Source organism: Flavobacterium enshiense, from assembly GCF_040750275.1.
Classification (GTDB): Bacteria; Bacteroidota; Bacteroidia; order Flavobacteriales; family Flavobacteriaceae; genus Flavobacterium; species Flavobacterium enshiense_B.
This window is the reverse complement of record NZ_JBDOCV010000005.1, coordinates 172,535-278,710: the sequence shown is the minus strand read 5'-3', so window position 1 is coordinate 278,710 and position 106,176 is coordinate 172,535. Positions and strand designations below refer to the sequence as shown.

The following is a 106,176-nucleotide window of genomic DNA, read 5'->3' as shown; positions in this document are numbered from 1 at the left end:
CTAAAGATGCTGCCGGAAATGCATCAGCGTCAAGCAATACGGTGAATGTAACCACTTTAGCTGCTACTGCTGTGTATTGTACTTCACAAGGAAATAGTGTTGCGGATGAGTTAATCGGAAGAGTCCAAATCGGAACCATCAACAATGCTTCAACTGGAGGTACTGGATATACAGATTTCACTTCGATCTCCACCAACCTTACCAAAGGTGCTTCCACTACAATCACCATAACGCCAACTTGGACTTCTAGTACTTATTCGGAAGGTTATGCGGTGTGGATTGATTACAACAACGATAAAGATTTCGCAGACGCAGGGGAATTGGTATGGAGCAATGCTGCTTCCACTACTACTCCGGTTTCGGGAACTTTCACTGTACCAACAACAGCAACTACAGGTAGCACAAGAATGCGTGTTTCGATGAAATACAACGCTATTCCAACGTCTTGCGAAGCATTCGATTATGGTCAGGTAGAAGATTATACAGTTAATTTAGTAACCGGAACAGCCGATACCACTGCTCCGACAGCTCCGACAAGCTTAACTGCTTCGGGAACAACTCAAACTTCAACTAACTTATCATGGACTGCAGCAACAGACAATGTTGGTGTAACCGGATATGACGTGTACCGAGGAACTACCTTATTAGGAACTGTGACCTCTACAACGTATAATGTAACTGGTTTAACGGCTGCAACTGCTTACACCTTCTCAGTTAGAGCTAAAGACGCTGCCGGAAATGTATCTGCGTCAAGCAACACCGTGAATGTAACTACATTATCTTCAACGGTAACCTACTGTACTTCACAAGGAAACAGTACTGCAGACGAAAGAATCGGCAGAGTTCAAATAGGAACTATCAACAACGCATCCACAGGTACTGCAGGATATGAAAATTTCACTTCCTTATCTACTGCTGCTGCTCGTAGTGCATCACAAACCATTACGATCACTCCAACTTGGACTGGAAGTGTTTACCCTGAGGGTTACGCCGTTTGGATTGACTACAACAACAATGGTGTTTTCACAGACGCTGGAGAATTGGTATGGAGCAAAACGGCTTCTACAACAACTCCGGTTTCCGGAACATTCACCATCCCTGCAACGGCTACAATTGGCGCAGTAAGAATGCGTGTTTCCATGAAATACAACGGTGTACCAACTTCATGTGAAGCGTTCTCTTACGGTCAGGTGGAAGATTACACGGTTAACATTACGGCTACAGCAAAAGAAAGCATTGCAATCAACCCTCTTGCTGCCGTAAAATTATATCCAAACCCTGCAACAACCACAATGCATGTTACAGAGGTTACGGAGAATGCCACTTTCAGAGTATACAATTTAATAGGACAAACCATTATGAACGGAAAATTCAACAACGGAACTATGGATGTATCAAGCTTGGAAAGCGGAAATTACATTATGGAAATTTCAGACAATGACAACGTAATCACAAAACGTTTCATTAAAAAATAAATGAACATTCTTCAACTTAAAAGGTCTTCTCAACAGAAGGCCTTTTTTGTTAAAATAGCATTCCGAATCTTCATTAATGATAAAATCCTTATTTTAGCTGTTCTTTCAAAAACACAAAATTCAAAATGAAAAAGTTACTTATTTTAACTCTTGGAATAATGGGATTATCAGCTGCTGCCCAGGAGGTCATGACACCTGAACTTTTATGGAAATTAGGTCGTTTGACTCCAATTGGGATCTCTAAAGACGGAAAAAACATCGTTTATAAAGTTGCCACACCTTCCGTGGAGGAAAACAAATCGAATACAAAATTTTACACCATTCCTATTGGTGGCGGTACTGCAGTTGAAGTTGCCGATACTAAAGATCTGGTAAAAAACAAAAACGTATCTTCAGACGGTAAACACTTACTTTCCCACAAAGAAGTAAAAGTGGAAAAAATCTTAGGTAAAGATTTGTATCCGGAACTAAAAAAAGCGGATGCTCAAGTTTACAACGGATTGGATTACCGTCATTGGGACACTTGGCGCGACGGCACGTTTAATCACGTATTCTATGCTGATGCCAACGCAAACGACAAAACCACTCCTGTAGATATCATGAAAGGTGAAAGTTACGATGCTCCGCAAAAACCTTTTGGTGGCGACGAAGATTACATTTGGTCACCGGATGGAAAAAGCATCGTTTACGTGTGCAAAAAGAAAGCCGGAACGGAGTATGCCATCAGTACCAACACCGATTTATACGAATACAATATAGAATCCAAAACTACCAAAAACCTTACCGAAAGCAATTTAGGTTACGACACGCATCCTTTATATTCGCCAACCGGAAACCTGACTTGGCTGCAAATGAAACGTGATGGGTATGAAGCCGATAAAAACGACATCATCGTTCGCTTCAAAGGCATGGACATCAATTTAACGGGTGGTTGGGACGGAACCGTTGAAAGCTTTAAATGGAGTGATGACGGTAAAAAAGTCTATTTCATTGCTGCTACTGACGGAACCAAACAATTGTTTGAAGTAAATTTCCCTGGCCTTACTAAAATTGCAGTTACCGTAAGACAAATTACCAACGGCGATTTTGATGTAACGGAAATCATTGGATTTACAGAAGGAAAAGTAATTGTGGCACGAAACGACATGAACCACGCTTCCGAAATCTATTCGTATGACTTTAAGAAAAAAGACTGGAAACAAATTACCAATGTAAATACCGAAACGTACGGCAAATTAGCGCTAAGCAAAACTGAAAAACGCTACGTTACTACTACTGACGGTAAAAAAATGGTGGTTTGGGTAATCCTGCCTCCAAATTTCGACAAAACCAAAAAATACCCGGCTTTATTATACTGTCAAGGTGGTCCTCAAAGTGCCTTAACCCAATATTATTCCTACCGTTGGAATTTCCAAACAATGGCAGCACAAGGGTATATTGTGGTAGCACCAAACCGTCGCGGAATGCCGGGTCATGGCGTAAAATGGAATGAAGACATAAGTAAAGACTGGGGCGGACAGGTTATGGACGATTATTTGTCGGCGATTGACGATGTGGCCAAAGAATCCTACGTAGACAAAACCCGATTAGGAGCTGTAGGAGCAAGCTACGGTGGCTACTCGGTATTCTACTTGGCCGGAATCCACAAGAACCGCTTCAAAACGTTCATTTCACATTGTGGGGTTTTCAACTTACAAAGCATGTACGGAACTACCGAAGAAGTTTTCTTCAACAATTTCGATCATGGCGGGGCTTATTGGGAAAAAAACAATGCCGATGCACAGAAAGCGTATTCCCAATTTAACCCCATCAATATGGTGAACAACTGGAATACCCCTATTTTGATTATTCAGGGCGGAAAAGATTACCGCGTACCGATTGGACAAGGACAGGAAGCCTTCCAAGCCGCGCAGTTAAAAGGCATTAAAAGCCGCTTCGTATTGTTCCCGGAAGAAAATCACTGGGTTTTAAAACCACAAAATGCTTTGGTTTGGCAACGTGAATTCTTCAAATGGTTAAAAGAAACCTTATAATACTCTGAAATCCTGATGTTTACATCGGGATTTTTTTTACCGATTAAAACCTAAAATGTTGTTAAAATCATGATTGTGCTGTAACATTTTATACTTTTACCAAACATATTGAATAAACCAAAAAATAAATCTATGTTATCATTACCCATTAAACCTTTTCTTGTAGCCTCCTCGTTGATTGTGAGTGTGGCTTCCGGATTTGCGCAAGACAACTTAGTAAACTCGTTAAAAATTAATGCGAGTGAAAAGAGTAAAGAACTTTACAAATTCGCTGATGTTATCAACATTGAAAATACTTCCGTAAAAAACCAGGGTTCTTCCGGGACCTGTTGGAGTTATTCTGCGAATTCTTTCTTAGAGTCTGAAATGATCCGTATGGGGAAAAAACCGGTGGAATTGTCTCAGATTTTCTCAGCTCGTAACGCTTATATCGAAAAAGGAAGAAACTACGTAAAGATGCACGGTTCTGTTGCTTTAGGTGACGGTGGTGCTTTTCACGATGTCATCAACATGTACAAAAAATACGGTGCTGTTCCACAATCGGTTTACACAGGATTGAACTATGGTACAGATAAGAATAAATTCGCGGAAATGGCTGCTTTAACAGAAGGTGTTTTGAAAGCCGTAGTTAGCAATCCGAACGGGGAATTAACACCAAACTGGGAAAAAGCCTATACCGCTGTTATCGATTCGTATTTAGGACAAGCGCCAAAATCGTTCCAATACAACGGAAAAACCTATACCCCGGAAACTTTTGCTAAAGAAGTTGTGGGCATCAACGGCGATGATTATGTAGAAATTTCATCCTTACAGGAATACCCATATTATACCAAATTCACTTTGATGGTACCGGATAACTGGTCGTTCGATCAAGTGTACAACGTAAAAATGAACGAATTAACCGAAACCATCGACCATGCTTTGAAAAATGGTTATTCTGTAGCTTGGGCTGGTGACGTTAGCGAGAAAAGCTTCTCTTGGAAAAACGGTGTAGCTTTCGTTCCTGAGAAAAAATTCGAGGACATGACGGCTGAAGAAAAAGCCGATATGTTTAACGGACCGAAAAAAGAAATGACGGTAACCGAAGAAATGCGTCAGAAAGCATTCGACAACTATACTACTACAGACGATCATGGTATGCACATCGTAGGAATTTCAAAAGACCAAAACGGTAAAGAATACTACATCGTGAAAAACTCTTGGGGAACGACTAACGATTACAAAGGGTATTTATACATGAGCAAAGAGTTCGCTAAATACAAAGCAACAGCGATCATGTTACACAAAAAAGGAGTACCTGCTGTTATCGCAAAAAAGCTAAACATCTAATAACCCAATCATCACAAGAGCCAAATGGCACAAACTGATGACATAACCATATTAAGATCCCGGAGTTAATACTTCGGGATTTTTTTTACTTGTCATACAGATTTAAACGCTTAAGTTGTACTTTAGTATACGATAAAAAACAAACCGACTAAAACGTTGTGTTTGTAATTATTACCTGTCAACCAATCCTCAAGAAAATGAAAAGACTGATTCTCCTGTTGATGTGTTTTTTTTCCACTCTAGTTCATTCACAGGAAAAAAGCAAAAACCTTATTTCATTTGTAAAACCGATTATCGGCACACAGCGTATGGGACATGTTTATCCCGGCGCAACTGCTCCTTTCGGTATGGTGCAACTCAGTCCTGATACTGACACTATTCCTTATTCCTTCAACGGAAAATACAACCCGGAAGTCTACAAATATTGTGCGGGTTATCAATACGATGACAAAACCATTGTTGGTTTTAGCCATACTCATTTCAGTGGTACCGGACATTCCGATTTGGGCGATTTTTTAATCATGCCAACAACCGGAAAACTGCAATTAAATCCGGGCGTGGCCAAAAATACCGCCACTGGTTTCCGATCGGCTTTTTCCCATGAAAACGAAATTGCTCAGGCAGGATATTACAAAGTAAAATTAGACGATCATTCGATTGTAGCTGAACTGACCGCTTCCAACCGTGTCGGTTTTCATCAGTACACTTTCCCCAAGGCAGAAGAAGCGCACATTATTTTGGATTTGATGAGCGGCATTTACAATTACCCCGAAAAAAATGTATGGACTTATGTTCGAGTGGTAAATGACACGCTGATTACCGGATACCGTCAAACCAACGGATGGGCCAAAAACAGAGTACAGTATTTTGCGCTTTCGTTTTCAAAACCGTTTATCAGTTTCGGTAGCAAGAACTTTGAGGAAAAACAAGCATACAGGGGCTTTTGGGGCAAATTCAACCAAAACAAAAACTTTCCGGAAATTTCAGGGAAACAAATCCGTCTTCATTTCGATTTTAAAACCGAAGAACAGGAAAAAATCAAAATTAAAATGGCACTCTCCCCCGTAAGCATGAATGGAGCTTTGCAAAATCTTTCCAGCGAAATTCCGCATTGGAATTTTGAGGCCATAAAAAAACAAACTCAGGATTTGTGGGAAACCGAATTAAGCAAAGTAACCATTGAAGGTACTAAAGAATTAAAAGAAAATTTCTACACCGCGATGTACCATACATTTCTTGCTCCTACCACCTATATGGATGTGGACGGAAAATATAAAGGACTTGATCAGGAAGTTCATCAGGCAGACGGTTTTACCAATTATACCACATTTTCTCTTTGGGATACCTACCGGGCTTTACACCCTCTTTTTAACATCCTACAACCGAAAAGGAACAACGACATGGTACATTCCATGATCAAACATTACGAACAAAGCGCTCAAAAAATGCTTCCTATCTGGAGTCATTATGCCAATGACAACTGGTGTATGAGTGGTTATCACAGTGTTTCGGTCGTAGCCGATGCAATTCTTAAAAATGTGTATACTGGAGACCCTCTAAAAGCATTGGAAGCTTGTGTGGCAACCGCAAACAAAAGAGATTATGAAGGAATCGGAAACTACATTGACTACGGGTATATTCCAACCGAAAAAAGCAGTATTTCAGTTTCCAATACCCTCGAATACGCATATGATGATTGGGTTATTGCACAACTGGCTAAAAAATTAAACCAACAGGCTATCTATCAACAATTCATGAAGCGTTCCGAAAACTGGAAAAATAATTTTGACAAAAGCATCGGTTTTATGCGTCCTAAAGCAGCCGACGGAACTTTTAAAGAAGATTTTGATGCTTTAAAAACTCACGAACAAGGCTTTATAGAAGGAAACAGCTGGAATTACAGCTTTTTTGTTCCTCACAATCCTCCCGGTTTAATAACACTTATGAGAGGCCAGAAAAAATTCATCAAAAAACTGGACCAACTGTTTTCAATGGATTTACCAGACAGTTTTTTTGCAGAAACAGAAGACATCACACGAGACGGCATCATTGGCGGTTATGTACACGGAAACGAACCTGCCCATCATGTAGCTTATCTTTACAATTGGACCAATCAGCCCTGGAAAACTCAAGAAAAAATAAGACGTATTTTAAAAATGCAGTACAAACCCACACCAGATGGTCTTGGCGGAAATGACGATTGCGGTCAAATGAGTGCCTGGTTCATCTTTTCCTCCTTAGGTTTTTATCCGGTAGCCCCAGGGTCTAATGAATATGCTATAGGAAGTCCAAGTGTGCAGTATGCAAAATTGAATCTGGAAAACGGAAAAGTATTTGAAATAGAGGTACTCAATGCATCCGATGAAAACATTTATGTAAAAAGTATGAGTTTAAACGGCAAACCTTTACAACACTATTTCATTGATCATGACACCATTATGAAAGGTGGAAAGTTAAGCATCGTGATGAGCCACAAACATTAAACAGAAAAATCAATCATAAAAAAAAGCCCAATCGAAAGACTGGGCTTTTTTTATTACACTTCTTTCATTTTGAAAGTTTCCATAAACTTAGTCGTATAGTTTCCGGCAACATAATCCGGCTCATCCATTAACTGTCTGTGGAAAGGAATTGTTGTTTTGATACCTTCAATATAGAATTCATCCAAAGCACGCTTCATTTTATTGATAGCCTCTTCACGTGTTTGCGCCGTCGTAATCAACTTGGCAATCATCGAATCATAATTTGGCGGAATCGTGTATCCAGCGTATACGTGCGTATCCAAACGAACCCCATGTCCTCCCGGTGAATGCAAAACCGTAATTTTACCCGGTGACGGACGGAAATCGTTGTATGGATCTTCCGCATTGATACGACATTCGATCGAGTGCAATTGCGGCAAATAGTTTTTACCGGAAATCGGCACACCAGCTGCCACTAAAATCTGCTCACGAATTAAATCGTAATCGATAACCTGTTCTGTGATTGGGTGTTCCACCTGAATACGGGTGTTCATCTCCATGAAGTAGAAGTTACGGTGTTTGTCCACTAAGAACTCAACTGTTCCTGCTCCTTCGTATTTAATGAATTCGGCAGCTTTTACAGCGGCTTCCCCCATTTTCTCACGCAATTCATCCGTCATAAACGGCGATGGAGTTTCTTCTGTTAATTTCTGGTGACGACGTTGAACCGAACAATCTCTTTCTGAAAGGTGACACGCTTTTCCATAAGAATCCCCTACTACCTGAATCTCGATATGACGAGGTTCTTCGATAAGTTTTTCCATGTACATCCCATCATTACCAAAAGCTGCAGCTGCCTCTTGACGTGCACTTTCCCATGCTTTTAGCAATTCTTCTTCTTTCCAGATGGCACGCATCCCTTTACCACCACCACCGGCAGTAGCTTTCATCATTACCGGATAACCGATTTCTTTAGCGATTTTTTGCGCTTCTTCGAAAGACTCCAAAATACCTTCAGAACCTGGCACACATGGCACTCCAGCTTCTTTCATAGTAGCTTTTGCGGAAGCTTTGTCACCCATACGGTCAATCATCTCCGGAGACGCACCAATAAATTTAATGTTGTGTTCCTGGCAGATTTTTGAGAACTTGGCGTTCTCAGACAAAAATCCGTAACCTGGGTGAATGGCATCAGCGTTCGTGATTTCTGCTGCTGCAATAATATTGGACATCTTTAAATAGGAAAGATTACTCGGTGCCGGTCCGATACATACCGCTTCGTCGGCAAACTTTACGTGTAAACTTTCTGCATCCGCCGTTGAGTATACTGCAACGGTTTTGATTCCCATTTCTCTACAAGTTCTGATTACACGAAGTGCAATTTCTCCCCTGTTAGCGATTAATATTTTTTTAAACATAACTTTCAATTAGATAATTAGACAATGTGTCCATTAGACAATTAAGATGAAGCCTGAAAAATTTCCAACTTCTAACTTCTAACTTCTAACTTTTTATGATGGGTCTACTAAGAATAATGGTTGGTCAAATTCTACTGGAGACGCATCGTCCACTAAAATTTTAACGATTTTTCCGGAGATTTCCGATTCGATTTCATTGAATAATTTCATCGCCTCGATTACACACACCACATCACCTTTTCCAATGGAGCTTCCCACTTCGACAAACATTGGTTTATCCGGAGCCGGTTTTCTGTAAAAAGTACCGATCATTGGTGATTTGATGGTGATATATTTTGAATTGTCGTCTGCTGCTGGTACTGCCGGAGCCGCTGGAGCTGCTGCTGCCGGTGCTGGTGCTGCCGGTGCGGCCATCTGAGGCATCGCTTGCATCGGAACATGTTGTACATACGTAGTTTCAGCTGCGCCAGCTTCAGTGGTTTTGATGGTGATTTTAAAATCATCCATTTCTAATTTCACTTCTGTAGCACCCGATTTTGCTACAAATTTGATTAGGTTTTGAATTTCTCTGATATCCATACTATTCTAAATTTGGTTTTGGTTGTTTTATTGTTTGTTATAAGCCCATTTCAGATAAACAGCTCCCCATGTGAAGCCGCCTCCGAAAGCAGCAAAAATAATATTATCTCCTTTTTTCAGTTGCTTCTCGAAATCACTCAACAATAAAGGCAAGGTTGCTGAAGTAGTATTTCCGTAACGATGAATATTTACCAATACTTTTTCCTCATCAAGACCCATACGGTTTGCGGTCGCATCAATTATACGTTTGTTCGCCTGATGTGCTACCAGCCAATTTACATCGTCTTTTGATAAATTGTTGCGTTCCATGATTTTCTCACTCACATCGGCCATTCCGGAAACAGCATATTTAAATACGGTTTTCCCGTCCTGAAATACATAGTGCTGTTTGTTTTTCACGGTTTCTTCCGATGCCGGTAAAATGGAACCTCCTGCATCAATTTTCAAAAATTCTCTTCCGACACCGTCACTTCTTAAGAATTCGTCCTGAAACCCTAAACCTTCTTGGTTTGGTTCGAACAATACGGCTCCGGCACCATCTCCGAAGATAATGCAAGTGGCGCGGTCGGTATAATCAATAATGGAAGACATTTTATCAGACCCGATTAACAATACTTTTTTGTAACGTCCTGATTCGATATAAGCTGAAGCGGTAGAAATTCCGTAAAGGAAACTGGAACACGCTGCATGTAGATCGTAAGCAAAAGCATTTACTGCTCCGATTTGAGTGGCAACGTACACTCCTGTAGAGGCAACCGGCATATCCGGTGTTGCGGTGGCCATTAAAACCAAATCGATATCTTTTGGATCAATTCCTGATTTTTCGATTAGGTTTTGAGCGGCTCGTATCGCCATAAAAGAAGTTCCTTGCCCTTCTTCTTTCAGCATTCTTCTTTCCTTAATTCCAGTGCGTGAGGTGATCCATTCGTCATTGGTATCCACCATCGTTTCCAAAACTGCATTGGATAATACAAAGTCTGGAACATAGGCGCCCACGGCTGTAATAGCGGCTGTTATTTTATTCATAAAAGTTGTATTTTTCTTTCCGAAAAAAAGATTTCAAAAAGTGGTGGAAATTACAAAAAAATTCCCAAACCCATATTCTTTTATTCCTACTAATTTACTTCGACTGGGTTTTAACAAAAAAAACTCCCACACAGTGAGAGTTTTCTCTATTTTTTTCCGGATTATGCTTCCGCTACTTGTTTGTCAATAACAACTTGACCTCTGTAGTACATTTTCCCTTCGTGCCAGTAAGCTCTGTGGTATAAATGTGCCTCTCCAGTTACAGGACATGTTGCAATTTGAGGAGTTGTCGCTTTATAGTGCGTTCTTCTCTTATCTCTTCTTGTTTTCGAGGTTTTTCTCTTAGGATGTGCCATCTTACTATGTTATTTATCCGTTAATAGTTGTTTTAATTTATCCCATCGGGGATCTGTATTCTCTTCTTCTTTTTGTTCTACTTGTTCTTTAGGAGCCAATTCGTTCAGTTTATTGATAGCCTCAGACTGTAACGTTCCGTCTTTTACACCGGGGTGTACACGTTTGGACGGTACCGAAAGCACTATCATTTCATAGATATATTGCGCTACGTTTACCTGAAATTCACCATGAGGCAGTACCAGCCACTCGTCATTCTCATTGTTAAAAGCATCACCGAATTTTACAATTAAATTCAGTTTTCCTTTTATCAGTAAATCAAAATCTTCACCAGTTAAGTCACAAGGTACATTTATGGTCCCTTTGTGCTTGAAGGCAAGCTCAAGCATTGTGCTTTTTTTATCTAAAACCAAATCCACTTTGATGGCGACGTCATTATATTCATCGAAATCAAAGGCTTCAAAGAACTTTTTATCTATTTGATAATCAAACTGGTGTTTTCCCTGCTTTAACCCGACAAACGGAATTAAAAAATCTTTCTCAATATTCATAACAACAGTTTTGAGCGTGCAAAGATATAAAATTATTGTAAATTCAAACGAGTTGTAAACATTTTTTTGTTTATAACTGTTTTTGCTTTGTTTTTAAGGGATTTTTAATCAGTTCGTTATGCTCATTTCGGTTGTTGAACACATCGATGGCCAAATAAACCGCTTCTTTAAACGAATTGAAATCCGCTTGCCCTTTTCCTGCTATCTCATAGGCTGTTCCGTGATCCGGAGACGTTCGCACTTTAGCAAGACCAGCCGTATAATTCACGCCTTTTCCAAAAGACAAGGTCTTAAACGGAATAAGCCCTTGATCATGATAGGCCGCAATAACCGCATCGTACTTTTCATATTGACCGCTTCCAAAGAAACTATCTGCCGAGAACGGTCCGAAAACCATTATCCCTTCCTCAAAAAGTTTTTTCAGCGCTGGCTTAATAACCTCATCATCTTCTTTTCCAATTACCCCGTGATCGCCACAATGCGGATTTAAGCCCAACATTGCAATTTTCGGCTTGTTGATGGAAAAATCCTGAACCAAGCTTTTATTAATGGTTTGAATTTTAGTTCGGATTAAGGCTTCCGTCAAATGGTTCGACACTTCGTTCACCGGCACATGATCGGTTAAAAGTCCAACTCTCAGATTATCCTGAACCATTAACATTAACGCGTCGCCTTCCAATTCCTGATTTAAGTAATCGGTATGGCCCGGGAAATGAAATTCTTCAGACTGTATGTTATACTTATTAATAGGTGCTGTCACCAAAACATCAATCAACCCCTCTTTGAGTGCCTGTGTGGCCGCCACAAAAGATTTAATCGCATATTTCCCTACATTTTCATCGTTTACCCCAAACTCCAAATTCACGCCTTCACGCCAAACATTCAACACATTAATTTTTCCGTGAATTAACTGTTCCAGCTTGTCAATGCCCTGAACATTCGATTCAAGGTTCAGATTCTTCTTGATAAACGACAAAATTTTTACATTGGCAAAAATAACCGGTGTACACATTTCAAGCATACGGGTATCCTCGAAGGTTTTCAGAATCACTTCCGCTCCGATACCATTCAAATCTCCAACGGAAATTCCGACAATTATATTCTCTGCTCTTTTAACCATTCCGATTCGTTATTTATTGCTACTTTTGAAGTGCAAATTTAGCAAAATAAATCTAGTTATGTTTACAGGAATTATCGAAACACTCGGTACGATTCAAGAGATTCGAAAAGACAACGAAAACCTTCACGTGACACTTTCTTCATCCATTACAAAAGAACTGAAAATCGATCAGAGTGTTTCCCATAACGGAATCTGCCTAACGGTAGTAGCCATCAACGATGACAAATACACCGTAACCGCCATTAAAGAAACCATAGCAAAAACCAATTTAGGTGAATGGAAAGCCGGCGATGCGGTAAATTTAGAACGCGCCATGAAATTAGGGGACCGATTGGACGGCCATATCGTACAGGGGCACGTAGACCAAACCGGCATCTGCAAAAAAATTGAAGACGCGCAGGGAAGCATCTATTTCACTTTTGAATACGACAAAAACCAAAGTAACATTACCATTGAAAAGGGATCTATTACTGTAAACGGTGTAAGTTTAACAGTGGTGAATTCAAAAGAAAACGAATTCAGTGTCGCTATTATTCCGTATACTTTAGAACACACCAACTTTAAAAACTTCACTGTTGGCACAAAAATAAATCTGGAATTTGATGTAATTGGCAAATATGTTGCCCGATTGCAGGCATTACGAAACTAAATAAAAAAAAGCTTCAATTATTTTGAAGCTTTTTTTGTACTTATATTTTTATAATAATAAAATCCTAATCCTAAGGCCCCTGCCAACAACAACAGTACCCCTGCGTCAACTGGCAAACCCGGAGGCGGTGTTGGCGGTGGTGGCGTTGGAGGCTCACTTTGCGAAAACACAAGTGACGCATTTAATAATGCTCCAAAACTCAATACTATTTTATGTAGGTTATTTTTCATGGGCGTAAAAATATAAAAATTAATTACCTAACAAAAAAGAAAACCGTTTTTTCAAACAAATTTAATATTCCTTTAAACTTTTGCCAGTAATATTATATAAACTCTACTCAGATTTAACATCTGAACACCATTCACGAAAATAAAAAGATTTTTTTACAAAACAACTTTTTTGAAAAAAAATCTTAATTTTTTCTTAATTCATTATTTCAACCTTAATATTACACTTTGGCTCTTTTACAAGAGTTTCAGTTGTGGTCCCACCTGGGCTCGAACCAGGGACCACCTGATTATGAGTCAGGTGCTCTAACCAACTGAGCTATAGGACCGGTTATTGACAGCTTTTATTTGCCAATCTCAAATAAAGGCAGCGCTTTATTGAGGTGCAATATTAACACAATTTTTGGTTTACACAAAAATTAATTTGTGATTTCTTGACATAGTTCCACCAATACCCCGTTAGTGCCTTTCGGATGCAGAAAAGCAACTAATTTATTATCAGCACCTTTTTTAGGTGTTTCATTCAAAACGGTAAAGCCTTCTTTTTTTAAGCGTTCGATTTCCGAAACAATATCTTCCACATCGAATGCGATATGATGAATACCTTCACCCTTCTTTTCAATAAACTTAGCAATAGGACTTTCCGGGTTTGTGGCTTCCAACAATTCTATCTTATTTGGACCGTTCATAAAAAAAGAGGTTTTCACACCTTCGCTTGCTACTTCCTCTTCTTTGTAGGCCGGAGCGCCAAACAATTTTTCAAAAAGAAGATTAGAAGCCTCCAAATCTTTTACAGCAATACCAATATGTTCTATTTTTCTCATACTTATGAATTGAACCGCAAAGTTCGCAAAGTTTTCACAAAGTCTGCAAAATTAAAACGGATTTTCTCCTAGCCCTGATGGTAGCGGCATCCTCGCAGCGCAGCGGAGAGATATAGTGTACAGCAGGAAAATGGATTCCAAAGAAACCCCAACCTTTCGCTTCCGACAAATTACACAAAAACTTTGAAACTAAACCCCTTTAAAACGTTGCAACTTAAAAAAATCGTATTTTTGCAGCATGGAGACAAACAGACAGAAAAAAATCGGAACGGTTTTACAGAAAGACTTGGTGGATATTTTGCAGGGAGAAGTGCGTAAAAACGGCATCAGCAACCTGATTATTTCCGTATCAAAAGTGAATGTGACGACTGATTTATCAATCGCAAAAGTATATTTAAGCATTTTCCCGGTAGACAAAGGTCCGGAACTTTTAAATGCGATTCGCACCAACACCCCGCTTATCAAACATGATTTAGCACAACGCGTGAAACAACAATTACGCCGTGTACCGAACTTAATGTTCTTTATTGATGATTCGTTAGATTATATCGAACAAATTGACAACGCTTTAAAAGGGGAAGAAAATCCGATTGAAAACCGCGATTTACTAGCCAAAAGAAAGAAATCCTAATCCTTGAATTTTCCTTTCTACATAGCGCGACGCTACACCGTTAGTTTCAGTAAAAGTACTGCGATTAACATTATTACCGGCATTGCCGCTCTTGGCATTGTGGTAAGTGCGATGGCGCTTTTTGTGGTACTTTCCGTGTTTAGCGGCTTGCGAACCTTCAGCCTTTCGTTTGCCAACGATACCGATCCGGATTTGAAAGCTTTTCCGGTGGAGGGCAAATCGTTTTTCGTTTCTGAAACGCAGGAAAAACAACTTGCAACTTCCAAAACCATTGCACTTTACAGCAAAGTGATTGAAGAACGCGTACTTTTTTCCTTCAGTGAAAAACAGGAAGTGGCTTTTTTAAAAGGTGTGGATGTTAACTTCCAGAAGGTGAATCCTTTTGAAAAGAAAATTTATGCTGGCGAATGGCTGCAACCCGGAACCTCGCAAGTGGTGATAGGCTACGGTATTACCCATAAATTATCGATGGGGCTTTTCGATTTCAACAATGCCTTGGAAGTTTTTGTGCCGAAACCCGGAAAAGGCCCGATTGAAAATCCGGAAGAAGCCTTCAACGAATCGTATCTTACGCCAATTGGAATTTATGCCATCAACGATGATTTGGACAAAAAATATGTGTTTGCCGATTTGCCGTTAGCTCAGGAATTATTGCAATACCAACCCAATCAGGTTTCGGCGATGGAGTTCAAATTAAAGCCGAATGCATCAGAAAACGAGGCAGTAGCCGAGATTGAGAAAATTTTCAACAACAAAATAACGGTAAAAACCAGAACAGCACTGAATGACAGTCTGCACAAGATGCTCAATACCGAAAACATTGCCATTTACCTGATTTTCACTTTAGTTATCATCATTGCCTTATTTAATTTGGTGGGCGCTTTGATTATGATGATTTTAGACAAGAAAGGGAATTTGAAAACCCTTTTCAATTTGGGAGCTGAAATCCGCCATTTGCGCCGTATATTTTTACTGCAAGGCAGTTTGCTTACTTTTTTTGGAGGTTTTTTAGGGCTGATTTTAGGAATCCTGTTTGTGGTTTTACAGCAAAAATTTGCCTTAATCATGATTACGCCAAGTATGGCCTACCCGATTGAATTCGAAATCTTCAATGTCATTATAGTTATGGGAACCATCATCTTGCTTGGTTTTCTGGCTTCGTGGATTGCTTCCAGCCGGGTAAGTAAAAATTTATTGGACTAAACTTCCGTTTCCTATTTTTTATATATTTGTTTTCTAATAACAGAACGCCCATGATTGTTTTTGTCACGTCCTAAGATTATCGGGAAGATAATTAGGACATTTCACTTTCACTCGAACACCCTTTGTTCGACAGTATTAATTTTTATCCTAATTTATCATGACAGAAGCAACTTCTTCTAAATACAGCTTTTCACGAATTTTTTCGACTATCAAAACCGCCATTAAAGGTGACGAATCTTTCGATTACACAAAAGGAAGCATTAAAAAAGCCGTTATCCTCTTAGCCATACCTATGGTGTTGGAAATGATGATGGAATCAGTATTTGCCTTGGTGGATTTGTATTTCGTTGGTCATTTGGAACACAGCAGTTTTGCCATCCAAACCGTAGGCCTGACGGAATCGGTATTGACCATAATTTACTCGCTAGCCATCGGGATCAGTATGGCAGCCACTGCGGTCGTAGCACGCAGAATTGGAGAAAAAAATCCGGAAGCCGCCGCTAAAGCAGGGATGCAGGCAATTATTATTGCCTTTGTGATTAACACAATTATCAGCATTTTTGGTTTTATTTATGCGAAAGAAATTCTACTGCTGATGGGTGCTTCCCAAGAGGCTGCCGATTACGGTGTCAACTTTACTCGCATCATGATGGGTGGTAGTTTGTGCATTATGCTGTTATTCTTAATCAATGGAATTTTTCGTGGAGCCGGAAATGCGGCGATTGCCATGCGCAGCTTATGGTTGGCGAATATTTGCAATATCATTTTATGCCCGATATTCATTAACGGTTTAGGGCCAATTCCCGCCTTTGGGCTGATTGGTGCAGCAATTGCTACCACCACTGGACGAAGCATCGGAGTTTTATATCAACTGTATCATTTGTTCAACGGAAAAGGAATTTTGAAAATTGTCCTTTCGCATTTTGTACCGGATTGGGAACAAATCAAACACATCGTAAAAATTGCAGCACCAGGGGTTTTACAATTCGTAATTGCTTCCTGCAGTTGGATTTTCTTGGCGCAATTGGTAGCAACTACCGGAGGCGATCACGGCTCAGCAGGGTATCAGACGGCGTTGCGTATTATGATGTTTTTCATTCTTCCGGCATGGGGCTTGAGCAATGCCGCAGCCACTTTGGTTGGGCAGAATTTAGGAGCCAAACAGATTGAACGTGCCGAGAAATCCGTATTTACCACAGCAAAATACAATGTAATTTTCATGGCGTTTATCATGATTTTCTGTTTGTTGTTCGGCAACTTTGTGATTTCATTTTTCACGGAAGATGCTCTTATTCGTAATATTGCCGTGGAAGCGCTTCAGATTATGAGTCTTGGTTATATTTTTTACGGCATCGGTATGGTTTTAATCAATACGTTTAACGGTGCCGGTGATACCTGGACACCAACCAAAGTGAACTTTTTCGGGTTTTGGCTGTTTCAGATTCCGTTGGCGTATGTGTTGGCGAAGTATTTAAAAATGGGCCCAACCGGCGTTTTTATGGCTATCCCAATTGCGGAAACGGCGATTACCTTGGCGAGTATTGTTTTGTACCGAAGAGGAAAATGGAAGAAAGTACAAGTATAATAAAAAAGCGCTCTACAATTGAGCGCTTTTATTTTTTGATATAACTAATAAATATAGAATTATAAAAAACTGAAAAACTATAATTCCTGATAACGCATAAATATGATTATAAGACAATTCAACAACCTTATAGTCTACTTCCCTAATAGTTTCGAGAGTATACTTAACATCTAATAGCGCTCCAAGAAAAACAAATACAAAAGCAAGTAACAGAGCCACTGAGATTCCCAACAACAAATACCAAAGTTTGCTTATATTCATTTTTCTAAATCATCTGATAATCCGAATACACGTCTCGGATTTCCTCAAAAATCTTTGCTAAGTTTTCCGCTTCGTTGGTGGTGACCAACTTCTGTTTGTATTCTTTAAAACCGTGAATACCTTTGAAATAATTGGTATAATGACGGCGCATTTCCACGATACCTACATGTTCACCCTTCCACTCCATCGACCAGTTTAAATGATTTTGGGCGGCTTGAATTCTGTCCTCCATGTTTGGCGGCGGTAATAATTCTCCGGTTTTGAAATAATGTTTGATTTCGTCGAAAATCCATGGATAGCCAATAGCGGCACGACCGATCATCATCCCATCCAAACCGTATTTGTTTTTGTATTCGAATGCTTTTTCAGGAGAATCAATATCGCCGTTACCAAAAATAGGCATGGTAATTCTCGGGTTTTCTTTTACCCTCTGAATGTGCGACCAGTCGGAATGCCCTTTGTACATCTGGGCACGGGTACGCGCGTGAATCGTTAAAGCCCGTACCCCAACATCCTGCAAGCGTTCGGCGACCTCATCAATATTAATAGAACTTTCGTCCCAGCCCAAACGGGTTTTTACCGTTACCGGAAGATTGGTTCCTTTGATTACGGCTTTGGTCAAACGCACCATCAAATCGACATCTTTCAAAACACCGGCACCGGCTCCTTTACAGACTACTTTTTTTACCGGGCAACCAAAGTTGATGTCTACTAAATCCGGTTGTACGGTGTCAACAATTTTAGCCGACATTTCCATCGCTTCTTCATCTCCTCCGAAAATCTGTATACCTACCGGACGCTCGTAATCGAAAATGTCGAGTTTTTTTCGGCTTTTCATGGCATCACGAATCAGTCCTTCGGAAGAAATGAATTCCGAGTACATCAAATCGGCTCCATGTTGTTTGCACAAACGACGAAACGGCGGATCGCTCACGTCTTCCATAGGTGCTAATAATAAAGGAAAATCCGGTAATTCTATGTTGCCAATCTTAACCATCTGCTGCATTTTGCGGCAAAATTACAAATTTTTATGACTTTAGGTTTAAGCTTTAACGTTTCAGGTGATTAAAGTACGTTCTGCAATGAAAACTTTAACTATATTTGCCGATTAATTCACTACCTTTAAGAGGTGGTTTGCGTTAGGGGTTGCAGCGGCATCCTTTTGCAGAGCGCAAGCGGCGCAAAAGATACAGCGAAAAGCCCGACCCTTGTGGTAACGCCCAAAAAACAAGACACAGAATGACGATGAAGAAAATACGTAATTTTTGCATTATTGCACACATTGACCACGGGAAAAGCACACTAGCGGACCGTTTGTTGGGCGCTACCCAAACCGTAACCGCGCGTGAAGAAAAAGCCCAGTTATTGGACAACATGGATTTGGAGCGCGAGCGTGGGATTACCATTAAGAGTCACGCGATTCAGATGGAATACACCTACAAAGGCGAACAATACATCCTGAATTTAATTGACACTCCCGGACACGTGGATTTCTCCTATGAGGTTTCGCGTTCCATTGCGGCGTGTGAAGGGGCGCTTTTGATTGTAGATGCGGCGCAAAGTATTCAGGCACAAACGATTTCGAATTTATATTTGGCCTTGGAGAATGATTTGGAAATTATCCCGGTCTTGAATAAAGTGGATTTACCAAGTGCTAATCCTGAGGAAGTTAGCGACGATATTATCGATTTGTTAGGGTGTAAATTAGAAGACATTATCCACGCTTCGGGGAAAACCGGGTTTGGAGTGGAAAATATTTTAGCCGCGATTATCGAGCGTATTCCGGCACCGGAAGGCAATCCGGACGAACCGCTTCAGGCGTTGATTTTTGACTCGGTATACAATCCGTTCCGCGGAATTGAAGTTATTTTCCGTGTGAAAAACGGAGAAATTAAAAAAGGTCAGAAAATCAAGTTCATGGCAACGGGCAACGAATATTTTGCCGATGAGATTGGAACGTTAAAACTGAATCAGGTACCGAAAAACGTAATTTCTGCCGGTGACGTAGGCTACTTGATTTCGGGAATTAAAGAAGCTAAAGAAGTAAAAGTGGGGGATACCTTAACGGATGCTAAGACTCCTACCACCAATATGATTCACGGTTTTGAGGATGTAAAACCAATGGTATTCGCGGGAATTTACCCGGTTGATACGGAAGATTACGAAGATTTACGTGCTTCCATGGAAAAATTACAACTGAATGACGCTTCATTGGTTTTTGCAGCGGAAAGTTCAGCGGCGTTAGGGTTTGGTTTCCGATGTGGGTTCTTGGGAATGTTGCACATGGAAATCATCCAGGAACGTTTGGAGCGTGAATTCGACATGACGGTAATCACAACGGTTCCCAACGTTTCGTATTTGGCTTATTCCAAAAAAGAACCGGACACAGCGTTTGTGGTGAACAACCCTTCGGATTTACCAGAACCATCGAAATTGGACCGTGTAGAAGAGCCTTTCATTAAAGCGACCATCATTACCAAAGCAGATTTCGTAGGAAACGTAATGAGTTTGTGTATCGAAAAACGCGGACAGATTACCAACCAAACCTATTTAACAACCGAGCGTGTAGAATTGAATTTCGACATGCCGTTGGCGGAAATCGTATTTGATTTCTACGACAGATTGAAAACGGTTTCCAAAGGTTATGCGTCGTTTGACTACCATCCAATTGGAATGCGTACCTCGAAATTAGTACGTTTGGATGTCTTATTGAACGGACAAAACGTAGATGCTTTGTCGGCCTTAATTCACGAGGATAACGCTTATCATATCGGTAAAAAAATGTGTGAGAAATTGCGCGAACTGATCCCGAGACAGCAGTTTGACATTCCGATTCAGGCGGCCATCGGAGCAAAAGTCATCGCGCGTGAAACCATCAAAGCCTTGCGTAAAGACGTTACCGCAAAATGTTACGGTGGGGATATTTCCCGTAAACGTAAATTGTTGGAAAAACAAAAAGCCGGTAAAAAACGTATGCGTCAGGTAGGAAACGTAGAGATTCCACAATCGGCGTTTATGGCGGTTCTGAAATTAAATGATTAAACGATTTAAAAATTGAATACTTAAAAAACCTAATGACGAGAGTTGTTAGGTTTTTTGTTTGAAACATTACTTTGTACCTTTGCAAATTCAAACTTAGTAACTCTGAAACTTTGTCGCTTAGCAACTTAAAAATATGATTGAAGATAAAAACCAACAGCGAACCAGCATTGCCCAATTGGGAGAATTCGGTTTGATTGACCATTTAACGAAACAATTCGAAATCACACAAACTTCCACTTTAAAAGGGATTGGAGATGATGCTGCCGTTTTAGATTTTAAGAACAAGAAAATAGTAGTTTCTACTGATTTACTAATAGAAGGCGTTCATTTCGATTTGGCCTACATGCCACTCAAACACTTGGGATACAAAGCCGTTTCCGTAAATGTATCGGACATCTGCGCTATGAATGCGAAACCAACGCAAATCACAGTTTCTATTGCGGTTTCGAATCGTTTCCCATTAGAAGCTCTTGAAGAATTATATGCCGGAATCGCTTTGGCGGCAAAAGTTTACAACATTGATGTAATTGGAGGCGACACAACGTCGTCTCAAAAAGGATTATTACTTTCCATCACTGCTTTGGGAGAAGCAGATGAAAACGAAATCATCTACCGCAAAGGAGCGAATGCTACGGATTTGTTAGTAGTTTCCGGAGATATCGGCGCGGCTTACATGGGTTTACAGGTTTTGGAACGCGAAAAACAAGTTTTCTTGGTCAATCCGAACAACCAACCCGATTTGGACAATTATACGTATTTAATCGAAAGACAACTAAAACCAGAAGCACGAGTGGACGTTCGTGAGCTTCTGGAAAAACTCGAAATAAAACCAACTTCAATGATTGATATTTCAGATGGTCTGTCCTCGGAAATTATGCATTTGTGCAAACAATCAAATGTAGGTTGTAATGTCTATGAGGACAAATTACCCTTAGATCCGCAATTGATTAACGTGTGTGAAGAATTCAAGATTGACAGTACCACCGTAGCCATCAATGGCGGGGAAGATTACGAATTGTTATTTACCATCAAAATGGACGACTACGACAAAATTAAAGGAAATCCAAACTTTACGGTAATCGGTCATATGACTCAAGAAAGTGAAGGCATACATTTGGTAACACGCGCGAATACTAAAATTGAATTGAAAGCCAGAGGATGGAATGCCTTATCAGAATAAAGTCTGCTAAATAAGCGTGAAATCAAAAGCAATGCTTAATTCCGCATTGCAAAAAACAGTACTGAAACAAAGAAATATTCAGATAAATAAAAAGCGTTAGCATTTTAAAAATGCTAACGCTTTTATAAAAAAAATTAAGGCTAGGCATCAAGCAAGACTAACATGAGCTGGGCTTATAGCAATACCTTAATTAAATTTTAAGAACAAAAAAATGTGAATTTTAATACCCTTAAGTTCTTTGTACTATTGTTTGTTAAATCTACATTTCAAAGGTAATTTTTCCCATTACAAAATTTTACGGTTTTTTAATGAAAGTGTTACGGTTTTAAAATTTTAACTGTTTATCTCGCAATTTTAACAGATTCTTATTGCGATTATTGTCTAAAACACCAAAACTGTAGCTGATAACTATATTTTGTAACGAACCGAAAGCATTACAACTCTTGGTAAAACATAAGTAGTTTGCTCACTAATCATATAATCCGAAAAGCTATTGTTATTTTTCATCCCATTGTTCAGGAAATTCTGTGCCGAGAGTTCAAATCCCCAAGGGCTGTTTTTCTTTTGATAGTCCAATGACGCATTGGCAATTTCATAACGGCTGCGGTGTCCGAAACTGTTTTTGTTGCTGAAGTTTTCATAATTCCCTTTAAAAGTCCAGTTCGCGAAAAAACTGTATTCCAATTCCGTGGTAAAAGCATCGGTTTCAAAACGATTAACAGCTATTCCCTTGGTTTGGTTAAATCCTTTAGTATAGCCTAGAGACAATATCGGTAATTTCTTGAATGTGGTTCGCACGGAAATCCCTAAATTCTGATTGTTGCGTTCATTTGTTGTCGTAACGGCATTCAGATTCTGAACATAGGTAAACCAATTTAAAGCAGTATTGAATCGCACATTAAATTTATAAAGTTGTTTCGTGATGGCGCCATACATCCGCCAGTTGGTTTCCGGATTGTCGGTGAGTGTTGGCGTAGTATATTGGTTAATTCCGTCCAAAACAATCTGATTGCGCAAGGTTTTCGTTTTCTTGCTGAAACTCGTTGAAGCATTCAACATCAAACCTTTGTACATACTCATTTTGGAGTACAGCAAAGAAGCGGTGTGGTACAACTCATTTTCAAGCAACGTATTCCCCATGAAAACAGAATTGTAACTTTGTAGGGTGAAACGTCCGGCCATTTGTTCGGGTGTGGCAAACGCAGTGTTTAAACGGTATTTGAATTTTAAGGTTTCTGATTTGTTGAACTCGTATTCGCTGTCCCATTGCGGCAGTATTTTAGTTTTTATGGTCTTATTGCCAACCGTCTGATTGGTTTTTAAAAGATAGTGATGCCAATACACACCCGGTTTGTTAATCCAATTGCCGATTTTGAATTTGTATTCTAACCCCACATAAAAATCGTTCAGCTGATACTGCAAATCGTTTCCGAATCCGGCTGTTGCAAAATCATTTACCGAACCATTCGAGAGTAATTGTTGTTCCGAAGTTATAAAATGAGTCCGACCAAAATTATTACCGATATTGGTATACAGGTGGTTGTAATTATTCAGAATCCAATAATGCTTAAACAACGCATCAATACTGTTTCCTGAAATGTTTTTCACCTGACGAATTTTATACTGAACATCGGCTTCCAATGAAATATAACCCGCTAAAAAAGGCGTGTCGGTTAGCCAGTCGTTTTGTGGTTTTGCCTTTTCATAGGCGTGATTTACAACAAAGGTAGTCGTATGTTTCGAATTGATGGATTTGTGCCATTCCAGATATTGCTTCAACGAGGCATTGTCGGCCGCTTGCAACACTTCAAAAGTACTGGAACTCAGATTACTTACAGAGTTGATAGTGCGTTGATAATCGTTGGTCGACGCCTGATACTGCGCATTGTAATACAACTTCCCGGCATTGTTTGGGGAATAATCTAATTTCACATTTCCCAACGCCAATACTGACGCGTTGTTGTCCTGCTGTGTTTTGCTTTCAAAGGTTATGGCTGCATTTTGCAGGTATTGGTTTTCGGTTTCAGTTTTAGCCACGGTTACTACTTTTGAAAAAATACCGAAACCAGACAGTTCAATCTTTTTAGACAGTTCATGACTGAAATTCAGAGCGGTAAACTGGGATTTGTTTTCCGTTACATCGGTATTGTCTGCGGCAAAAGTATACAGATTGGTTAGTGATTTCCTTCCGGTTAAGAAGCTGCTAGCGCCACCCTGAAAGCGCATTAAATCCTGAAAAGTAAAAGCGCGTTTTCCAACCGTGTTCATATCGCCGATAAAACTAAGATTCGTTTTTGGGCTGTAATAAAATAATGCCGCGTGCAGCAGGTAAAATCCGTTGTCATTAGCCACTTCCCCACCGGCTTCCACATCGCCGAACACAAATTTCTTTTTGTCTTCCTTGAGTTTTACATTCATGGCAAGGTCTTCGCTGTCGGACACTTTTTTCAGGAATCCGACTTCGTTGAAATTGTCGATGACTTCAATTTTATCGAGCGCATCAGCCGGAATGTTTTCCACCGCCAGTTTGGAGCCGCCGCCAAAAAACGATTTCCCTTCCACCAGCATTTTGGTTACTTTTTTGCCCTGTACAGTAACCCCTCCGTTTTTATCGACTTCGACGCCGGGGAGTTTTTCGAGTACTTCCTTCATTTTTCGCTCGTTGCCCGAAGCGAACGCTTTTACGCTATAAGTAAGCGTGTCTTTTTTAATTTCAATAGGCTTGTACTCGTGCTTGATGACGATTTCCTTGAGTTGTTCACCTGTATTTTTGAGTTTAAAATGATGTTCTTTTACCTCGCTGTTGGCTGGTAACATGAAAACCGCATCGGAGTAACCAATATAGGATACCGTGATTTCATAGCCTACTGTTTTTTCCAACTCCAACTTATACCTTCCCTTGTTATCGGCTATGGCGAATTTGATGTTCGCTTTTTCCTGTAAGGGCTTGGCAATTACATTGGCATTTTCTAAAGGGGTGTTTAGGCTGTCTTGGACGGTGCCGGTGAGAACATGAGATTGTGAAAAAACAGCGAAAGGAAAAATTAAAGCGAAAATTAAAAAACGCATTACTATCGCATTAGTGATTTTCTGAACTCTTCCCTTTTACGAAATTGTTCATTGGAAATACTGTCGCATTTTTGTTTGGTTACATATTCACCTTTTAATGGCCTATCGAAATTGGCATCCTTTCTTTTTATATTAAAAGCAATATTAGTAGCATGAAAATAGAATGTCTTATTAGGTTGAACTTCTAAAACTAATCCAGGTAATCCATCAAAACCTCTAGGCCCATAGTTACAAGGAATCTCCGGGGAATACCATGCAATAACTTCGACTTTGGTGGTCGTATTTTTCGTTCTATTTACAACATCATAAGATGTTTTTGCTTTGTAGCATGTATATCCACTGATCTTTTTTGATTCATTAATCAACTCCCAATCATATTCTTTGGACGGGTAAATAACATTATACGTAACATCATCTATTTTTGTTTGTTTAATTTTTTCATTCTTTTTATTATCTCTTATGAAATTTCCATTAACAAAAACAGAAGCCATTCTATATGCTTTATCTCCATCCATCTCGATTTTGTCAATCTTTCTGAACAAGCTCTTTTCTTTGTTATAAAGTAGCTCACATTCTACTTTATCATAAGCCTTAAACATATCTTCCGCCATTTCTTTAAGTTCCTTCCTACCAGTGTTTTCTTCTGAGATATTAAAATCAGCCTTTACCATTTTGTAGGTTACAACGGTAAACAATTCATCATTGCTCTTCTGAGCCTTCAATGAAAAAGAAACTATCAAAAAAAATAAGAATAATTTTTTCATATAAAAATTGAATTTAAAAATAAAAGGGAGTAACCTCCCTTTTACAAATAACGGTTAACCTTGATCTACACAAGTATCATAAACAATGTCGAATAACAAATCTGCATCACTCGGATTAACAAATCCATATTCTGCTTCAAAGTAATCTACATAATTTAAAGCAATTTGAGCACATTCTCTATTAGTCTTAAGAAGTAAATCTTCTTTCTCTTCAATAGTATTTGCCATTGAAGCTCCCGAAAAAGCCACCAAAGCCAATGCGGTAAACATAAATTTTTTCATTTTTTGTAAAATTTTAATTGTTAAATAATTTTTGGTATACCGCAAGCGAAGATTAAAAAAAAAAAAAATGCCTTGCAAGAAAAAAGTAAGAAAAATACAGTACTTATTTGCAAGTGACTGGTTTGCAATAAGATGTATTTTCTTTCAAAAAAGAAATCATAAGGCTTTAGCTATTTCTATACCTTCAAAAACGTTCAAGGATTACCGAATATCAAAAATAATTTTAACTACTACACTTCAATCGTAAAAAAATCCCAAACTCCTGAATTGGAATTTGGGATTTCTATTTTGATATTTATGAAAGCTTACATCTTCATCAACCAATTACGCACAGAAACCTCATTGTTAATGATTCCTCTTAATTCTGAAATCTTAACACGGTCTTGTGCCATGGAATCGCGGTGACGAATGGTAACCGTTTGGTCTTCCAACGTTTGATGATCCACAGTGATACAGAACGGCGTTCCTAAAGCGTCTTGTCTTCGGTAACGGCGTCCTACCGCATCTTTTTCATCGTACGCCACATTGAAATCCCATTTCAAATCTTCGATGATTTGTCTGGCTACTTCCGGCAAACCGTCTTTTTTTACTAATGGCAAAACCGCTGCTTTGGTTGGTGCTAAGACTGATGGCAAACGCAAAACCGTTCTTGTGGAACCGTCTTCCAACGTTTCTTCTTGTAAAGCTTTAGAGAAAACAGCCAAGAACATACGATCTAAACCTACGGAAGTTTCTACTACATAGGGCACGTAGTTTCGGTTTTCTTCGGTATCGAAATATTGTAATTTTTTTCCAGAATATTCTTCATGCGCTTTCAAGTCGAAATCGGTACGGGAATGAATTCCTTCCAACTCTTTAAATCCGAATGGGAAATTGAACTCGATATCGGCCGCTGCATTCGCGTAATGGGCCAATTTCTCATGATCGTGGAAACGGTAATTTTCTTTTCCTAAACCTAACGATAAATGCCAGTTCAATCGGGTTTCTTTCCAATATTCGTAGTATTTCATTTCTTCGCCCGGCTTCACGAAAAACTGCATTTCCATCTGTTCAAACTCACGCATACGGAAGATGAACTGACGCGCCACAATCTCATTACGGAAGGCTTTACCGGTTTGAGCAATACCAAACGGTATTTTCATACGACCGGTTTTCTGCACGTTCAAAAAGTTTACGAAAATTCCCTGAGCGGTTTCCGGACGCAGGTACAAATCCATAGCAGTATCGGCAGAAGCCCCTAATTTGGTTCCGAACATTAAGTTGAACTGACGCACTTCCGTCCAGTTGCGGGAACCGGTTTCCGGATCGGCAATTTCCAATTCTTCGATTAAGGCTTTTACATCGGCTAAATCACCCGTATCTAAACCTTTGGCCATACGCTGCAGGATCTCATTCTTTTTGGAAAGATATTCCACAACTCTCGGATTGGTTGACACGAATTGTGCCTCGTCAAAAGTCTCCCCAAAACGCGCTTTGGCTTTTTCAATTTCTTTTTGTGCTTTCTGGTTTAATTTCTCGGCATAATCCTCGATTAAAACATCGGCACGGTATCTTTTTTTAGAGTCTTTGTTGTCAATTAATGGATCATTAAACGCATCGACGTGACCGGAAGCTTTCCAAGTGGTCGGGTGCATAAAAATGGAAGCATCGATTCCTACAATATTTTCATGCATCTGTACCATCGATTTCCACCAATAGTCTCTGATGTTTTTCTTTAATTCTACTCCGTTTTGAGCATAGTCGTATACTGCACTCAACCCATCATAAATTTCGCTTGACTGGAAAATAAATCCGTATTCTTTTGCGTGCGAAACTACATTCTTAAATAAGTCTTCTTGTTTTGCCATAGTGACGCAAAAGTATAAAAATAGGTCGGGAAAAAATAGCCGTAAAACTATCTTTTTAGAAGATTTTTAATTCACATGGAAAACCGTGGATCCGATTACCTTTTCATTGTGAACCAGATTAATGGTGTAATCCCCAACGATTAATTCATGTTGATACAAATCCACAAAAATACAGGCATCTTTTTTCAAACGATCGTAATAGATTTCCTTAACCAATCGTGATCCTGCTCTATTGTCTAAATCAATATATCTTTTTTTAGGATTCAGAATCTGAAGTTGAATCTGTTTCTTCCCGATTTCAATGTTTTTATTTTCTTCAAGAGTAAAACAGATACGAACCTGATCAATTTTGGAAAAGGAATTTGTTTCGAGAACGTCGTCTGAAACCATTCGCACACCGCGCGCATTTACATTGATCGCTTTAAGCCCTTTTGAAACCGTTACGTTTGCTTTTCCTGCTTTTCCTTTTCGAACTAAAACTGTTTCCGCCATCAAATGTTTATTGCCCGTAACGCTTTCCTGAACTTGCACTATTTCTTTGGAAACAGGAGTTTTGGGCTCAAGATTTACCGAATCATACCGCTTTAAAATTTCCGCAATCTGATTATGATGCAACGTGCTTTCAACGCTTAACTTTCGTTCTAAGATTTCATTTTCTTTTGAAGTCTTATACAATTTAAACGAAACTGCGATCATTGTTATTAATAAAAACCCTACACTTGTAGAGGTGCTAGTAAGGAAATTTTTTAGTGGCATTTTAATAAAAAAATAAATAATTTTCAATGTACCTTTAACTTTATTTATAGGCAAAAAAAATCGATGAACGCAATAAAAAACTTGTTGAACTTACTTTTTCCAAAATTTTGCAGGGGTTGCAAGTCACTGCTTTTAACCCATGAAACAACCATTTGCCTGCAATGCCGACACGAACTTCCGTTTACACAACATCTTAGCAATCCCGAGAATGAAGTCTTTAAGCGATTTTACGGAAGGGTACCTTTGGAACACGCTTCGTCGGTAGTTTATTACCACAAAAAAGGGATGGTACAACAACTTATTCACCATCTCAAATACAAAGGAACTCAGGATGTTGGGAGCTTTTTCGGAACGCTCTATGGCAACGCAATTTCAAACCATGATATTTTAAGTACCGTAGACGAAGTAATCCCTGTGCCGCTACACCCTAAAAAGTTACGGGAAAGAGGGTACAATCAGGTAACTGCTTTTGGGAAATCGCTAGCAGAAGAAATGAAAATCAACTATAACGAAACGCTCCTAAAAAGAAATCAATATTCCAAAACGCAAACACAGAAAAATATTTTCAGCCGCACCGAAATGAACAACAAAACCCTTTTTGAAGCCTCCTATACCAACAAAGATCACGGTAAACATTTTCTGCTTGTAGATGATGTTATCACAACCGGATCGACATTGGAAGCTTGCGGAAAAGCACTCTTAAAAATTCCGGAGGCACGAATCAGTATTATTAGCATTGCTTACACCCATTCATAATTTTAAAAAAACATTTCATTTCCAGTAAATATAATTGTTATTTTGTGCTGTTAAATATACCCAAGATGCTGAAATCAAAGTATGTATTTTTTCTTTCCTTAGTAATCGCTTTACTAACCGGTTGTGCCAAAAGGGGAACCATTACCGGTGGAGCAAAAGACACCATTCCGCCAGTGCTGTTAAACAGTAATCCGGATAATTTCAGCACCAATTTTAAAGACGATTTCATAAAAATTAATTTTAACGAATACATCAAAGTAAAGGACATCAGCAAACAACTGATTATTTCTCCTCCGATGAAAAACGCGCCGTATATTGTCCCTTCGGGCACTGCAAGCAAATTCATTACCATAAAAATCAACGACACATTACAACCTAATACTACTTATAGTTTTAATTTCGGACAAAGTATTACTGATAATAACGAAGGTAATCCGTATTCACAATTTAAATATGTTTTTTCTACCGGTAATTATATCGACTCATTAAAAACAGCCGGCACCATCAAAGATGCTTTATCGAAAAAAACGGATAATTTTGTAAACATCCAATTGTACGAAGCCGCTACTTTTAAGGATTCCACCGTTTACAAGGAACAACCGCGATACGTTACCAACACACTTGACAGTTTGAAAGCTTATGCGTTGGAAAACCTAAAAGAAGGCAAGTACCATTTGATTGCTCTGAAAGACGAAAACAACGACTATAAATTTGATCCAAAAAAGGACAAGATTGCTTTTTTAAACAAGCCCATTTCAATACCTAACGATACTTTATTCCAACTGGAACTTTTTAAAGAAAACTCACCTTTCAAGGTTCAAAAACCAGGACAAGCCAACAACTCCAAGTTGCTTATGGGCTATGAAGGTAATCCCAAAAAAACAAAGATTACAGTAAAAAACAACGGAATTGATGTCCCATCGATTTTATCTAAAGCCTCTAAAGGAGATTCTCTTCAAATCTGGATTCCGAAACTAAAAACTGATTCCCTGCAAATCAGCGTGGACAACGACAGCTTTTCCAAAACGTTTACCACAAGGATAAAGGACATGAAAAAAATAGACACATTATCCATTACACCTGTTCAGTCCGGCACATTAAACTTTAGGGATACATTCACCGTAAAAGCTTCTACGCCATTGGTTAAAATTGATCCTTCCAGAATTGTAATTACTAAAAAAGATTCTTCTTCCGTAGCCTTTACCACAGACTATAACGCATTTGAACAGGAACTAAAATTCGATTTCAAGAAAGAAGAAGAACAAAAATATAAGGTTACACTTTTACCCGGAGCCGTGAAGGATTTTTATGAAAAAGAGAACGATACGTTACATTTTACACCAACTACAAAAAAGCTAACCGATTACGGAAACCTGAAGGTTGTTTTAGAGAATGTCAATCGATTCCCTATTATTATTGAATTGCTGGACAGTAAAGAAAATGTCGTGATTTCACACTATTCCGAAAAAGAAACCACTCTTAATTTTGATTTAATCGAACCGCAACGCTATACACTGAGAATTGTGTACGATGACGATAAAAACAAGGAATGGACAACCGGTAATTTCCTTGAAAAACGTCAGCCGGAGGAAGTCATTTATTCACCCAAAGATGTTGATATTCGCGCCAATTGGGAATGGGAAGAACGTTTTATACTGTCAAAGTAAAAGCATCCCTATCCCGTAAAAATCCAAATTTATTGCGATTGGCCAGCATGAGTTCTTTGTCCAAGCGAACAGAATATACCATTTCTTTTTCAGAAGGTTCAGCCAAGTAATTCCCCAAATAATCCAAAACCTGAGAATGGCCTGGATAATTGTTGTCGTTTTCATCGTCACCAATACGATTCACACCAACCACATACGCCATATTTTCTATGGCACGGGCTTTTAAAAGTGTATCCCATGCCTGAATTCTGGGTTGTGGCCAATTGGCAACATAAATTAACAAATCGTAATCGTCATCAAAACGGGAAAAAACCGGAAAGCGCAAATCGTAACAAATAAACGGGGCAATTCTCCAGCCTAAGTAATTAATAATTTTCTTTTCACTGCCTTTAGTGTATACTTTATCTTCCCCAGCCAATGAAAAAAGATGGCGCTTGTCGTAATATTCAACTTCACCCGTAGGAAACACAAACAACAATCGATTATAATAATAGTCCTTCTCCCGGATAACCATGCTACCCATAATGGCTAAATTGCGATTTTGAGCCGTTTCTTTCATCCAGGTTACCGTGGCACCATCCATATCTTCAGCCACTTCGTGCGGATTCATGGTAAACCCGGAAGTAAACATTTCCGGCAATACAACCAACAGTGTCTCTTCTGGGATATTCTGAATTTTAGCAGCAAAATAATTACGGTTCACTTCGGGATTTTCCCAAAAAAGCGGGGCTTGGATAATCGAGATTTGCATAAAGAAACTTTTTGTTAAATGTAGGAAAAACAAAAAACGCATCCAACAATGCCGGATGCGTTTTTTATAAATTCAATCAAAAGCTTATTTCAAACTTGCTTTTAAATATTCTCTGTTCATACGAGCAATGTTCTCTAATGAAATTCCTTTCGGACATTCGATTTCACATGCTCCGGTGTTGGTACAGTTTCCGAATCCTTCTTCGTCCATCTGACGTACCATGTTCAGTACACGCTCTGTAGCTTCCACACGACCTTGCGGTAACAATGCATATTGTGAAACTTTTGCCCCTACGAATAACATAGCCGATCCGTTTTTACAAGTAGCCACACAAGCACCACATCCGATACAAGCCGCTGCTTCAAACGCTTTGTCAGCATCCGGTTTTGGCACTGGAATCGCGTTAGCATCAATAGTTCTTCCGGATGTATTTACCGAAACGAAACCACCGGCTTGCTGAATTCTATCGAACGAACTACGGTCTACCACTAAATCTTTGATTACCGGGAAGGCTTTACTTCTCCACGGTTCAACGAAAATAGTATCCCCGTCATTGAACATACGCATGTGTAACTGACACGTTGTAATTCCTGTATCTGGTCCGTGGGCGCGTCCGTTAATGTATAACGAACACATACCGCAGATTCCCTCACGACAGTCGTGATCGAAGGCAACCGGTTCTTTTCTTTCGTTTACTAATTGTTCGTTCAATTGGTCTAACATTTCTAAGAATGAACTGTCGGTAGAAACGTTGTCCAATTTGTATGTTTCCATACTTCCTTTAACCTTAGCGTTTTTCTGACGCCAGATTTTAAGGTTTATATTGATGTTCTTTTTAGAAGCCATAATCTTTTCTTTTTGTCAACTATTATTTATAATTTCTAGCTGCGATTTTAATGTATTCGTATACCAACTCTTCTTTGTGAAGTACTTCTTTATTGATGTCGCTTCCCTGGTATTCCCAAGCGCCTACAAATTTGAAGTTTTCGTCATCACGAAGGGTTTCTCCCTCAGCATCCTGATACTCTTCACGGAAGTGACCTCCGCAAGATTCTTTACGCTGTAACGCGTCCATCGCCATCAATTGTCCTAATTCCATGAAATCCGCTACGCGAATTACTTTTTCCAATTCCGGATTCAATTCGTCTGCACTTCCAGGAACATAAACCTCTTTGTAGAATTCCGCACGTAAAGCATCGATTTCAGCAACCGCTTCTTTCAAACCTTGCTCGTTACGTCCCATACCTACTTTATTCCACATGATGTTTCCTAAAGCTTTGTGGAAATAATCTACCGATTTGGTTCCGTTGTTGTTTAAGAACCTATTGATTTGTTCGTTCACACGGTTTTCAGCTTCCACGAATTCCGGTAAATCAGTTGAAATTTTACCCGTACGGATTTCATCTGCCAAATAATTGGAAACGGTGTAAGGCAATACGAAATAACCATCCGCCAAACCTTGCATTAGTGCAGAAGCTCCCAAACGGTTTGCTCCGTGGTCTGAGAAGTTAGCCTCTCCCGCTACGAAACATCCCGGAATGTTCGTCTGCAAATTATAATCTACCCAAACACCTCCCATAGTATAGTGAACCGCCGGATAAATTTTCATCGGGGTTTCGTATGGGTTTTCGTCGGTAATTTTCTGGTACATGGTAAACAGGTTTCCGTACTTCTCTTCCAACCACTGTTTCCCTAAAGCGGTAACTTCAGCATCGGAAGGATTGTGATTTCCTTTAGCGTACGCCGCTTGTTTTCCTTTTGAGATAATTTCTGAAGAGAAATCTAAGTAAACTCCTTCGTTCGTATCGTTAGCCTCGATTCCGAAACCGGCATCACAACGCTCTTTCGCAGCTCGGGATGCTACATCACGCGGTACCAAGTTACCGAACGCAGGATATCTTCTCTCTAAATAGTAATCTCTATCTTCTTCAGCAATTTGTGTCGGTTTTAATTTCCCTGCACGGATTGCTTCTGCATCTTCTTTTTTCTTCGGAACCCAGATACGTCCTGAATTACGCAAGGATTCTGACATCAACGTCAATTTCGACTGGTTGGTTCCGTGTACCGGAATACAAGTCGGGTGAATCTGTACGTAACATGGATTAGCGAAGAAAGCTCCTTGTTTGTGGATTTTCCATGCTGCCGTTACGTTCGATCCCATTGCATTAGTAGAAAGGAAATATACGTTTCCGTAACCCCCCGTTGCAATGATTACCGCGTGCGCCGAATGTCTTTCGATGCCTCCCGTAATTAAGTTACGAGCGATGATTCCACGAGCTTTACCATCTACTTTTACCAAGTCTAACATTTCGTGACGGTTGAACATTTGTACACGTCCTAAACCGATTTGTCTTGATAAAGCCGAATACGCTCCTAATAATAATTGCTGACCGGTCTGACCTGCCGCGTAGAACGTACGTTGTACCTGAGTACCCCCGAACGAACGGTTGTCCAACAATCCGCCGTAATCACGAGCGAACGGAACTCCCTGTGCCACACACTGGTCGATGATGTTGGCTGACACTTCCGCTAAACGGTGAACGTTTGCTTCACGTGCACGGTAGTCACCACCTTTAATCGTATCGTAGAACAAACGGTAGGTACTGTCCCCATCGTTCTGGTAATTTTTCGCTGCATTGATACCTCCCTGTGCCGCAATGGAGTGCGCACGACGCGGAGAATCCTGAAAACAGAATGCTTTTACATTATACCCCATTTCTCCAAGAGAAGCGGCTGCCGAAGCACCTGCCAATCCTGTCCCTACAACAATTACATCAATTTTAGGACGGTTGTTTGGAGCTACTAATTTTAAATGATTTTTATGATTGGTCCATTTCTCGGAAATAGAACCTTCTGGTATTTTAGAATCTAACTTCATAACTATAGTGAGGTTGATTATTTAACAAAGTGAATGTAAAGTGGAATGATTGCAAACAATAAAGGAACAATGATTGCAAATAAAGTTCCGAAAGTTTTAATAGCCGGAGTGAATTTGTTGTTTACACCCAACGATTGGAATGCACTTTGGAATCCGTGTAATAAGTGGAACGCCAAAACACCCATTGCCAACACGTATAAAATTGTAAAAATCAACCCTGTTTTTGCATCTCGGAAGAACGCAAAAGTGATTTTATGCAAATCTTTATACCCCTCCCCAACTTTAATCTTGGCCTGTGAAGAATAAAACTCTCTCTGATTTTTAATATACAAAGGCATCCCCGTTGCTTCTGCCTCTTTCTCATTTTTAGCAACCTGAGCCACTGGTTGGTAGCCTCCGGAAGTTGTTATATAAAAATCCTGCTTCTGTCCCATTACATCAACCGTAATCATTTGAACCGGCATGTTTTTGTCAAAATGCATTTTAGCCCAGAAATTAACCATATGCGTCACGATGAAAACCAAAATCAACGTTCCTAAAACCGCCATATTTCGGGAAGCCATAGAACTGTTCGCAGACGGATTGCTTTTTGCATAGCCGATCGGTCTTGCTTTTTTGTTCTGAATCGTTAACATGATTCCGTCAACCGCATGGAATAAAATAGAGAAGTAGGTTAAATAGGATAATAATTTTACTGCCGGATTGGAAGTCATGAATAATGCATACTGGTTGAATTGTAAAGCATCACCAAAAATTAACTGAAGATTTCCAGCCAAGTGACCCGCCAAAAACAAGCATAAAAATAAACCTGTAAGAGCCATCCAATATTTCTTTGCAATGGACGACTTTAAAAGTGCAGATTGTGCCATAGTATTTGTTTAGTGTAATAGTTTTTAAAAAATCAAACAAAAATAAGGGTATTTGATGGTACGCGCAAATGTTTACCCCTAATTTATAATGAATTTAAAAACTCCTTTTAGACACAAAAAAGCCATTCGTTTTTAGAATGGCTTTTCCGATTTATATTTTATTGATGACTTGGAATCAACCCACGCAAGCCCATGTCTACCACGTTTTCTCCCACACCGGGCTCGTATTTCCCATCAGTATTTACTTCTTCCCATTCAAAACTGTTGTTTATAGAAAGTGACAACGTCACCGTAACATCCTGCGTTTCATTCCCTGTAATCACTAAATTACTAGCAAATTTCCCCGTAACCACACAGGAACCTGTCGGAATTGGCGAAGTGGCCGCCAATGGATTTGGAACCGTAGTTGCTCCGGCCGGTGCCTGTCCCGAAGTAGAATACGAAACCCCTTGCAATCCAAAAGCCCAATATCCTTGATCCCTATTTCCATTAACGGCATACGAATAACCACCGGAATTAAAAGTTGTGATGTAATTTCTAAAGCCTACAAAACTGGCCAACGTTCCGGTATACTCGGTTCCGGCGCTTAATACTTTAATATTATAATCCTGATACGAAAGCGAACAACGTACCCATTCGTAACTTCCAGCTGCAATATCCTTAAGTGGAATAGCCATAAAAACTTCATCTTCCGCCACAATTATAGCTTTGCTGAAGTCAATCGCATTGGCACCTCCCGCCGTAGTTTCCGCATTTCGATACAAAACCGTTCCTTGTCCTAATGCTGTGTAAGCCGTCGGGGCAAGTTCCAGATAGTGCGAGCTTATTTTATTAAAAACAGGAGATTGCGCCGCATTCCCAGGAGGCACTGTTGAAGGCAGCCCCAAATTATTCAAACGCTCCTGTGTCGGATCAAATTTAAATTTTACAATTAGCTTTGGTCCGGAATTGTCTACCGTTGCGGCATCATCTTTATCGTCACAAGAAAAAAAGAAAGCTCCCACGAATAGCAACCCTACTATTGATTTTATACGCATAGTCAAACATTTTAAATTGAAATTCCGTTATTTCATGTAAACGAAAATAAAAATAAAATCGTATTGCACTCATTTTCAATGTATTTTTTTTATCAACTTAACATCCTAAGGATTATAAAAACAACCTTGTCAGATTCAAAAGGTTTGTCCTTACATTTGAAACACAAAAAACAATTGCTGATGGAATCCCATATTGCTTTACATACCCTTTCTTCTTTTTTTGACGGCTCCGAAGTAATTTCCATCGAGGCTTTCAAAAAATCGTTTTCCTCTTTGCAACTAAAAAAGAACGAGTATTTGGTAAAGGAAGGCGACGTTTGCCGCTATTTCTGTTTTCTTGAGGAAGGTATCTTACAACACGCCATCACTACCGAAAAAGAAGAAAAAACAACCTATTTGGCTTTACCGAACACCATCACCACTTCGCTGAAAAGTTTTTTAACCCAGTCGCCTTCCCAAAAGAGCATTAAAGCGATTGCCGACACAAAACTCAAAATACTTTCCTTCGAAGCCTTTCAAAACTTACTGGAAACCAATCCGGAATTCAAACAGTTTTATTACAATCTTATCGAAAAACAAATCTGCCTGATTGACGATTACCGCATCGATTTGCTCACGCTTACCCCCGAAGAACGCTACCAGAAACTACTCGCCAACGAACCCAAACTTTTACAGGAAATCCCACTCCATTATCTGGCATCTTTTTTAGGTATTTCGTCCCGGCACATGAGCCGGATTCGGCAAAATGTAAAATAACGCCATTTGGCTGCTGCACATCAGATTTTTGTTGCGTACTTTTGGTAACACAATTTTTCTTAAAACTTTACAGTTATGAAATACCATCCGATAGACCGCGATTTGTTCATCAAAAACCGAAGCAAATTCGCAGCACAGATGAAACCGAACAGTGTGGCGGTTTTCAATTCCAACGATATTTATCCGGTATCTGCCGATAGCACTTTACCTTTTGCACAACACCGTGACATCTTTTATTTATCCGGTGTGGATCAGGAAGAAAGTATCTTGTTGCTTTTCCCGGATGCGCCTTACGAACATTTAAGAGAAATCTTGTTCTTAAGAGAAACCAACGAGCACATTGCGGTTTGGGAAGGCGAAAAACTTACCAAAGACCGTGCTTTTGAAGTATCGGGTGTAAAAACCGTGATTTGGTTGCAGGATTTTCACAAAACATTAAAAGAGGTAATGATGTACGCCGATACAATCTACATCAATACCAACGAACATTACCGTGCTACTATCGAAACCGAAACCCGTGAAGCACGTTTCATCAAATGGTGGAAAGAAACCTATCCGGCGCACAAAGTGGAAAAATCCAACCCGATTTTACAGCGTTTGCGTTCGATAAAGGAAAGCGAGGAAATCGATTTGATCCAACACGCCTGTAACATCACCGAAAAAGGAATCCGTCGTTTATTATCGTTCGTAAAACCAAACGTAATGGAATACGAAATTGAAGCAGAATTAGCGCACGAATTCTTAAGAAACCGTTCCAAAGGTTTTGCCTACACCCCAATTATTGCCTCCGGAAACAATGCCAATGTTTTACACTATATCGAAAACAACCAACAGTGTAAAGCCAGCGATTTATTATTACTAGATGTAGGAGCAGAATACGCAAACTATTCCAGTGATTTAACCCGTACCATTCCGGTTTCCGGACGTTATACCGACAGACAACGCGAAGTTTACAACGCTGTGTTACGCGTAAAAAACGAAGCTACCAAAATGTTAGTTCCGGGAACGCTGTGGAAACAATACCATGTGGAAGTTGGTAAAATCATGACTTCCGAATTGTTAGGCTTAGGATTAATTGATAAAGCCGACGTACAAAACGAAAACCCAGACTGGCCGGCTTACAAAAAATATTTCATGCACGGAACGTCACATCATTTAGGTTTGGACACCCACGATTATGGTTTATTACATGAACCAATGCAAGCCAATATGGTGTTCACCGTAGAACCGGGCATTTATATTCCGGCGGAAGGCTTTGGTATTCGTTTGGAAGACGATGTGGTGATTCAGGAAAACGGAGAACCGTTCAATTTAATGCGCAACATTCCGATTGAAGCGGACGAAATTGAGAGTTTGATGAATTCTTAGTTTTCCGTCGCAGTTGCGATTTACAATTACATAAAACGGCTCACAGATTTGTGGGTCGTTTCTTTTTCGATTGGATTTTAAAATTTACTTTTGTTACCGAAAATCACAGTCTTGAAAACCTTACAATTTAAAAACACCAAAATCGCGTATTCCGAAACCGGAAAAGGCACTGCTATTGTCTTGCTGCATGGTTTTTTAGAGAATGCAACAATGTGGGATTTTCACAAAATAGCCCTTTCTAAAAAATACCGCGTCATTACCATCGACTTGTTAGGGCACGGACAAACGGAATGCATGGGTTATGTGCACACTATGGAAGACATGGCAGATGTGGTACACGCCGTTTTACAGGAATTACGCATCCGAAAAGCCGTTTTTGTCGGGCATTCGATGGGGGGTTACGTTGCGTTGGCTTTCGCTGAATTGTATCCGGATAACGTCAAAGGCATCGTGCTTTTAAATTCCACTTCCCGAGCCGACAGCGACGAACGCAAACTGAACCGCGATCGTGCCATCGTGTGTGTCAAAAAAGATTATGCTACTTTTATCCGTATGTCGATTGCCAATTTATTCAGCGAAGAGAACCGTGACAAATTAGTGGACGAGATTGAAGCCGTAAAACTGGAAGCTTTAAAAACACCGCTTCAAGGGATTGTAGCCACTTTGGAAGGCATGAAAATCCGCAAAGACCGTGAAGTCATCCTGCATTTTGCCCCGTATCCGATACTGCTAATTTTAGGCAAAAAAGACCCTGTCCTAAATTATGAGGACAACCTTGAACAAATCGAAGGCACGGAAACCCAATTAATTTCGTTCCCCGATGGCCACATGAGTCATATCGAAAATAAAAAACAATTGGAAAAAGTACTGTTGGCGTTTTTAAAAACAGTTTAAAGCATTCCTTCCTTTAGATAACCACGTTCGATTAATGCTTCTTCATTTTTCAGCGAATGGGTTTTTCCGGCTTCCATCAGGATTAATTTTGTGGAAACAGCAATTACGTTTCGGTAATTATGATCCGTAATAACAATCCCTTTATATTTGGCGTTTTCCCTGATTTGCTGATTTACTTTTTCCGCCATGACCGGCGCTAATCCGTTGTAGGGCTCATCCAATAAAACAAATTTCGAATCGTTGAACAATATCAGTTTAATCTCCAAATAGCGCAATTCTCCTCCGGATAAGTGACTGACTTTTTTATTCAATATTGACTGAATCATCGGATCATCACAAAATACAACTTGGCTTTCTTTAGGAATCGACAACTGAATGGCCTTTTTCACCGAAAATTGCTTCGGAATAAAATTCTCTTGTGGCAGATAACTGATGTCCTGCAACAATTGAGAGGTTTTTCGTTTTAGTTTTCCGTTCACCCGAACGAATTTATAATCGGCAGGAACAATTCCAAAAATAATTTTCAATAAGGTCGATTTCCCCGAACCATTTCTTCCAAGTAAACCAATTATATCACCGGTTTCGCATTTCAGATACACATCGGAAACCACCATTTTGTGATCGAAAAATTTCTGAACGCTGTCAACCTCTAATACATGTTTCATAACGTACTCAAAAAGAAAACATAAACACACAAAAAGAAGAAAGCTGTCAGTACGTTTACAATTCCGGCATAGAGCCACAATTGCACTTTTGAAAATCCATTGTTGTAATAAAACAAATAGTCTTCTTTATTTTTAACCTCTTTAAGCAACAGGCTAATTCCAAATCCGAAGCTAAGAAAAAGCAAAACCGCTTCGGAAACGCCTAAAAAAACCAAAGGAAGTAGCGATAGTGCCAGATTCACCGGCAAAGTGCTGTAATAAAAAGTAAGAAGGTTGGCTAATTTTCTGATAGCTAAAATTATAAACCGTTAGTTGTTGATGATAGCCATAGCCTTTTCCAGCACTTCGTCTTTTCCTTCGCGGATACCTTTAACTGTCGGTAAAACCTGAACATCCGGAACAATTCCCACACGTTGGGTTTCAGAACCATTAGGCGTTAACACCCCGATTCCGGAAATAAACGTAAAAATATTACCCGGTAAATAAATGCCTGAAACATTTCCATCGGCTCCGGCTGTTGTACTTCCCAAAACCACAGAATTGGGTGTTGCCCGAAAGGCCATAGCCGTATATTCGGCGCTGCTTTGTGTTTCTTCGTTGACCAAAATGACTACTTTACCTTTAAAGGAATTTTTATTGCTCCCTCCTATAGCAGGACCTTTTCGGAAGGTAAACAAGCCCGGTGTTTTAGCGCTGCCTTGGGTAAACTTCACAAAGTCTTTTTTCTCGCTCAGAAGGTATTTAGACAAGCTGAAAACAATAAATTCGGAAGGATAGCAACGCAAATCGATGATTAAGCCTTTCTTATCCAAAAATTTAGGCATGATTTCGTCAATTTCATCTTCTTTCAACGTACCCGGATAAATATAACCGATGTTGTCATGAATCACTTTGTGCGAAGCCGGTTCATCCTTGAAATATTTAAACGGAATGGTCGTCAGGGTTACTTTTTTGATTGCTGTTCCGGTATCAACTGTAACATCCATGCTTTTTTCATTGGTGCGCAACAATTTCCCGGCGATATCGCGCAACTGGGTCGGATGGTTGGAGGACGGCATGTATTTTTGATTGCCTTTAATCCAATCTTCTACTTTCACCCCGCCAACTTCCGTTACAATATCGCCTACCTTAACCGTAGTGTCTTTAAAATCCGTAGATAATTTTACAACCATCGCTTTATTTTCAATAAAACTCAGGGTAATCGGAACCACATTTTCTCCAAAAAATGCTTTCACTACGCTATTGCCACCCCAAATATTGGCATGGGTATCCTGTATTTTCCCGATCACCTCCAACAGTGCCAAAGTGTACTCTTTTTGATCTTTCGAAGCGGTCATTCTCGGTATAAATTCTTTTAAAACCGCATCCCAGTTTTCATCCATCAGATGACGGTTCGGAAAAAAATACTCGATCATGTTCCAGTAGCGGAATAAGGCCAGTAACTTCACACCACTGTCTTCGTAACTCATGGAAGCATACACTTTTTCGTTCTTAAATTCCGGGTTGTTTACGCCTTGGTGAAAAGCCAAATAGTAATTGGTACTGCTTCGGTCGGCTTTGTTTATTTTTTGGAGTAGGCCGGACAATTCAGCAGAAAGCAAAGTAGTATCAGAAATCCAAGAAGTGTCCGGTACTAATTTCACATCGGCAGCATCGGGAAGTTTTGATTCTCGGGTTTTAAAGGTCCCCAGCTTGTTGATCCACTGTGCCAATTCCTGGTCGAAGTTTTTCTGGTTAATTTTCGGCACTATGCGGAACAACTCGTAATCCCAACTAATGGTTCCTTTGGCAATGGCCGGATGGTGGTATTTCACAAATCCCCATACTTTCCCCAAAACATACAGATTTCTTTTTTCGGTGTCGTTCAAAATGGTAGTACTGAAATTCGAACCGTTGTCAAATTCCTTGTCCTTGTCTACCAAGGACGGTTCAATTTCAACCTGCTTTAGCTTTTCAATTGGTTTTCCGTCGATAAATACCTTAAAATTATCAAACCAGGCTTTTCCTTTTCCGGTCATGATACCGCCAACATATATCTTGTCCGGATTGCCTCTGAAATTCAGATCTATGGTATATTTCTTCCAGTCCTGCGTGCCCTGTAGTTTTTGTTTTTCCATGTTGTCAAAAGCAATGGAATTCCCATCCTTATCCAAACGCAGCAATAATCCCACAAAACCATCGCGGGCATTTTCATATTTCAGATAACCTTCCAGGGTAATTTTTTCTCCTTTATAATTGGCCGGCAACTGATAGGCCGCACAGCCGAACGATTCGCCTTTTTCCGTTTCGATGCGTACAGCATACTTCCCGGACTGTGTTGTTAAAGAATCTTTTTCTAGCGGGTAATCACCCCATCGGAACCAGTCGGTTGGCAATTTTTTCCCTTCGGACAAGTCTTCAAAATCAAGATTGAATTTCGGAGCGGAATCTTGAGCGAACAAAGGTCCAACCAGAAAAGCTGCAAGAAACATGAAAAAGTTTTTCATAAACACATGACGGATTACATTGTTGTAAATAAATACTACTACATTTTGTAGTCCGTAAAGGAATAAAAAAAAGTGTAGGAAAATTATAATAGAATGTTAAACCTTTTCTTCAAACGGAATTTCGGCATTCAAAATTTCAGCAAGCAAGATAACCACCTCATTTTGAAATGCTTTTAAAACTTCTGAAGAAATTACCGTAGCCGCGTTTTTATCTTCCTTAACTCCAAAAGGCAAAAATCCGGAGCGCATGTTTTTAAAAGAAACGATTCCGGCTTCCGTCTCCATACCGTTAGTTTGCTGTTCGTACATGAAAGCATAACACAACAACTGAATAATTTTATCATTTTTAATGTCCGAAGTCAAGCCGTTCCAATCTTTCAGCTGAACGTTGCGAAGTTCCACTTTTCCGGTTTTGTAATCAATGATCCGGATTTTTCCGTTGCGCTGTTCGATTCGGTCTACGTTTCCGGCAATCTTTACAGAATAAGGCAAACGCACATCGTCCAACATACGCTCAAGAGAAGTTTCCAATGCCAATACTTTTACTGCATCGCCATTCTCGATATGTTTTTTCTCTTCATTTAGAAAATTGAACACGTTGCGTTTCGCTACTTCAAAGGCCAGTAAATTTTTTCCTTTTCTGATTTCTCCTTCTTTGTAAACTTCCCGGAATTGATTTTCCACTTCACCATTGGCTTTGGATAACATTTCTGCCATTATTTCTACCGACAGAAATCGGTTGAGAAAGGGTTTGTACAACTCTTCCAAAGCACCGTGAATAATAGTTCCCAAGGTATTTAAAGCGATGTTTTCCTCCACTTCATCCACTTCCGAAATCCTTAAAATCCGCTGGTTGTAAAACTGAATCGGATTGCGGATATAACTGGTCAGTCCGGAAGGCGAAAACCCTCTTCCGGTTGCGATTTCTTTCAGTCGCTCCATTACTTTTTCCGATTTAGGCACCAGAACCGGCTCATATGCTTTGTCCGGGAGATAGGCATTGTATATTTTATGGGTGATGGTATGCTTTGGCTGCTTTTCAATCTCTAGCTGTGTGATGAAACGGCTTTTTTCTCCGGCATCCAGACCTTCGCTTTCGGTATTGTATAGTAGGTAAATATTTTTGGCACGCAACAATAAATGATAAAAGTGATAGCAGTAAATCGCATCTTTTTCTTTGTACGTTGGTAATCCCAATTCGCGTTTTACATCATACGGTATAAAAGAATTCATCGATTTACCGGCCGGAAACACGCCTTCGTTCATGGACGTAATGATAACGTTCTCAAAATCTAAGACACGGCTTTCCAGTACCCCCATAATCTGTAAACCCGATAATGGTTCCCCTTCAAAAGACACTTCGGCAAGATCTACGATTTGCTTGTAAATGGTTTGCAGCATAGCAACAGAATCTATCTGCCTATAGCGTTCCTGGTAGTTAATTAGTTTGATAACGGTTTTATAAATGGAGTACAAAAACGCCTTGGTCACTTTTTCTTCTTCAACATCGTCACCTAAAAAAGATTTTACCATCAGAAGAATATCGGACAATCGGTTTAAAATAGCCAAAACATTATGATCCCATCGTTCGAATAACAAATGGAATAAGGATGAAGCCTGAGGATTAAGTTCCACAAGCTTCTTCTGGGATAAAAAAGTAATATTGTTTTGATTTATTGCACGAATAACCTTTGATGCGTTACTGTATGGCTCCACCAAAGGATTGGTTAATACATCCAGTACCTCTTTGTAATAAAACGTATAACTGGTTTCACTGCGCTGTAAAGCATTGGTATGCAGTTTGAAAAGCTTAGCCACTAAAATCTGAGCCGGATTATTTCGACTGTTGAACCCCATAGTTATATTCAGGCTTTCCACCGAATTGGGTAAAGCATAAAGTACAGGAAGCAACAAATTTTCTTCTCCCAGTACCAAAGCTGTTTTGTCTAATGTATGGCCTTCTTCCTGAAGTTGCTCGACTATTTTACCCGCAATTTTTGCCTGCCCTATCGTTTTAGGCGTTCCGATGATATGGATATTTTTATCTTTTTCAAATTCGTTGGTTATCCATTCGAAAGGCTGGGTGGTATATTGCTTCCATTCTTTTTTAAAACGACGGATGAACAAACCGGCATCATGGTAGTAATCATTCAGAAACACCTCATCGACATCCCAATAAATTTTAGCCTGCTCATTAAACAGCAATTGTTGGATAATTCTCTCTTCCGCCTGATTAAGCGCATTAAACCCTGCAAAAATGAGTTTTTTATCGGCCAAAGTATCCGCATAAAAAGTAAGATTCGCCACGGCTTCCCGGTAAATCAAACCCTGATAACCAACCCCTTGATTTCTAAGATGCTGATAAAAAGTTTCATAATACTCAGGTAACTTGCTCCAAAATTCAAGATGATTATCAATTAGCTGTGTCGTTTGGGAAGGCTGTAAATCCCAACGTTTAAGCACTTCGATATCTTTCAGATAAGAAAACACATGATCGGGCTTAAGCAAATAACGATCAATCTCGTTAAAGTCCTGAAGGAGGGTTTTCCCCCAATGGGCGAAAAGATCAAATTCCTGTTGCCGCTCTTTTGGGGTTAGCGAACAATACACCTGATAAAATTCAAACAACAACTCAATGGAATCGCAACTTCGGATACCCGCCACATCCTGAATAAAATCCTCAATACTTATGATAACAGGCGCAAAAACCGTTTGTTGCAATTGTTTTTTAAGACTTTCCAAAAGAAAGACTTTTGCTCTTTTATTAGGTAAAACAAGGGTAATATCAGAAAGATTGGAACCGAAATCTTTAACAAGCTCTTGGCTCAGTTTATCGAGAAAACTAAAATTTGTCATACCATAAAAATAAAAAAACGCCCCGAAACTCGGAGCGTTTTTCTGTATTTATTTAGACTGTGATTAGTTAACCAATTTAACTTCTACACGTCTGTTGTTAGCTTTACCTTTAGCAGTTTTGTTGCTATCGATTGGTTTAGACTCACCGTAACCTTCAGAAGTTAATCTGTCAGCAGCAATTCCGCTTTCAATTAAATAATTTTTAACTGCAGCAGCTCTGTCTTTAGATAATTTCAAGTTAGCAGCATCTTTTCCATCAGAATCTGTGTGACCTTCGATAGAGAACTTAGAAGTTGGGTACTCTTTCAAGATAGCCGCGATAGACTCTAATACTGGCATAGTTTGTTTTTTGAAACTAGACTTACCAGAGTTGAATAAGATTGTTTTAGCGTAATCGTTTAATTTTTTGATAGCATCTTCTGACACTTCAGGACATCCGTTGTTAGCAACAGTTCCTTTAACATCCGGACACTTGTCATCTTTATCAGCTACACCGTCACCATCTGTATCAGGCCAAGGACAACCAGCGTTTTCTTTTGGACCTTTAACATCGATACATTTGTCATCTTTATCAGCAACACCGTCTCCGTCTGTATCAGGACATCCGTTTAAGGAAGCAGGACCAGCTACGTCAACACAGTCGTCATTTTTGTCAAGAACTCCGTCTCCGTCTGTATCAGGACATCCGTTCAATTCTTTTGGACCAGCTACTTCTGGACACTCATCATCTTTGTCAGCGATACCGTCAGCATCTTTATCAGGACAACCGTTGAATTCTTTTAAACCAGCTTCTTCCGGACAAGCGTCATCTTTATCATAGATTCCGTCTCCATCAGTATCTTTACCTCCAATTTTGAAAGTAATACCAGCAAAATGTTGTAAGTGAGAAGCCACATCAACATCCGGAACTCTTGTATCGTCGAAAGAATGTTTGTAAGTAGACTGTAAAGATAAACCTACTTGCTCTGTAAACCAAAAAGTTAAACCTAAACCTCCGTTTACAGTTCCTGCAGAAGCATCACCCATAAAAGTGTAACCTCCACCAACGTGTGCAGAAGGATCTAACCATTTAGATTTTAACATGTCCATGAAGCTATATTTGATAACTCCATCAAAACCGTAGTACATTAAGTCTCCAGGATTAGAAACTTGGTACTCATTCGTATTTGCAACAGGATCGTACATTCTTTCACCAACAAACTTGTCAATTTTGTTTACTGATCCAGTGATTCCGAATGAGAAATTATTCCCAACATATCTTGACACGTTTACGTAAGATACAGAAGGAATAACATTCCAATAGTCTTTTGCATTGAAATACTGAGAAAACTGATCTTCTACTTTAGAAGCAGCACTTACTCTACCACCATCCACTGCGTTAGCACCGAAAGAGATAGCCCATTTGTTATTGCTATCCTGAGCTTGAGAGCTTAGCCCTGCAAACATTAGAGCAGCAACAAATAACTTGTTTAGATGTTTCATACTTTTTTTATTTAATTACAATACGTTATAATTACGACAAAAATAAGAGGTTAATTGTTAATTACAAAGGATTTGAGGAAAAAAATCGCTTTTTCTTACTAAAAAACCTGAAAATTAAATCACATTTAATTGCTTTCCAACCGCTGTAAATGAAGATATTGCCTTATCCAAGTGTTCTTTGGTATGTGCGGCGGATAACTGCACGCGAATTCTGGCTTTGTCTTTCGGAACTACAGGATAGAAGAATCCGATTACATAAATCCCTTCTTTAAGCAACTCATCGGCCATTATTTGAGACAACTTAGCATCGTATAACATAACCGGCACAATCGCAGAATCACCATCAATGATATCAAAACCTGCTTTTTTCATCCCTTCTTTAAAATAATTGGTATTCCATTCCAATTTATCACGTAAGGATGTATCTTTTTCCAACAATTCAAATACTTTAATAGAGGCCCCCACTATAGACGGCGCTAAAGAATTCGAAAACAAATACGGTCTTGAACGCTGACGCAAAATTTCAATTACTTCTTTTTTAGCGGTAGTATAACCACCCATAGCACCACCTAATGCTTTTCCTAAAGTTCCGGTGATAATATCCACACGACCCATCACCCCTTTAGCTTCCATCGTCCCTTTTCCGGTTGCTCCGATAAAACCTGCGGCGTGACATTCGTCCACCATTACCATAGCATCATATTTATCGGCTAAATCGCAAATCTTATCCAAAGGCGCCACCAAGCCATCCATGGAAAAAACGCCATCAGTCACAATGAGTTTAAAACGACGCCCTTCTGCATTGGCTTTAATTAGTTGTGCCTCCAAATCCGCCATATTATTATTTTCGTAACGGTAACGGGCAGCTTTGCACAAACGCACCCCATCAATAATCGAAGCGTGATTCAAACTGTCGGAGATGATACAGTCTTCTTCTCCCAATAAAGGCTCAAAAACACCACCGTTCGCATCGAAAGCCGCGGCATATAAAATAGTATCTTCCGTTCCGTAGAAATCGGCAATTTTCTTTTCAAGGGTTTTGTGAATATCCTGCGTTCCGCAAATGAAACGCACTGAAGACATTCCGAAACCATGCGAATCCAAAGCGTCTTTTGCCGCCTGCACCACTTCGGGATGTGATGACAAGCCTAAATAATTATTGGCGCAAAAATTCAACACTGTTTCACCGTTTACTGTAATTTCAGCTCCTTGCGGTGAGGTGATGATGCGCTCTTTTTTATACAAGCCGTTTTCTTCAATGCTTTGCAACTCTTTTTGCAAATGCTCTTTTATTTTACCGTACATAGTTTTAGTCTGTTGTTTATTTTTTGAATGTTACAAATGTACTACTTCTAATTTTTCTCCTATATAAACAAGTGTTTTTTTCTCGACAGAAAACCCCATTTCCACTAATGCACTTTCATAAGTTGCTAATTGCTGTTCATATTTAGACTGATGTGCTCCGGTTTTATAATCCAACAAATAAGCCACATTGCCTTTTAAGGAAACCCTGTCCGGTTTAATGGTTGCCATCCCGGGTTTGATAATATTTTGTTCGTTGAATACTTTTTTATCCGCTTCAAAGAAAACAACCAACTCCGGATGACTGACGATGGCTTCAAGTGTTTGCAACACCGTTGTTTTTTGTGACTCCGTAATCAATCCGTTTTCAACAGCTTTGACTACGGCCAAATCCACATCCGTGCTGGTTTTCACAAACGATAAAATCTCGTGCATTATGTTTCCGAATTCGATGGCTTTACTCTGATCTGTACCCCACATTAGCGCTTCCCGCTGTGCAATTTTAATTTTCTTCGGATTAAAAACTTCCTTGACAATTTCTATAGTCGGCTGTTTTTCCATTGCTGCTCTGGCTTTGGAAAGGCGTTCATAGCTCCCGAATGCAAACGTATTTTCACTTTCATTGTACACGCCTTTAAAATCGAGATATTTGATAAAATAAGACGACATATTATGGGTCAATTCCCCTTTAACGGTAAGGTTTTTATTGGAGATAATGTACAACTGTTCTTCAGCTCTCGTTAAAGCCACATACAACACGTTGATATTATCCAACAATTCTTCCTGACTTTTTTCGTTGTAGATTTCGGAAGCTTTTTCCCCATATTCCGCTACTTCTTTTTTAGTATCGACCAAGGCTTTCGGCATATCCAGTTTGTCATCTTCAATGTCCAGCCACATTTTATTGCGGGGTTTCTTCGCATAATCTTCTTCGGCAAACGGAAAAATCACCACCGGAAACTCCAGTCCTTTGGATTTGTGAATGGTCATAATCCGAACCGCATCGTTTCCTTCCGGCGACGGAATACTGAATTTTGAACCGTTATTATCCCAATAATCAAGAAAATCCGAAACACCAGCCTGAGTGCGCACATCGCGTTCCAACACCAAATCCATAAAATACTGCACATACGAAACCGTGCTTTTTTCTTTGATGAACGTCGAAACGATAATCTCCACCGCTTCATACAACGATTTTTTACGGCAATTTTTAAACGATATCTTGATGTCGAAATCCTTCAGCCATTGTTCAAATACTTCTTCCGGGAATTTTACCATTCCGGCCTCAATGAAATCATGAATAGGCAATTCGGTTTGCTTGTTCCTGGCAATGAAATACAGTACGGCTGCTTTCGCTTCCTTGTCCTGATTATTTTTCAGATAGCGCAGAACATTCAGAATGAGTTTTACTTCGGTTGCATTTTCTATCAATAAGGTTTCCGAAGACAGAATCGGCACATCATTCTCCGTTAAATAATTGGCCAGCGCCACACCGGAATCTCTTTTACGGGTAAGCAATACTATGTCGCGGTACTGAAAACCTTCTGCTTTTACCTTGGCAATGGTCGCTAAAGTTGTTTTTAAATACAATTGGGTTTTATCATCGGTCTCTTCCTCGTTACTTTCTTCTGATTTTTCAATTTTTGGAAGAAATGAAATATTGACATAACCGCCTTGTTTCGCATTGGTTTCCTGATGGCTTTTGTTGCGGTACAAATCCTGATAGTCCTCGTTAGTGAATTCATCGGCCAACATCGCAAAAAAAGCATTGTTGAATGCAATAACTTCGGAATAACTTCTGTAATTTTTCCCCAAACGCACCAATTCCTTACTCGGATTGGAAAACGGATTTTCGTCTTTGCTCAAGCTGATAAACTGTTCCGCCTTTCCGCCGCGCCAACGGTAAATCGACTGCTTCGGATCGCCTACTATCATAAGAGAACCGCGTGTACCGGACAAATCTTCAGATGAAAGCGCATTGTCGATTAACGGAACAAGGTTGTGCCATTGCATTTCGGAGGTATCCTGAAATTCGTCAATAAAGAAATGTTTATACCGCTCCCCCAAACGCTCATAAATAAAAGGCGCCGGCTGGTTTTGGATTTCGTTGTAAATAATGGCATTGAATTCGGAAATCGACAACAGATTCTGGTCTTTTTGTATGGTTTCCAACTCCTTTGCAATCGAATTTAAAAGCGACAACGGCGTGATATTTTTCTGAAAAGCCGTGTAGAAATTCATCTTCTCGTAGTGCTTGTACACTTTGGCCAGGATCGCAATCAGTTCGGGTGCAAGGCTTTCGATAACAGCTTTATCTTTTGCGGTTTTGTTAACCTGAATATCTTCTGCTTCGAAAAACTTTTTATGAGAGCTTTTCAGTTCTTTTCGCTGAATATAGCCCAAATGGTTCGGGAACGTACCTCTGGAAAAAGAAGCTAAATCGACATTGTGATTTTCAAGCAGCTGCATCGCTTCGTTAGCAAACGCAATCGTTTCCGCTTCCAACTCCTGAATGGTTTCTTTTAATTGTTGCTTAATTACCAAAAATTCATCTATCGTCTTTTCGTGAAACTGCGAGATTTCGGTACGGTTGTTTTCGTTGATGAGCAATTTACTCACATCTAACAATTCATGCGTGACATCCCAACTTTTGTCGCTGTCGGTTTTATCGATGGAAAAATCGACTAATATTTTGGTAAGCAGTTCGTCTTCTCCTGCCTTGGCAATGATGGCATCGACAGCTTCCTGCAACAGCAAATCGGTTTCCAATGACACTTCGAACGTTACCGGTAAATTCAAATCGTGCGCAAACGCGCGGATAACTTTGTGGGTAAATTTATCGATAGTGGAAATATCAAAAGCCGCATAATTGTGAATGATGTTCTTGATAATGGCCTTGGATTTGTCTTTAATTGTTGCCAAAGACAGTTTGGTTTCTCCGGCTACATCTTTCATGAAATCCAGGGCTTTATCGCTCGGATCTTCTTTCGAAAATTCGTACAACGATGAAACGATACGGGTTTTCATTTCCTCTACCGCCTTGTTGGTAAAGGTAATCGCAAGAATCTTTTTGTAGGTATCGTTGGAATCTGCCAACAAAAGAATCTTTAAATATTCTTTTACCAGCGTATACGTTTTTCCGGAACCGGCAGAGGCGTCGTATAGAGTGAAGGCGTTTTTAGTCAAAGCTTAGAAATCTTTAAATTGATTTTGACAATACGAGAATAGCCAATTACTATTTTCTTTTACGAAGATAAATTTATAATTTTGAATGCATTTAATTATTAATCTTAAATATAAAAAATCATGGCATTCGAATTACCACAATTACCATACGCGTATGATGCTTTAGAGCCGCATATCGACGCACGCACGATGGAAATCCATCACTCTAAACACCATAACGCATACGTAACCAACTTAAACGCCGCTATTGCCGGAACGGATTTGGAAGGAAAATCGATCGAAGACATCCTTAAAAATCTTGACATGAACAACATGGCCGTGCGCAATAACGGTGGTGGTCACTACAACCACACTTTGTTTTGGGAAATCATGTCGCCAAACGGTGGTGGTTTACCAACCGGAGAATTAGCAGACGCTATCAATGCTGCTTTTGGCTCTTTCGACGAGTTTAAAGCGCAGTTTACCAAAGCCGGTGCAACGCGTTTTGGTTCAGGATGGGCTTGGTTGTGCGTGAAAGACGGAAAACTGGAAGTATGTTCTACACCAAACCAGGACACACCAATCATGCCGGGTGTTCCTTGTGGCGGTCAACCAATTTTAGGAATGGACGTTTGGGAACACGCGTACTATCTAAACTACCAAAACAGAAGACCGGATTATATGGAAGCCTTCTTCAATGTAATCAATTGGGCAGAAGTAGCTAAGCGTTATGCTGCTGCGAAATAAAAAGACATTTTTCAAAATAAAAAAGCGTTCGCCTAGGCGAACGCTTTTTGTTTTATACTATTTACTGATCTTCTAAAAAATAAAAAGGTGGAATTGCTTCCACCCTTTTTGCCCCAAATCTACCATAAACTTAACCTACTAATGCTATGGTGATTCAAATGTATGACTAGGATTTTCACGACTCAAAAAAATCAGATAAACTGCATATAAAGTCGACGAAAAACATAATTGTCAGATTTTAGTACGCTCTTGCATCTTTCCCTTCGTAGAAATTCATAAAAGCGCGGTTTACTACACGGTTTCCACCGTCTGTTGGGTAATTCCCGGTGAAGTACCAGTCCCCAAGATTCTTTGGACACGCTTTGTGTAAATTATCCACGGTTTGGAAAATAATTTTCACTTCTGCCTTTACGGATTCTTCGGTTAACATTTCAGCAATCTTATCGGAGATTTCCTGATCGGTGAAGGGCGCATAAATTTCTTTTACGTAATTCACTACTTCACTGTCGTGGAAATTCTCCTGTGCTTTCGATTTCTGATACACTTCTTCCACAATATGATACAAATTGCGTTCTTTCAACAAAGCCATCGCCGCACGGAACGCCACTAAACCTTCCAGTTTCGCCATGTCAATTCCGTAACAGTCCGGATAACGGATTTGTGGTGCGGAAGACACAATTACCAACTTTTTCGGTTGTAAACGATCTAACATCTTGATGATACTTTGCTTCAAAGTCGTTCCTCTAACGATACTGTCATCAATTATTACCAGATTATCCGTAGGCTTCACTACACCGTACGTTACATCGTATACGTGTGCCACCATGTCGTCACGACTGCTGTCTTCGGTAATGAAGGTTCTTAATTTTACGTCTTTAATCGCAATTTTTTCCGATCGCAATTTTACCGATAAAATCTCCTGTAATTTCTCAGCTGAAAGCGAAGCTGCATTAGCCAAAATATCGTTGATTTTACGCTGATTCAAAAAGTCATTCGCCGCTTCCACCATTCCGTAGAACGAAGTTTCCGCCGTATTGGGGATATAAGAGAAAACGGTATTATCGGTGTCATTTTCGACAGCATCCAAAACTGCCGGCATGATTAATTTTCCCAAATCTTTACGCTCCTGATAGATTTCAGCATCACTTCCTCTGGAAAAATAAATACGCTCGAAGGAACAAGCTTTCAACGGTAAAGCTTCACGAATTTGTTCGTCGATGACACGACCGTCTTTTTTAACGATAATGGCATGTCCCGGCGTAATTTCCTTAATCGATTCAAACGGAACATTGAAAACGGTTTGGATTACAGGACGTTCCGAAGCTACTACCACAATTTCATCATCCTGATAGTAAAATGCCGGACGAATTCCTGCCGGATCACGGGTTACAAACGCATCACCATGACCTAGCAAACCAGCCATCGCATACCCACCGTCCCAGTTTTTAGAAGCTCTTCTTAAAATTCTTCCGATATCTAATTTCTCTGCAATAACCGGAGATGCTTCTCTTTTGCTTAAACCGTCGTTTTTGCATTCCTGATACAAATCGGTAATTTCATCATCCAGAAAATGTCCGATTTTTTCCATTACGGTAACGGTATCGGCCATTTCTTTCGGGTGCTGTCCTAAACGTACCAAATCAGCAAACAACTCCTTCACATTGGTCATGTTAAAGTTTCCGGCCACAATCAAATTGCGGTGCATCCAGTTGTTCTGACGTAAAAACGGGTGTACGCTTTCAATGCTGTTTTTCCCGAAAGTACCATAACGAACATGTCCTAAAAACAATTCGCCAATGTAGGGAATATTTGCCTTCTGCATTGCCACATCCTCCTGATATTCGGGATGTTGCTCCAATTCTTCATTAATTCGGCTGTTGATTTGCGCAAAGATATCCTGAATCGGCTGCGCCTGATTGGAACGGATTCTGCTAATGTAGCGTTCTCCCGGCTCCACATCCAATTTGATGCTTGCCAGACCGGCACCGTCCTGACCACGGTTGTGTTGCTTTTCCATCAGTAAGTACATTTTCTGTACTCCGTAAAAAGCCGTACCGTACTTTTCCTTGTAGTATTCTAAAGGTTTTTTTAATCTTAAAAGGGCAATGCCACACTCGTGTTTTAAAGCGTCGCTCATAATTGTTGTGTTGTTGTATTAAGTAAAAAAGCCCCGTTTCCGAGGCTCATGTTTGTATTGTTAGTTTTCTAACGCGATATCAAATTGTGTTAACGCTCTAAATTGCTGTAAACGAGCGGAAACTTCCTCTTTTTTCAGATTTTCCATTCTTTCTGTTCCGAATTTTTCCACACAGAACGAAGCTAAATTTGAACCGTAAATAATCGCGTTTTTCATGTTGTCAAACGAAACGTTTTCACTTTGTGCAATGAATCCTGCAAAACCTCCCGCGAAGGTATCTCCTGCTCCTGTCGGATCGAAAACTTCCTCTAACGGTAAAGCCGGTGCGAAGAATACATTTTTCTCGTTAAACAATAACGCCCCGTGCTCTCCTTTTTTGATTACCACATATTTAGGCCCCATTGTATGAATTTTAGCCGCCGCTTTTACCAATGAATATTCTCCGGATAACTGACGGGCTTCTTCATCATTAATCGTAATAACATCCACACGTTTGATTACCTCCAATAACTCAGGAAGCGCACAATCCATCCAGAAGTTCATCGTATCCAAAACCACTAATTTCGGTTTCACTTCCATCTGATCCAAAACACTGCTTTGCACTAGCGGGTGAAGATTTCCTAACATCACCACGTCCGCATCTTTATAAGCTGTCGGCACTTTTGGCTGGAAATCTGCCAATACGTTTAATTGTGTATCTAACGTATCTCTGGAATTTAAATCGTTATGGTAACGACCGCTCCAGAAGAATGTTTTTCCGCCCTGAACTACTTCAAGTCCGGAAAGATCTATGTTTTTATTTTTTAATAAATCGATGTGTTCCTGTGGAAAATCATCACCAACCACCGAAACGATTGCAGATTTTAAGTTAAAATGAGAAGCTGAAAGACCGATATACGTAGCTGCTCCACCTAAAATTTTATCAGTTTTTCCGAAGGGAGTTTCAATTGCATCAAAGGCTACTGTGCCTACAATCAATAATTTATTCATAAAAAGGTTTCTAATTTTGAAGCTGCAAATGTACGATTTTGTTTTGGTTCTGAAAAGCCTAATTTTTGTTAAGATTTTCAACATGCTTCCGAAGCTCCCTAAACGTATCATATGGGCCTCGGGTAACAATCATATTTACCATAAAAGCCGGAATACTTCCTCCTGGATTCCCATAGATTTGCTGTACCACTAAGGTTTGTTTTTCACTGATTTTCTTAAGGTACCAGAACCCTTTGAAGTTCGTAAGTCGAACAATTCCCTCCTTTTCTTTTACCAAATTATTCATCGGAAAAATGGTAATAATCTGTTCGTTTGTTTTTTTGGTAAGTGTTACTTTGGAAACATGGTCGCGATCCTGAATCGGCCAGCCCAAATGATGGTTCATGTAAAAAACCCAGCTGCTGTCTGAAATTTTTTTAATCAGTTCGCTCTTTCGGGTTTTATAGTTCCATTTGTTAAGGCTTTTAATGTCCAAAATCTGTTTGGCCACGGTATCAATATTGGCTTTAACCGTCATAACAGCGCGGTATTCCTTAAATGCCGTGGTATCCATTTTAGTAAGGTAGATTTTTATTCCTTCCTTATCCATGGCCAAATTCGTCTTCTTTTGCGCATGACTTTGCAGCATGGCAAACAAAAAAAAGAAAGTCGTATAAAAAAGGGTTTGGGACTTTTTCATTCCCTAAAGATATGAAAATCAAAACAATTGACCTTCTTCCTTTTCATAAAAAGCGTCTATTGAAAGTGTTTTTTGCTGGGAAGCCATGACTGCCAATTCATCACAACGCTCGTTTTGAGGATGATTGTTATGACCTTTAATCCATTTGAAATCCACCTGATGTTTGCGGTAAATTTTAAGGAAGCGCATCCATAAATCCGGATTCTTTTTTCCTTTATAACCGGTTTTTTCCCAACCAAAAACCCAACCTTTCACCACAGAATCCACCACATATTTGGAATCAGAAACCACCAAAACCCTTGTTCCCTGAATTTTCAATTTTTCCAGTCCTACAATCACTGCTAAAAGTTCCATTCTGTTATTCGTTGTAAGTCGAAACCCCTCATAGAGTTCTTTTTTATAAGGTTTTCCCACCCACTCCAATAGCACACCATAACCACCCGGGCCAGGATTCCCTTTAGCTGCGCCGTCTGTATAAATATGAACCTCGTGGGAATTCAAAGTTATGCGTTATGAGTTATAAGTTTCTCAATTATTACCGGAAAATGTTCGTATTCCAATTCGTGAATTTTTTGAGCAATTTCTTCCGGAGTTGTACAGTCTTCAATATTTACAGCGGCCTGAAAAATAACAGCCCCTTCGTCATAGTGTTCATTTACATAGTGAATAGAGATTCCGGTTTCTTTTTCGTTATTCTCCAATACCGCTTTATGAACATTCATCCCATACATGCCTTTTCCGCCATACTTTGGCAGCAGTGCCGGATGTACATTAATAACTTTGTCCGGATACTGTGCAATAATCGCGGGGGGAAACATCAGCAGAAAACCGGCCAGCACAATCAGATCCGGTTTTATTTCATTTATTTTTTGAAGTACTGTTCCGTCGTTGAGCGCTGTTTTATCGAAAACCACAGTCGAAACATTCTGACCTTCAGCCCGTTCCAAAACTTTGGCATGCGGATTGTTAGTCAATACCGCGACTACGTTCGCCTGACTTTTATTTTTGAAATGTAATATGATGTTCTCGGCATTCGAACCCGATCCGGAAGCAAAAATTACTATTTTTTTCATTTATACTGTACTTTAAATTACCCTGAAAACAAAGGTTTTCACAATGCAAAAGAAAGAATAATAAATGATAATAAATAGGAAATGAAAGTCTTTGTAAAATTATTTTTTATATTTTCGTAGTCACATTTAGTAACAAAAACGTTGTTTTAAAATAAAGTTTTTTATTTTTGCCAACAAATTAAATTTAAAAATTAAAAATTATGTCAGACATTGCATCAAGAGTAAAGGCGATTATCGTAGACAAATTAGGTGTTGACGAAAACGAAGTTGTTTCAGAAGCAAGCTTCACTAACGATTTAGGAGCTGATTCCTTAGACACTGTTGAGCTAATCATGGAATTCGAAAAAGAATTCGACATTCAAATTCCAGACGACCAAGCTGAGAACATCTCTACTGTTGGTCAGGCTATCTCTTATATCGAAGAAGCTAAAAAATAATAACCGATAGACATCCCATGTGTTCGAAGAATACATGGGTGTTATTATTTTTTCACCTGCTTTTTTCGATTTAAAAGTAAAAATACTGATTGGGAACAATCAAAGACAATAAAACTAATTACCCATGTTTCCTTTACAGCATAAGAAAGTAACATGGGTATTATTTGTTTCAATACAATTGTAAAAAATATAGTATGGCATTAAAGCGAGTTGTAGTAACAGGTTTAGGCGCGTTAACCCCGATTGGTAACAACATCCAGGAATATTGGGATGGTTTGATCAATGGGAGAAGCGGCGCTGCCCCAATAACATATTACGATACCGAAAAACACAAAACCAAATTTGCCTGCGAGGTAAAAGGCTTCAATATCGAAGACTATATGGATCGCAAGGAAGCTCGCCGTTTGGACAAATTTGCCCAATATGCCATCGCAGCCAGTGACGAAGCCATCAAAGATGCCGGAATTACTACTGACAATATTGACAAATACAGAGTTGGCGTTATTTGGGGAGCCGGAATCGGCGGTTTGGAAACTTTCCAGGAGGAAGTAATCAATTACGCCAAAGGAGACGGAACACCACGTTTCAATCCTTTCTTTATCCCGAAAATGATTGCCGATATCGCACCGGGTCACATTTCCATGCGAAATGGTTTTATGGGCCCTAACTACACTACTGTTTCAGCTTGTGCTTCGTCTGCCAATGCTTTGGTAGATGCTTTCAATTACATCCGTTTGGGTATGTGTGATGTGATTGTTTCCGGTGGTTCGGAAGCAGCCGTTACCATTGCCGGAATGGGCGGATTCAACTCCATGCAGGCTTTATCTACCCGAAACGACAGCCCGGAAACTGCTTCAAGACCTTTTGACGCAACTCGTGACGGTTTCGTTTTAGGCGAAGGTGCAGGTGCCTTGGTTTTAGAAGAATACGAGCACGCCAAAGCACGTGGTGCTAAAATATACTGTGAAGTTGGCGGTGGTGGTTTATCCTCCGATGCGTATCACTTAACAGCACCGCATCCGGAAGGAATTGGTGTAATTGCCGTGATGAAAAACTGTTTAAAAGATGCCGGCATGAACCCTGAAGATGTTGATCACATCAACACACACGGAACGTCAACCCCACTGGGAGACGTAGCGGAATTAAAAGCTATTAGCGCTGTGTTTGGCGATCATGCTAAAAACATCAATATCAATTCCACAAAATCCATGACCGGTCACTTGTTGGGAGCTGCAGGAGCCATTGAAGCGATTGCGTCTATTTTAGCGATGCAACACGGTATTGTTCCGCCAACCATCAACCATTCCGTGGTAGATGAAAATATTGATCCAAGCCTGAATCTTACTTTAAACCAGCCTCAAAAAAGAGAGGTAAACGTAGCCATGAGCAACACTTTTGGTTTTGGAGGCCACAACGCTTGTGTATTGTTCAAAAAATTAGATTCATAGCCCTATTCTTTTATCATGAAAAGAATCATCAAGAAAATATTTCAAAATTCCCGCTCTGCTGAAGACGGGATTTTTTTTGATGAACTACATAAAATATTAGGTTTCCAACCGCTTAACCTGATTCATTACAGAACTGCTTTTACGCATCGTTCCATGAACCTAACCGACGAAAAAGGCAATCCGCTTAACTATGAGCGTTTGGAGTTTTTAGGTGACGCCATGTTGGGTTCGGTTATTGCCGCTCATTTATTCAATGAAGTGCCTGCCGGTGACGAAGGGTATCTCACCAAAATGCGTTCGAAGATTGTTAGTCGCGATCATTTAAATGAGTTGGGAAAAGACCTAAACTTAATTAAACATGTGGAAAGTAAAGTCTCGACACAACATTTCGGGGAAAACATACACGGTAATCTTTTTGAAGCTTTAATCGGAGCCATCTATCTGGACAAAGGATTTGCCTATTGTGAAAAATTCATTTACAAAAAAGTAATTGGCCCTTATGTGGATATTCCAAAACTGGAAGGTAAAGTCATCAGTTATAAAAGCTTAGTGATTGAATGGTGTCAGAAAGAGAAAAAAACTTTTCATTATGACGTTTTTGAAGACAACGGGAATGAAGGCGTTAAATATTTTGGCGTTAAACTGAAAATAGACAATAAAATTGTTGCCCGCGCCCGTGCCACTTCGAAGAAAAAAGCAGAAGAAAAGGCTTCACAACGCGCCTATTTCGCCTTTCAGGAGAAAATGAATACCCGAAACAGCTGATTCCAAACAATATTGGCTTACTAAATTATCGTTAACAACACTATTTGCAGTTTTTTTCAAGGTTTTATGTAGTATATTTACATATCAATACCAAAAAATGGCCATTATCAAATTACAGATTGACGACTTCATTTCGGTCGATTATGAACTGATCGCCATCCACTCCTCATTAGAAGATTATCGCTTGGCGTATTGTATCAATCAGAAGTTGGGGGTCTCGTTTGAAAAAAGCGAAAAGGACATCGGCATTCAAATCCCCGAAGGAAAAAGCCATTTCACACGATTCATTTTTGACGATGAAGAGCACGAATTGTACTGGAATCTGATTCCGAACAAAACCAAAATCATTACCCGTCAAACCCAATCGCCTTCTCTTTTTGAGCAAACGGAACTGGACATTGCCACCAACATATACCTGCTTCCCGAGATGAAAAAGGTAGATTACCTGATAAAAATTGAACAGGTGGATGATTTTTTTGATGCCGACAAACTCGTGGATGAACTCCTGAGTATCAAACAAATCACTACCGCTTATAAAATTGAACTAAACAAACTGAAATCGAAAAATAATTTAATATTCTGATACAATGCCAACTAGAAAAAAGACGAAGATTGTAGCGACACTTGGCCCTGCATGCAGCACGAAAGAAGTAATAAAAGACATGATTGATGCAGGTGTAAACGTTTTTAGAATAAACTTTTCCCATGCCGATTATACCGATGTGCAGGAGCGCATCGACATTATCAGAAACCTGAACGATGAATTCGGATACACTACCTCTATTTTGGCGGATTTGCAAGGTCCGAAATTGCGTGTAGGCGTAATGAAAGAAGATGTAGTGGTAAGCAAGGGAGACACTATCACCTTTACTACCAAAGAAGATATTTTAGGCACTGCCGAAAAAGTATACATGAATTACAAAGAGTTCCCGAAAGACGTTGAAGCCGGGGAACGCATTCTATTAGACGACGGAAAACTGATTTTCGAAGTCGTAAAAACCGATAAAAAAACAGAGGTTGAAGCCGTTGTCATTCAGGGTGGCCCATTGAAATCCAAAAAAGGGGTTAACCTCCCCAACACTAGGGTTTCCTTACCGGCCTTAACCGAAAAAGACATTCGCGACGCCCTTTTTGCCATTAAAGCCGATGTAGACTGGATTGCCCTTTCTTTCGTTAGAACTCCGGAAGACTTGAAGGATTTGCGTGATTTGATCAATGCCAATTCCGATCATAAAATTCCAATCGTTGCTAAAATTGAAAAACCGGAAGCCGTGGAAAACATCGATAAAATTGTAGCGTATTGCGACGGTTTGATGGTAGCCCGAGGCGATTTGGGGGTGGAAATTCCGGCTCAGGAAGTCCCATTAATCCAGAAAAAACTGGTGCACCGTGCCAAAACCGCAAGAATCCCGGTTATTATTGCTACCCAAATGATGGAAACCATGATTACCAGTTTAACGCCCACCCGCGCGGAGGTGAACGACGTGGCGAATTCCGTGATGGACGGTGCCGACGCCGTGATGCTTTCGGGAGAAACTTCCGTTGGAAATTATCCGGTACAGGTTATTGAAAAAATGACACAAATCATCGAAGCGGTAGAGGATTCTCCGCTGATTCAGGTACCGCAAAACCAACCACAAATCAAAACCAACCGTTACATCACCAAAAACATCTGTTATCACGGTGCTACTTTGGCCAACGACATCAATGCTAAAGCCATTACAACGCTTACCAACAGCGGTTACACGGCTTTTCAGGTTTCGGCTTGGCGTCCGCATGCGCATGTTTTGGTATTTACCTCGAACAAAAGGATATTAACCCAGTTAAATTTACTTTGGGGTGTAAACGCCTTTTTATATGACAAGTTTGTCAGCACCGATGATACCATCGACGATATCAACGCTATTTGCAAAGAGAAAGGATTTGTACAACCTGGCGATTTGTTGGTAAACCTTGCTGCCATGCCGGTTACGGCTAAAGGGATGGTGAATACGCTCAGAATTTCTGAAATAGAATAATTTCGATATTGATTATAAGACAAATCCGTTGGTAAGACACTGACGGATTTTTCATTTTTAAAACTCAAACTTCAACTGTACCACCACCGCTTTTTTGGTTTCCGTATTCAAATTGTGCAACGAAATACCCAATAAGCGTACAGAATCTTTCATTTTTTCCTGATATAATAATTCTTTGGCCGTTTCAAAGATGAGACTCTTATCGGAAATAAAATACGGCAGGGTCTTGCTTCGGGTTTGCAGCGTAAAATCAGAATATTTTATTTTTAAGGTGACGGTCTTTCCGGCTATTTTACTTTTCTGAAGACGACGTTCCAGTTCTTTGGCAATGTTTTCCAGACGTTCTTCCATAAAAATCTCGGAGGACAAATTCACATTGAAAGTCCGTTCAGCTCCTACCGACTTTAATGTACGATTGGGCTTCACTTTACTGTAACTGATCCCTCGGGCCAGATTGTAAAACGATTTGCCGCTGTTACCGAAATGCTGTTCCAGATATTCCAGCGATTTATTTTTCAAATCGGCTCCGGTAAAAATTCCGAGTTGGTACATCCGTTCGGCAGTTACTTTCCCCACGCCGTAAAATTTCTTAACATCAAGCACCTCCAAAAACGGTTCGATTTCATCGGGATTGACGGTTTTCTGTCCGTTGGGTTTGTTGAAATCCGAAGCAATTTTCGCGACAAATTTATTGACGGAAATGCCTGCCGAAGCCGTAAGCCCGACTTCTTCAAAAATACGTTTTCGAATTTCCTGTGCTATTAAGGTGGCACTTGGATTGCCTTTTTTGTTTTCCGTGACATCCAGATAGGCTTCATCCAAGGAAAGCGGTTCGACCAAATCCGTGTAGTCCAGAAATATCTTGCGAATTTTTTTCGAAATTTCTTTGTAACGGTCGAAACGCGGTCGGACAAAAATGAGTTCCGGGCAGAGTTTCTTTGCCATATAACCACTCATAGCACTGCGTACCCCGAATTTTCGAGCCTCATAACTCGCCGCCGAAACCACACCGCGGACTTCATTCCCACCAACGGCCAAGGGTTTTCCTTTAAGCAACGGATTGTCCAGCTGCTCCACCGAAGCATAAAAAGCATCCATGTCGACGTGAATAATTTTACGGTATTGCGGTTCGGACTCCATCTTTCAAAGTTACTTTTCTTTTACGGGAAAGAAAAACGCTGACGGTTGCTTTTTAAAATAGGCTAAAACGGATTTGTTCAAAAAACGGATTTCTGAAAAAGGAATGTTCCGGGAACGAAGTGCCAAAGACAATGACAATGAAAAACTTACAATAAAATTCACAAAACCAATTACCCCTATGCCTGCTATTCCCCAAAACAACATCCAGTTTGAAATCTGAAAATCATGCCCGTATAATCCCAAAGCCAAGTTACCACTCACAAACGTAATGTGACGTATATCCAAGTCCAAACCAATAAAAGCACCAATTGAAGCAGTACTTCCCATGAAAACCCCAAACCAGAAATTGGAGATAACACCCGGCCAGTTATTTTCAATCCAATTGGCTAATCTTTTGGTTTTTTCCACACCGAAAGTCATCTTTAAAAAAGGGTGTTCCTGAATTCGGTAATATACCTGATGGTGCTTGTTGCGGTTGGAAACACTGCCCGATATGATTCCAGACAAAAAAAGAAAAACCCCGGCAATAGCAGCATGAAAAATGGCTGGTGAATCCACCGGACTGATGTCTGTGATCAATTTATGCCATTTGGATTCGGCTATATTATACTGAAAGATTAAATCGATAAGCCAGATTCCGAGTAGGGAAACCGGAAAAGCCACAAAGACATTCCCTACAAAAGCAATGAACTGAGAACGGAACAACCGGGCAAAAAGTTGGGCAAATGAACTGTGCTTTTCGCCATTTTTATTAGGCCGTTTCATCCCGTCTTCTAAGGTTTTGGCAATTGTAGTTGCCGTCATGGCAGGCTGTTTCGTGGCTAAGGCAAAACCCAAAAGGAAAATGGCAATGAATCCGAAAGCGTAATTCATACTGTACAAAAAGGCATGCCCGAAATAACTGGTATCGATTTTACCCAAAAGCACCTTAAAAATACACAAAAAGCCAACCACCAATCCGGCTCCCATGGCCGCTTTAAGCATCTGAAAGTATTCTTTAGCCGTTTCAGTAATATAATGTTCTCCTGTTTTTGCCGTATGTTGTGTAATCTCATACGAAAGCAGTTGCGTGCTTTCATTTATCAGTTTTCCAACGTTGTTTTTGAAACAATTGTACTTAATCAGCTTTAAAGCCAATTGAATCGAATTATCCATTTTGTCTGCTTCTTTGTTAACAAGCAATAAAGGAGCGATCACTTTCAATCGGTACAATTGTTGCCGAATACGAAGCAGACTTTGATTCACTTTTAGTGAAATCCCATACTTGGAACTGTTGGCAAAAGCTTTTTCCACATATTCCTCACATTGTTTATGCAGGATCAGGAACTGCCTGTAATGCAAGTTATCTGATGCGAGATGAAGATGCTTTCGAACCTCTTTCTCCATCTGAAGAAATTCTTTTTCCATCGCCACAAAAGGACTATCGAAAGCATCGTATTCCGGCACCATTTTTATAACATCACTCTCCATGGCGCGTCCGCTCATGCGTTGGGAAAGCAGTGCCATGGCATTTAAAATTTCGGAAATGGGAGATAAATCTCGGGTAGTAACAAACAGATCTGAAAAATGCAGCATTTCAAAAAGACGGCAAAGTTCTTCTTTGGGAATTTTGTTTACCCAAATCGTATCGGTATCCAGAAAGAAAACCTGATTCAGTACATATTCCAGCGTATCCTTATCCGGTTGATACGGCAAAAGTTTAGCAATCAGTCTTTTTTTAACTTCGTACAGAAAATCGGCATCTTTCAAAATACCGGCATCCGAAAGCATCCGACTGAACTTTCTCTCGGAAAAAATATGCTTCAGATAGTGGATTAAAAGGCCTTTTTCTATCGGATTTTCAGCAAGGAACAACAACAATTGTTCGATGGAAACGACACCTTCTTTTGGGTTTACCGGACGTAAAAATTGAACTAAATCTATCAGGAAATCCAAATTGTCCGATGCGGAATAAACTCCGTTAGCAAAATAGTTCTCAAATAACCCGGCTATATGTTGTGTGGATTTTCTTCTTCTTCCTAAATTCATACTCATGGCTTTGACATTACACGAACGTTAAAAATACGATTTGAGCGGTTTATTTTTCTTAACTTGCTCCTAAATTATATCTATTTCTTTACAAAATGCAGGAAATCGAGCGAAAATTTCTAGTCGTTTCAGATGATTTTATCCGTGAAGCGCACAAACAAAACAGGATTGTTCAGGGCTATTTAAATTCCGATCCGGAACGAACTGTAAGAATCCGAATCAAAGGAAACCAAGGGTTTTTAACGATTAAAGGAAAAAGTAACCACTCCGGGACTTCGCGTTTGGAATGGGAGAAAGAAATCACGGTGGCTGAAGCCGAAATATTATTGCCTTTATGTGAGAAAGGAAGTATTGATAAAATACGCTATGAAATCCCTTTAGGTGAACACACCTACGAGGTTGATGTTTTTTTTGGCGATAATGAAGGCTTGGTAATGGCGGAAATCGAACTCTCGGAAGAAAACGAATCTTTTGAAAAACCCTACTGGTTAGGACAGGAAGTTACAAACGATGAGCGTTATTACAATGCTTATTTAAGCAAACATCCTTATAAAAACTGGTAGTTATTCTTTTACAACCTCCAGATCCACATTTAAGAATCCTCTCCCTTTGCCGTGCGTGATTTCCATAAAAGCTTTTTTGGTTAAATCGATTTCACGTCCTCTGGTGAATGGACCTCTGTCGGTTACGGTTACAATTACCGATTTTTTATTGACCGGATTGGTCACTTTCAATTTGGTACCAAAAGGCAGCTTTTTATGAGCGGCTGTAAATTTCTTATTATCAAAACGTTTGCCACTGGCGGTTTTCCTACCGTTAAATTTATCATGGTAATACGACGCGTGTACCGCTTTTTTATACGGACGGAACTTTAAGTTTAACCCTAACGAATCCTCCGCAATGGTATCGGTTACTTTGGTCTGTGTTTTTAGGTTAGCATGAATTTTTTCACTAGTAAAACTACTGGCAAAAAAGACAAACAGGAAAAGAAGTATAATTGGAGCAATAACTTTTTTCATCTTTTTTCTTTTTAAATGAATGTATCCAGTCAAGAAATATGCCACAAGATAAAAAATGCCCTAAAAGGGCATCTTTTTATTATCTGATTTTATTAATTAAACCAAAGATTCCATGGAATCATCGCCAACAAAAGGACTAAACCTATAAAGTAAAACAGCGCTATTTTAGTAAATTTTGCCTGATCCGTTTGTTGTTTTTTATGCGTCGACCATCCAACTGTAATTAAAGCAATGGCCAGAATATTCGTTAACGGGTGTTCTAAAGAAGTTTTTCGCAACAACGAATCGCTCATTTCTCCCAAAACGTCAAAACCCATAGGCGACACAAAATAAAGGATAAGCCCCAACAATAATTGAATATGGCAGAAAATCAAGGCAAATAAGGCTATTTTTCGGTCTTTGTCTGTAAATGCTTTTTTGGAAGTATACCCCAGTAAAGCATTGATCACCGCTACTACTAGAACTGTTAACGCTAAATAAGCTACGCCGGAATGGGCTTTCTGAATGATTTCGTACATACTTTTATTTTTGATAGATAAACAAATATAGAGAATTAAAAACAAATAACCCGTCAATTCAAAATTAACGGGTTACTTTTTCATCTAATTAATCTTACTGTTTGAAGACTTTGAAATTTACAACCTGATTCTCAACTTTCATTTTAAAGAAATAGGTTCCTGTTGCAAATGAAGAAAGATCAACGTTTGCATTTAAATCGTTTACTTTGTTTGTATACAACAATCTTCCTTCCACGTTATATACCATCACTTCTTCAATATTGTTACCGGATTTAATGGTTACAACACCATTAGTTGGATTCGGATAATATGAATAATCGATATAACTGTGTTCATCAACTCCTAAGGTTGGAAGACAGGCTGTTGTAGCTACCCAACCCTGATCGGTTACCCCTCCGTCTGAGAAGAAACGAATGGTTAGTGCTCCATCCGCAGCTGTTGACACAAATGGCCCCGGAATTGTATTACCCGTGTATCCGGCCGGATTGAAAGGTGTTGCTGCTGTACTTGAGCCATCATAAACATAAAGGAAATCATAATCCTGCTCCAACGCGAAACTTGTAAAAGTCAACTGCATTCTGTTGTTGGCTACATTCGGGATTAGCGTTCTTACAAAACTTTGATTGTCACCATAATTCCCTAATGCTCTTCCTGTATCAGAAAGGGTAATACCGTTACAGTAGTTGGCCGCTGTAAGGAAAATGTATTCTTTGGTTGTCGGAGTCAAACTGCCGCAATCCGGTTTTACACGGAATTTATAATAGGTGTTTGGCGAAAGTCCGGTTGCCACATAACTATTGGTCGTTACGGTATTCCAAACCGGGGTATTGCTGCTGAAAGGCAATACTGCTATCTGCCATGAATTTTCTGTTGTAACATCGTTCCAGGTTATGGTAGCATTGGTCGCTGCCACATCATAATTCACATCGATGGAAGCAACGCCATTTACACACAAATTAATACAGTCGGTGCTCAAACAAGTTCTTGAATTTACAAAATTCAAAATAGCGGCACTTGGCTGAGGACCAAAACCGTTTGTAAAACTAATTCCCACGCCACTCACCAAATGACAATAGCTCATAATGGAACCTTTAACGGATGTACTTGGAATAGTCGCCGGGGTGGTCATGCAAGAATAGCCTTCCGCACTCGATCCTAAAGCATAGGGAGCACAATTGTCAATAGCGGTATTGTTACCATTCCACGCGCAGGCATGAGTATGACGCGATCCGACATTATGTCCGAATTCGTGCGTAACAACCATAACTGTCCACGAATAGGTTGGTACGGTTGCATAACTCAAATTCACATCGGAATACACATAATTGTTCGCTGTACAAAGTCCACCGATTCCCATAGAAACACCTCCTAAACCTCCAGCATCTATCCCTACCAACTGTCCAACATCGCCATCGAATACCGGACGAACTTCCTTAAATTTATAAAGGTAATCACCTGAACTTGTGCCAATTCCTTCGTAAGGATCCTGTGTGGTCCAAATGTATGTTGATTTTAAAGACAGAGTGATTCCATCATTATTGTAAAGGGTTTGCATGTTGTTAAAAACGGAAGTCATCCAGTTCAAAGTATTGGTTGTACTACTACCGTTAGAAACAAAAAGATTGTTGTCAATTTCGAAATAAGTAGCCACACATTTCACACTTGATGGTGACTGTGCCTCGCGTAGTTGTTTTTCAAAATCAGCACTTACCTCATCTGAAGTGTGGCATTCTGCATCATTTACCACCTTCATCTTCTGATCTTCATAAATGATATAGTCGGACGTATTTCCGGTCACATCGATTTTACCGATTACAAGATTACTTAATTCTGAACTGGACACTATGGCATTTAATTCACCATTAAAAAAATTAAAGGACACCAACGAAGTATTATCCCCTTCAATGATTCCTTTATAATAAACACCTGGAGTATAGGCAATGTTTTTTTGCTTATCCGTATCAGCATGAAAGCCTTCCGCAAAAATATTTGCTTTGAACAACAATAACTTGAGAGTTTGGTTGTGATAGGGAATTTCAACGCTGATGGTTTCCTTTGGGTTCGAAACCAATGCATTTACAGCCGCAACATCAATGGTTGCCAGTTGTGCATGATCAACAGTTTTTGAAATGTTTGCATTAGGATTTTGTGAACTGGCCACTAATGGGACAACCTTAAAAAATTCGGTTTTAGCGGCATTCAGTTCTTGTATTCTATGCCCGATCTTATGCTGACCAAAGGCGCAAACACAACAAAAAAATGCTAAAATTTGGGTTAGTTTTTTCATTTTTTAGTTAGATTTTAGTTTTCCCAAAATTAACTATTTTTTTAAAAAACCAACCCCTTTATTATTAAAATTGTAATTTTTCCGCCAAATTCAATTAAGTATTTTTCAAGTCTTTAATAACTTTAAATGCCTGATCCACCTGCTCTTCACTAACTATAACCGTGAATTCAAAATTAGTGGAAATTACCTCACAGATATTAATCCCTTCCCAAGCCAAACGCTGAAAAACATAATAGAAAAGTCCCGGTACGCTTACGTTGTCTTTTGGAAGTTTTACCGTTACCGACGCTAAATTTTCCACTTTGTGAATCCATCTTTCATCAGCAAAATGCTTATCCATCAAATGACTTACTGAATCACTTACTATAATATTGGTTTCATTAACCCCTCTGGAAGACGTATAAAAAACATCCGGAAAATGACTGATTTCTGAAATAAATTCTGCCTGTCTGTTCAACACTTTCGGATTAATGGTAAAATTGTAATCCACTAAAGAAGAACGAACCGTAATTTCACCTAAATTCTTAAGTATTTTTTCTACTTTATGGTTTAACCGGAATTCCAATTCTTCCGAAAGTCGCTTTAAAGCCATTACAATTGCTCCTTGCTTAACCTCTTTGTCCATTTCGTGTTCCAATTCAGCCTGAATTACTCTGGCCAACGATGTAAGGTTCACAATGCCTAAAGAGAGTCCGTTTAACAGGAAAGGCTTGTTTTTAATATAATTTTCAACTACAGAAGAAATTGTTTTCATAGCAGAACGTATTGATAATATTAAGTTGTGTTTTAAAAATTTGGGCAATTTAAAATAAAAAACAATATGTTATAGTTATAACAATGTTAAAAATGATAAAATGCATCTTGAAGATGTTCAATTTCGAAATTGGTTGCGTCTTTTTTTACTGCAATGATGTCAAATCGTATGTTAAAATTAAGGTTCTTCCTATTAACATACTCATCCACAGCCTTTACCAATAATTTAATTTTTTTCGGATTAACAAAATCCTGTGGGTTACCAAAATCTAAATTAGAACGCGTTTTTACTTCTACTATTGCCAGTATGCCATTTTTTTTAGCAATTATATCTATTTCAGCTTTTTGAAAACTCCAATTTCGATCAAGAATCTGATAGCCTTCTTTTGTGAGAAAATCGGCAGCCATATCTTCCCCCAACTTCCCTAAATCATTGTGTTCCGCCATTTATTTGAACTCTAAAATGACTTCATCCGCTTTTACTTCAAACTCCACTTCCTGACCTAAAATCAAGGTACGATTGTCTTTCTGGTGTCCGGAAGGAAAATAAAAACATACCGGAATATTATATTCTCTGGCAATTTCAGTAATAATGCCCACCTCATTCTGCCCGAAAGGAATCTCATTATCGTGCATATCGGCCATGCTTCCAACTATTAGGCCTTCCAACTTTTTAAAATAACCGTTTCGCTTCAGATTTTGCATCATACGGTCGATATGGTATAAATATTCATCAAGATCTTCAATAAACAGCACCTTACCTTTCGTATCCAAAGACGATTCGGAACCCAACAAACTGTACAAAATAGAAAGATTACCCCCAACAAGCTGCCCTTTGGCTTTTCCCTGCAATTCGTATCCTTTGGCTTCCACAACGTATTTCAGTTTTTCACCAAACAAAGCCTTGCGCAAAGTTTCTTTTACCTCTTCCGGAGCTTTGGGCACGGTAAACGGCATGATAGAATGCAAAGACGCAATGCCCATCGTATTCAAATGACTGTGCAGTACCGTCACATCACTGAAGCCCATAATCCATTTAGGATGCTTTTTAAATTTGGCAAAATCCAGACGATCGATGATTCGAACTGTTCCGTAGCCACCACGGGCACACCAAATGGCTTTAATATTATCGTCGTCAAGCATCTCCTGTAAATCAGCAGCACGTTCCGCATCGGTACCGCCCAACTGACAGCTGTCCAAACCAATGGTCTTCCCTAACTTTACTTCCAGCCCCCATGATTTCAGCAAATCGATAGCAGGCTGAGCTTCTTCCGGAAAAAATTTTCTTGCGGTACAAACTAAAGCGACCGTATCGCCTTTTTTAAGATAAGGTGGAATTTTCATACGTTTTTGAGAATATCCCTCAAAGCTAAAGATAAATAGAATAGTCGCCAACAATATTTTAAAAAATACGATTTTCATAAGCTTCCAAACTCAATTTATCATCATTCTATTTTTACAGAATAAATTTAACAACTTTATTTTTAACTTTTTGTATAATTTTTGATTAGAAACAAATCCTTACTTTTGAAAAAACTCAAAACATGAAAATAGCCACTCTTGGAATAGTAATTGCAGCTTTATCCTTTTCCTGTCAAAAAGACGGGAAACCTTCTGAAAAGATTAGCGCTGCGGCTTCTGACAGTTTAGCCGCTGTTAAAGCTTCTGAAGCCAACATCACAAACACACCGGCACCTGTTGTTCAGAATCAGCAGGTAGTAACAACTGCAAATCCGGTCAATGTTCCCGCAACACCAATTACCAAACCAGGTATGAACCCCCCGCACGGACAACCCGGTCATCGCTGTGATATCGCTGTAGGTGCACCTTTAAACAGTAAACCTACCAACGCCCCAAGCACACAGGCAACGCGTTATACCATACCAAAACCAACAGACCAAGGTCAAGCCACAACAACAAACAACAACGCAGTCCCGGCCATCTTACAACCAAACACACCACCAACACCTGCAAAACCACAAACAACTTTAGCAGGGATGCAGGGAAAACCAAATCCGGCACACGGACAGGAAGGCCACCGTTGCGATGTAAAAGTCGGCGATCCATTACCATAAAAAACACAAACCACCCAAAAAGGTGGTTTTTTTACACCTTTTAATAAAGTATTATTCCGCTAACTTATAAATGGTTGCGATTTGTTATGTATTTTTGCACTCAAATTGAAAAATGACAATGACACAAAATCCAAAACGATATACAATCACCGCCGCTTTGCCCTATACCAACGGCCCAATTCACATAGGCCATTTGGCTGGTGTTTATGTCCCTTCCGATATTTATGCCCGATTCCTTCGTTTACAGGGAAAAGATGTGGCATTCATCTGCGGAAGCGACGAACACGGAGTGGCTATCTCCATGAAAGCCAAAAAAGAAGGCATTACCCCGCAACAGGTAATCGACAAATACGACGGAATTATTCGTAAATCGTTTGAAGATTTTGGAATTTCATTTGATAATTATTCTCGGACTTCAGCGGAAATTCATCATAAAACCGCTTCGGAATTCTTCAGAAAACTGTACGACGAAGGCAAATTCATTGAAGAAGTAACCGAACAATTGTACGACGAAAAAGCCGATCAATTCTTAGCCGATCGTTTCGTAACCGGGACTTGCCCTAAGTGTGGCAATGAGGAAGCATATGGTGACCAGTGTGAAAAATGCGGTTCGTCTTTGAATGCTACGGATTTAATCAATCCGAAATCAACTATCACCGGAACCAAACCCGTTTTAAAGTCAACCAAACACTGGTTTTTACCTTTAGACCAATACGATGCCTTTCTAAGAGAATGGATTTTGGAAGGACATAAAAACGACTGGAAACCCAATGTTTACGGACAAGTGAAATCCTGGTTGGAAGACGGATTGCGCCCAAGAGCCGTAACCCGAGATTTGGACTGGGGTATCAACGTACCGGTAGAAGGTGCAGAAGGTAAAAAACTATATGTGTGGTTTGATGCACCAATCGGTTACATATCATCCACCAAAGAATGGGCAGCCCGTGAAGGAAAAGACTGGGAACCGTACTGGAAATCCAACGACACCAAATTGGTACACTTTATCGGAAAAGACAATATCGTGTTCCATTGTGTGATTTTCCCGGCGATGTTAAAAGCAGAAGGTTCATACATTTTACCCGATAATGTCCCAGCCAACGAATTCTTGAATTTAGAAGGCAACAAGCTTTCCACTTCGAAAAACTGGGCGGTTTGGCTGCACGAATATTTATTGGATTTTCCAGAAAAACAAGACGTTCTGCGTTATGCTTTAACCGCAAACGCACCAGAAACGAAAGACAACGATTTCACCTGGAAAGATTTTCAGGCACGTAACAACAACGAGTTGGTAGCCATCTTCGGAAATTTCATCAACCGTGTGGTGGTGCTTACTAACAAATATTACAACGGCGTTATTCCGCAACCAAATGAACTGAGTGAAATCGACGAGCAAACATTGGCAGAGTTAAAAGCCTATCCGGCGGTTATTGCGTCCTCTGTAGAGCGTTACCGTTTCCGAGAAGCCTTAGGTGAGCTAATGAATGTAGCCCGATTAGGAAACAAATATTTGGCGGACGAGGAGCCGTGGAAGATCGTAAAAGAGAATCCGGAGCGTGTACAAACGCAAATGTATGTAGCGCTTCAGATCGCTGCTGCTTTGAATGTTTTGGCCGAACCGTTTTTACCCTTTACCGCTAACAAACTAAAAAATATTCTAAAAGTAAATAACAATTTCGACTGGAACAGCATTTCTTCGATTTCTGAATTACTTCCGACAGGACATCAGATTGGAGAAGCAGAATTGCTTTTCGCCAAAATTGAAGACGACGAAATTCAAAAACAAATAGACAAATTGGAAGCAACCAAAGTGGCCAATAAAGCCGAAAACGCTAAGGCGGAACCACAGAAAGACACCATCACTTTTGAAGATTTTGCGAAAGTGGATTTGCGCATCGGAACCATCATCGAAGCCGAAAAAATGCCAAAAGCCAACAAACTTTTAGTCTTGAAAGTAGACACCGGAATCGACGTTCGTACCATTGTTTCCGGAATTGCAGAACATTTCACACCGGAAGAAGTAATCGGAAAACGCGTAACGGTTTTGATTAATTTAGCACCAAGAGCTTTGCGTGGTGTGGAAAGCGAAGGAATGCTGCTGCTTTCCAATACCGCCGAAGGCAAACTGGTTTTTGTGAATCCGGATGCCGAAGGAGTGATTAACGGCGCCATGATCAGTTAAATACAACCCAACCCTTTTAGTAAATACTGAAAGGGTTTTTTGATACAAATGCATATGAATTTAAAAGTAATAGCCTTCGATGCGGACGACACTTTGTTCATCAACGAGCCGTATTTCGAAGAAACGGAGAAAAAATTCTGCGGACTGATGAGCAATTACCTTTCCGCACAAAGTTTATCGCAGGAATTGTTAAAAACACAGGTGGACAATTTGCCATTGTACGGTTATGGTATCAAAGGATATGTGCTGTCGATGATTGAAACCGCAGTTAAAGTATCTGATGGCACCATCAGTTCCAAGGGAATCAAAAAAATTACCGATTTAGGAAAAGAACTTATTCAAAAACCTATCGAATTACTGGATGGTGTCGAAGAGACACTACAGGCTTTACACGGAAAATACAAGCTCGTGGTAGCCACCAAAGGAGATTTAAAAGACCAACAACGCAAATTGCACGATTCCGGCTTAGGGCATTATTTCCACCACATCGAAGTCATGGCGGACAAACAGGAAGTGAATTACGAAAAACTGTTAGGGCGTTTAGACATCCAGCCGGAAGAATTTTTCATGATTGGCAATTCCTTGAAATCGGATGTATTACCTGTTTTAAATATTGGCGGATATGCCGTTCACGTTCCGTTTCATACCACTTGGGCGCATGAACGAATCGACCATGAAATCGTGCATCCTAATTTTTATGCCACTGAAAAAATAACCGACGTCTTACCCATTCTTTTACGATGAAACAAAAGTTAAACCTAGAAACCTGGAACCGTAAAACCCACTTCGAATTCTTCAGCAAATTTGAAGAACCTTTTTATGGCCTGACTTTTACCATAGACTGTACCATAGCTTACGAAACCGCTAAAGAAAAAGGAATATCATTTTTTATCTATTACCTGCACAAAACCTTAGCGGCTGTAAATGCCGTAGAAAATTTCCGTTACCGAATTGTTGACGGTGAAGTATTTGTTTATGATACAATAAATGTATCGGCTACCATAATGAGGAACGATACCACGTTTGGTTTTTCCTTCATGGAATTTTTCCAGGATCTTGAAGAATTCAACAAAAAGACAATTCAGGAAATAGAGCGTATCCAAAATACGGAAGGACTCCTTTCCCGAGATTTTAGTGGTTTACACAACCTGATTCATTTCTCGTCCATTCCATGGGTGGATTTCACTTCGGTTTCACACGCCCGAAATTTAACCTTTCCGGACAGTTGTCCTAAAATTTCATTTGGAAAAATGACGGAAGCAAACGGCAAAAAAACCATGCCAATGTCCGTTCATGTGCATCATGGTTTAGTAGACGGCTATCACGTTGGATTGTTTGCAGAAGCTTTTCAAAAACTGATGAATTCATAAATGTTTCCCATTGCTTATCACCCGATTTACAAACATCCGCTTCCGGAAGGCCACCGCTTTCCTATGATTAAATACGAATTGCTGCCCCAACAACTTCTGCATGAAGGAACAGTAACAGCCGATGCTTTTTTTGAACCCGGATTCCCTGATTTACAACATGTTCTCGCGGTACATAAAAAGGAATATGTTGATGATTTACTTAACCTCACTTTGGACGTTCGGGCAATTCGTAAAATCGGTTTTCCGCTTTCTGCCGAATTGGTGGAACGCGAATTGCGTTTGTCACAGGGAACCATTTTGGGAGCTGAAAAAGCATTGCAGACCGGAATCGCTTTTAATATTGCCGGGGGAACACATCATGCCTATTCGGACCGAGGCGAAGCCTTCTGCCTGCTTAATGACCAAGCTATTGCCGCACAATACTTACTCGATACCAAAAAAGCAAAAAAAATACTGATGGTAGATTTAGATGTACACCAAGGCAACGGAACAGCAGAAATCTTCCAACATAACGAAGCGGTTTTTACCTTTTCTATGCATGGAAAATCAAATTATCCGTTTAAAAAAGAGGTCTCAGATTTAGACATCGAGCTGCACGATCATACTGACGATTTCAAATTTCTTCAAACACTTCAGAACACCCTGCCTTTTCTTATCGAAAAACAAAAACCGGAATTTATCTTCTACCTCAGCGGTGTCGATATTTTAGGCTCCGATAAGTTAGGAAAACTAGACTGTTCACTTGACGGTTGTAAAAAACGTGACGAAATCGTTCTTTCAGCTTGCTTGCAACACGGCATCCCTGTTCAGGTAAGTATGGGAGGAGGCTACTCCCCGGAGCTCAAAACCATAATTGAGGCACATGCAAATACGTATAGGGTTGCAGCAAGTCTTTATTCTTAAAAAGAAAACCACCGGCTCTTCACCGATGGTTTTACAAACCTAAACAGCATTCAATACAGCAATGATATCCTCACCGTATTTCATTGCTTTCTTTTCCCCAAAGCCTTTTATCTTCCTTAAAGCTTCTATACTTTGTGGCAAATGGTAGGCAATGTTAATCAACTCAGAATTATGACAAACCAAATATTTTGGAACGTTTAGCGTGCTGGCCTTATCAGTACGCCACTCTTTTAAACATTCTAATATATATTGGCCTCCTGGCGTTAAATCGGATTCCTCAATTTCTTTTGCTTTTGACTTATCGTTTATACATGGTACGGAATCTGTTTCATACTGAATCAATACAGACCAAAAAGCAGTCTCTTGCTCTGCATTTACAATTTGAGCCGATGATTGCACAAATTTGACTTCCGCCAAAAAATCGTTTAACTTTTTCTGATCAGTTTCATAATGGTTTGGCGCAACTCGAATATTGAATACCTGAAGCTGCATGCCGATTATTTCCCTAAAAGCAAAACCTCATTGGCCACCACTTCCGTAACATAACGCTTGACACCTTCCTTGTCTTCATAGCTACGGTGGGTCAATTTTCCTTCAACAGCTATTTCTTTGCCCTTTTCAACATATTTTTCAATGATTTCAGCAGTTTTTCCCCAAGCGGTAACCTTATGCCATTCCGTTTGTTCCACTTTGTCTCCTTTATCATTGTAAAAGAAGTCGTTTGTTGCTAAGGTGAAATTCGCAACTTTGCGGTCTCCGTTAACCGTTTTTACTTCTGGATCCTGCCCCACATTCCCGATTAATTGTACTTTGTTTTTCATGGCGTTTAAAATTTAAATTGTTGCTGTTAAAATAATTTAATGAACACAATACTCTGTTGGTTTATGTCGGTGCAAAGTTGTAAAATCCTACAAATTATATTCGGTTACTAAACATTTACTTTCGTTTGTAACTATTTGTTGTCGTTTGTTTTCAAGAATTTTCTTATATTTGTGATCTGATTTTTTATTACAAAATAAAAGCCATGAAACACCATCCCGATCTCAAATCTTTACAATTTCCAATCGGACAGTTTGTTCCTCCTGAAGAAATTACTCCGCTGCATCTGGAAGTCTGGAGGGAGACTATCACGAATTTTCCGCAACAACTCGGCAACATTTCCAGAGCACTAACACAAACAGAACTGAACTGGCGTTATCGTCCGGATGGATGGAAAATCAAACAGGTTATCCATCACCTGGCTGACAGCCACATGAATGCCTTAATACGTCTTAAACTGGCACTTACGGAAGAAAATCCCGTCATTCGCCCATACGAAGAAGCGCTATGGGCCCAATTAACCGACTCTGAAAGCGACAACATTGAAGCCTCCCTGAAAATTATTGAAGGCATTCATAGCCGCTGGAGTCAAATTCTTAAAAATGCAACCACACAGGATTGGAACCGTATGTATTTTCATCCGCAACATCAGCGCTTTTTTACAATTAAAGAATTCTTGGGATTGTACGATTGGCATTGCAGGCATCATTTTGCTCATATACAGCAAGCTTTACAACACAAAGGAACATTCAATTCGACGTTATGAAAAGCTGTTTGGAATGCCAAGATAGCATTGTCGGAAGAGAAGATAAAAAATTTTGCGGAGACGGATGCAGGAATTCTTACAACAACAGACAAAATAAGGATTCTACAAATCTTATGCGCAATATTAATAACAAGTTAAGGAAAAATTACCGTATTTTGTCTGAACTGAACCAGGAAGGAAAATCCAAAACCACAAAAAATAAATTAATATCCAAAGGATTTGATTTCGAGTTTTTTACCTCAACCTATACCAATCAAAAAGGAGATATTTATTACTTCCTTTATGATCAAGGGTATAAGACAATTGAAAACAACTGGTTTTTGTTAGTAAGAAAGGAAACTTAACGAAAGAAAGATGATACGATTTTATCCAAATGAAGAATTCAGGGAGTTTAAAGTAGAAGGAAATCGCACAAAAAGATACGCCATATCCAATTTGGGAAGACTTATCAGTTTTACGGATGACATAAAAAACGGCACCTTACTAAAGGGTTCTTTGGCCGACGGATACCGGATACTGCGGTTGGACAACTGGAAAAACGGTGTTAAAATTCCGCAGTACTTCCTTCTTTACAAATTAGTTGCGGAGTATTTTGTCCCTAAAACCGATGAAAATCAGGAGTATATTATCCATTTGGATTTCAGCCGGGACAACGACAAAGCTGCTAACCTGAAATGGGTAAATTACGAGGAAAAAATGGAGCATTACCGAAAAAGTCCGCATGTTATCGCCGGAAGAAAAAAAACCCTTTCCCACAACATCAAAGCAGACGGTCGTAAGCTCAAAGAAACCACGGTAATACGTCTAAAAAAAATACTCTTAGACCCCAACCGAAAAACCCGAATGAAGATTCTTGCTAAACAATTCGGCGTAAGTGAAATGCAGTTGTACCGTATCAAATCCGGGGAAAACTGGGGCCATATTAAGGTACATGTTCGACCAAAAAATGACAACTAAACTACCAAAAATTGCGCTATTGGGGTGCGGATGGCTGGGGCTTCCTTTAGCTGAGAGCCTTATTTCAAAAGGGTATTCCGTAAAAGGAAGTACAACAACGCATTCAAAAACAGACCACTTAAAAGCCTCCGGTATTGAAGCTTTCCATCTAGTATGTACCGAAAACGGAATAACCGGTGATATTCAAGGTTTTTTAGACACTTCAGACCTGTTAATCATCAATATTCCTCCAAAATTAAGAAATGTTGCGGCGGAAAATTTTGTTAGAAAAATATCCTTTCTGATTCCGTATTTAACATCATTTTCGGTAAAAAAAGTAATTTTTGTGAGCGCTACTTCTGTTTATTCGGATGAACTTTCTTACAACAAGGTGACGGAAGGTTATTTTTCCAATCCCAATACTGAAAACGGTAAACAACTTTTGGAAACGGAACGACTATTGCAAAACAATCCGGATTTTAGAACAACCGTCGTACGTTTTGGCGGATTGATTGGCAACGACCGTCATCCTGTAAAACATCTGGCAGGCAGGGAAAATATTGAAAATCCGGATGCACCGATCAACATGATCCATTTGGAGGACTGTATCGGAATCCTTCACAAAATTATCGAAACCGAAACCTGGGGTGAAACATTTAACGCCGTCGCACCGAATCATCCGAGTCGGGAAACATATTACTGCAAAAAAGCACTGGAAATGAAGCTGCCTTTACCTACTTTTGCAAACAACAAACCTTCTGTAGGAAAAATTGTTTCGTCAGAAAAAGTACAGCGGATTCTAAAATATTCGTTTCGCAAAACCGATTTTTAAACGTGATAAAAAAGCTCCATCATGCCACCAAAAACAAACTGCAGGCCATCGGACTCCCGATGCTGGCCTTAATTTGGGTCAGTTTCTTTTGGGGTACGACCTGGCTGGCTTCCAAGGAAGGAGTAAAACATATGCCGGCCTTACAGTTGGCAGCCATTCGTCAGTTTTTGGGAGCAGCGGTTTACATTCTCTATTTTTTGTTTCAAAAAACACCTTGGCCAAAAGGAAAGCAATGGAAAACTATTGTCATCCTAAGTCTTTTAAACTTCATGTTGAGTAACGGATTGAGTACTTGGGGGGTTAAGTACATATCCAGTGGTTTGGGTGCCATTATCGGTGCTATTTTCCCGCTTTGGATTGTAATTATAAGTTTTTTTAAAGGAGAAAAACTTTCCAAATGGGCCGTAATCGGAATGCTCATCAGTTTTGGCGGAGTCTGTTTGGTTTTTTATGATTACCTGGCCGATTTCCTGAAACCGGATTTCCAATTCGGAATTTTTCTTTCTGTCTTGGCTACGCTAACCTGGGCTTTCGGGAGCATGTATACCAAGAAGAAGGCCGCGAGTTTTAACCCGTATTTCAGTCTAGGCCTACAAATGCTGATTTCCAGTATTTTACTTTTTGCGTATACCGGTGCCACGGGAACTTCGGTAAGTTTGGCCGAAATTCCGGCTGCTTCCTGGTGGTCTATTGCGTATTTGGTAGTGATTGGCTCTGTATTTACCTTTATCGCTTTTATTTATGCGCTGCAGCATTTACCGGCCGAAGTTAGCAGTGTTTATGCCTATATTAATCCGATTGTAGCAGTATTGTTGGGCTCTTTTATTTTTAACGAACCGCTGACCGTAATGATTGGAATTGGCGGCGCTGTAACTATTTTTGGCTTGTATCTGGTAAATCGTTCGATACGGAAGAAATGATGCAATTTCAAAACTAAACCTCTATGAAACACTTAAAACTTCCGCATTACCTGATTTTATTCCGGCTTGTGTTAGCCCCCATAATCATTACGTTAGCCTTATTGCTAAAAAATGAAAGCCGAATGGCTATAGTAATTCTAATGTATCTGGGTTTGTTTTCCGATATTTTTGACGGCATTATTGCCCGCAAACAAAACATTTCCACCGAAAAATTAAGACGTTGGGACAGTCAGGTTGATTTGGTTTTTTGGATAGCCATTGCCTTGGCGACATGGATTATATCTCCATCCTTGATAAAAACGAACCGGATCGGTTTATTGGCTATTATTGTAATGGAGATTTTATGTTATCTGATCAGTTTTTTGAAATTCGGAAAGGAAACGTGCACCCATGCGTTTCTATCCAAAATGTGGGGTATTACGTTACTGATTTCCTTCACTTGTTTGATCGGCTTCAATTATGCGGGACTGCCTTTTAAAACTTCCGTTATATTGGGGATTATTTCACAAATGGATGTCATCCTCATTATTCTGATTTTACCGAAATGGACGCATGATATCCCCAGTTCGTACCATGCCTATCTGATTCGGAAAAACATCCCTTTCAAAAAAAATAAACTTTTTAACGGATAAAAAAATCCCGGGCAACTACCCGGGATTTTTAAAATTTTCTATTTAAAACAGACTACCAAATTTTCACACGGTTTTCCGGTTTTACGTATAATTTCTGTCCTTCTGTAATATCGAAAGCCTGATAGAATGACTCCACGTTTTGTAACGGTACATAGGCTCTGTACATCCCAGGAGAATGCGGATCGGTTTTCACCTGATTTTTAACGGCCTCATCTCTCATTTTAGAACGCCAGATAGTCGCCCATGAAATGAAGAAACGTTGCTCTGGTGTGTACCCATCGATTAACCCTTTCGTTCCGGATTTCTTTAAGGCAATTTGCAAACCGTCGTAAGCGGCATTTACACCACCTAAGTCGCCGATGTTTTCCCCTAAGGTAAATTTACCATCCACAAAAGTTCCCGGCAGCGGCTCTAATGCGCTGTATTGTGCTGCCAAAGCACCTCCTAATCCGGTGAATTGTTTCAAGTCGTCTTCGGTCCACCAGTTCACTAAGTTTCCATCGGCATTGTAACGGGAACCGGAATCATCAAATCCATGAGAGATTTCATGTCCGATTACCGCACCGATACCTCCGTAATTTACGGCATCATCTGCTTTGTAATCGTAGAATGGTGGCTGTAAGATTGCCGCAGGGAAAACGATTTCGTTATACGATGGGTTGTAATACGCATTTACCGTTTGCGGCGACATACCCCACTCGGTTTTGTCTACCGGCTTTTGCAATTCGGCAATATTTTCTGCAAATCCCCAACGTGCCACATTTTTCATGTTGTCGTAGTAATTTCCGCCTTCTTCTTTGGATTTGATGGCCAGTTTCGAATAATCCTTCCATTTGTCCGGATACCCGATTTTTACCGTCGATTTTCTCAATTTATCAATAGCTCCTTTACGAGTTGCCGGTGTCATCCATGGTAAGTTGTTGATACGGTTTTCAAACGCAAGGAATACGTTGTCAATCATCGCTTTGGCTTTAGCCTTAGCTTCTGCAGGGAATTTCTTTTCTACGTACAATTTCCCTAAAGCTTCACCTACTGTTCCGTTTACAACCTGTAACGCTCTTTCCTCACGTGGACGTTGCTTTAAAGCACCTGTTAAGGTTTTGCTGTAAAATTCCCAGTTTGCGGTTTCAATATCAGTGGTTAAAACGCCGGTCGACTTATTGATTAACGTCCAACGCATATATGCTTTCCAGTCGTCTACTTTATTTTCTTTGAAAATACCCTCCAAGGCCGTCATATATTTTGGCTGGGATACAATCAACGAATCAATTTTCCCGATACCCACACCTTCTAAATATCCGTTCCAGTTTACCGATGGCGTCAGCTTTTGCAAATCTGCAACTCTCATCGGGTTATAGGTTTTTCTACGGTCACGACGCTCCACACGGTCCAAACGCGGACGTGCCATTTCGGTTTCCAAAGCCAATACTTTTTCCGCCTGAATTTTTGCTTCTGACGGTTTTACCCCTAAGAACTGTAACATTCTTGCAACGTGCAGTACATACTTTTCACGTTTTTCTTTCGAATCTTTATCATCGGAAACATAATAATCACGGTCCGGCAATCCTAAACTTCCTAAACCTAAGTATACCACATTGCGGTTACTGTTTTTGGCATCGGCGCCTATACCCACTCCATAAAAACCTAAACCGCCTTGCGACTCCATTTCGATTAACAATTTGTTCACATCGGCAACGGTTTTCACCGCGTTGATTTTAGCCAAGTACGGTTTCAAAGGCGCAATTCCCAGTTTATTTCGGGAAATCGTATCCATATAGGTTTTATAAACATTAACCGCTTTGGCCTGATCGGATTTCGGATCCAGTTTTTTGTTGGCGGCCGCTTCCTTCAAAATAGCTAAGGCATCTTTATCAGTATTCTGACGCAATTCGTCAAAACTTCCCCAACGGGTTTTGTCGGCTGGGATTTCGGTTTTATCGAACCAGCTTCCGTTAACGTAACGGAAGAAATCGTCACCCGGTTTTACGGATTTGTCCATCAGATTCAAATCGATACCCGGATTTTTAGGCTTTGCCTGTTGCGCCGAAGCATCCAGAGCTAACAGTGAAAAAACAGCAAGCGAACCTGCTGCTACCATGTTTTTTTTCATACGCTTTTAGTTTGTTTTGGTTTTGATGAGGAAAGCAACGCAATCGATAATCGCTAATTTACTCACTCTCAAATTGGTATAACCGTTTTTAATTTTGTTACACTTCGGGGTCAAAAATAAAAATTATAGTAAACCAACAAGAATTTTTAACACATTGTAACAAAAGCTTTTGTCTTTTTAATAGATTGGAATCGTAACTTTGCAAAAATTTCAAGCATGCTTTCATTTTTCAAAAAATACATTCCTTTTTTCATTGTTCTCGGAATACTTTCCATAATTATCATGGCGCTGTTTTATTCTGCCTTAAAACCTAAAAAAGTAATCCCGGTCTACACTCCATCGATGGTTAACCCGGAACTGGTGGATTCTACCATTCAGCATATTGCCAACAAATCGCAACATCATATTGCTGATTTCGCCTTCACTAACCAAAACGGAAAAACCATCACGCAAAAAGATTACGACGGCAAAATTTATGTAGCCGATTTTTTCTTCACCACCTGTCAAACCATCTGTCCAATGATGACGGATAATATGTCCTGGCTTCAGGAGCAAATTAAAGATAAACCTAACGTAATGTTGTTGTCCCATTCGGTAACGCCGGATATTGACAGTGTTTCGGTACTGAAAGCCTATGCCAAAGAAAAAGGTGTGATTGACAGCAAATGGAATCTGGTTACCGGCGACAAAAAAGACATTTATTATATTGCCCGCAAATCGTATCTGGCGGTAAAAACCGGAAAACCTTCCGAATTGTATGACATGGTACACACCGAAAATTTTGTTTTGGTAGACAGCAAACGCCGTGTACGCGGTTTTTATGATGGTACCAAAAAAGAAGCGATGGAAAAATTACTGGAAGACATCAATTTCCTGATTGAGGAAGAAAACTAATTTACCATCATAAAATTTTGCAAAATTGACTTTTGTCATCTTTTCAAGAAGAATAATGCTTAGCTTTGCAATCTAAATTCAATCTAAATAAAATTTGACTCTTACGTTAGCACAATTACAACGCGGACAAAAAGCCATTATCGAGGATTTTAACGTTGATTTGATTCCGTTAAAGTTACTGGAAATGGGCTGCTTACCCGGAAACGAAGTAGAACTGCTTCAGGTGGCTCCCTTTGGCGACCCTTTGTATATTACCGTAAACGACAGTCATGTGGCCATTCGATTGGAAACCGCTAAAGAAATTACCATCTCCATCATAAAAGAAAACCATTTATGATGCACAATACCATAAAAGTTGCCCTGATCGGAAATCCCAACGTGGGAAAAACGTCTGTTTTTAACGAACTGACCGGATTGAACCAACAGGTAGGGAATTATCCCGGAATTACCGTAGAGAAGAAAGTCGGCTTTGCTAAATTATCCGAATACACCAAGGCAACCATACTCGATTTACCCGGAACTTACAGCTTAAACGCCAGCTCGATGGACGAAAGTGTCGTCATTGAACTGTTGATGAACAAAAACGATAAAGATTTTCCGGATGTGGCTGTGGTGGTATCAGAAGTGGAAAATCTGAAACGAAATTTACTGTTGTTCACGCAAATCAAGGATTTGGAGATTCCGACGATTTTGGTCATCAACATGAGCGACCGCATGGAAGCCAAAGGGATTACACTTGATATTCCTTTTCTGGAAGAACAACTAAAAACCAAAATTGCTTTAGTAAGCTCCCGAAAAAAATCCGGAATTGCCGAGTTAAAAAAACTCATCATCAATCATAAAGAATTACCAACGGAACCTTGCTTGAATGCCTCAAGTATCGATCCGGATTATTTTAACAGTCTGCGCCGTGCCTTTCCGAATCAGTTACTGTACAAGTTATGGCTGGTGATTACACAGGATGTGAATTTTTCCAATTTACACCGTAAGCATATCGAGGAAAATTCCTTTGCCAAACCCAAGGCCGATTTAAAACGTTTGCAGCAAAAAGAAACTATCAAACGTTACCAATTCATCAACGATACTTTAAAAATCGGGTATAAAGTCGACAAAGAAAAAGCAACCGACATCCGTGAAAAATTAGACCGGATTTTGACGCATAAAGTATACGGTTACCTTATTTTCTTCGGAATTTTAATGCTGATTTTTCAATCGATTTTTGACTGGTCAAGCATCCCGATGGATTTTATCGACAGCAGTTTCGCTGCGTTAAGCTCCTATGCAAAGACCCATTTGCCTGCCGGAGTTCTAACCGATCTGATAGCCGAAGGTATCATCCCAGGATTAGGCGGTATTATCATTTTCATTCCTCAGATTGCCTTTTTGTTCCTGTTCATTTCCGTATTGGAAGAGAGTGGCTATATGAGCCGTGTGGTCTTTTTGATGGACAAAATCATGCGCCGTTTCGGACTGAGCGGCAAGAGTGTCGTGCCTTTAATTTCAGGTACTGCTTGTGCTATTCCAGCGATCATGGCTGCCCGAAACATTGAAAACTGGAAAGAACGCTTGATTACAATTTTGGTAACGCCTTTTACTACGTGTTCCGCGCGTTTACCGGTGTATGCGATTTTAATTTCGCTGATTATCCCTGATAAAAGAATCTTGGGCATCTTCAACCTGCAAGGCTTAACGCTAATGTTTTTGTACATGCTCGGTTTCGGAATGGCCATTTTATCTGCCTATATTTTAAATAAAGTACTGGATATAAAATCCCGTTCCTATTTTGTGGTGGAAATGCCAAGTTACAAAGTGCCGATGTTTAAAAATGTCGGAATTAATGTGGTGGAAAAAACCAAATCATTTGTATTTGGGGCCGGAAAAATTATTTTAGCCTTATCGGTAATTTTATGGTTTTTGGGTTCACACGGCCCCAACGACACTTTTCACAATGCTGAAAAAATTGTAACGACACAACTTCAAAACAAAGAAATTTCGGGAGAAAAAGACGATTTAGTTGCTTCTTACAAATTAGAAAACTCCTATATTGGCATTGTCGGAAAAACGATTGAACCGGTAATCAGACCTTTGGGTTACGATTGGAAAATAGGAATTGCCGTGGTAAGTTCTTTTGCAGCACGTGAGGTTTTTGTGGGCACATTGGCAACCATCTACAGTGTGGGAAGTCATGCTGAAGAAGAAAGTACCATCAAGCACAAAATGGCCGCCGAAGTACATCCGGTTACCGGACAGAAAATTTTTAACTTTGCTACTGGCACCTCTTTGTTGTTGTTTTACGCTTTTGCGATGCAGTGTATTTCAACGCTGGCCATCACCAAAAAAGAAACCAACTCCTGGAAATGGCCGATGATTCAGCTCGCTTTTATGAGTGGTTTGGCGTACACGGTTTGTTTAATAGTTTTCCAAATTCTGAAATAGAGATGATTAGTTTTCAGGAAATAATCGCTTATTTACTTCTGGGCATTGCCTTGGCTTTTTTGTGGAAAAAGTTTTTCGGAAAAAAGAAAAAAGACAACAACTGTGGTAACGGCGGCTGTGGCTGCAGTTAGTATTCCAGTACTATTTTATAATCCTGAGGTAGGATCACCATGCCTTCTTTCGGATAAGGTAAAACACTGATATTTTTTAAGGTTTCACTTCTTTTAGGCAGATACTTGATAAGCCAGTATTTCATTTCCTCGATATGATCTTTATTCAAAGTGAATTGGGTTTGTTCCACCAGTTTTTTGTTTTTATAGGCTGCCACTTCAACGGTTACCTCCCCTGCCCAGACACATTGCACGCCTTCCGGACAACGCGAATCATCGATAACTTTAACCAGTACAATTTCCTCAACCGCTTTTGAATCCAACTTCTGGTTAATTTCATTCAAACTTTCAGGCAAAGAAGCACAATGGCTCATTAAAAAAGCAAAGATCATAACGGCAAATATCTTTTTCATCTTCTTAGTTTTTAATGATCAGCAAAGGGATGCTTATGCTGTGACGAACCGCATCAACAGTCGTACCAAAAAGCAAATCTTTAAACCAATGGTGCCCGTGTGCCCCTAAAATCAAAATGTCAAAATTGCCTTCATTTACAATTTTCGCGATACTTTTCTTCGGACTTCCAAAGTCGAGTTTAATGGCAACTTTATACCCTTTCGCCTCCAATGCCTTTTTGTAATCTTGCAGGTAATTGGAATCACTGGAGGTTTCAAAATCTTCAATTTCATCACCGTAAACCATTGCGCCTACGGTTTCCACCACGTGAATAATCGTGTAATTGGCTTCTTTGCCCCCTAATTGCAAAGCGCTCTCGATACTCTTTTCATCGGTAGTAGAGAAATCAAGTGCAACGGCAATATTGGAATAGACAATTGGTTTTTCGGCTTCCCTAACCACAACTTTCTTAATATGAGGCACCAAAGTAGGATGCGCCATGGTTTTTTCCAGAAACGGTTTAACGATGATGTACAACAGCAAAAGCACAGCCGCAACCGCCAAAGGAACCACAAAAATCCAGATATAAATCGGGTTTTCAGAAGTTTCAATCCATCCTTTGATTTCATCAAAAACCAAACGGGCATTCAGCGAAACAATCACTAACGCAATCAGCCAAGACGCAATTCTCGTATATTTTCCAATGGCAAATCCTTTCATTTTCGTATTGTCGCTCACAAAGTGAATTAGTGGAATAATGGCAAACCCTAATTGCAAACTCAAAATTACCTGACTTAAAATTAGCAATTTTCCCGTAGCTTCTTCTCCAAAATAAACAATGGTGATAAACGCCGGTACAATAGCAATTAAACGGGTAATAATGCGGCGCACCCAAGGCTGGATTCTCAAATTCAGATAGCCTTCCATTACAATCTGACCTGCCAGTGTTCCGGTAATGGTGGAACTTTGTCCTGCCGCCAACAACGCCAAGGCGAACAATATCGAGGCCCATTTCGTTCCTAAAAGCGGTGCCAGTAAACGGTGTGCATCCTGTATCTCTGCCACTTCAAACATACCGTTTTTGTAGAAGGTTGCAGCGGCTAAAATCAAAATCGCTGCATTTACAAAAAAGGCTAAGTTTAAAGCGATTAACGAATCGAAGAAATTATACCGAATGGCCTGTTTGATACCTTTTTCGGAACGGTCAAATTTTCGGGTTTGCACCAAAGAGGAATGCAGGTATAAATTGTGTGGCATCACCGTTGCGCCGATAATCCCGATGGCAATATAAAGTGCCGTACTGTTAGGGATTGACGGAATAAGTCCTGTGGCAATCTGAGCCATATCAGGTTTGGCTAAAAACATTTCCACTAAAAACGAAAAGCCAATAATCGCAATTAAGGCGATGATGAAAGCTTCCATTTTCTTAATGCCTTTGTTCAACAGAAAAAGTAACAAAAAAGTGTCCAGCATTGTAATGGTTACTCCCCACAATAATGGAATGTCGAAGAGGAGTTGCAAACCGATTGCCATCCCTAACACTTCGGCCAAATCACAAGCGGCAATGGCAATTTCAGCTAAAAAGTACAGCACAAAGTTTACCGGTCGCGAATAAGTATCCCGGGACGCCTGAGCCAAATCACGCTGACGGACAATTCCCAAACGCGCGCTCAAACTCTGTAACAGTAAAGCCATGATGTTGGACATTAACAACACCCATATTAGCGTGTAGCCAAACTGACTCCCTCCTGCCAAATCGGTAGCCCAGTTTCCGGGATCCATATAGCCCACGCTCACCATATAAGCCGGTCCGAAGAACGCTAAGATACGCTTCCAGACCGTTGTGTTCTGCGTAATCGCCACCGACTGGTGTACTTCTTCTAACGAGTTGGTTTTTTTTGAAGCCATAGTTATAAAACGGTTTTAGCAAACAAATTGCCGGCTATTTTATTGGAAATGATCATTGTTTTTCCGTTTACTTCAATCGTGAGCGACATATCAAAACTTTCTTTTGCCATCACTTTTATTTTGGAACCCAATGCAATTTGTTGTTTGTCTAAATATTGTAAAAAAGAAGAGGACGAATCTTTAACGCCTACACAGATTCCGGTTTGTCCGATTTCCATTTCCGAAAGCAGTTGTTTTTCCACTTTGATGATGTTTCCGTTTTTATCCGGAATCGGGTCGCCGTGCGGATCTTCGGTTGGAAAACCCAAAAAGGCATCCAGTTTGTTAATGAGTTTTTCCGATTTAATATGCTCGAGTTCTTCGGCTACATCATGCACCTCGTCCCAGGCAAAATCTAATTTTTCGACTAAAAAAACTTCCCATAAGCGGTGTTTTCGGACAATCATTTTTGCTGCCATTAAGCCTTTGTCGGTAAGCATCACCCCTTGATACTTCTGGTAAATAACCAGTTCCTTATCGGCTAATTTTTTGATCATATCGGTCACCGACGATGCCTTACTTTCAATTAATGCTGCTATGGCATTGGTACTTACCCCTTGCTTCTGCGACAGGGAGAGATGATAAATTGCTTTCAGATAATTTTCTTCCGAATACGTCATTATGAATTTTTTACGTTTCCAAAAATACAAATTTTTTTGATTGAAAATAATTTTTTAGATTTGCCTAAATTTTTATTTCAATAACAGCTAAAATATAATTGTGAAAAATCTAATTACGATCCTGCTCCTTTGCTTTGCTACCCCTTTTTTGGCTCAAACCACCATTAAAGGAAAAATCACTGCGGAAGGATCACCGCTGGAGTACGCAACCATTTCTTTACTGAAAACCAAAACAGGAACCGTTGCCGACAGCCTTGGCAATTACACCTTCAACGATATTAGCAAAGGCGACTATCAGATAAAAGTATCCTATGCCGGTTATAAAAGCCAACAAAAAAAAATCACGGTAAACGACTCCACGGAAACGGTTTTGGATTTCGATTTAAAAGCCGACAACAACCTGGACGAAATAGTGATAACCGGAACCTTAAAAGCGGTAAGCCGATTGGAAAGCCCAGTTCCGGTGGAAGTATACAAACCGACCTTCTTCAAAAAAAACCCGACAGCCAATATTTTTGAGGCGCTGCAAAATGTAAACGGGGTTCGTCCTCAGTTGAACTGCAACATTTGCAATACCGGAGACATTCACATTAACGGTCTGGAAGGTCCGTACACTTTGGTATTAATCGACGGGATGCCCATTGTTAGTGGATTATCGACGGTGTACGGCTTATCGGGAATTCCAAATTCGCTTTTGGAAAGAATAGAAGTGGTAAAAGGTCCGGCTTCTTCCTTGTACGGTAGTGAAGCGGTAGGCGGTTTGATCAACATCATCACCAAAAACCCGAAAAGTGCCCCGTTGTTTTCTGCCGATGTTTTCAGCAACAGTTGGGGTGAAGTGAATACCGATTTAGGATTCAAAGCTAACCTAGGTCAATTTGCTTCCTTGCTGACTGGGGTTAATTATTTTAATTACAGCAATCCAATTGACAACAACCATGATAATTTTACCGATGTAACGTTACAGGATCGCATCTCGGTCTTCCAGAAATGGAATTTCAACCGCAAAAGCAACAAACTGTTTTCCATGGCCGGACGTTTTTTCTACGAAGACCGTTGGGGCGGTGAAATGCAATGGGAGAAAAAATACCGTGGCGGCAGTGAAGTATATGGAGAAAGCATCTACACCAAACGCTACGAAATCTTAGGGTCCTACGAGCTTCCGGTTGCTGAGAAAATGCTTTTTACGTTTTCTTATACCGACCACGATCAAAATTCTGTGTACGGAAACACCCCGTATCTGGCCCAACAAAAAATCGGATTTGGTCAATTGACATGGGACAAAAAAATAAACCGTCATGATTTTCTTTTCGGTACTGCCGTCCGCTATCAGTTTTACAACGACAATACACCGGCAACTGCTGATGCGGACAAAAGCTGGATTCCCAGTTTGTTTGCGCAGGACGAAATCCGCCTGACGGAAAAACACAGCCTGCTTTTGGGTATGCGATACGATTACAACAACCGTCATGGTAATATATTTACCCCCAGATTGGCGCACAAATGGAAAATTAACGACACATCTATTTTCCGTTTTAATGCCGGCACAGGCTTTAGGGTAGTAAACCTTTTTACGGAGGAACATGCCGCGCTGACGGGATCTCGAAAAGTTGAAGTTTTGGAAGATCTCGATCCGGAACAATCCTACAATGCCAATCTGAATTTTTTAAAGAAATTTTACACCAGTAATGGCGATTATATTGGTCTGGAAGCGACGGCCTGGTACACCTATTTTACGAATTCCATCATTCCGGATTACGATACCGATCCTAACAAAATTATTTACAAAAACCTTGACGGTTATTCGGTTACCCAAGGTGTCAGCCTGAATGCCGATGCCGTTTTCCAAAATGGCCTGAAAATAATCATCGGCGGAACATTTATGGATGTAGCCAAAACCGAAAACGGGGAGCGAACCCGTCAAATGCTTACCGAAAAATTCACTGGTACCTGGGCGATTTCTTACCGTATCAAAAAATGGTTTCTGGACATTGATTACACCGGAAATGTGTACGGTCCGATGCGATTGCCTACCCTTGGCGAAACGGACCCGAGAAAAGACTATTCCCCAACCTGGAGCATTCAGAACATTCAGTTGACTTTTAACAAGATAAAAAACTTTGAATTTTACGGAGGAATTAAAAATTTATTAAATTGGACACCAAATAAAGGAAACCCGTTTATCATTGCACGTGCCAACGATCCTTTCGATGAAAATGTACAATATAACCCTGACGGTAGCGTTATAGCTGTAGATGATCCCAACAGTCCCTACCACAATCCGTATGCGCTGACCTTTGATCCTGGCTATGTGTATGGGCCGAATCAGGGCATTCGAAGCTTTTTCGGTATTCGCTATACCTTGAAATAATGAAGACAAAACTTTTAATAGCGTTCCTTTTCTTTTGCACCTTCTCCGGATTTGCGCAACTGAAAACCTATACCTTCGCCCAGGCTGAAAAACTGGAGCAGTCCGACCCAAAACCGATTTTTGTTTTTATACACACCTCGTGGTGCAAATACTGCAAAATGATGGAAAATTCGACGTTTAAAAACCCCGAAGTGGTGCAACTGTTAAACGATAATTTCTATTTTGTTGCTCTAGATGCCGAACAAAAAACGCCTATCACCTTTAAAAGCAAAACCTTTAAGTTCAAGCCCAAAGGACAAAATACCGGCGTACACGAACTGGCAGAAGAACTCGCTACCGTAGATGGAAGCATAACCTATCCTACGTTTTCCATCTTGGACAAAAATAACAGTATCGTGTTGCAGATTAGTGAATTTACCGACGCCAAAACCATGATTACCCTCTTAAAGGAAGCTACAGATATTCGTTAACAACATTCTAACAGAAATTCCGATTTTACTTTGTAAATTTGCAACACAATAACTAAGAATCATAAATTTATGTATCCAGAAGAAATGGTAAAACCGATGCGTGCTGAGTTGTCAGATGCCGGTTTTCAGGAATTATATAGTGCTGATGCTGTTGAAGCAGCGTTGGCAAAAGAAGGTACTACTTTGGTAGTCGTTAACTCGGTTTGCGGTTGTGCGGCGCGTAATGCTCGTCCGGGAGCAAAAATGAGTTTAGAAGGCGGTAAAAAACCGGATAACTTAGTAACAGTTTTTGCCGGTGTGGATAAAGACGCTGTGGATGCTGCCCGTCAACACATGTTCCCTTTCCCTCCTTCATCGCCTAGTATGGCTTTGTTCAAAAATGGGGAATTAGTACACATGTTAGAGCGTCATCATATTGAAGGTCGTCCAGCCGAATTAATCGCTGAAAATCTGAAAGATGCTTATAACGAATTTTGCTAATTAATACTATGCTAGCATACTATAAAACCACCATTTTCTTGGTGGTTTTTTATTTTATAGCCTTATATTTGCCTATTATTTGATAAAAATGCAAAAAATTATCTCGTATCCCATCTCTATCGTATTCTATTCGGCCTTTGCATTGTGCCTTATAGTGTTTCATCCGATTCAGTGGATATGTTTTAACCTGTTTGGCTACACTTCGCATAAAAAAAGTGTGGATTACCTTAATTTTTTTCTCACCAAATGCACCAATCTTTTAGGAACGACGTATCATTTTCAAAATGTAAACCGCATTCCTGAAAACGTTCCGATTATTTTCGTAGCCAACCACCAGAGTTTATATGATATTGTTGGGATTATCTGGTATTTGCGAAAATTTCACCCTAAATTTGTAAGTAAGAAAGAATTAGGTCAAGGAATTCCGAGCGTATCCTACAATTTACGTCACGGTGGTTCCGTTCTAATAGACAGAAAAGATCCGAAACAAGCCTTACCGGTTATTAAAGGTTTAGGCGAATATATAGAAAAGCACAGGCGTTCTGCTGTAATATTTCCGGAAGGAACACGAAGCAGGAACGGTGTACCGAAACGTTTCTCGGAAAACGGCCTGAAGATTTTATGCAAATATGCGCCTTCTGCCTATGTGGTTCCGATATCGATAAACAACTCATGGAAAATGGTTCGTTACGGCCAATTCCCGATGGGCTTAGGCAACCGATTACAATTCACCATTCACGAACCTATAGCAATTAAAGATTTTTCATTCCCAGAATTGATGGCGAAAACGGAAAATGCAGTAGTACAAGGAATAAAAAATTAAAGATTATGTCAATACAAAATGTGCGTCTGGAAGTGATGCAGTTTTTAGAAAAAAACATCGACAGTTTCGTAGAAAACTATCTGATTCCTGTCGAAAAAATATGGCAGCCGAGCGATTTGTTACCCAATTCCGAAAAAGAAACCTTTTTGGAAGACGTAACCGAATTGCGCGAAATTGCCAAAGATTTACCTTATGATTTTTGGGTAGTTTTGGTAGGCGATACCATTACCGAAGAAGCGCTACCCACCTACGAAACCTGGCTAATGGACGTAGAAGGTGTTAGACAAAAAGGAGAAGGCGGCGACAACGGCTGGGCCAAATGGTTACGCCACTGGACCGGCGAAGAAAACCGCCATGGTGATCTTTTAAACAAATATTTATACTTATCCGGGCGTGTGAACATGCGTGAAATGGAAATTACCACCCAGCATTTAATCAACGACGGTTTCGATCCGGGAACCGACCGTGATCCGTATAAGAATTTCGTATTTACGAGTTTTCAGGAATTGGCCACCTATATTTCCCACAACCGTGTGGCACAGCTGGCAAAAAAATTCGGCGATCATAAATTGTCGAAAATCTGTAAATTGATTGCTGGTGATGAAATGCGTCACCATCATGCTTATTCGGAATTTGTAGACCGCATCTTTAAAGTCGATCCGAGCGAAATGATGCTGGCCTTCCAATACATGATGAAACAAAAAATTACCATGCCGGCACATTTGATCCGTGAATCGGGCGAAAGTATCGGAACGGCATTTGAGAAATTCTCAGAATCCGCACAACGCATCGGTGTTTATACGGCTATGGATTATGTGGACATCCTTGAAAAACTAAATGCGAAATGGGAAATCGACAAGATCACCAACCTAACGGATGAAGCCGAAAAAGCCCGTGATTATTTATTAAAATTGCCGGCCCGTATGACCCGAATTGCCGAACGTATGGTTGTGCCGTCCGAAGAAAAAATATTCAAGTGGGTACAGCCTGCATTGGTGAAATAGTTTTTTAAAAAAAGAAAAATAAATAAATCCTTTCCGAAACGAAAGGATTTTTTAATCTGATGACCAACCTATCGAAAGCAAATCCGATGAATTTAACGGCAAAACGACTTCTTTTTTCAATACTTTTCCTTTGTGCTTCCCTAATTACAAAAGGTCAGTTACGGGTTGCCATCACCGTTGACGATGTCCCGAACAAGACGTTTTTCATCAAAGACAAAGGCGAACCTGTCCTCTTAAACACTTTGGATTCTTTAAAAATTCCGGTGGGCATTTTTATCAACGAAGGAAAACTGTTTCAGGAAGATTCCCTCATCCGAAGAAACCATTTGGACAATTGGGCAAACCGAAACTATGTTACGTTGGGAAATCACACTTTCAGTCATTTACGGTATTCGGACGTTGGATTTGACGCTTTTACCGCGGATGTTAAAAAAGGCGAAATCATTTCTAGAGGATTGGCCCGTAAGAACGGAAAAAACTTAAAGTATTTCCGTTTTCCCTATAACGATTTGGGGAAGGACAGCCTTCAACATCAAGCTATAAAAGACTTCCTGAAGCAGAACAACTATCAGCTTACTCCCTTCACCATCGAAAGCATCGATTGGATGTATAATTATGTGTACGAGTATTACCTCAGCCAAAACGAACGTCAAAAAGCTCAGGAAACAGGGCAGGCATATGTGGCTATAACCTTAGCGTATTTCGAGTATGTTGAAAAACTGTCCCAAGAAAAATATGGTCGTGATATCCGCCAGATTTACATGTGCCATGACAACATTTTAAACGCTGTATATTTACCCTCCATTCTTGAGGCTTTACGCTTGAAAAACTACAAATTCATCAGCTTGAAAAAAGCCTTAAAAGACAAGGTTTACCAACAGAAGGATTATTATACCAAAAAATGGGGAATCTCTTGGGTGTACCGATGGATGGACAATGCAAAAGAACGAACCTCACTAATGAAGGCAGAGCCCAATACCGAAGCAATAGAAAATCTATACAACACTATTTTGAAAGAAAACAAGCAATGACTTTAATTGACAACACCATCCTATTCGTAAAACAACAGCTTGAAAACGCGGAAGGCGGACACGATTGGTTTCATATTGAACGCGTGTACAAAAACGCCCTTTTAATTGCACAGCGTGAGGACTGCGATTTGACTGTAATAAAACTAGGGACTTTGCTTCACGACATCGCCGACAGTAAGTTTCATAATGGTGACGAACAAATTGGCCCGACAACGGCGCGTGCTTTTTTGGAAAGCCAAAATGTTCCGGAAGAGACCATTCTTCATGTCATTGCCATTATCGAAAACATTTCGTTTAAAGGTGGAAATTTTGAAAAGAAATTTTCTTCAAAAGAATTGGATATTGTTCAGGACGCCGATCGTTTGGATGCCTTGGGCGCCATTGGAATTGCACGTACCTTTAACTACGGCGGCTTTAAAAACCGACCGTTGTACAATCCTGCGATTCAGCCGAACCTCAACATGAGCAAGGAAGACTATAAAAACAGTGAAGCCCCAACTTTAAACCATTTCTACGAAAAACTATTGCTGCTGAAAGACAAGATGAATACCGAAACCGGTAAGCAAATTGCCGAACAGCGCCATGTTTATATGGAAGGTTTTTTGGCGCAGTTTTATGCGGAGTGGGAGGGGGATAAGTAGTCTGTTCAAAATGATGGTATAAAAAAGGACTAGTTAACCAACTAATCCCTTTTTACTATTTAACAACCTCTCCACTTATACTCAAAACAGTAAAAGGGGGAGCTATATTAGCTTCCAAAAGTACATCTTTCCTTGTTTTTCCAATCTTATTTGGAATAAACCGAATATTAACCCTTGCACTATCTCCCTCTTTTACAGGTGTTTTAGTAAAATCAGCAACCGTACAACCACAATTGGATTGAACATTTTTAATGATCAAATCATCATTGGTAGTATTCTTAACAAAATAAGTATGCACTAAAGTATCTCCTAATTTCATACTTCCAAAACTATAATGTGCCTTATTAACCTCAATGGTTGTATTACTCGGATCAAGCAAATTATTCTACCTCATCTCGTTTGAAATAATAGAACATAGCTATTATAACCACTAATAAACCCGTTAAGATTTTATATATATTCTTCATAATTCTTTCTTTTAATTGTTTGTTGCACACAATCCGTTACATTCTTGCTTAAGCCACCAACCACACCCAGTATGTCTTTCACATGACCACACAAAACAAGTAGCACTACCAACACACCAATCATCACTGGAACTACAATTGCAACTTTTCAACTCACCTCCACCATCACCTCCACTTTCAGGCAATCTTGCGGCTACATCTTCGATTTTTGAAAAATATAGAAACATTTGATCACTGGTAAACAATACATTACCAATCCTCTTCATTTCTTTCAGATAAACATTATAATAATGTGGGTGATTTACTAATACATTTTCTTCAAAATATTCTATTTTTAAGGTACTTATCAATTCTTGAACAAATTCTTTCTGAGAAGCATTTAAATTTGGAGAGTTTTTTAAAGAGTTTAATTTAGTTTTCCAAATAAAAAACTTGTTTTCCTTTGACAACATTGCGAATGCAATTTTCTAACTCTCTCCCTTTAGGCTTTTTACAGCTTCAATTTTCCGAACATCTTCTGAACTAAAACCCTCCTTTTCAAAAGAAACAAAATAACTGACAAAATCAGTAAACTAACTTTTTTCAACAAAATCATTTCTTAACCGTTTAAATTTCTTTCAAAGAAAAAAAAACGAATCAAGAAATTTTGTGATTCTTTTTTTACAAAAAAAGTCGCAGTTTCAATCCGAAGACTACAAACTGCGACCTGTAACTGTAAATCTACTACACCACACCCTGCGCCAACATCGCATCGGCCACTTTAACAAAACCGGCGATATTCGCACCTTTTACATAGTCGATGTAACCACTGCCATCCGCACCATATTTCACACAGGCTTCGTGGATGTCGTGCATGATGCGTTTTAAGCGTTCGTCTACCTCTTCGGAAGTCCAGCTCAAACGCAGGGAATTCTGCGACATCTCCAAACCGGAAGTTGCCACACCACCAGCATTCGAAGCTTTTCCGGGTGCAAATAGTATCTTTTTAGCATGGAAAACCTCAACGGCTTCCGGCGTACAAGGCATATTCGCTCCTTCGGCTACACAAAAACAACCGTTATCCACTAATTGCTTAGCATCATTCCCATCCAACTCATTCTGTGTCGCACAGGGTAAGGCGATATCACATTTCACACCCCAGGGTTTTTCTCCCGCCACATATTGTGCATTTGGGTATTTCGACACATAATCACTGATTCTGCCGTAGTTCACGTTTTTGATTTCCATGATGTACGCTAATTTTTCTGCATCGATACCAGCCGCATCATAAATGTAACCTGAAGAATCGGAAGCGGTAACCACTTTTCCCCCCAATTGCGTAGCTTTTTCAATGGCATACTGCGCTACATTTCCTGAACCGGAAACTACTACCGTTTTCCCAGAAAAACTCTCGCCTCGGGTAGCCAACATACTTTGTGCAAAATACACATCGCCGTATCCAGTCGCTTCCGGACGGATTAACGAACCTCCAAAAGTGATCCCTTTACCGGTTAAAACCCCGGTAAATTCGTTACGCAGTTTTTTATATTGTCCGAACAGATAACCCACTTCTCTTCCACCTACACCAATATCCCCAGCCGGTACATCCGTATCGTTACCTATGTGACGCGCTAATTCGGTCATGAAGGCCTGGCAAAAACGCATGATTTCCGTATCCGATTTTCCTTTGGGATCGAAATCGGAACCTCCTTTCCCTCCGCCCATAGGCAACGTGGTCAGACTGTTTTTAAATACTTGTTCGAAGGCCAGAAATTTAAGGATGCTCAAATTTACAGACGGGTGAAAACGCAACCCTCCCTTATATGGCCCGATTGCAGAATTCATCTGAATACGGTACCCACGGTTTAATTGGGTTTGTCCTTTATCATCAATCCAGGCCACGCGGAACATGACCACACGCTCCGGCTCAGCCATGCGCTCCAGCAACATTTTATCTTTGTACTTTTCGTTAACCTCAATAAAAGGGATTACGGTTTCAGCCACTTCTCTTACCGCTTGTAAAAATTCCGGCTCATTAGGATTTTTCTTTTCAACAAACTGAAGAAAAGTATTAATTTTCGGGTGTGTCATTTTATAAAGGTTTAGTGTGTTTACTGTTAAAAATACAAAAAAAGCGAACCCAAAAGGCTCGCTTTAAAATTATTCTCCAGGGAATACTGCTTTTCTTTTTTCCAGAAAGGCAGTGGTACCTTCTTTGAAATCGGCTGTTCCGAAAGATTCTCCGAAAGCTTTAATTTCCGATTGGAAGCCGTTTACACCGTCCACATAATTGTCGTTGATGACTTTAATCGCTTTGGCTATGGCCACACTTGAATTTTTTGTGATTTTAGCGGCAATATCTTTGGCAAAATTCAGCAATTCCTCCTGTGTCACCACATGATTGACCAAACCGTAGTTCAGTGCCGTTTTCGCATCGATCATCCCGGCGGTCATAATCATTTCCATGGCACGTCCTTTACCGATCAATTGTGGCAAACGCTGTGTTCCGCCATAACCTGGAATAACTCCCAAAGTCACTTCTGGTAAGCCCATTTTAGCATTTTCGGAGGCCACTCGGAAATGTGCTGCCATGGCCAGTTCTAAACCGCCACCCAAAGCAAATCCGTTTACTGCGGCAATTACCGGCGTGGATAAGTTCTGAACGAAATCAAACAATAACTCCTGTCCTTTCGCCGCCAATTCTGCTCCCTGATCTACCGAAAAATTGGCAAATTCTGAGATATCTGCGCCGGCCACAAAGGCTTTTTCTCCGCTGCCGGTAATGATAATCACTTTGGTGCTTTTGTCGTTATTTTCAGCTTCAAAAGCATTGTGCAGCTCCTCAATGGTTGCTTTGTTCAACGCGTTCAGCTTGGTTGGACGATTGATTGTTATTACGGAAATTCCGTTTTCTTTTTCAACTAAAATGTTTTCGTAATTCATACTTCTATTTAGGTATTAATAATGGGCAGTGTTACTGTAAATTCAGTTCCCACACCCAATTCACTTTCAAAATCTATAGTGCCGTGATAACTCTCGACGATGTTCTTGATAATTCCCAATCCCAATCCCATGCCACTGGTTTTGGTGGTGAATTTAGGTTCGAAAATACGATTTTTATTTTCAATACTGATGCCTTTTCCGTTGTCTTTTACCACAATTTTTGCGGTTTCATTTTCCCGGATTACCCGTACAAAAACCAGGGGATGCGTATGTTCCTCTGCTAAGGCCTGAATGGCATTCTTAACTAAATTGGTAATAATCCGAATCAGTTGGGTTCGGTCGATCTTGGTAATAATTTCTGCTTCTTCGGCCAAAAACTGCACATACGGTTCGTTAAAAATTTCGAGTGCCAGTTTAACCACATCCACTATATTAAGGGTTTCGTTCTGTTGTGCCGGCAGTGAGGCAAAATTGGAAAACGCAGAAGCCACTGAACTCATGGTATCAATCTGCTGAATCAGCGTTTTGGAATAATCGCTCATTTTCTGTTGCACATTCGGATCGTTCGGATCGAATTTTCGCTGAAAACTCTGTACCGTCAAACGCATCGGCGTAAGCGGGTTTTTAATTTCATGGGCAACTTGTTTAGCCATTTCGCGCCAGGCCTCTTCTCTTTCGCTTTGTGCCAGCAACACCGCACTTTCTTCCAGCTTATCAACCATTCCGTTGTAGGCATCCACCAACGATTGAATTTCGAAACTGCTGGCGTCCAACTGTATTTTCTCGTTTTTTTTGTTCAGTTGGGTTTCCCGGATTTTATCACTGATGGTTTGCAGGGATTTGGTAATATAACTGGAAAGGAAATACGCAATCACGAACGAAATGAGTAACATAAAAAGGTAAACCTGACCAAATCGCATCAGGAAATTGCGAAGTTCGTTCTGATAAAAAGTAGTTTCTTCCACATACGGAAGATTTAAAATCCCTAAGGGTTTAAATTTAGTGTCTTTCAGATAGCTATAGGACGAGCGGTATTTCTGCCCGTTAATCATCTGCAAATCCACGAAGCGTTTGCTTGTAGAGGACTGGATGATTTTCAGAATAATCGGCTGAATCGGTTTCGCAGCCTTGTCTACGGAAAAAGCTCCTTTGGAAGAAATAAGCAATTTTCCATTCAGATTATAAATGTTGATTTCCAAACTGTGAATGTTGGCCAGCTCGTAAATTTTATCCTTAAATATTAACGGAAGGTTTTCGGTAGTTAGCGGATAGGTTGTGGTGGAAAGGATGTAATTGATGTGTTCGGTAATCGCATCCTCCTTGCGTTCCAGACGGTCCTGATGGTAATCCCGGGCTTCTTTCTTAAACTGATAAATGGAAACCGCAGCAATCAGTACCGACGCAATCAAAGTAAGCAGTATCATCGAAAGAAAAATTCGTAAGCGAAGGGATAACTGCGTTATTTTAAAGTTTTGCGTCATTTACGACTGATTTTTTTCTCTTATTTTTTTATAGAATTTATACCCTAACATCAAAAGGACGGAAAACAAAAATATTCCGATTACTCCATATATCCAGTTGAAGGCATCTTTCAATATAACCAGAAAAACCACGGCAAAGAGAATGATTGTCGCACCTTCATTCCACAAACGGAAAAAGGAGGAAGAATGTTTTACTTCATCTTGCTGTAACTGTAAAAAAATCTGATGGCATTTCAGATGGTATAAATATAGTAAGAAAACAAATCCAAGTTTCACATGCATCCAAGGCATTTTCAGCCAGGCGCTGCCCAAAGTGGTCCCGAAAAGCATCCAAAAGGCAAAAATACTCGCCAATATTGCCGAAGGCCACGTAATAATATACCATAGGCGATAGGACATTAATTGGTATTGCTTGACCAATATGCTTTGTTCGGGTTCAGGTTTGGCCTTCGCTTCGGCATGATACACAAAAAGGCGTACAATATAAAAAAGTCCTGCGAACCAAGTGATTACAAAAATTAAATGCAGCGACTTTATATAGTTATAGTACTCATCCATACACTAGTTTTTTGACCAATCATTGATCCAATTGGCCATCGTATCCATCCAGGCATCGTCATCGTTAAGACACGGTATGAATTTAAAGTCATCACCACCATGTTCTTTGAACTGATGGTTGGCCTCCATTGCAATCTCTTCCAATGTTTCCAAACAATCGGCTACGAAAGCGGGCGTTACTACTGCTAATTTTTTAATGCCTTTCCCTGGCATTTTATTGATTTCAATATCGGTGTACGGTTCTAACCATTTATCACCTGCCAATCGGGACTGATACGTCTGACTGTATTTTTCTTTCGGCAATCCTAAAATTTCAACCACCTGACGTGTTGTTTCCGTACATTGATGACGGTAACAGAATTCCTGTGCGGGTGACGCTACAGAACAACAATTGTCGTCTATCTTACAGTGCGACTTCGTAGGATCTACTTTTCGAATATGCCGTTCCGGAATGCCGTGATAGGAAAACAATAAATGGTCGTATTCAAAGCCTTCTAAATGTTTTTTTATAGAGTCTGCTAGATTTTGAATGTAATCTTTCTTGTTGTAAAAAGACTGAATAACGGTAAACTTCATGTGAGGAAAATGTTTTTTCCGTAATTCCTCAGCCAAAACAAGTATTGTCTTCGTAGAAGCCATCGCATATTGAGGATATAATGGGAATAACAATACTTCCGTTACGCCTTTATTATGTAATTCCTGCAATCCGCTTAAAATATTTGGCTTCCCATATCGCATAGACAAGGCAACAGGTACCTGAACCCTTTCCTGAACTTTCTTATGCGTTTTATTGGAAATTACAATTAAAGGCGAACCTTCATCTGTCCATATTCTTTTATAAGCATTGGACGAATTCTCTGGTCGTTTTCTTAAAATAATACCGCGAACCAGAAATGCGCGTAACAAATAAGGCACATCAATCACGTATTTGTCCATTAAGAATTCATCCAAATATGGTTTAACATCTTTAGGTTCCGGACTATCTGGAGAACCCAGATTTACCAATAAAACTCCTTTCATTTTGTATTTTTTTCAAAGATAAGATTAATTCACAAAAGTAAGAATCGAGATATTTGTTATTTTTTAAGACTTTAATCGATAAAATCTCAATAAAAAATGTCTTTTCTTACAATAAGCATTTTTTTTTACCTAAAAAATTTTTTTTGTTACTTTTTTTTGTAAATTAGATAAAATGTAGGTTATAATCGATAAAAAATTAACTGTCATCGCTTTACAGATTGTTTTTTTTAAAATTTAACAAATTAATGACGCAACCATGTTATTTTTTTTGCATCTACAAACGGAAAATGTTGTAAAACCATATAAATGAAGGATTCTATGATGAAAAATTACATTTTGACTTTTTTTACGTTGCTTAGCACCTGTCTTTTCGCTCAGGTAAATGGTGTCGGTATAGGCACAACCAACCCACAACAAAAACTTCACCTGGCTTCTCCAACAGGCACTATACGAGTTGACGGCTTGAATTCTCCTAACAACCTATACAATGGTGGCGGTGTTGACAAAACCTACCCTTTATATGTTGATTCCAACGGTGACTTTACCCTTAAAACTTCAGCGTACAACAATAGTGACGGAGGTGACGCATACACTTCTACTGCTGCTATTAACGGAACAGTAACAATTACAACTGCTCAATCACCCAATGACGGCTATGAAGTGGTAGAAATTACTTCTTTCCCTTTTACCGTAGCCCGCAATACAATATTAGAAGTGAAATACTCTATTAGTATTGAAGTCTTTTCGAACAGTTCTTATAATATTATTCAAGATCCGTACGCCAGAAACATCACTAATTTCTTCACTATCGACACACCAACCCTAACGGCTACCACAAGACGATATGCGCCGAGTTCCAGATGTTATTTTAACCGAAATGACGCTGCTGTAAGCCCGATGCCGGCTCCAGATGCCGCTACCGGATTCATTTACAATAGTGGCACCACGTATATTCCGTTAACTCCGGGAACCCATACGCTTCGCTTTTACGGAACCATAAGTTCTGGTACAGCAAACCGTAACACCCATATACGATTTGCCGGAGGACCAGATGCCATATTCTTACGTTTATATTAAAAAGTTGTATCAGTATGAAAAAAATTATCACCTATAGTTTGTTCTTATTCAGCTCATTTTCATTTGCACAGGTTGGAATAGGAACGAGCAATCCGCAGAAAGATTTACACATTACCGGCTCAACTTCTACTATTCGTATTGAAAGCCTAAACAGTGTTAATCAACCGGTTCTTAACGACGGAAGCAAATTAGCCCCTGTTTATGTAAAACCTAACGGAGATTTAACCTTAAATCCTCCCGGGTATACAACAGGCGGAGGCGTAGGTACGAATCAACCTTTAAATTTCCTGATAAGTATTCCAAACTTTATCCCTAACGGACCTTATGGCGACGGTACAGTTGTGGCCAATCCCGTGGGAGTAACCAATGCTACGCAACAGATTGTATCGGTACCTTTTACCAGTCCGCAAAATGCTCTGATTGAAGTGCGCTACGCCATGACAATTGACCTTTCTGATGAAATTCTTCCGGCACCAGGAGCTTCCACATTTAATGATATTTCCGCCAGAACCGTTCGCTGTTATTTTTACATCGACTTAAACAGTGACGGTTTGGATGCCGCCGAATCATCAAAAGTATATGGTCTTCATGGGGAAGCTTATACTTCCTACGCTCAAGGTTCTGTTGGATATGCATTTATTCACGGGGTTGGGTACGGAAACATTCCTGCCGGAAACCATTCTCTGGTCTTTTTCGGAGAAACTTCAGACGGAAACAACAGAAAAACGTATGTTGGTTTTGGCGGTTCCTCTGATTATTTAAAGATTCGTATTTACAACTAAAATTTGGCATATGAAAAAGACTTTTACTATACTATCTCTTTTTACCGCATTGCTTTCATTAGCCCAAGTAGGTATTAACAACAGTACACCGCAACAGGAATTACATATTACCGGCTCCACTTCAACCATCCGTGTGGAAGGATTGAATACCGTTAACAACCCCTTAAATCTGGGCGCAAATGAAAACACCCGTGTTTTTGCTGATGCTGACGGTGATTTGGTACTAAGTAATGTTCCGACGAACATCGACATTCTCTTTAATCCTGCCAATTATTTAAGTGATCCCTTAGACACCGGAGGTTCCGACAGTAATATTATTAACCAAACCGGGGTTGGAGCAGGATATTCTCCTGCCGGTTGGCCAAGACAAACAGGACCCGGCTTATCTACCTTTACACTAACAAGACCGGCTATTGTTGAAATTAATTATGCCATTACCTATTCTATCGATAAGTCTAACGTTCCTATTACAGATCACCATGCCCGTACGGCTCAGTTTTTTGTCTTTTTAAGACAAGGCGGCCCTTCAGGCGCCATAGTATCCACAGACTATGATGGTGCTCCCATCAACTTTGCTGGAAACCCTGGTGCGCTTGGATATAGTGGTAATTTCTACACCAATGGTGACACAACCGGGGCCAGCGGCCTGGAAGCCTTCAATAAAAAATTCTACGCAACAGGTCATGATTATGTAAAATTAGGCCCGGGAACGTATTGTCCAATGTTTCAAGGAATTTTGTTCGTAGCCAGTACAACAGGTACTGGAGCGGTACAAATGCAACTTGGAGGTGGGGATGATGAAATTATAGTTATTGCACATTACTACAATTAAAACATAAAAAAATTAAGCTACAAAAAGGAGCTGTCTTTGTAAGACAGCTCCTTTTTTGTTTTCCAAGGATACCTAATTAAATTAACTCTATTTAATATTCTTCTCAAAGTTCTCCCGAAACGTCAGAGAATCTATCAAAAACAACAGAATTTTTCTTTTATAACAAAATTCATACAAAATGCTATGATTGTGAAAAAAAGTTTACAATTTTAAAAATAAGAGCGAAAAACAATTCAATATAACTTATTATGCATGCATTGTTAAATTTAAAACATTTTAATTATCATTAATTTAACACTTACTTCGTTTTACTGATGTTTTAATAACATTTATAATACATCATTATTATATTCTTATGTTTTAAATATTTTTTTTGAAAACTACGCAACCTTTACAATAATATTACATCTTAGTTATAAAAGCCCCTTAATATTAACCCTATAAAATAATAAGAGTATGAGAAACGCCTACATTATCCCCGCAGTACTTCTTATGAACACCATTACAGCCCAAGTTAGTGGTGTTGGTATAGGAACCACGAATCCTCAACAGAAATTGCATTTAGACAACAGTATTGGTACGATGCGCGTTGAGAATCTGGACAAAGACAATAACGAATACAATGGCGGAAATGCGG

99 protein-coding genes and 1 tRNA gene (1 of these 100 running past the window's edge) are annotated in these 106,176 nt (G+C 39.8%); 47 read left to right on the top strand and 53 right to left on the bottom strand.

Translation table 11 applies throughout. The features are described 5' to 3' along the window. The 4 genes from ABGT15_RS10455 to ABGT15_RS10440 form a co-directional block, all read left to right on the top strand. Positions 1–1,475: GEVED domain-containing protein (locus ABGT15_RS10455; protein ID WP_367231370.1), on the top strand; the 1,475-nt coding region annotated here is incomplete at its 5' end. Between the two features lie 125 nt (positions 1,476–1,600). Beyond that, positions 1,601–3,508 (top strand): S9 family peptidase, encoded by a 1,908-nt coding sequence (locus tag ABGT15_RS10450; protein ID WP_367231369.1) that lies wholly within the window; start codon positions 1,601–1,603, stop codon positions 3,506–3,508. 132 nt (positions 3,509–3,640) lie between these two features. Continuing rightward, a complete protein-coding gene (locus tag ABGT15_RS10445) occupies positions 3,641–4,837 on the top strand; it encodes an aminopeptidase C (RefSeq protein WP_367231368.1) in 1,197 nt (398 codons plus the stop codon). Between the two features lie 197 nt (positions 4,838–5,034). After that, the gene (locus tag ABGT15_RS10440; protein ID WP_367231367.1) at positions 5,035–7,320 is read left to right on the top strand and encodes a GH92 family glycosyl hydrolase; all 2,286 of its coding nucleotides are present in this window, start codon (positions 5,035–5,037) and stop codon (positions 7,318–7,320) included. Between the two features lie 53 nt (positions 7,321–7,373). Here the strand turns inward: ABGT15_RS10440 and accC are convergent, their stop codons facing one another. The 6 genes from accC to pdxA all read right to left on the bottom strand — a co-directional run bounded on the left by accC (position 7,374) and on the right by pdxA (position 12,347). Then, positions 7,374–8,717 (bottom strand): acetyl-CoA carboxylase biotin carboxylase subunit, encoded by a 1,344-nt coding sequence (accC, locus tag ABGT15_RS10435; protein WP_367231366.1) that lies wholly within the window; start codon positions 8,715–8,717, stop codon positions 7,374–7,376. 93 nt (positions 8,718–8,810) lie between these two features. Further along, positions 8,811–9,296 (bottom strand): acetyl-CoA carboxylase biotin carboxyl carrier protein, encoded by a 486-nt coding sequence (gene accB, locus ABGT15_RS10430; RefSeq protein ID WP_367231365.1) that lies wholly within the window; start codon positions 9,294–9,296, stop codon positions 8,811–8,813. 27 nt (positions 9,297–9,323) lie between these two features. Beyond that, positions 9,324–10,322, bottom strand: a complete 999-nt coding sequence (locus ABGT15_RS10425) for a beta-ketoacyl-ACP synthase III (protein ID WP_367231364.1) — start codon at positions 10,320–10,322, stop codon at positions 9,324–9,326. Positions 10,323–10,483: 161 nt separating this feature from the next. Beyond that, entirely contained in the window at positions 10,484–10,678 is a 195-nt protein-coding gene (gene rpmF / locus ABGT15_RS10420) for a 50S ribosomal protein L32 (protein ID WP_081694205.1), read from the bottom strand. A gap of 9 nt (positions 10,679–10,687) precedes the next feature. After that, positions 10,688–11,227 carry a YceD family protein gene (locus tag ABGT15_RS10415; protein ID WP_367231362.1) on the bottom strand — a complete coding sequence of 180 codons (540 nt, stop codon included), beginning with the start codon at positions 11,225–11,227 and terminating at the stop codon, positions 10,688–10,690. 70 nt (positions 11,228–11,297) lie between these two features. Further along, positions 11,298–12,347, bottom strand: coding sequence for a 4-hydroxythreonine-4-phosphate dehydrogenase PdxA (gene pdxA / locus ABGT15_RS10410; protein ID WP_367231361.1), 1,050 nt, complete (start codon positions 12,345–12,347; stop codon positions 11,298–11,300). Between the two features lie 58 nt (positions 12,348–12,405). Between pdxA and ABGT15_RS10405 the strand changes: the two genes are divergently transcribed. Further along, on the top strand, positions 12,406–12,996 hold the full coding sequence (locus ABGT15_RS10405; RefSeq protein WP_367231360.1) for a riboflavin synthase: 591 nt from the start codon (positions 12,406–12,408) through the stop codon (positions 12,994–12,996). 17 nt (positions 12,997–13,013) lie between these two features. Here the strand turns inward: ABGT15_RS10405 and ABGT15_RS10400 are convergent, their stop codons facing one another. The 3 genes from ABGT15_RS10400 to mce all read right to left on the bottom strand — a co-directional run bounded on the left by ABGT15_RS10400 (position 13,014) and on the right by mce (position 14,047). Beyond that, entirely contained in the window at positions 13,014–13,226 is a 213-nt protein-coding gene (locus tag ABGT15_RS10400; RefSeq protein WP_367231359.1) for a hypothetical protein, read from the bottom strand. Between the two features lie 252 nt (positions 13,227–13,478). After that, a tRNA-Ile gene (locus ABGT15_RS10395) sits at positions 13,479–13,552 on the bottom strand. 90 nt (positions 13,553–13,642) lie between these two features. Continuing rightward, positions 13,643–14,047: a methylmalonyl-CoA epimerase gene (mce, locus tag ABGT15_RS10390; protein ID WP_367231358.1), complete on the bottom strand. Its 405-nt coding sequence runs from the start codon at positions 14,045–14,047 to the stop codon at positions 13,643–13,645. Between the two features lie 238 nt (positions 14,048–14,285). Between mce and rbfA the strand changes: the two genes are divergently transcribed. From rbfA to ABGT15_RS10375, 3 genes are all read left to right on the top strand, one after another. Next, complete coding sequence (gene rbfA / locus ABGT15_RS10385; RefSeq protein ID WP_367231357.1) at positions 14,286–14,678, top strand: 30S ribosome-binding factor RbfA; 393 nt, start codon at positions 14,286–14,288, stop codon at positions 14,676–14,678. A 3-nt stretch (positions 14,679–14,681) separates the two neighbouring features. Further along, positions 14,682–15,881 (top strand): ABC transporter permease, encoded by a 1,200-nt coding sequence (locus ABGT15_RS10380; protein WP_367231356.1) that lies wholly within the window; start codon positions 14,682–14,684, stop codon positions 15,879–15,881. Positions 15,882–16,038: 157 nt separating this feature from the next. Next, positions 16,039–17,466, top strand: a complete 1,428-nt coding sequence (locus tag ABGT15_RS10375; RefSeq protein WP_367231355.1) for an MATE family efflux transporter — start codon at positions 16,039–16,041, stop codon at positions 17,464–17,466. A gap of 265 nt (positions 17,467–17,731) precedes the next feature. Here ABGT15_RS10375 and dusB read toward each other — a convergent pair whose 3' ends face one another. Further along, positions 17,732–18,724 (bottom strand): tRNA dihydrouridine synthase DusB, encoded by a 993-nt coding sequence (dusB, locus tag ABGT15_RS10370; protein WP_367231354.1) that lies wholly within the window; start codon positions 18,722–18,724, stop codon positions 17,732–17,734. Between the two features lie 248 nt (positions 18,725–18,972). Between dusB and lepA the strand changes: the two genes are divergently transcribed. After that, positions 18,973–20,769 carry a translation elongation factor 4 gene (gene lepA, locus ABGT15_RS10365; protein ID WP_367231353.1) on the top strand — a complete coding sequence of 599 codons (1,797 nt, stop codon included), beginning with the start codon at positions 18,973–18,975 and terminating at the stop codon, positions 20,767–20,769. Between the two features lie 133 nt (positions 20,770–20,902). Beyond that, positions 20,903–21,949 carry a thiamine-phosphate kinase gene (gene thiL / locus ABGT15_RS10360; RefSeq protein ID WP_367231352.1) on the top strand — a complete coding sequence of 349 codons (1,047 nt, stop codon included), beginning with the start codon at positions 20,903–20,905 and terminating at the stop codon, positions 21,947–21,949. 408 nt (positions 21,950–22,357) lie between these two features. Here the strand turns inward: thiL and ABGT15_RS10355 are convergent, their stop codons facing one another. From ABGT15_RS10355 to ABGT15_RS10335, 5 genes are all read right to left on the bottom strand, one after another. Continuing rightward, complete coding sequence (locus tag ABGT15_RS10355) at positions 22,358–25,018, bottom strand: carboxypeptidase-like regulatory domain-containing protein (RefSeq protein WP_367231351.1); 2,661 nt, start codon at positions 25,016–25,018, stop codon at positions 22,358–22,360. 2 nt (positions 25,019–25,020) lie between these two features. Continuing rightward, complete coding sequence (locus tag ABGT15_RS10350; protein ID WP_367231350.1) at positions 25,021–25,782, bottom strand: GLPGLI family protein; 762 nt, start codon at positions 25,780–25,782, stop codon at positions 25,021–25,023. Positions 25,783–25,836: 54 nt separating this feature from the next. Next, complete coding sequence (locus ABGT15_RS10345) at positions 25,837–26,064, bottom strand: hypothetical protein (protein WP_367231349.1); 228 nt, start codon at positions 26,062–26,064, stop codon at positions 25,837–25,839. A gap of 305 nt (positions 26,065–26,369) precedes the next feature. Next, a complete protein-coding gene (locus tag ABGT15_RS10340) occupies positions 26,370–27,911 on the bottom strand; it encodes a glycine--tRNA ligase (RefSeq protein WP_367231348.1) in 1,542 nt (513 codons plus the stop codon). A gap of 66 nt (positions 27,912–27,977) precedes the next feature. Continuing rightward, positions 27,978–28,607, bottom strand: a complete 630-nt coding sequence (locus tag ABGT15_RS10335; protein WP_367231347.1) for a hypothetical protein — start codon at positions 28,605–28,607, stop codon at positions 27,978–27,980. Positions 28,608–28,730: 123 nt separating this feature from the next. On the opposite strand from ABGT15_RS10335, the gene ABGT15_RS10330 reads away from it, so the two are divergent. Further along, positions 28,731–29,423, top strand: a complete 693-nt coding sequence (locus tag ABGT15_RS10330) for a ComF family protein (RefSeq protein WP_367231346.1) — start codon at positions 28,731–28,733, stop codon at positions 29,421–29,423. 65 nt (positions 29,424–29,488) lie between these two features. Next, complete coding sequence (locus ABGT15_RS10325) at positions 29,489–31,090, top strand: Ig-like domain-containing protein (protein WP_367231345.1); 1,602 nt, start codon at positions 29,489–29,491, stop codon at positions 31,088–31,090. Here ABGT15_RS10325 and ABGT15_RS10320 read toward each other — a convergent pair. The 5 genes from ABGT15_RS10320 to ABGT15_RS10300 all read right to left on the bottom strand — a co-directional run bounded on the left by ABGT15_RS10320 (position 31,074) and on the right by ABGT15_RS10300 (position 36,625). Beyond that, positions 31,074–31,841, bottom strand: a complete 768-nt coding sequence (locus tag ABGT15_RS10320) for an amidohydrolase (protein ID WP_367231344.1) — start codon at positions 31,839–31,841, stop codon at positions 31,074–31,076. The two genes, ABGT15_RS10325 and ABGT15_RS10320, sit on opposite strands and share 17 nt — an antisense overlap. Before the next feature lie 84 nt (positions 31,842–31,925). Continuing rightward, complete coding sequence (locus tag ABGT15_RS10315) at positions 31,926–32,687, bottom strand: succinate dehydrogenase/fumarate reductase iron-sulfur subunit (RefSeq protein WP_367231343.1); 762 nt, start codon at positions 32,685–32,687, stop codon at positions 31,926–31,928. Between the two features lie 22 nt (positions 32,688–32,709). Next, positions 32,710–34,719, bottom strand: a complete 2,010-nt coding sequence (locus ABGT15_RS10310) for a fumarate reductase/succinate dehydrogenase flavoprotein subunit (protein ID WP_367231342.1) — start codon at positions 34,717–34,719, stop codon at positions 32,710–32,712. 17 nt (positions 34,720–34,736) lie between these two features. Next, positions 34,737–35,588: a succinate dehydrogenase cytochrome b subunit gene (locus tag ABGT15_RS10305; RefSeq protein WP_367231341.1), complete on the bottom strand. Its 852-nt coding sequence runs from the start codon at positions 35,586–35,588 to the stop codon at positions 34,737–34,739. A 158-nt stretch (positions 35,589–35,746) separates the two neighbouring features. Continuing rightward, a complete protein-coding gene (locus tag ABGT15_RS10300) occupies positions 35,747–36,625 on the bottom strand; it encodes a hypothetical protein (RefSeq protein WP_367231340.1) in 879 nt (292 codons plus the stop codon). 180 nt (positions 36,626–36,805) lie between these two features. Between ABGT15_RS10300 and ABGT15_RS10295 the strand changes: the two genes are divergently transcribed. From ABGT15_RS10295 to ABGT15_RS10285, 3 genes are all read left to right on the top strand, one after another. Beyond that, the gene (locus ABGT15_RS10295) at positions 36,806–37,381 is read left to right on the top strand and encodes a Crp/Fnr family transcriptional regulator (protein ID WP_367231339.1); all 576 of its coding nucleotides are present in this window, start codon (positions 36,806–36,808) and stop codon (positions 37,379–37,381) included. A gap of 75 nt (positions 37,382–37,456) precedes the next feature. Beyond that, entirely contained in the window at positions 37,457–38,749 is a 1,293-nt protein-coding gene (locus ABGT15_RS10290) for an aminopeptidase P family protein (protein ID WP_367231338.1), read from the top strand. A gap of 111 nt (positions 38,750–38,860) precedes the next feature. After that, positions 38,861–39,643, top strand: a complete 783-nt coding sequence (locus ABGT15_RS10285) for an alpha/beta fold hydrolase (RefSeq protein ID WP_367231337.1) — start codon at positions 38,861–38,863, stop codon at positions 39,641–39,643. Here the strand turns inward: ABGT15_RS10285 and ABGT15_RS10280 are convergent. The 7 genes from ABGT15_RS10280 to ABGT15_RS10250 form a co-directional block, all read right to left on the bottom strand. Continuing rightward, a complete protein-coding gene (locus ABGT15_RS10280; protein ID WP_367231336.1) occupies positions 39,640–40,308 on the bottom strand; it encodes an ATP-binding cassette domain-containing protein in 669 nt (222 codons plus the stop codon). The genes ABGT15_RS10285 and ABGT15_RS10280 overlap by 4 nt on opposite strands. Beyond that, positions 40,305–40,550 carry a hypothetical protein gene (locus ABGT15_RS10275; RefSeq protein WP_367231335.1) on the bottom strand — a complete coding sequence of 82 codons (246 nt, stop codon included), beginning with the start codon at positions 40,548–40,550 and terminating at the stop codon, positions 40,305–40,307. Before ABGT15_RS10275 ends, ABGT15_RS10280 begins: the two co-directional genes overlap by 4 nt. Before the next feature lie 66 nt (positions 40,551–40,616). Continuing rightward, positions 40,617–42,794, bottom strand: a complete 2,178-nt coding sequence (locus ABGT15_RS10270; RefSeq protein WP_367231334.1) for a S41 family peptidase — start codon at positions 42,792–42,794, stop codon at positions 40,617–40,619. Positions 42,795–42,890: 96 nt separating this feature from the next. Beyond that, complete coding sequence (locus tag ABGT15_RS10265; RefSeq protein ID WP_367231333.1) at positions 42,891–45,650, bottom strand: PD-(D/E)XK nuclease family protein; 2,760 nt, start codon at positions 45,648–45,650, stop codon at positions 42,891–42,893. Between the two features lie 63 nt (positions 45,651–45,713). Next, positions 45,714–47,132 carry an OmpA family protein gene (locus ABGT15_RS10260; RefSeq protein WP_367231332.1) on the bottom strand — a complete coding sequence of 473 codons (1,419 nt, stop codon included), beginning with the start codon at positions 47,130–47,132 and terminating at the stop codon, positions 45,714–45,716. Positions 47,133–47,246: 114 nt separating this feature from the next. Next, positions 47,247–48,437, bottom strand: a complete 1,191-nt coding sequence (gene kbl, locus ABGT15_RS10255; protein WP_367231331.1) for a glycine C-acetyltransferase — start codon at positions 48,435–48,437, stop codon at positions 47,247–47,249. Positions 48,438–48,467: 30 nt separating this feature from the next. Further along, a complete protein-coding gene (locus ABGT15_RS10250; RefSeq protein WP_367231330.1) occupies positions 48,468–51,620 on the bottom strand; it encodes a UvrD-helicase domain-containing protein in 3,153 nt (1,050 codons plus the stop codon). A 120-nt stretch (positions 51,621–51,740) separates the two neighbouring features. On the opposite strand from ABGT15_RS10250, the gene ABGT15_RS10245 reads away from it, so the two are divergent. Then, complete coding sequence (locus tag ABGT15_RS10245; RefSeq protein ID WP_367231329.1) at positions 51,741–52,346, top strand: superoxide dismutase; 606 nt, start codon at positions 51,741–51,743, stop codon at positions 52,344–52,346. Between the two features lie 238 nt (positions 52,347–52,584). Here ABGT15_RS10245 and ABGT15_RS10240 read toward each other — a convergent pair whose 3' ends face one another. The 5 genes from ABGT15_RS10240 to purN are packed head-to-tail and all read right to left on the bottom strand — an operon-like array spanning position 52,585 to position 57,225. Further along, complete coding sequence (locus ABGT15_RS10240) at positions 52,585–54,483, bottom strand: amidophosphoribosyltransferase (protein ID WP_367231328.1); 1,899 nt, start codon at positions 54,481–54,483, stop codon at positions 52,585–52,587. 60 nt (positions 54,484–54,543) lie between these two features. Beyond that, entirely contained in the window at positions 54,544–55,473 is a 930-nt protein-coding gene (locus ABGT15_RS10235) for a PfkB family carbohydrate kinase (protein ID WP_367231327.1), read from the bottom strand. A gap of 58 nt (positions 55,474–55,531) precedes the next feature. Continuing rightward, a complete protein-coding gene (locus ABGT15_RS10230) occupies positions 55,532–56,152 on the bottom strand; it encodes an START domain-containing protein (RefSeq protein ID WP_367231326.1) in 621 nt (206 codons plus the stop codon). Positions 56,153–56,170: 18 nt separating this feature from the next. Beyond that, positions 56,171–56,653 (bottom strand): ribonuclease HI, encoded by a 483-nt coding sequence (rnhA, locus tag ABGT15_RS10225; RefSeq protein WP_367231325.1) that lies wholly within the window; start codon positions 56,651–56,653, stop codon positions 56,171–56,173. A gap of 2 nt (positions 56,654–56,655) precedes the next feature. Next, positions 56,656–57,225 (bottom strand): phosphoribosylglycinamide formyltransferase, encoded by a 570-nt coding sequence (purN, locus tag ABGT15_RS10220; protein ID WP_367231324.1) that lies wholly within the window; start codon positions 57,223–57,225, stop codon positions 56,656–56,658. Between the two features lie 200 nt (positions 57,226–57,425). Here purN and ABGT15_RS10215 point away from each other — a divergent pair, with 200 nt between their 5' ends. From ABGT15_RS10215 to pyk, 5 genes are all read left to right on the top strand, one after another. After that, a complete protein-coding gene (locus ABGT15_RS10215; RefSeq protein WP_026980165.1) occupies positions 57,426–57,662 on the top strand; it encodes an acyl carrier protein in 237 nt (78 codons plus the stop codon). Positions 57,663–57,856: 194 nt separating this feature from the next. Further along, the gene (fabF, locus tag ABGT15_RS10210; protein ID WP_367231323.1) at positions 57,857–59,110 is read left to right on the top strand and encodes a beta-ketoacyl-ACP synthase II; all 1,254 of its coding nucleotides are present in this window, start codon (positions 57,857–57,859) and stop codon (positions 59,108–59,110) included. 15 nt (positions 59,111–59,125) lie between these two features. Further along, positions 59,126–59,875, top strand: a complete 750-nt coding sequence (gene rnc / locus ABGT15_RS10205) for a ribonuclease III (protein ID WP_367231322.1) — start codon at positions 59,126–59,128, stop codon at positions 59,873–59,875. Between the two features lie 97 nt (positions 59,876–59,972). Beyond that, a complete protein-coding gene (locus ABGT15_RS10200; RefSeq protein ID WP_367231321.1) occupies positions 59,973–60,458 on the top strand; it encodes an IPExxxVDY family protein in 486 nt (161 codons plus the stop codon). A 4-nt stretch (positions 60,459–60,462) separates the two neighbouring features. Then, positions 60,463–61,893 (top strand): pyruvate kinase, encoded by a 1,431-nt coding sequence (gene pyk, locus ABGT15_RS10195; protein ID WP_367231320.1) that lies wholly within the window; start codon positions 60,463–60,465, stop codon positions 61,891–61,893. 57 nt (positions 61,894–61,950) lie between these two features. Here pyk and dinB read toward each other — a convergent pair whose 3' ends face one another. Together dinB and ABGT15_RS10185 are read right to left on the bottom strand one after the other, a co-directional pair. Beyond that, entirely contained in the window at positions 61,951–63,033 is a 1,083-nt protein-coding gene (dinB, locus tag ABGT15_RS10190) for a DNA polymerase IV (RefSeq protein ID WP_367231319.1), read from the bottom strand. A 9-nt stretch (positions 63,034–63,042) separates the two neighbouring features. Next, entirely contained in the window at positions 63,043–65,067 is a 2,025-nt protein-coding gene (locus ABGT15_RS10185) for a recombinase (protein WP_367231318.1), read from the bottom strand. 89 nt (positions 65,068–65,156) lie between these two features. Between ABGT15_RS10185 and ABGT15_RS10180 the strand changes: the two genes are divergently transcribed. Beyond that, positions 65,157–65,624 carry a CYTH domain-containing protein gene (locus tag ABGT15_RS10180; protein WP_367231317.1) on the top strand — a complete coding sequence of 156 codons (468 nt, stop codon included), beginning with the start codon at positions 65,157–65,159 and terminating at the stop codon, positions 65,622–65,624. On the opposite strand, the gene ABGT15_RS10175 is transcribed toward ABGT15_RS10180, so the two are convergent. The 6 genes from ABGT15_RS10175 to ABGT15_RS10150 form a co-directional block, all read right to left on the bottom strand. Further along, positions 65,625–66,080, bottom strand: a complete 456-nt coding sequence (locus tag ABGT15_RS10175) for a septal ring lytic transglycosylase RlpA family protein (protein ID WP_367231316.1) — start codon at positions 66,078–66,080, stop codon at positions 65,625–65,627. Positions 66,081–66,172: 92 nt separating this feature from the next. Continuing rightward, the gene (locus ABGT15_RS10170; protein WP_367231315.1) at positions 66,173–66,598 is read right to left on the bottom strand and encodes a hypothetical protein; all 426 of its coding nucleotides are present in this window, start codon (positions 66,596–66,598) and stop codon (positions 66,173–66,175) included. A gap of 94 nt (positions 66,599–66,692) precedes the next feature. Beyond that, complete coding sequence (locus ABGT15_RS10165) at positions 66,693–68,885, bottom strand: M12 family metallo-peptidase (protein ID WP_367231314.1); 2,193 nt, start codon at positions 68,883–68,885, stop codon at positions 66,693–66,695. 94 nt (positions 68,886–68,979) lie between these two features. Then, positions 68,980–69,639 (bottom strand): aspartate kinase, encoded by a 660-nt coding sequence (locus ABGT15_RS10160; RefSeq protein WP_367231313.1) that lies wholly within the window; start codon positions 69,637–69,639, stop codon positions 68,980–68,982. A gap of 86 nt (positions 69,640–69,725) precedes the next feature. Beyond that, positions 69,726–70,085, bottom strand: a complete 360-nt coding sequence (locus tag ABGT15_RS10155; RefSeq protein ID WP_367231312.1) for a YraN family protein — start codon at positions 70,083–70,085, stop codon at positions 69,726–69,728. Next, positions 70,086–70,982 carry a S66 peptidase family protein gene (locus ABGT15_RS10150; RefSeq protein WP_367231311.1) on the bottom strand — a complete coding sequence of 299 codons (897 nt, stop codon included), beginning with the start codon at positions 70,980–70,982 and terminating at the stop codon, positions 70,086–70,088. A gap of 200 nt (positions 70,983–71,182) precedes the next feature. On the opposite strand from ABGT15_RS10150, the gene ABGT15_RS10145 reads away from it, so the two are divergent. The 5 genes from ABGT15_RS10145 (at position 71,183) to ABGT15_RS10125 (ending at position 76,165) form a co-directional block, all read left to right on the top strand. Beyond that, positions 71,183–71,713: a hypothetical protein gene (locus ABGT15_RS10145; protein WP_367231310.1), complete on the top strand. Its 531-nt coding sequence runs from the start codon at positions 71,183–71,185 to the stop codon at positions 71,711–71,713. Positions 71,714–71,831: 118 nt separating this feature from the next. Then, positions 71,832–73,892, top strand: a complete 2,061-nt coding sequence (metG, locus tag ABGT15_RS10140; RefSeq protein ID WP_367231637.1) for a methionine--tRNA ligase — start codon at positions 71,832–71,834, stop codon at positions 73,890–73,892. Positions 73,893–73,940: 48 nt separating this feature from the next. Next, positions 73,941–74,636 carry an HAD family hydrolase gene (locus tag ABGT15_RS10135; RefSeq protein ID WP_437125362.1) on the top strand — a complete coding sequence of 232 codons (696 nt, stop codon included), beginning with the start codon at positions 73,941–73,943 and terminating at the stop codon, positions 74,634–74,636. Then, positions 74,633–75,262 carry a CatA-like O-acetyltransferase gene (locus tag ABGT15_RS10130; protein ID WP_367231308.1) on the top strand — a complete coding sequence of 210 codons (630 nt, stop codon included), beginning with the start codon at positions 74,633–74,635 and terminating at the stop codon, positions 75,260–75,262. Before ABGT15_RS10135 ends, ABGT15_RS10130 begins: the two co-directional genes overlap by 4 nt. Beyond that, positions 75,263–76,165 carry a histone deacetylase family protein gene (locus tag ABGT15_RS10125; protein ID WP_367231307.1) on the top strand — a complete coding sequence of 301 codons (903 nt, stop codon included), beginning with the start codon at positions 75,263–75,265 and terminating at the stop codon, positions 76,163–76,165. Positions 76,166–76,204: 39 nt separating this feature from the next. Here the strand turns inward: ABGT15_RS10125 and ABGT15_RS10120 are convergent, their stop codons facing one another. Both ABGT15_RS10120 and ABGT15_RS10115 read right to left on the bottom strand, forming a co-directional pair. After that, the gene (locus tag ABGT15_RS10120) at positions 76,205–76,657 is read right to left on the bottom strand and encodes an HRDC domain-containing protein (protein WP_367231306.1); all 453 of its coding nucleotides are present in this window, start codon (positions 76,655–76,657) and stop codon (positions 76,205–76,207) included. A gap of 5 nt (positions 76,658–76,662) precedes the next feature. Beyond that, a complete protein-coding gene (locus ABGT15_RS10115; RefSeq protein WP_367231305.1) occupies positions 76,663–76,986 on the bottom strand; it encodes a single-stranded DNA-binding protein in 324 nt (107 codons plus the stop codon). Between the two features lie 203 nt (positions 76,987–77,189). On the opposite strand from ABGT15_RS10115, the gene ABGT15_RS10110 reads away from it, so the two are divergent. Genes ABGT15_RS10110 through ABGT15_RS10085 form a run of 6 tightly spaced genes read left to right on the top strand, consistent with a single transcriptional unit; the run spans position 77,190 to position 81,070 of the window. Beyond that, positions 77,190–77,750 carry a YfiT family bacillithiol transferase gene (locus tag ABGT15_RS10110; RefSeq protein ID WP_367231304.1) on the top strand — a complete coding sequence of 187 codons (561 nt, stop codon included), beginning with the start codon at positions 77,190–77,192 and terminating at the stop codon, positions 77,748–77,750. Next, positions 77,747–78,094: a hypothetical protein gene (locus ABGT15_RS10105; RefSeq protein ID WP_367231303.1), complete on the top strand. Its 348-nt coding sequence runs from the start codon at positions 77,747–77,749 to the stop codon at positions 78,092–78,094. The genes ABGT15_RS10110 and ABGT15_RS10105 overlap by 4 nt, the downstream gene beginning before the upstream one ends. 10 nt (positions 78,095–78,104) lie before the next feature. Continuing rightward, on the top strand, positions 78,105–78,707 hold the full coding sequence (locus ABGT15_RS10100) for an NUMOD4 domain-containing protein (RefSeq protein WP_367231302.1): 603 nt from the start codon (positions 78,105–78,107) through the stop codon (positions 78,705–78,707). After that, positions 78,697–79,518, top strand: a complete 822-nt coding sequence (locus tag ABGT15_RS10095) for an NAD(P)-binding domain-containing protein (RefSeq protein ID WP_367231301.1) — start codon at positions 78,697–78,699, stop codon at positions 79,516–79,518. The genes ABGT15_RS10100 and ABGT15_RS10095 overlap by 11 nt, the downstream gene beginning before the upstream one ends. A gap of 59 nt (positions 79,519–79,577) precedes the next feature. Continuing rightward, positions 79,578–80,438 (top strand): DMT family transporter, encoded by an 861-nt coding sequence (locus ABGT15_RS10090; protein ID WP_367231636.1) that lies wholly within the window; start codon positions 79,578–79,580, stop codon positions 80,436–80,438. Between the two features lie 23 nt (positions 80,439–80,461). Then, on the top strand, positions 80,462–81,070 hold the full coding sequence (locus ABGT15_RS10085) for a CDP-alcohol phosphatidyltransferase family protein (protein WP_367231300.1): 609 nt from the start codon (positions 80,462–80,464) through the stop codon (positions 81,068–81,070). A 52-nt stretch (positions 81,071–81,122) separates the two neighbouring features. Here ABGT15_RS10085 and ABGT15_RS10080 read toward each other — a convergent pair whose 3' ends face one another. Next, complete coding sequence (locus ABGT15_RS10080; protein WP_367231299.1) at positions 81,123–83,180, bottom strand: M13 family metallopeptidase; 2,058 nt, start codon at positions 83,178–83,180, stop codon at positions 81,123–81,125. A 216-nt stretch (positions 83,181–83,396) separates the two neighbouring features. On the opposite strand from ABGT15_RS10080, the gene ABGT15_RS10075 reads away from it, so the two are divergent. The 3 genes from ABGT15_RS10075 (at position 83,397) to feoB (ending at position 86,510) form a co-directional block, all read left to right on the top strand. Further along, positions 83,397–84,074: an SCO family protein gene (locus ABGT15_RS10075; protein ID WP_367231298.1), complete on the top strand. Its 678-nt coding sequence runs from the start codon at positions 83,397–83,399 to the stop codon at positions 84,072–84,074. 94 nt (positions 84,075–84,168) lie between these two features. Then, positions 84,169–84,411, top strand: a complete 243-nt coding sequence (locus ABGT15_RS10070) for a FeoA family protein (RefSeq protein WP_367231297.1) — start codon at positions 84,169–84,171, stop codon at positions 84,409–84,411. After that, positions 84,408–86,510: a ferrous iron transport protein B gene (gene feoB, locus ABGT15_RS10065; RefSeq protein ID WP_367231296.1), complete on the top strand. Its 2,103-nt coding sequence runs from the start codon at positions 84,408–84,410 to the stop codon at positions 86,508–86,510. The genes ABGT15_RS10070 and feoB overlap by 4 nt, the downstream gene beginning before the upstream one ends. Before the next feature lie 127 nt (positions 86,511–86,637). On the opposite strand, the gene ABGT15_RS10060 is transcribed toward feoB, so the two are convergent. From ABGT15_RS10060 to ABGT15_RS10050, 3 genes are read right to left on the bottom strand one after another with little or no spacing between them, the layout of a single operon-like run. Beyond that, positions 86,638–87,033: a hypothetical protein gene (locus tag ABGT15_RS10060; protein WP_367231295.1), complete on the bottom strand. Its 396-nt coding sequence runs from the start codon at positions 87,031–87,033 to the stop codon at positions 86,638–86,640. Between the two features lie 4 nt (positions 87,034–87,037). After that, on the bottom strand, positions 87,038–88,921 hold the full coding sequence (locus ABGT15_RS10055; protein ID WP_367231294.1) for an Nramp family divalent metal transporter: 1,884 nt from the start codon (positions 88,919–88,921) through the stop codon (positions 87,038–87,040). Between the two features lie 2 nt (positions 88,922–88,923). Continuing rightward, the gene (locus ABGT15_RS10050; protein WP_367231293.1) at positions 88,924–89,580 is read right to left on the bottom strand and encodes a metal-dependent transcriptional regulator; all 657 of its coding nucleotides are present in this window, start codon (positions 89,578–89,580) and stop codon (positions 88,924–88,926) included. A 100-nt stretch (positions 89,581–89,680) separates the two neighbouring features. Here ABGT15_RS10050 and ABGT15_RS10045 point away from each other — a divergent pair, with 100 nt between their 5' ends. The 7 genes from ABGT15_RS10045 (at position 89,681) to ABGT15_RS10015 (ending at position 96,400) form a co-directional block, all read left to right on the top strand. Next, entirely contained in the window at positions 89,681–91,951 is a 2,271-nt protein-coding gene (locus ABGT15_RS10045) for a TonB-dependent receptor (RefSeq protein WP_367231292.1), read from the top strand. Then, entirely contained in the window at positions 91,951–92,421 is a 471-nt protein-coding gene (locus tag ABGT15_RS10040) for a thioredoxin family protein (RefSeq protein ID WP_367231291.1), read from the top strand. Before ABGT15_RS10045 ends, ABGT15_RS10040 begins: the two co-directional genes overlap by 1 nt. Before the next feature lie 69 nt (positions 92,422–92,490). Then, positions 92,491–92,901 (top strand): BrxA/BrxB family bacilliredoxin, encoded by a 411-nt coding sequence (locus tag ABGT15_RS10035; protein ID WP_367231290.1) that lies wholly within the window; start codon positions 92,491–92,493, stop codon positions 92,899–92,901. 88 nt (positions 92,902–92,989) lie between these two features. Next, positions 92,990–93,724 (top strand): lysophospholipid acyltransferase family protein, encoded by a 735-nt coding sequence (locus ABGT15_RS10030; protein WP_367231289.1) that lies wholly within the window; start codon positions 92,990–92,992, stop codon positions 93,722–93,724. A 5-nt stretch (positions 93,725–93,729) separates the two neighbouring features. After that, positions 93,730–94,728, top strand: a complete 999-nt coding sequence (locus ABGT15_RS10025) for an acyl-ACP desaturase (RefSeq protein WP_367231288.1) — start codon at positions 93,730–93,732, stop codon at positions 94,726–94,728. A 59-nt stretch (positions 94,729–94,787) separates the two neighbouring features. Further along, positions 94,788–95,759, top strand: a complete 972-nt coding sequence (locus tag ABGT15_RS10020; RefSeq protein ID WP_367231287.1) for a polysaccharide deacetylase family protein — start codon at positions 94,788–94,790, stop codon at positions 95,757–95,759. Then, positions 95,756–96,400 carry an HD domain-containing protein gene (locus ABGT15_RS10015; RefSeq protein ID WP_367231286.1) on the top strand — a complete coding sequence of 215 codons (645 nt, stop codon included), beginning with the start codon at positions 95,756–95,758 and terminating at the stop codon, positions 96,398–96,400. Before ABGT15_RS10020 ends, ABGT15_RS10015 begins: the two co-directional genes overlap by 4 nt. 55 nt (positions 96,401–96,455) lie before the next feature. On the opposite strand, the gene ABGT15_RS10010 is transcribed toward ABGT15_RS10015, so the two are convergent. The 7 genes from ABGT15_RS10010 to hemH form a co-directional block, all read right to left on the bottom strand. Beyond that, complete coding sequence (locus ABGT15_RS10010; protein WP_367231285.1) at positions 96,456–96,779, bottom strand: DUF1573 domain-containing protein; 324 nt, start codon at positions 96,777–96,779, stop codon at positions 96,456–96,458. 99 nt (positions 96,780–96,878) lie between these two features. Beyond that, the gene (locus ABGT15_RS10005; RefSeq protein WP_367231635.1) at positions 96,879–97,331 is read right to left on the bottom strand and encodes a bacteriocin fulvocin C-related protein; all 453 of its coding nucleotides are present in this window, start codon (positions 97,329–97,331) and stop codon (positions 96,879–96,881) included. 259 nt (positions 97,332–97,590) lie between these two features. Beyond that, on the bottom strand, positions 97,591–98,937 hold the full coding sequence (gene gdhA / locus ABGT15_RS10000) for an NADP-specific glutamate dehydrogenase (RefSeq protein WP_367231284.1): 1,347 nt from the start codon (positions 98,935–98,937) through the stop codon (positions 97,591–97,593). Positions 98,938–99,006: 69 nt separating this feature from the next. Further along, positions 99,007–99,789 carry an enoyl-CoA hydratase/isomerase family protein gene (locus tag ABGT15_RS09995; RefSeq protein ID WP_367231283.1) on the bottom strand — a complete coding sequence of 261 codons (783 nt, stop codon included), beginning with the start codon at positions 99,787–99,789 and terminating at the stop codon, positions 99,007–99,009. An 8-nt stretch (positions 99,790–99,797) separates the two neighbouring features. After that, complete coding sequence (locus ABGT15_RS09990) at positions 99,798–101,270, bottom strand: sensor histidine kinase (protein ID WP_437125361.1); 1,473 nt, start codon at positions 101,268–101,270, stop codon at positions 99,798–99,800. Then, complete coding sequence (locus ABGT15_RS09985; protein WP_367231282.1) at positions 101,271–101,828, bottom strand: CopD family protein; 558 nt, start codon at positions 101,826–101,828, stop codon at positions 101,271–101,273. A gap of 3 nt (positions 101,829–101,831) precedes the next feature. Further along, positions 101,832–102,848, bottom strand: coding sequence for a ferrochelatase (gene hemH, locus ABGT15_RS09980; RefSeq protein ID WP_367231281.1), 1,017 nt, complete (start codon positions 102,846–102,848; stop codon positions 101,832–101,834). Between the two features lie 318 nt (positions 102,849–103,166). Here hemH and ABGT15_RS09975 point away from each other — a divergent pair, with 318 nt between their 5' ends. The 4 genes from ABGT15_RS09975 to ABGT15_RS09960 all read left to right on the top strand — a co-directional run. Further along, positions 103,167–103,925, top strand: coding sequence for a hypothetical protein (locus tag ABGT15_RS09975; protein WP_367231280.1), 759 nt, complete (start codon positions 103,167–103,169; stop codon positions 103,923–103,925). A 14-nt stretch (positions 103,926–103,939) separates the two neighbouring features. Further along, positions 103,940–104,707: a hypothetical protein gene (locus ABGT15_RS09970; RefSeq protein ID WP_367231279.1), complete on the top strand. Its 768-nt coding sequence runs from the start codon at positions 103,940–103,942 to the stop codon at positions 104,705–104,707. 10 nt (positions 104,708–104,717) lie between these two features. After that, on the top strand, positions 104,718–105,539 hold the full coding sequence (locus tag ABGT15_RS09965; RefSeq protein ID WP_367231278.1) for a nitric oxide synthase oxygenase: 822 nt from the start codon (positions 104,718–104,720) through the stop codon (positions 105,537–105,539). A 456-nt stretch (positions 105,540–105,995) separates the two neighbouring features. Further along, positions 105,996–106,176 carry the 5' portion of a hypothetical protein gene (locus ABGT15_RS09960; protein ID WP_367231277.1) on the top strand. The gene runs 569 nt beyond the window's last position, so the window shows 181 of its 750 coding nt (coding positions 1–181); it begins with the start codon at positions 105,996–105,998; the stop codon falls past the right edge of the window.

Coding starts and splice junctions, on each gene's coding strand:
- ABGT15_RS10035 (WP_367231290.1), top strand. CDS start 92,491: ATGTATCCAGAAGAAATGGTAAAACCGATGCGTGCTGAGTTGTCAGAT.
- ABGT15_RS10265 (WP_367231333.1), bottom strand. CDS start 45,650: ATGACAAATTTTAGTTTTCTCGATAAACTGAGCCAAGAGCTTGTTAAA.
- ABGT15_RS10155 (WP_367231312.1), bottom strand. CDS start 70,085: ATGGCGGAACACAATGATTTAGGGAAGTTGGGGGAAGATATGGCTGCC.
- rbfA (WP_367231357.1), top strand. CDS start 14,286: ATGGAGACAAACAGACAGAAAAAAATCGGAACGGTTTTACAGAAAGAC.
- ABGT15_RS10015 (WP_367231286.1), top strand. CDS start 95,756: ATGACTTTAATTGACAACACCATCCTATTCGTAAAACAACAGCTTGAA.
- ABGT15_RS10330 (WP_367231346.1), top strand. CDS start 28,731: ATGAACGCAATAAAAAACTTGTTGAACTTACTTTTTCCAAAATTTTGC.
- ABGT15_RS10400 (WP_367231359.1), bottom strand. CDS start 13,226: ATGAAAAATAACCTACATAAAATAGTATTGAGTTTTGGAGCATTATTA.
- ABGT15_RS10200 (WP_367231321.1), top strand. CDS start 59,973: ATGGCCATTATCAAATTACAGATTGACGACTTCATTTCGGTCGATTAT.
- ABGT15_RS10440 (WP_367231367.1), top strand. CDS start 5,035: ATGAAAAGACTGATTCTCCTGTTGATGTGTTTTTTTTCCACTCTAGTT.
- dusB (WP_367231354.1), bottom strand. CDS start 18,724: ATGGTTAAGATTGGCAACATAGAATTACCGGATTTTCCTTTATTATTA.
- ABGT15_RS10375 (WP_367231355.1), top strand. CDS start 16,039: ATGACAGAAGCAACTTCTTCTAAATACAGCTTTTCACGAATTTTTTCG.
- ABGT15_RS10090 (WP_367231636.1), top strand. CDS start 79,578: ATGCTGGCCTTAATTTGGGTCAGTTTCTTTTGGGGTACGACCTGGCTG.
- ABGT15_RS10185 (WP_367231318.1), bottom strand. CDS start 65,067: ATGAGTATGAATTTAGGAAGAAGAAGAAAATCCACACAACATATAGCC.
- ABGT15_RS10245 (WP_367231329.1), top strand. CDS start 51,741: ATGGCATTCGAATTACCACAATTACCATACGCGTATGATGCTTTAGAG.
- purN (WP_367231324.1), bottom strand. CDS start 57,225: ATGAAAAAAATAGTAATTTTTGCTTCCGGATCGGGTTCGAATGCCGAG.
- ABGT15_RS10085 (WP_367231300.1), top strand. CDS start 80,462: ATGAAACACTTAAAACTTCCGCATTACCTGATTTTATTCCGGCTTGTG.
- ABGT15_RS10075 (WP_367231298.1), top strand. CDS start 83,397: ATGCTTTCATTTTTCAAAAAATACATTCCTTTTTTCATTGTTCTCGGA.
- ABGT15_RS10165 (WP_367231314.1), bottom strand. CDS start 68,885: ATGAAAAAACTAACCCAAATTTTAGCATTTTTTTGTTGTGTTTGCGCC.
- ABGT15_RS10290 (WP_367231338.1), top strand. CDS start 37,457: ATGAAATACCATCCGATAGACCGCGATTTGTTCATCAAAAACCGAAGC.
- ABGT15_RS10060 (WP_367231295.1), bottom strand. CDS start 87,033: ATGAAAAAGATATTTGCCGTTATGATCTTTGCTTTTTTAATGAGCCAT.
- ABGT15_RS10040 (WP_367231291.1), top strand. CDS start 91,951: ATGAAGACAAAACTTTTAATAGCGTTCCTTTTCTTTTGCACCTTCTCC.
- ABGT15_RS09975 (WP_367231280.1), top strand. CDS start 103,167: ATGATGAAAAATTACATTTTGACTTTTTTTACGTTGCTTAGCACCTGT.
- ABGT15_RS10415 (WP_367231362.1), bottom strand. CDS start 11,227: ATGAATATTGAGAAAGATTTTTTAATTCCGTTTGTCGGGTTAAAGCAG.
- ABGT15_RS09995 (WP_367231283.1), bottom strand. CDS start 99,789: ATGAATTACGAAAACATTTTAGTTGAAAAAGAAAACGGAATTTCCGTA.
- ABGT15_RS09970 (WP_367231279.1), top strand. CDS start 103,940: ATGAAAAAAATTATCACCTATAGTTTGTTCTTATTCAGCTCATTTTCA.
- ABGT15_RS10180 (WP_367231317.1), top strand. CDS start 65,157: ATGCAGGAAATCGAGCGAAAATTTCTAGTCGTTTCAGATGATTTTATC.
- dinB (WP_367231319.1), bottom strand. CDS start 63,033: ATGGAGTCCGAACCGCAATACCGTAAAATTATTCACGTCGACATGGAT.
- ABGT15_RS10175 (WP_367231316.1), bottom strand. CDS start 66,080: ATGAAAAAAGTTATTGCTCCAATTATACTTCTTTTCCTGTTTGTCTTT.
- ABGT15_RS10020 (WP_367231287.1), top strand. CDS start 94,788: ATGACCAACCTATCGAAAGCAAATCCGATGAATTTAACGGCAAAACGA.
- metG (WP_367231637.1), top strand. CDS start 71,832: ATGACACAAAATCCAAAACGATATACAATCACCGCCGCTTTGCCCTAT.
- ABGT15_RS10325 (WP_367231345.1), top strand. CDS start 29,489: ATGCTGAAATCAAAGTATGTATTTTTTCTTTCCTTAGTAATCGCTTTA.
- pdxA (WP_367231361.1), bottom strand. CDS start 12,347: ATGGTTAAAAGAGCAGAGAATATAATTGTCGGAATTTCCGTTGGAGAT.
- rpmF (WP_081694205.1), bottom strand. CDS start 10,678: ATGGCACATCCTAAGAGAAAAACCTCGAAAACAAGAAGAGATAAGAGA.
- ABGT15_RS10130 (WP_367231308.1), top strand. CDS start 74,633: ATGAAACAAAAGTTAAACCTAGAAACCTGGAACCGTAAAACCCACTTC.
- ABGT15_RS10145 (WP_367231310.1), top strand. CDS start 71,183: ATGAAAATAGCCACTCTTGGAATAGTAATTGCAGCTTTATCCTTTTCC.
- kbl (WP_367231331.1), bottom strand. CDS start 48,437: ATGTACGGTAAAATAAAAGAGCATTTGCAAAAAGAGTTGCAAAGCATT.
- accC (WP_367231366.1), bottom strand. CDS start 8,717: ATGTTTAAAAAAATATTAATCGCTAACAGGGGAGAAATTGCACTTCGT.
- ABGT15_RS10050 (WP_367231293.1), bottom strand. CDS start 89,580: ATGACGTATTCGGAAGAAAATTATCTGAAAGCAATTTATCATCTCTCC.
- ABGT15_RS10170 (WP_367231315.1), bottom strand. CDS start 66,598: ATGTACGAAATCATTCAGAAAGCCCATTCCGGCGTAGCTTATTTAGCG.
- ABGT15_RS10295 (WP_367231339.1), top strand. CDS start 36,806: ATGGAATCCCATATTGCTTTACATACCCTTTCTTCTTTTTTTGACGGC.
- ABGT15_RS10100 (WP_367231302.1), top strand. CDS start 78,105: ATGATACGATTTTATCCAAATGAAGAATTCAGGGAGTTTAAAGTAGAA.
- rnc (WP_367231322.1), top strand. CDS start 59,126: ATGAAAAGAATCATCAAGAAAATATTTCAAAATTCCCGCTCTGCTGAA.
- ABGT15_RS10215 (WP_026980165.1), top strand. CDS start 57,426: ATGTCAGACATTGCATCAAGAGTAAAGGCGATTATCGTAGACAAATTA.
- ABGT15_RS10260 (WP_367231332.1), bottom strand. CDS start 47,132: ATGAAACATCTAAACAAGTTATTTGTTGCTGCTCTAATGTTTGCAGGG.
- ABGT15_RS10450 (WP_367231369.1), top strand. CDS start 1,601: ATGAAAAAGTTACTTATTTTAACTCTTGGAATAATGGGATTATCAGCT.
- ABGT15_RS10305 (WP_367231341.1), bottom strand. CDS start 35,588: ATGGCACAATCTGCACTTTTAAAGTCGTCCATTGCAAAGAAATATTGG.
- ABGT15_RS10280 (WP_367231336.1), bottom strand. CDS start 40,308: ATGAAACATGTATTAGAGGTTGACAGCGTTCAGAAATTTTTCGATCAC.
- feoB (WP_367231296.1), top strand. CDS start 84,408: ATGATGCACAATACCATAAAAGTTGCCCTGATCGGAAATCCCAACGTG.
- ABGT15_RS10405 (WP_367231360.1), top strand. CDS start 12,406: ATGTTTACAGGAATTATCGAAACACTCGGTACGATTCAAGAGATTCGA.
- ABGT15_RS10345 (WP_367231349.1), bottom strand. CDS start 26,064: ATGAAAAAATTTATGTTTACCGCATTGGCTTTGGTGGCTTTTTCGGGA.
- ABGT15_RS10335 (WP_367231347.1), bottom strand. CDS start 28,607: ATGATCGCAGTTTCGTTTAAATTGTATAAGACTTCAAAAGAAAATGAA.
- ABGT15_RS10425 (WP_367231364.1), bottom strand. CDS start 10,322: ATGAATAAAATAACAGCCGCTATTACAGCCGTGGGCGCCTATGTTCCA.
- ABGT15_RS10105 (WP_367231303.1), top strand. CDS start 77,747: ATGAAAAGCTGTTTGGAATGCCAAGATAGCATTGTCGGAAGAGAAGAT.
- hemH (WP_367231281.1), bottom strand. CDS start 102,848: ATGAAAGGAGTTTTATTGGTAAATCTGGGTTCTCCAGATAGTCCGGAA.
- ABGT15_RS10230 (WP_367231326.1), bottom strand. CDS start 56,152: ATGAAAAAGTCCCAAACCCTTTTTTATACGACTTTCTTTTTTTTGTTT.
- ABGT15_RS10315 (WP_367231343.1), bottom strand. CDS start 32,687: ATGGCTTCTAAAAAGAACATCAATATAAACCTTAAAATCTGGCGTCAG.
- mce (WP_367231358.1), bottom strand. CDS start 14,047: ATGAGAAAAATAGAACATATTGGTATTGCTGTAAAAGATTTGGAGGCT.
- ABGT15_RS10080 (WP_367231299.1), bottom strand. CDS start 83,180: ATGAAAAAAAACATGGTAGCAGCAGGTTCGCTTGCTGTTTTTTCACTG.
- ABGT15_RS10055 (WP_367231294.1), bottom strand. CDS start 88,921: ATGGCTTCAAAAAAAACCAACTCGTTAGAAGAAGTACACCAGTCGGTG.
- ABGT15_RS10150 (WP_367231311.1), bottom strand. CDS start 70,982: ATGAAAATTCCACCTTATCTTAAAAAAGGCGATACGGTCGCTTTAGTT.
- ABGT15_RS10110 (WP_367231304.1), top strand. CDS start 77,190: ATGAAACACCATCCCGATCTCAAATCTTTACAATTTCCAATCGGACAG.
- ABGT15_RS10160 (WP_367231313.1), bottom strand. CDS start 69,639: ATGAAAACAATTTCTTCTGTAGTTGAAAATTATATTAAAAACAAGCCT.
- fabF (WP_367231323.1), top strand. CDS start 57,857: ATGGCATTAAAGCGAGTTGTAGTAACAGGTTTAGGCGCGTTAACCCCG.
- ABGT15_RS09990 (WP_437125361.1), bottom strand. CDS start 101,270: ATGACGCAAAACTTTAAAATAACGCAGTTATCCCTTCGCTTACGAATT.
- accB (WP_367231365.1), bottom strand. CDS start 9,296: ATGGATATCAGAGAAATTCAAAACCTAATCAAATTTGTAGCAAAATCG.
- ABGT15_RS10240 (WP_367231328.1), bottom strand. CDS start 54,483: ATGAGCGACGCTTTAAAACACGAGTGTGGCATTGCCCTTTTAAGATTA.
- ABGT15_RS10300 (WP_367231340.1), bottom strand. CDS start 36,625: ATGCGTATAAAATCAATAGTAGGGTTGCTATTCGTGGGAGCTTTCTTT.
- lepA (WP_367231353.1), top strand. CDS start 18,973: ATGAAGAAAATACGTAATTTTTGCATTATTGCACACATTGACCACGGG.
- ABGT15_RS10270 (WP_367231334.1), bottom strand. CDS start 42,794: ATGAAAAACTTTTTCATGTTTCTTGCAGCTTTTCTGGTTGGACCTTTG.
- ABGT15_RS10310 (WP_367231342.1), bottom strand. CDS start 34,719: ATGAAGTTAGATTCTAAAATACCAGAAGGTTCTATTTCCGAGAAATGG.
- ABGT15_RS10235 (WP_367231327.1), bottom strand. CDS start 55,473: ATGAATAAATTATTGATTGTAGGCACAGTAGCCTTTGATGCAATTGAA.
- ABGT15_RS10120 (WP_367231306.1), bottom strand. CDS start 76,657: ATGCAGCTTCAGGTATTCAATATTCGAGTTGCGCCAAACCATTATGAA.
- ABGT15_RS10025 (WP_367231288.1), top strand. CDS start 93,730: ATGTCAATACAAAATGTGCGTCTGGAAGTGATGCAGTTTTTAGAAAAA.
- ABGT15_RS09965 (WP_367231278.1), top strand. CDS start 104,718: ATGAAAAAGACTTTTACTATACTATCTCTTTTTACCGCATTGCTTTCA.
- ABGT15_RS10320 (WP_367231344.1), bottom strand. CDS start 31,841: ATGCAAATCTCGATTATCCAAGCCCCGCTTTTTTGGGAAAATCCCGAA.
- ABGT15_RS10340 (WP_367231348.1), bottom strand. CDS start 27,911: ATGGCAAAACAAGAAGACTTATTTAAGAATGTAGTTTCGCACGCAAAA.
- ABGT15_RS10445 (WP_367231368.1), top strand. CDS start 3,641: ATGTTATCATTACCCATTAAACCTTTTCTTGTAGCCTCCTCGTTGATT.
- ABGT15_RS10095 (WP_367231301.1), top strand. CDS start 78,697: ATGACAACTAAACTACCAAAAATTGCGCTATTGGGGTGCGGATGGCTG.
- ABGT15_RS10125 (WP_367231307.1), top strand. CDS start 75,263: ATGTTTCCCATTGCTTATCACCCGATTTACAAACATCCGCTTCCGGAA.
- ABGT15_RS09985 (WP_367231282.1), bottom strand. CDS start 101,828: ATGGATGAGTACTATAACTATATAAAGTCGCTGCATTTAATTTTTGTA.
- ABGT15_RS10135 (WP_437125362.1), top strand. CDS start 73,941: ATGCATATGAATTTAAAAGTAATAGCCTTCGATGCGGACGACACTTTG.
- gdhA (WP_367231284.1), bottom strand. CDS start 98,937: ATGACACACCCGAAAATTAATACTTTTCTTCAGTTTGTTGAAAAGAAA.
- thiL (WP_367231352.1), top strand. CDS start 20,903: ATGATTGAAGATAAAAACCAACAGCGAACCAGCATTGCCCAATTGGGA.
- pyk (WP_367231320.1), top strand. CDS start 60,463: ATGCCAACTAGAAAAAAGACGAAGATTGTAGCGACACTTGGCCCTGCA.
- ABGT15_RS10350 (WP_367231350.1), bottom strand. CDS start 25,782: ATGAAAAAATTATTCTTATTTTTTTTGATAGTTTCTTTTTCATTGAAG.
- ABGT15_RS10115 (WP_367231305.1), bottom strand. CDS start 76,986: ATGAAAAACAAAGTACAATTAATCGGGAATGTGGGGCAGGATCCAGAA.
- ABGT15_RS10030 (WP_367231289.1), top strand. CDS start 92,990: ATGCAAAAAATTATCTCGTATCCCATCTCTATCGTATTCTATTCGGCC.
- ABGT15_RS10355 (WP_367231351.1), bottom strand. CDS start 25,018: ATGCGTTTTTTAATTTTCGCTTTAATTTTTCCTTTCGCTGTTTTTTCA.